Consider the following 97,813-nt stretch of genomic DNA (forward strand, 5'->3'; position numbering starts at 1 on the left):
AACCGAAGTCATTTTGAATTGGTCACTCAGTTCATCGATAAATCTTTTTGACTATCAGTTCACGAGTGCCCACACAGATTGCATGGTCAAATTGTTAAAGAACTTTTCTTTCACGTCGCTGGCTTATTTCGCCGTAGTCCGTGTCAGTGAGGCGGGATTATAGAGACTTCCGCCACGCTGACAACCCCTAAAAACAGAAAAACTCAGAAAGCCAGCTCGTTCGATTAAAAATCAATCTACTTCAGGGCTTTTCGTATAAAAAAAGGAAGACACCACATTGGGTACCTTCCTTTGTACCGTTAGAAACAGCTTTATCTGGGCTTATATTGGTTATCCATGATAGTCACAGGTTCAAAGGCCTGTCCCTTTTTCATCGCCTTCTGTGTTTCTTTCTTCACATCAGCATCTATCCAGTACAGACCAAGATCGTATAACCCACTTATCGTCATGAGTTGCTCCATTTTCTTTTGCATCGGCTGGTCAGGGTATTTAATCCAGCGCCAGTACCCTTCCCGGGTATATGGTGCCATCACTCCTGGTACTATCACGTTTGCGTCATGGACTACCTGCTGAATCTCGCGCGACAAGGATTCTTTATCTTTGGTTGAAAAAACACTGCGGTATTTCATGATCAACTCATCGAGTTGCGGGGTACTGTAATTGGTAAAATTGTTGTTCTGCGGCTTATTCGCATTTTCACTATGGAAGTATTCCCAGTATTGTGGACGAGGTGCCGAGCCCATACTGTGGTAGGAGATTTCGTGCTTTTTCTCCAGGACATATTTGAACGCCGATGAGCCGTCGACCAGATTCAATGTCAGTTCAAGGCCCGCTGCTTTAGCCTGTTCTTTCAGATAAGCCAGTTGTGGCGTCATGACCTGATTACTGTAGGTGACGGCAAAACTCAGGCGCTGGCCCCTCGCATTCACCCGAATACCATCGGCTCCCACACGATCAAACCCCGCTTGTGTAAATGACGAGATTGCAGCCTGTGGATCATAAGGTAACGGTTTGAGGCTCTCATTAGTAAACGCTCCCAGACCGACTCCCAGCCCCTGAGGCTTACGACTAAAATCGCCTCGGAATACATTTTGGTTCAGGCCATCAATATCTAAAGCCAACGCAATCCCTTTTCGTACATTCCGATCACCCAGTTGAGGCTTGGCGGTATTCAGCCAAAAGCTACCCGCTCCGATTTCAGTCTGGTTATATCCCCAGAACTTATGAATGTACCCCTTTTGGAAAGGCGCTGAATTAGTTTTGTCATACCATAATTCCGGCCGCCCCAAAGCAAAGGCATCCAAATCGCCCTTTTCGAAGTGCTTAAAGGCAATATCCTGATCGCGAATTACACGAATCCGAATTTTCTCCGGGTTATAGCGATGCTGATAATAGCGATTGCTATACCCCCACCACTCTTTCCCGGCATGTTCCATGGTGATGGATTTGCCTTTCTTGATGTCACCGACATGATAGGCCCCGAGTGTCGGCTCAGGCTTGAAGTTATAAAGGCGGACGAAGTTATCATCAACGCCGTCCTGGTTTGCATCTTGATTTGGCTTATAGAAGTGTTCAGGCCGCGGCTTCAGACGATGACTGAAATAGAGTAAGTCTTCCTTATCCATTTCTTTGCCAAAAACAATTTCAATCGTATGGGCATCCAGAGCATTAATCTGATCAAACATTTCGGTATAAAAGATGTTATACCATGGGTCAAAAATGTCTTTGGAACGATAAAACTTCAGCATGTAGCTAAAATCTGTTGCTTTCAGCGGTACGCCGTCTGACCATTTTGCTGCCGGATTCAGCTTCATATAAATGGTTTTATTGTCGTTACCAAAAGCCCAGTGCGTGGCAATGTCTGGAATCCAGGCCAAGCTGTCCGGGTGACGTTGCAGTAATTGCGGCTGACCGTCTAACAGCCAGGTGCGAAAACGACCATTTCCATCCGGTCCAACGGTTCTGAATGTTTGCGGAAAACTGTCGATTGAAGTACGAAATGTACCGCCAAATTTGGCATCAGGGGAAGCAAACAAGGGTTCATGATTATTGGTTTGCCAGCTCACATCCGGTGGCAACGCGGCATCAGAAACCATCGGTATTAAAGACAGTGCCAACGTGATTACTTTCTTCATTTTTCGTCCTTGATAATCGTTTACCTGATCTACGTTCCATTAAGTATGGGCGAGCCAAAAACAAAGAAGCACTGCGAGGCAGTGCTTCTTGTGGTTAAGCTACTTGAGTCTTCTTTTCGGCTGGTCGCTTCTTCTTTCGATCCCTCGGGTGAGTGATCGGTATCGCGGAAAGCAGCGTCTTGGTGTAATCAGCCTGCGGATTGGCGTAAATGTCCTTCGATTCCCCCATCTCCACAATTTTGCCGAAATACATCACTGCCACCCGGTCAGAGATATGTTTAACAACCGACAGGTCATGGGAAATAAAGATAATCGCCAGATTCATTTCTTTCTGCAATTGCAACAGCAAATTGAGGATTTGAGCCTGTACCGACACGTCCAGAGCTGAAACAGACTCATCACAGATCAATAGCTTAGGTTTCAGCGCGATTGCCCGCGCAATACCAATACGCTGACGCTGGCCACCGGAGAACTCATGGGGGTAACGGTTCACCGCGTTTTCCGGCAAGCCGACTTTGACCAGTAGTTCTTTGACCCACAGCTGGCGCTCTGCCGGAGTTCCGATGTTATGGATAATATAAGGCTCTTCCAGAATCATTCCGATGGTATGACGCTGATTCAGCGACTCCATTGGATCCTGAAAAACAATCTGCAGATCTTTTCGCAGTGGCCGCATTTCTTTGGTGGAGAGTCGGGTAATGTCCTGTCCCTCAAAGATAATTTTCCCGTCTGTCGGTTCGTACAGTTTAAGAATAGTACGCCCCAGGGTACTTTTGCCGCAGCCTGATTCACCCACCAGCCCCAGGGTCTCGCCTCTTGAAACGGAAAACGACACGCCGTCCACGGCTTTCACCGTGTAACCTTTTTTGAAAATGCCTTTGCCAGAGACAAAATGCTGCTTGAGGTTTTCTATCCGTAATACTTCTGTCATAGCGTCCTCTTTCTCGACCTCAGCGATGATTACCCTTTGAACTCAGGGAATAAGGTGACATCAATCGGCTTAATTTCGATAGGCTGCTTAGGTTCATTGTCCAAGCTTGGCATCAGCCCCATCAAACGTTCGGTATAAGGGTGTTGCGGATTATCAAACAGATCAAACACATCTGCATGCTCCACCACTTTACCGCCATACATCACCGCAACATCGTCACAAATTTCCGCAACGACCCCCAAATCATGGGTGATAAAAATCATCGACATCCCGGTTTCTTCCTGGAGCTCATTCATCAATTCCAGAATGGATGCCTGAACAGTCACATCGAGCGCTGTGGTCGGTTCATCACAAATAAGTATGTCAGGTTTACAAGCCAGTGCCATCGCAATCATGACGCGCTGCCGCATACCGCCGGATAAATTGTGCGGGTACTCTTTCAGTCGCTTGTCCGGCATCGGGATTTTGACTTTCTTGAGCATCTCCAGCGAATAGGCCGTGCGAGCCTGTTTGTCTAAATCCGGGCGATGCAGCTCCAGTACTTCATTTAGCTGACGACCGACAGTATGCACCGGATTCAGGGCTGTCATCGGATCCTGAAAAATCATTGAGATCCGATCGCCACGCATCGCGTACATTTCTTCCGGCGGAAGCGTTACCAGATCCGTACCGCGGTACAGGATCTGTCCCTTCGTTACTCGGCCATAGGGCTTTGGCAACAGCCCCATGATCGACATGGAGGTCACACTCTTACCACAACCGGATTCCCCCACCAGCCCCAGCGTCCGCCCTTTTCGCACATCAAAACTGACACCATGAAGGATCTTCACTACACCGTCATCGGTAGCGAACTCCGTTTCCAGATCGCGAACACTCAGAATTACATCATCTTGCATATCAACCGACCTTACAGCTTGTAGGTATCATCAATCACGGTCACCGGATCAAACGTCTGGCCTTTATCCATTGCTGCCAGGGTTTCTTTTTTGACTTTCTCGTCAATCCAGAATGTCGCCAAATCCACAACCGAGAACATCACTTCAGTTTGCTTGGTCATCCCCGGCATCGGGTATTTCATCCAGCGCCAGTAGGCTTCACGGGTATAAGGCACCATGTATCCCGGTACAATCAGGAACTCATCCGAGACCTTCTTCAGAATATCGTGTGAAATGTCCTGCTTCTTCGCCACGTCAAATTCGGCCAGATACGCATTGATCAGCTTGTCCATTTCCGGTGACTGGTAGTTTGTATGGTTATTGGTTTGTGGCTTGGCGTTGTCAGAGTGGAGGTATTCCCAATATGCCGGAATTTCACCGCCTCCCATGGTCAGGAATGCCAGCTGATGTTTTTTCTCCAGCACGTACTTGAACGCAGAAGACCCATCAACCAGGTTCAGCGTAAACTCCAGACCAGCCTGCTTGGCCTGTTCTTTGAGGTACGCGATACGCGGGGTATTCGGCTGGTAACCGTAAGTAATACCAAAACTCAGGCGCTCACCTTTGCTGTTCATCCGGATGCCGTCAGGGCCAATCTGGGTAAAGCCAGCCTGTTCAAAGTATTTCGCTGCCAGCTCAGGATCAAACTTAGGCGCTTTCACGTCAGGCAAATCATAGCCACCGTGCCCGCTTCCCAAACCGTGTGGTTTACGGACATAATCGCCGCGCAACACATTGGAAATCATGCCATCAAAGTCAGTCGCATACGTGATCCCGGCTCGAACATTCCGGTCATTCAGCAACGGCTGCGCAGTGTTCATCCACAGGCCGCCCGCGCCTTGCACCACCTGGTTATAGCCCCAGAACTTATCGATATAACCATCTTTATAAGGCTGTGTATTGGTCTTGTCATGCCACAGGTTCGGCAAGATAACGCCAAATACGTCCAGGTTGCCCTTTTCGAAATGCTTCATCGCGATATCACTGTCGCGAATCACGGTAATACGCACTCTCTCCACATTGTAGCGGTGCTGGTAATAAGGATTGCCGTATCCCCACCAGTCCTGCCCGACATGCTTAAATGTCACGCTCTTGCCTTTCTCAACCTTGTCCATGAAGTATGGACCGGTAGTCGGCTCGCCTTTGAAATTGTAACGACGGACGAAGTTGTCATCGATTCCGTCTTTGTTGTCATCTTTCTGAGGTTTAAAGAAATGCTCAGGACGAGGTTGCAGGCCATTGCTTGGCAGGTTGATTTGCACCATCAGCTCATCATGCGATTTTTTCACGGCAGATTTTATCGCAATGGTGTACTCATCAAACTTCACCACATCTTCGATTTTCTCTGTGAAAAAGTCGTTGTACCACGGGTCGATAATGTCTTTCGAACGGTAGTATTTCAGCATGAACAGGTAATCATCCGCGGTTACCTTCTCACCGTCAGACCACTTGGCTTTTGGGTTCAGCTTGAAATAGACGGTCTGGTTGTCCTCATCAAACGCCCAGGACTCAGCCAGCTGAGGAATCCATTTACCGGTATTGGGATGGCGGGCGGCCAGTTTCGGTACCCCATCCATAAAATAATGGCGCAGGCCTGAGTTAGCATCCGGCCCCACGCTACGCAGAGTCTGCGGGAAGCTGGCCATGTAAGTACGCAACGTGCCGCCAAACTTCGCTTCTGGAGAAGCAAACAGCGGCTCGTTCATGTTCGAGATCCATTCCAGGTCGGCCGGCAAATCAGCGGCATAGGCTGAGTGTGTCAGCGCGGCCATGACCGCTAAGGCCGGAAAAGTGAACTTCATATTCATTGTTTTAATATCCTTATTCCAACAATTGCGGCAGACAATCAGACATACCGTGTGAATTTTTTCGGGTCAAACGCGGCCCGAATCGCTTCACCTATAAAGGTGACCATGACCAGTACCAGGACAATGGAGCTAACCACCGAGGTGACAATCCATGGCGAATCAAGATTAGCTTTGCCCTGCTGCAGCAACTCACCCCAGCTCGGCGTCGGCGGCATCAGCCCCAACCCTAGGTAATCCAGCGCCGTCAGGGCAGTAATATTCATCGCAATCGTGAACGGTGCCAGTGTCACAATCATAACCATAGTATTAGGCAAAATATGATTAAACAGGATCCGCGGGGTGGAAGCGCCCAGCGCTTTGGCCGCCATCACGTATTCACGGGCCGATTCCTTGTAGGTCATGGTTCGCATATACCAGGTGATCGAGAGCCAGCCGAACAGCACGTTAATCGCGACAAACAGCATGAAGGTTGGTTGAGTAATCGAGACCAGAATCATGATCACGTACAAGAAAGGCACCATTGACCACACTTCAATCAGGCGCTGAACGAACAGGTCGAACTTACCGCCGAAGAACCCCATCGCACAGCCCACCGCGGTTCCTATCGCATAAGAGATCACCATAGTCATCAGGGCAAAACCCATCGCGGTACGAAAGCCGTATACCAAACGCGCCAGGATATCGCGGCCAATCACATCGGTTCCCAGATAATGTTTATCAGCCGTGCTCGGCGGGTTAGGCGGATAATTACCAGAAAAATCCTGCTCGTACGGATTCCAAGGAACCAACGGCATAATAACGAAATTGTCGCCGCCTTCCTGGGCAAAGGTACTCTGCAACAGACGGTAGTCAGCTTCGCTGGAAGATGACTGACCGAATTCATGCCCCAGACGAACATCAGAAATGACCGGGAAACTGTATTGACCGTTATATTTCACCACCAGCGCTTTGCTGTTAATAAGCAACTCAGCAAACAGTGACAAAATTAACAGCGCAGACAAAATTAAAAATGACCAGTACCCACGTTTTATTTCTTTGAAGCGTTTTATTTTTTTCAGTGTTAAAGGATTTAGATTCAACATATCAGGCTCCAAACTTCACGCGCGGGTCCACGATGGCAACACAAATATCTGAAAGAATATTTCCGATAAGCAACATCACAGCATTAATTGCAACAATACCCATCACCACGGGATAATCGCGTTCAATAATGGATTCATAACCCAGCAGACCAATACCATCGATATTGAAAATAACTTCAATAAGGAAAGAGCCGGTCATGAAAAATAACAATGAATTACCAAAGTGGCTGGCAATAGGAATTAAACTGTTACGCAGAGCATGCTTACGAACGGCTTTACGGAAAGGTAACCCTTTAGCAATCGCGGTCCGGATATAATCCGATGACAAGTTCTCCATTAAATTATTTTTCATGGTCATGGTTAATGTGGCGAAGTCACCAATCAAATAACAGATCAACGGTAACACCGCATGCCACATCACATCTTTCGCCCGCTCGAAGAAGGTTTCATAATCGTCAAACTCGTCACCGACAAAACCGCCCATCGGGAACCATTCAAGGTGATAGCTGAATAACGTGATCAGCAAAACGCCGACCACATAACCGGGCAATGCATAACCAACGAAAATTAATATTGAAGAGCCCGAATCAAACACCGAACCGTGCTTGAGGGCTTTGTAATAACCAAGTGGGATAGAGATAAAATAGCTGATAAAAAACGTCATGCCGCCGTAAAACAATGAGACCGGCAACCGTTCAGCAATCATCTCTGAGACAGGTTCGTAGTAACGGGTGGATTCGCCGAAGTCGAGCACCATCAGTCGGCTTAACCACTCGGTATAGGCTTCGACCACAGGCTTGTCCAGGCCATAGAACGCGTTCAGCTCTGCCATCTGTTCTTCTGACAAGGCGGAGTTACCGCCAGCAGACGTCATCGCAGCACCGCCACCGTCTCCCTGAGCCTGCATATTGGCCAGCATCCGTTCAACCGGGCCGCCAGGCACAAACCGGGTGATGGCAAAGATGAGTACCGTAATACCCAGAAACGTTGGAACAACCAACGCCATACGACGTAAAAAATATGACAACATGTCTCAATCAACTCCATGTCCATTCGTCAGGATGGTAAAAGCAAAAGGCCATTACTGCTGTAATTGCCACTTCGTTGTCACCAAAAGCGAATATTCTTGTTCGTCCTGAACATTTTCACTTTATAGATGTCCTAGTTAAGACACCGATTATTTTTTGTAACATCATAATTACAGTTAAATCTGCCTACCATCAAGCACGGTTAACGATTTTGACCCAGGATTGTCACATTTTTCAAATATGGGATATCACACAAAAAAAAATGATAAAAATCCAATTTGCACGAAAATTCAACACAATATAGCAGCCTTCTGCTCCCCTTCCCCTACCATTATTATCACCCAAATATGAATATTCAGCCCCCTCCATCAAATTCCATTTTGGAATAAAAAGAGCTCACTTTCTTTTATTAAGTGGCCGGATGAGATAAATCTGATAATACCTAATTGGCATTTTACAGCATACTTTTTCACCACCTGCAAACTTAGAATATTTAACCGGTTATTTTTAGTTCTATTGGTTTATTCATCTTATTGACCACTCAATCACAACACATATGCGCACTCACGCATTTCAAATAAAAACTGACACTAACTCAGTCAATTGATTTGATCCAAATCAATTACAAAGAATAAAAAAACAAATTCACAGCAAAGCTAGTTTTTTATTCCGTTTTAAATTTTCTAACACATAAAAGTCACTGGTTTGACTTCATCTTTTTGCTTCATGTATACCTTCGGACTCGGACGTTAACAAAAAGTTAATGTTCGATTCGGTATTCAGCCGAATAACAGGAAGAAGAATAATGGAGCAGCAAGGATGAATAGAAAGACAACAGCGCTATCTGTTGCAATTAGTCTTGCGTTGGGAACCGGGTTCCTGACCTCGGCAGCACACGCTGAAGAACAACAAGTTGAACAACTTCAAAAGATGAAAGTAACGGGCTCTCGTATTTCGACTACGGACATGGAAGGTCCGTCGCCGGTTACCGTCATCACCAGCAAAGACATTGAGTCAAAAGGCTTTAACAGTGCACAGGACATTCTCGGCAGTCTGACTCAGAACACCGGTGGTACACTGTCCCAAACAGACTCATTTACCTTTACCCCTGCCGCACAGTCAGTCAACCTTCGTGGTCTGGGTGCATCACGTACCCTGATTCTGATCGACGGTCGACGTATGCCTCAGTACCCACTGGCACAAGACGGCACCTCAAACTTTCAGGATATCGGCCAGATTCCGGTTGCCGCCATTGAGCGTGTAGAAGTCATGACGGACTCCGGCTCTGCGATCTACGGTTCCGATGCTATCGGCGGTGTAGTTAACTTTATCCTGAAGAAAGATTTCGACGGCGTATCAGTGAAAGCCCGTTATGGTGATGCCACTGATGGCGATTTCCAAAACGGTCGTGTCGATATCGTTGCCGGTAAAGACTTCGAAGACAAGCGCGTGCTGTTTGTCGGCCAGTTCGCGGGTAACGAAATGCTGATGCAGCAAGACCGCAACTGGGCGGGCGATGATACTTCAAACCGCTCTCAATTTAGCGCCAGCTCTAGCTACGGAGCCAACTTCGTCGGTGAAAACGGCACACTTCTGCGCCCTGATGACTGTCAGGCAGTGGTTGGCAGCAACGGTTTGGATCGTGCTGACGGCAAATGTGGCTATAACCGCTCAGGCGACCGTGCCCTGAAACCGGAAAACAAGCAAGCTGACTTGTTGCTGCGTGGTGAAATGGACATCAACGATGGCCTGACCGCGATGGCTGAAGCCCGTTACGGTTACAAGTCAACAGACTCCACGTTCGAACCAAACCCACTATCAGTTGAAGTGGATGCCAACCACTTCCGTGGCGCCGGTGAGTACACACGACGCCTGGTCGAGTTCGGACCGCGTGAAAGTAACACTGAAGCACAGTCTTACGGCCTGACCACCGGTCTGTACGGGTCACTGAACAATGCCTACGACTGGGAAATCTACGCAAGCTACTCTGAGCAGAGAGTCAAAACAGATAACCCTGCCGTTCTCGCCACTCTGGAACAAGCCGTTCAGAACGGTGAAGTGGATCTGCTGAATACTATTCCTCAATCGGTGGTCGATAAATACTCCGGCGTATCCAAAAAAGACGCTTACTCAAAACTGATCTCGTTGAACGGCTCGTTCTCCGGTGATCTGTACGAGCTGCCTGCCGGGACTTCAGGTTTTGCCATCTACGGTGAGTGGAACCGCACCAAGTACGATGAATCTATTGATGCAATCACCGCAGCTGGCGGATTTGCCGGTCTTGGCGGTACCTCTGGCGGTGGTGACCGTGATCAGGTCGGCCTGGGTGTCGAGGTAATGGTGCCAATTTTCGAACAACTCGAAATGACAATCGCTGGCCGTTACGACCACTACTTTGATGATTCTGCAACCGGCGGTGCATTTACCCCGAAAGTCGCTCTGGCTTATCGCCCGACAGACGACCTGTTGCTGCGCGGTAGCTACGGTCTGGGCTTCCGAGCGCCGGATCTGAAGCGTCTGTTCGGTAACGCAACCCGTGGCTTTGGCTCCGGTTTTGACCCGCAACTGTGTGCCTCTGTGGGGGGGACGGGTCCGAATGCCAGCATTCCAGAGTGTGATACTCAGTACTTCGACATTTCTAACGGTCCAAACGCTGAGCTGAAAGAAGAAACCAGTACCAACATTAACCTGGGTCTGGTCTGGGAGCCGGTTGATGATCTGGGCATTACTGTTGACTGGTACCACATCGAAATGGAAGACGTGGTCACAGCACCAACCTACCAGGATGTTATCAATGCACCAGGTAAATACCCGGGCGCAGAAGTTACCCGTAATGCCGACGGCACCATTAACACTGTATCTTACGGCCCGGTAAACCAGGCAAAAGAGAAGCGTTCGGGTATCGACCTGTCTGTGGCATATGCCTACGACACCAACTCTCTGGGCTCGTTCTCGACTCGTGTGTCGCTGACCAAGATTCTGGTTGCTGAGTACCAGGAAAACAAAGGTGAAGCAGTTATTGATGAAACGGATTTCATGCCTGAGTACACCGCCACTCTGAACCTTGGTTGGACCTATGACGACTACTCTCTGAACCTGTTCGGTAAGTACCGTGATCGCATGTGTTCTGAGTATGCGAACCGTTACTACTTCGATACGTGTCAGGAAGCCAAAGATGCAGGCTACAAGGCGGAAATCGCCAGCATGACGACCTGGAACCTGACAGCATCTTACCAGTTCAACGAGAACGGCCGTGTCACGCTGGGTGCTATCAACATGTTTGATAAGACTCCGCCAGCAGATCCGCTAAGTGATACTTCGCCTTTCTACGCGAACAAGTATGACGATCCTATCGGTCGCCAGCTATACATCGAAGGTTCTTACGACTTCTAATAACAATTCAGGCGCGGGTTCAGCCCGCGCCTTTTCCCGACTGACTAACACAAATACAAGGATGCAACTATGACGTTAAAGGACTTTGGCGTAAGTGCACTCACTGCCGCCATGCTCACTATCAGTGCAGCCTCTGTGGCTGCTGACTCGGGCACTGTCATTGCGACCCAAGCCAAAACTGACCAATCAGCGGAAGCCTCTCAGGTCCAAGTCGACAAATATGCTGACAGTACTGAGTCGATGCTTGCTGAATACAAAGGATTACTGCGTCAAATTGACAGCTTGAAGGTCTACAACGAGCAAATCGGCCGCATGGTCAATTCTCAAAAAGATGAGCTGGATTCCCTGAACCGCCAGATCGCCCAGATCGATCAGACCGCGATGGAAATCGTGCCGCTGATGCTGAAGATGGTCGACTCGCTGGATGAGTTCGTTGCCCTGGACGTTCCGTTCCAGCATGACGAACGTACCAAGCGTATTACGGAGCTGCGACAGCTTATGGATCGCGCCGATGTCACCACGTCAGAAAAATTCCGGAAAGTGATGGAAGCCTACCAGATTGAAGAAGGCTTCTCTCGCTCCATTGAATCTTACAAAGCCAGCCTGGATCGTAATGGTGAAACCGTTACTTACGACTTCCTGCGCATTGGCCGCACCGCGCTGCTTTACCAGTCTCCGGACGGTGGTGACACAGGTATGTGGAACCAGCAAACCCGCCAGTGGGAAACCCTGCCGCAAAGCTACCGTATCGCCGTCCAGCAAGGTCTGCGTATTGCGAAGAAACAGGCACCACCAGCGTTGATTAAGCTACCAGTATTTGCCGGGGAGGAAGGATAATGAACGGATTCAAAACACTGGCAGCAGCCCTGCTGGCCGGCCTGGTGATGGCATCACCGGCTCAGGCTGAATCACCGGCTTCGCTGTCTGAATTACTGAAATCAGTAAAATCTGAAAGTATTGTCGAATCAAAAGAAAACAAACAGCGTGAAGCAGAGTTTCGCGCAAACCGCGATCAACAAGCCGCACTGCTGCAAAAAGCCCGTGCCGAGCTGCAGTCAGTCACTGAACAAGGTGATCAGCTTAAAGCCACTTTTGACGAAAATGATAAAGAGCTGACCGATCTGTCAGAAACACTGCGTCAGCGCTCCGGTACGCTGGGTGAAATGTTCGGTGTCGTTCGTCAGTATGCCGGCGAATTTAAAGGGCTATTTTCCGCCTCTCAGAATGCAGTGCAATTTCCTGAGCGAGATGCAACCCTGACCAAGCTGGCCGAGAGTAAAGAACTGCCTTCGACGGAAGAGCTGGAAGCCTTCTGGCACACCATCCTGCAGCAGATCGTTGTCTCCGGTAACACCACTTCAACGCCTGCTACCGTGGTTTATGGTGAAGGTAAAGAAGACGTGCGCAACGTCACTCTGATCGGTGAGTTCAATGCTATCGCTGACGGCAAGTACGTCACCTATGTTCCGCAGACCGGTAAGTTTGAAGAGCTGTCCCGTCAGCCATCAAACACCATCATGGCAAATGTTCCAGGCTTCGAAGCCGCGTCTGGTACTTACGAACCACTGTTTATCGACCCGTCTCGCGGCGTCATCCTGTCTCTGCTGGTACAGAGCCCGACCGTTCAAGAGCGTATCGACCAGGGTGGTATCGTGGGTTACGTCATTCTGGCCATGGGTGCCGTGGGTGCACTGATTGCCCTGTTCTGCTACCTGCGCCTGACACTGATTGGCGGCAAGATGCGTAAGCAAGCTAAGTCCGACACGGTGATCAAAGGCAACCCGCTGGGCGAAATCATGGAAGCGTACCTGAGTCATAAAGGCAATAACCTGGAAGATCTGGAAGCCAAACTGGATGAAGTGATTCTGCGTAACGCACCAAGTATTGAGCGTTTCGTCGGCTCCATCAAGCTGTTCGCATCAGTGGCACCGCTGCTGGGTCTGCTGGGTACCGTAATGGGTATGATCGGCACCTTCCAGGCGATTACCCTGTTTGGTACCGGCGATCCAAAACTGATGGCCGGCGGTATCTCCGAGGCACTGGTCACCACCATGCTGGGTCTGGTTGTCGCTATCCCGCTGCTGTTCTTCTACACCCTTGTTCACAGTAAGAGCCGCCGTCTGGTGCAGACGCTGGAAGAGCAAAGTGCAGGCTTTATCGCTCGCTACCAGGAAAAACTGCACGCTGCCGACAGCTAAGGAGGCACTATGTGGTGGTTACTTGAAGAATTAGAGTCAATCAGACGCTTCCTCGGAATGGGGGGAGACGTTCTGATGGCCATCTTCGTCCTCAGCTTTATGTTATGGACTGTGCTGCTGGAACGCTGGTTCTACTATGCGGCAGTCCTGCCCCGGGCGATGAAAAAAGCCGTTGCTGAATGGTCGGCACGCCCGGATCACCAAAGCTGGAACGCCAAAATGATCCGCCAGGAAATCATCTCCCGGCAGGATATCGAAAACAAACGCGGCCTGCCGATCATCAAAGTGCTGATCGCCCTGTGTCCGCTACTGGGTCTGCTCGGCACAGTTGTCGGGATGATCCAGGTCTTCGATATTTTGGCTGTGATCGGAACAGGAAGCCCCCGAGCCATGGCATCGGGGATCTCAAAGGCAACAATCCCAACGCTGGCCGGGATGGTGGCATCCCTATCGGGGCTGTTTTTCAGCTCGCGACTGGACCATCTGGCCAAAGTCTCCACGCAGAAGCTGGAAGACAAGTTGAAACATATTGCCTGAGTAAACGGAATTTAGAGGTATAGGTCATGAAAAGACGCTACAGCAGCGACAGCAGCGACGAAGCAGCTATCGATATGACCCCGATGCTAGACATCGTATTTATCATGCTGATCTTCTTCATTGTTACGACGTCGTTTGTCAAAGAAGCGGGTATCGACGTTAACCGTCCGAGCGCCAACACGGCTCAGACGGTCAAGAAAGGCAACATCATGGTTGCCGTTGGCGCCGCCGGTGATGTGTGGGTCGACAAACGTCGTGTTGAAGTGGATGCCGTTCGTGCAAATATCGAACGTCTGCGTGCGGAGAGCCCGGATGGTGCCGTGGTGATTCAGGCGGATGAAGAAGCGAAGTCCGGTGTTGTCGTGAAGGTCATGGACCAGATCCGTATGGCTGGTGTTCAGAGCATCTCCATCGCCGCAACCAATAAGGATTAAGCCTATGCGGTATCTGGCCTCAATAGCACTGGCGCTCGTTGTCTCCCTGGCTTTGTTCTGGGGGATGGACAAGCTGGTAAACAAAGAGCGCCACGAACTGGCGTCGAATGATGACCTCCGCATGGTGGACTTCATTCGCGTCAAACCGGAAGAAAAAGTACAGGAGAAAAAACGCGAGCTGCCTAAGCCGCCGCCACCGAAACGGCCGCCACCGCCACCTGAAATGAAAGTGGCATCGACAGTCAAACCGGTGATGGAGCAGATCCCGATGGACATGCCCAAACTGGATCTGCCTGTCAACGTGACCGGCGGTTCCGTGCTTGGCCATTACGGTCAGGGCGGCGGGGCTCAGATGGCAGGTAGCGGAGGCCCGGTTCCTTTGGCCACGTTCCAGCCACAAATGCCTCGTAAAGCGGCTAAGGCTGGGCTTGAGCGCGGGGTGGTACTGCTGGAGTTTACGGTTAACGCTCGGGGTGGAGTGGAAGACGTCAAGGTGCTGAAAGAAGACCCTCGTCGTCTCGGTCTGGGGAAAGCGGCAGTTCATACGGTTTCCAAATGGACCTTCAAACCTAAGCAAGTTGACGGAAAACCTGTCAGTGCCCGCTTAGCTCAGGAAATCGAGTTCTCTGTTAACTAAGGAGTCAACAATGCCAAAATATTATCAACACCTGCTGGCTTCGCTGATTCTGGTAACCGGTGCCCTTGCGGCACCGGCTATGGCCGCAGAGAGCCCGGAGCTCAGTGATCGCACTTTCCGAACGGTCAATAAAGTACAGGAACTGATTGCTACGGAACGTTACAGTGAGGCTATCGAAAAACTGAACGGCGCACTGGAAGGCACGAATTCGCGTAAATACGATCGTGCTGTGCTGCTTCAGCAGATGGGCTTTCTGTACTCGCTGAAGGATAACTATCCCAAAGCCGCCAAGTACTTCTCCGACGCCCTGAAGATGGATGCGCTGCCGGTACCGGTCGCACAACAAGTTCGTTACAGCCTCGCACAGCTGTATCTGGCCGAGGAAAAGCACAAGCAGTCAGTCCAGACCATGAAAGAGTGGTTTGATGTTGCCAAGACAACCGGTGAAAAACCACAGGCACATGCTTACATCACCCTGGCCAGTGCTTATGTTCAGCTGGAAGATTATCGCAATGCGATTCCGCCGACGAAGCAAGCCATCGCGATGAGCAAAACGCCCAGTGAGTCCTGGTATCTGCTACTGATGGCCTCTCATTATGAATTGGGCCAGCTGAAAAGTGTGGCGGAAGTCCTGAGAACCCTGACGACGAAGTATCCAGCCAAGAAACAGTACTGGATGCAGCTGTCCGGGGTGTACATGGAACTGAACCAAGAGCGTAACTCTTTGGCAACACTGGAAATGGCGTACAAAATGGGCCTGCTGGAAGATGAAAAAGAGCTGATGCGTCTGGTCAACTTCCTGGCCTACCGTGGTATTCCATACCGGGCTGCCAAACTGCTTGAAACGGAAATGGCCAAAGGCAGAATCGCCAACACGCAGGATAATCTGGAACGACTGGGCAGCTTCTGGCATCAGGCCAAAGAGTTGGACGAAGCCATTGTGGCTTATCGTAAAGCCTATGACTTTAAGCCAACGGCGAAAAACCAGCTGATGATTGTACGTCTGATGCTTCAGGCTAAACAGTTTAAGCAAGCAACGCAGTTTACCCAGAATGCGGCAGGCAATGCCTCTGGCAATGATCGTGCTGAGCTGGCCTACCTGCAAGGCATGGCATATTTCGAGCTGAACCAGCCGGGTAATGCCCTGCAAGCCATGAAAACTGCAGCGCAGTCTCAGGAAATGAAAGCCATGGCCAGTCCGTGGATTGCCTTCCTGCAAGAGCAAAGCTGATATTCATACTTTTACTTTTTGCCCGTCTCGCTCGGGGCGGGCTTACCCACTCTAACCTGTGATCTATGTGTGAGTCAGTCACACGGTTTTGGGAAGCATCCGCTTCCCTTTTTTTCTCTCCGCGCGGTTGATGTCACGACCGGACAGCCCCACCAAGCCGTTTCATCTTTAACACCATGCGCTCATGCGATTTCACAAGGCCTACCGCCTTCACACTGCTACCGACAGCAGAGGCCAAGTTAGGGTGTCTGCTCCGGCATTAGTTTACGGGTACTGACCAAAATCGCTTTGGTTTCGCTGTGTGCGTCCGGCTGACTCAGCTGCTGTTGCAAGTGAAGTTGCTCAACATCGGCAATCATCATACTGTTGCTGTCCAAGGCTGAAGCTTTCAGTTGGGCAGATTGTTCATGGGTTAGCGAATTCAGAACACTGCGCTTCTGGGCCTGCATGGTCTCATCCAGTTCAGCATGCCACTGTGCTTTATCCAACGTCAGAACACCGGGCCCTGCCTCTTGTTCGGTTGCATGCGCTTGCCATGCCAGTACCAAAGACAAAGTGACCAATAAGTGCTTCGCGATCGTATTCATAGTGTTCTCCTGTTTATGCTGTGCTTATGCTTTGTGGTGTCAGCCAGAATGGCTTGGTGGTGCAAAACAGGTATTGCAGCTCGCGTGCCAAAATTTATTTCAATATTTTTCAATAGCTTAATAAAAACCCTTTAAACGCAGCATTATTTTGTTATTTCAAGATGGCAAATTTGTACGCATTTTAGCCAAATTCACTAACTCACTAATTCACTGACTCTTGGCACCCGATACACCTATCCCTGATTCCTAAATAAAGAAAACATCTGCCGCTAACCCGGCATGATTTCAGTGCCGAATGTATCGCTGCAACCAATACGCTCTCCCACTACCCTGAATCCGGCGCGCCATTTCGTCACAGCCAGTCGCTGGTGCGAATGCCTTTTTTCCCGCCTTAGAAAACAAAAAAGGCCGCCTGAGCGACCTTTTACAGCGGGCTAAGCCCAACCAGAGAATACTTTCGTTAGCGTGCTGCCAGCCAGCCAGGTACATCGGCAATACTGTCCAGAACGGCATCGGCCAACTGAGTGCCTTCTTCCGTGACCGGTTTACCGGTGCGTACCAGCACTCGGGTTCCTACGTCAGCCGCCTGTGCTGCCAGCATGTCGTCGGTCTTATCACCAATCATGACAGAGTTGGCCATATCGATTTTCAGAAAATCGCGCGCAGAAATGAACATACCCGGTTTTGGCTTGCGGCAGTTACAGTCCTGCAGGTAGTCACCCTGACCTTCGGTCGGGTGATGCGGGCAATAGTAAATACCGTCAAACTCTACCCCGTTGTCCACAAAGTTCCAGTCCATCCATTCAGTCAGGGTCAGGAACTCATCTTCGGTATACATGCCGCGAGCAATGCCCGCCTGGTTCGTCACCAGCACAAGTAGATAGCCCATCGCTTTCAGCTTCTTACAGGCCTCAAATACGCCTTCGACATATTCGAAATCATCTACGGTATGAACATAACCGCGATCGATATTAATCACGCCATCACGGTCGATAAAAACTGCTGGTTTGGCCAAGCGTCAGCCCTCTGTTATTCGAAGTTTGTGTCAATGTCTCGAATTATGGCACGGCTGGCACCGGGATTCATCTGCTTTATCCCCATTTTAGCCATCCTTCTTACGCCGGAATTGCTGCCAAAATTGGGAAATCCAGAAATAAAGCCGTTTAGCCGTCCAGACGTAAAAATATCTATTGACTTCATTTATGTTAACCCATAGCATCAAGTCAAACGATACGATTAGTCATTTTATGACACACCTCGTTAACATGATGCAAAGACAGCAAATAACATAACAAAATATTGGTCGTCGTCAGCATCGGTTTACCGACTGACGCAATATGATTCAGGAAGAAGAATGATAGAAATAAGCAGAGTTAACAAAGTGTTCTATCAAGGGGAAAGGGAGATCCACGCCCTGCGTGATATCAACCTGAAGATTGAACAAGGCACTATTTTTGGGGTCATCGGCGCATCCGGTGCCGGCAAAAGTACCCTGATCCGTTGCGTCAACTTGTTGGAAAAGCCAACCAGCGGACACGTGGTTGTCGACGGCGTTGATCTTACCCAACTTTCGAATCAGGAACTGACTCAGGCACGCCGCAAAATCGGCATGATCTTCCAACATTTTAACCTGCTGGCCTCGCGCACCGTTTTTGCCAATATAGCCCTTCCTCTGGAGCTGGCTGGCACCCCAAAAGCCGAGATCAAAGCCAAAGTGGAAGGATTGCTGGCACTGGTTGGCCTTACAGACAAACGAGATGTGTATCCGGCCAACCTGAGTGGTGGTCAGAAACAGCGTGTGGCGATTGCCCGGGCTCTGGCCTCCGATCCGAAAGTGCTGCTGTGTGATGAAGCCACCAGCGCCCTGGACCCGGCCACGACACAATCTATTCTGGCTCTGCTAAAAGAAATTAACCGTAAGCTGGACCTGACGATCCTGCTGATTACACACGAAATGGACGTGGTGAAAAATATCTGTTCTGAAGTGGCTATCATCGGCGGCGGTGAGCTGGTTGAGAAAGGTCCGGTGGGTGACATCTTTGCCCATCCGAAAACCGACCTGGCGCGTGAGTTCATCCGTTCCACGCTGGATCTGTCCATTCCGGAAGAATATCGCACTCGCCTGGTAGAACATCGGGTTGAAAACAGTTACCCGCTGGTACGTCTGGAATTTACTGGCGAGTCTGTTGATGCCCCGCTGATTTCCCAGATTGCCCGTGAGTTCAACATCGATATCAGCATCATGAGCTCAGACATGGATTACGCCGGAGGCGTCAAATTTGGATTGATGCTGGCCGAGATCTTCGGCACCGAGCAGGCAGCGGAACAAGCCATTGCCTTCCTTCGTGATCACAAAGTGAATGTAGAGGTACTGGGTTATGTTGCTTGAATCGATTGCACAATGGTGGACGACTAACGAGCGTCTGATTGATCTGCTTATTCAGGCGCTGGGCCAAACTCTGGTTATGGTCTTTGCCTCTGGTCTGATTGGCTTTCTGGTCGGGATTCCGGTCGGTGTCGCGCTCCACCTGACCAAAGAAGGCGGCCTGCTGGCCAACCCAACCCTCAATAAAGTACTGGGCACCATTACCAATATTGGTCGTTCTATCCCCTTTATTATCCTGTTGGTAGCGATCATACCATTTACCCGTTTTCTGGTCGGCAGCTCCATCGGTACCGCCGCCGCGATTGTTCCGCTTACCGTGGGCGCGATTCCGTTTATCGCCCGTCTGGTTGAAGGAGCGCTGTTGGAAGTCCCATCGGGCCTGATTGAAGCCGCCCAAGCAATGGGGGCAACACCGCGCCAGATCATCAGCAAAGTGCTGCTGCCGGAAGCTTTGCCTGGCATCATCAATGCTGTGACCATCACCCTGGTGACACTGGTCAGCTACTCTGCCATGGCAGGTACCGTGGGTGGTGGCGGCCTGGGCGATGTCGGTATTCGCTACGGTTACCAGCGCTTTGACGGCACGGTCATGCTGATTACGGTTGTACTACTGGTCATCTTAGTGCAGCTCATTCAATCATTGGGCGATCACCTGGTGAAACGCGTGGACCACCGTTAATCATCACAGCCACACGATCAACACCAAGCACACAATCAACACCAAACATAATTAACAACTAGTATTACGGAAAACCCCAATTCTAAGGAGAAGTAACATGGCGTTTAATTTGAAGAACTTGTTTGCCGTTGCCGGCCTTGCCTCTGCGCTGGTGCTGACCGGTTGTGGCGAAAAAGAAGCCACCGCTACAAACAAAGTGAAAATTGGGGTGATGGCCGGTGCCGAAGCCCAAGTGGCTGAAGTGGCAGCAAAAGAAGCCAAAGACAAATACGGTCTGGATGTTGAGCTAATCACTTTCACTGATTACGTTTCTCCAAACGCCGCACTGGAAGAAGGGTCAATTGACGCCAACGCCTTCCAGCATAAGCCATACCTGGATCAGCAAATTGCCGACCGCGGCTACAAGTTCGCCGTTGCCGGTAACACTTTTGTCTACCCGATTGCGGCTTACTCAAGCAAAATCAAGTCCATTGCGGAGCTGAACGACGGTGATCAGGTGGCTGTGCCAAACGATCCAACAAACCTGGGCCGCTCTCTGCTGCTGCTGCAACAACAAGGGCTGCTGAAGCTGAAAGACGGTGTTGGCCTGACGGCCACGGTACTGGATGTTGTTGAAAACCCTAAGAAACTGAAAATTGTTGAACTGGAAGCCGCGCAACTGCCGCGCTCGCTGGATGACGTTCAACTGGCGATTATCAATAACACTTATGCCAGCAGCATCAATCTGACGCCGGAAAAAGACGGCATCTTTGTGGAAGACAAAGAATCACCATACGTCAACCTGATTGTGGCGCGTCAGGACAACGTCAATGCAGAGAACGTGCAAACTTTCGTGAAAGCCTACCAGTCTGATGCGGTTTACAACGCAGCGATGGAAATCTTCAACGGCGGGATCGTTAAAGGCTGGTAATATCGCCAGTCAAAACCTCCCATCGAATCAAGCCCCTGTCTGACAGGGGCTTTTTTATTTGTCACTGGCCACTAGCGCTTTTTACGGCGTCCCTGCACAGCCTTGAAGCGTGGGTTGGATTTACAAATCACATAAATGCGCCCGCGCCGCTTCACGACCTGACAATCACGATGGCGCTGTTTCGCACTTTTGAGTGAGCTGAGCACTTTCATTCCTGATTCTCCTGTTTCGCCCCGAAACGACCAAAACGGCGGTTAAAGTGTGCCATGCGCCCTTCACTGCTGACCACACGTTGCTTACCGGTATAAAACGGATGCGAAGCGGAAGACACATCCAGTGTGAAGTACGGATAGGTGTTGCCGTCTTCCCATTCAATAGTGCGATCAGTTTTCAGGGTAGAGCCAATCACAAAGTACTGATCAACACTGGTGTCGTGAAATACCACTTTTCGGTATTCCGGATGGATGCCGGGTTTCATGTTGTTCTCCTGTTAGTCAACGAATTCCACAACGCTTATTTGACGAGGCTGTGTTAGCAAACCGGTATTGGCGCTACAGCGATTAGCGCTACTGGTAGTAACGCAGCTTGCTGGTGACCAAACGAGTTAGCTTGTCCCTGTCAATAACTGTTATGTTATAACATAATATTTGACATCAATTCTCAACAAAAGATCAAGTACTATTTTGTGCTATCGTCTGCTTCATGTTGTGCAACCCAAGCAATCTATGAACTATCAGATTTCCCCAGTCGGAGTGATCCGCTCTCCATACAAAGAAAAATTTGCCGTCCCGCGTCAGCCTGGGCTGGTACCCAGTGCCCGCTCCGAGCTGATCCTGCAAGGGGAAGCCAACGCCATTGAGGCTGTCAGAGGGATTGAGCAATTCAGCCACTTGTGGCTGCTTTTCTTGTTTGATCAGAATCTGGAAGCCGGTTGGCGGCCGACCGTCAGGCCACCGCGTCTGGGCGGAAATGAGCGTATCGGCGTGTTTGCCAGCCGGGCCACCTTCCGTCCGAATGGCATTGGCATGTCCGCGGTGGAGCTGCTGGGCGTTCGCCAGAAAGGCAGTGATGTGATCCTTGATCTCGGCGGCGTCGATCTGGTCGACGGCACGCCAATCATTGATATCAAGCCCTACATCCCCTACTCCGATAGCCTGACTCAGGCTCGCGGGGGATTTGCCCATGATCAGCCAGACACTCTGGCCGTCGAGTTCAGTGAACAGGCGGAACGCCAGCTAACGGGAAAACAACTGGCGCGACAGCGTGCGGTCATTGAAGAAGTGCTGGCGCAGGATCCGCGTCCGGCTTATAAGAAAGGCAAACAGGACGAAAAAGAGTACGCGGTTCACCTTTTCGACTATAACGTTAAATTTATCGTCCAAAACGATCGGGTGACGGTCACAGCTCTGGATAAACCCATCCGAAAATAACGGGCAATACGGCTGTTCTCTTTGGCGAACCGGCAAATGGCTGGTAGTATATGCGGTTACCGCCAATACTGGCGTTCGGGGCATTCCCGAATCACTTTATTTTCATCTCAACCAACGGATACCATCAATGCGTACCAGTAAATATCTTCTTTCAACACTGAAGGAGACTCCAAACGACGCAGAAATCGTCAGTCATCAGCTGATGCTACGTGCAGGTATGATCCGTAAGCTGGCTTCAGGTCTATACACCTGGCTACCTACAGGTCTGCGTGTTCTGCGTAAGGTCGAAAATATTGTTCGTGACGAAATGAACAAAGCAGGTGCAGTCGAAACGCTAATGCCCGTGGTTCAGCCCTCAGAGTTGTGGGTAGAAACAGGTCGCTGGGACAAATTCGGCCCCGAGCTGCTGCGTATTGCTGACCGTCACGACCGACCGTTTGTGCTGGGTCCGACGCACGAAGAAGTGATCACCGACATGGTTCGCAACGAAGTTCGCTCATACAAGCAGCTGCCGCTGAACCTGTACCAGATCCAGACCAAATTCCGTGATGAAGTCCGCCCGCGTTTTGGTGTGATGCGTTCTCGTGAGTTCATCATGAAAGATGCCTACTCTTTCCACCTGGACAAAGAAAGCTTGGTTGAAACTTACGAAACCATGCATCAGGCATACTGCAATATCTTCAACCGCATGGGTCTGGACTTCCGTCCGGTACTGGCTGACACCGGTTCTATCGGTGGCTCCGGCTCACACGAGTTCCACGTGCTGGCTGAGAGCGGTGAAGACCTGATTGCATTCTCGACCGAGTCTGATTACGCGGCCAACATCGAGAAAGCTGAAGCTCTGGCACCGACAACCGAGCGTGCGGCACCAACGATGGAAATGACGCTGGTTGACACGCCAGACGCGAAAACCATCGCTGAGTTGGTTGAGCAATTCGATATTGCTATCGAGAAAACCGTTAAAACTCTGTTTGTGAAAGCATCGGATGACGTTGAAGCTGAACTGATTGCCCTGATCATCCGCGGCGACCACGAGCTGAACGAAATCAAGGCAGAAAACCTGTCTTGCGTAGCGTCTCCGCTGGAATTCGCGACTGAAGAAGAGATCCGTGCCCTGGTTAACGCAGGTCCTGGCTCACTGGGTCCGGTAAACCTGCCAGTCCCATTCATCGTTGACCGCTCTGTGGCGGTAATGAGCGACTTCGGTGCTGGTGCGAACATTGACGGTAAGCACTACTTCGGCATCAACTGGGGCCGTGATGTTGAGTTGGGTCAGGTTGAAGATCTGCGCAACGTTGTTGAAGGTGATCCAAGCCCATGCGGTAAAGGTACCCTGATGCTGAAACGCGGTATCGAAGTAGGTCACATCTTCCAGCTGGGTAACAACTACTCAGCAGCGATGAACGCGTCAGTGCTTGGTCCGGACGGCAAAAACGTCATCATGGAAATGGGCTGTTACGGTATCGGTTGTACCCGTGTGGTTGCCGCTGCGATTGAGCAGAACAATGACGAAAACGGCATCATCTGGCCTGACGCCATTGCACCGTTCCACGTGTCTATCGTTCCGATGAACATGGCGAAGTCTGAAGAAGTACGCGATGCCGCTGAGAAGCTGTACGCGGAACTGACCGCAGCCGGTATCGAAGTCCTGTTCGACGATCGTAACGAACGTCCGGGTGTTATGTTTGCTGACCACGAGCTAATCGGTATTCCGCACACCATCGTGATCGGTAACCGCAGCCTGGAAAACGGCGAGATGGAATACAAAGACCGTCGTGCCGGCACCAAAGAAGGTGTGGCTGTGACTGACATCGTTGAGTTCATCAAACAGAAACTGGCTTAATCCGGTTCTGATTGTCCCTGTTTATCTTCAGGGTCTGTTGCTAAGCCTCCCGAACGGGAGGCTTTTTTGTTTCTGCTTCCGTGGCCCCATTCCGGACAGGTAGGGTTACCCATTAGAACAAAAAGGGATATAGTTATAGCAAAGCAGTAACAAAGGGATTGCCATGGCAAAGGATAAGCCAAAAATCAGTTTATTGCTGACTGGCGGTGGAGCCAGGGCGGCGTATCAGGTCGGGGTTCTGAAAGCCATTTCGGAGTGGTATCCCCGTGTTCACCACAGCCCGTTTGCCATTTACTGCGGCACTTCAGCCGGCGCCATTAATGCCATTTCTATTGCCAGTTATGCTTCCTGCTTTCGGCTGGGAGTCAAAAAGCTGGAGTGGATCTGGTCGCGTCTGCACAGCCGCCGCATTTTTGCCGCCAGCTCGCTTGGCATGAGTAGCTATCTGCTGGGGCAAGGTATGGCCCGACTGCAATCTTCCTATCACGAACGCCCGCCGTTTGGCTTGCTCAACAACCGTCCGCTGCGCCACCTGCTCAATCAGGTCAATAACTATCAGCGGCTGGAAACCCAGATCGCAGCCGGTAATCTGCACGGTATTTCCATCACAGCCTCAAGCTACAAGAGCGGTCATTCCGTCAGTTTTTTTCAGGGTCAGAAGGAAATTCGCGAGTGGGACAGAGCCAAATCGAAAGGCCGTCGAGCGATGCTGACCACCGATCACCTGATGGCCTCTTCTGCGATCCCGCTGGTGTTTCCCGCTACCCGGATCGGCCGCGCTTACTACGGTGACGGCTCCATCCACCAGCTGGCACCGCTGCGCCCGTCACTGAAAATGGGAGCAGATAAAATCCTGATCATTGACCTGATCAACCAGAAACTGCAGCAAGCGGATCAAACCAGTGCCCCGGGTCTGGCCGCTCTGGGCGGCCACCTGATGGACACCATTTTCAGTGATACCCTGACGGCAGATCTGGAAAACCTGTCACGGACGAACTCCCTGCTGGCCAGCTTGCCTCAAGACGCCCGCCGCGAACAGGGAATGCGCGTGATAGAACACGTCCATCTCTATCCCAGCGAGTCGTTTGAACCGTTAGCCCGCCGCTATTACAGTCACTTACCTCCCATGGCTCGGGCCCTGATGCGGCTGACCGGACTCAGTCCGCGGGATGACGCTGCGATCACCAGCTATATTCTGTTCGAACCCGCCTACGTGCGCGCCCTGATCAAAATGGGGTACGATGACGCCCAGGAAAAAGAAGCGATCTTGCGCAATTTTTTAAACTAACTCAGTGAATTAATAAGAGATTTTTCGCTTAATCTATTGAAATAGGCTCATTATTGCCTATAGTAAGCCTCTTAACTCCTCTATAGCGCTGATATGGATCCGATCCTACGGAAGAAACTGATCGCAGAACAACACAGCAAACCAAGGGCTAAACCACTTGGTGCTGATCAACGTCTGCTGATCTTGCAGAAGCTGCAGGGAAAACTGGATTTAGCGCTGCTGTTTGAAATCTTCACCCGGGAAGTCGAGAAACAGATCGATATCAGCCGTCTGGTATGGGAGTGTGACAACACCACCTTGCCGATCCGACGAGGCCCCGCCACCGAGCACCGAAAAACCTTTTTACTGCGTTTTAGTCAGCACGAACTGGGCAAGTTGCAGTACATTACGCCCTACCCGCTGGACAACGATGAAATCAGCCTGCTGCATACTTATCACCGCCTGTTTGCCGGGCCACTGATGAATGCCATTGAGTACCGCCGCGTAAAAAACATGGCCCTGCAGGATTACCTGTCAGGTCTAGGCAACCGCAGCTGCTTCGAGCAGGATGTCAGTCAGGCCATTGCGATGAGCGAACGCCGTAATGTCGGCCTGGTGCTGGTGTTGTTTGACCTCGATAACTTCAAGCAGGTTAATGATCGGTTTGGCCACCCTGATGGCGACAAAGTGATTCGACAGTTCAGCCAGTTACTCAAAAAATCCGTCCGTGCCTCTGACCGCTGCTACCGAATCGGCGGCGACGAGTTTGCGGTGCTGCTGCAACCGGCCACCGACGAGTCCGCGCTTCAGGTCTATTACCGCGTCGAGCAAATGATCAGCGACGACCCGATTTTGCGCCCGTTGAATATTGGCTGCTCATGCGGCTACACCTCCTACCGTCATGGCGATAGCAGCACCACTCTGGTCGATCGTGCCGATCGCCAGCTTTACGCCCATAAACGCGGCAAATAACCCCACTGACTTTCCCAAACCGAGTTTGGTATAGTGAGAGAATCCAATCAAAGTGGGCTTTCCTCTTCCTTCAGGCAGCGCTGGCAGACGAAAACCCTATTTTCGATGCATTTGATTAAGGTACAAACCATGAAAGTCTATGATTGTTGCGAGTTGGTTCGAATGACCTATGCCCAGATTGGCGGCGGCGAGCTGGGCTATATCCCGAATGCCATCCACTGTGCAGTACTGGCATTGAATGACATTGCGGCCAATGACACACTGCCGCAGGACATGCGGGAAAAAGCGGCCTTTGCGGCGGCAAATCTTCTGATGAGTGATCACGAGGACGCGTAATGAACCTGAGTAACTTTGAAAAGATGGATCCGGTGATGCTGATGAGCATCGTGAACATGAAAATCCGCGACGAATTCGGTGATCTTGATGCCTTGGTCCGCTACTACGACATTGATAAAGACCTGCTGGTCGCCAAGCTGGCGGCGGCCGGGTTTGATTATCTGCCAGAAGCAAAACAGTTTCGCTAAGCCCCAACTAGCCACACCACCGACCATCACTGCAGTAATTTAACGGTTGCATTGAGCTACCGCATACGGCTCGGCAGGCAATTCCCCAACAAAAAACGGAAGCCAAGGCTTCCGTTTTTGATAGTCAATTTTTAATGCATTAACTCTCGTACTAACCCGCCGTCTCAAGCTAGCTCACTCCCCTGAGTGGCCAACTGTTCAGGGCGGCTAACTATTCAGGGCGGCTAACTGCCCAGAGCGTCTAACTGAAAGAGGCGTACAGGACGGTAGCAACCAAAATCGGACACACCACTTTCAGGTACAGCGGCCAGATTTTCCAGAACAGGCTACGCTCCAGATCTGGACAGCCTTCGCTGAGTTCCTTCAGCTTGCTGTGGCGAGACCATACCCAGCCACCAAATAAGGTAAACAACAGTGCCGCAACCGGTTGGAAGTACTGGGTTGCTACGGTAGCAACCAAGCCGAACAGTGCGCCGAAGTTAAAGATGATTACCGCACTGAACAGAGCAATCACACCGCCCAACACCCAACTGGTCGGTTTACGGGCTGTGTCAAAACGTTCACTCACCAGTGCCACCGGGCATTCCAGCATCGAAATGGACGAGGTCAGCGCCGCAATCGTCATCAGTACAAAGAACACGACCGCCAGCAGTTGGCCGACAAATCCCAGGCTGTCAAACAGCATCGGCAGCACAGTGAACACTAGTGTATCTGAACTGAGCAGTGACCCATCTTCAGCGTAAATCGCCACGCCTTTCTGCATCGCGACAAACATCGCCGGCAGCACAACCAGACCCGCAATGAACGCCACCGCGGTATCCACCAGCGTCACACTCATGGCCATTTTCGGCAGGTTTTCCTGTTTACTCAGGTATGAGCCGTAAATCAGCATGGAACAGCCACCGATCGTCAGTGAAAAGAAACCTTGCCCCATCGCGGCCAGCAACAGTTTCGGCTCCAGTACTTTGCTGAAATCCGGTACCAGGTAATGCTTCAGTCCTTCCATCGCGCCGTCCTGTGTCATGATGTAAAGGAACATCAAGCCAAACAGCACAAACAAGGCCGGCATCAGTCGGGTTGACCATTTTTCAATTCCCTGCTTTACCCCGCTCTGGACGATCATAATCGTCAGCAGATAAAAGATGGCCGCACCAAAAAGATTACGGGAAACAGAGAATCCTTTCAGCCACTCAGTCGCCGCCTGCAGACCGATAATATCGGTAATGGCTGCCAGCAGAAACGTGATCAGCCATCCGGCAACGATACTGTAAAACGCCAGCACCAGACATGGCACCATTAACCCGATGCTGCCCACCACCGCGCCGGCTTTCTTGGCCAGCGGATTGGCAGACAGGCTGCGCATACTGTCAATCGGGTTGGCCTGACCGTGACGCCCGATAGCCATTTCCACAATCAGCATCGGGAAAGCCACCACCAGGATCATCAGCAGGTACACCAACAAAAATGCCCCGCCCCCATTGCTCGCGGCTTGGGTTGGGAACCCCCAAATGTTTCCAAGCCCAACAGCGGCACCAGCTGCCGCCAGAATAAACCCCATCCGTGAGCCAAAATGTTCTCTATTTCCTGCCATAAACTCGCACCTAATGTATCAGCGTGCTAGTACAATAATATTAACTGCGTTATTTCGCAACTGCAGAAAATCTGATTGGACAAAAGATAACCAACCAGCAGGAAATCGCGTGCCACCTTGCAGCTATAAAAAAACGCACTGAAGATCGCGACGATCCGCAGTGCGCTCCAGATTGGGTCGGCAAGCTATGTGCCTACCGGGCCAGCGTTACTTCATTTGCGAGAAATAAGCCGCTACGTTAACCATATCGGTGTCACTCAGCATCGCAGCCTGAGGCTGCATGACTGCCGCCATGCCACCGTTGCGTTCCTTGTTTTTATACGCCTTCAGGGCGCTGACCAGGTACTGCTCATTCTGGCCTTTCAGGTTCGGGTATCCCGGAATCATGGCTACGCCATCGGCACCGTGGCAGGCCGCACACACGGCAGCCTTAGCTTTCCCGGCCTCGGCATCACCAGCCGCCAGGGACGGGGCAGACATCACAGTTGCTAACAGGGTCAATGCAAGAACTTTCTTCATCAGGTCCTCTTCTTATTTTTCTGATATCCATACTGTTTTCTGAAAACCACTGCCAGAAAACGCATTTTCATTGTGCCTTTTTTCAGCTTGCATTGCATATAGAATGGTCAATTGTGCCACTTCAGGTCACACTCCCGTCCTTCAAAACCGCTCACCACGAACAGCCCGGCCACTGCCGCCAGTTCTTCACCGTAAAACACCAAGGGTGTCCGGCGCCGGTTCCAGCTTGGCACACCGTATTCCTGAAACAGCTTTTTGAGCTTGCGCTTGCCGACTCGCCCAAGCGGTTGCACATGCAGTCCAGCAGGCTCAAACCGGATCGAAACCGGCTCATCGGCACGCGGCAGGCGCAAACAGCCATTGGCCGCCGGGCTCAGCGTCAGCGAGCCCAAATCCTGTGGCAGCTGGCAAGGCGTTCCCAATGAACATGGTATCCGGCTATCCGTCAGTTCAGGCCAAGACGCAACCCGGTACAGACGCTGCTGGAAACGACGCACCTCATAGCCCTCCGTTTTCAGGCACGGATTGGCATCTTCCCTGGCCTGCACCACGCTCTCCCAGATTTGATCAAGCTGGGCTTTGCTCGGCATTCTGACTTTTTGGCCAGCCAGCCACTGGCGAATCAGGGCTTTGCCCTGCAGTGCACTGCCTAAACCGGCCACACAAAGGCTGTGATCGGGAGCCAGCGCCGCATTCAGCTTATCTGCCAGCAGTTCTTGCAGTAGCGCTTCCTGTTCGCCACACAGTGCCGCACTGCGGGCCACAGCCTTGCGGATGCCCGGCCAGCGCTCAGCCAGCTTCGGGGCGATCTGATGACGCAAGAAATTCCGGTCAAAGCGTTCATCCTGGTTGCTTTCGTCCTCAACCCACTCCAGACCATGGCGGTACGCATACGCAGCCAGTTCATCGCGCGGGCAATCGAGCAAGGGACGTAAATGGATACCATCGGCAAATGCCATCGCCTCAGGCATCGCCGCCAGTCCCGCCGGGCCACTCCCCCGTTTCAGCGCCAGTAATACCGTTTCCAGCTGATCATCGGCATGCTGCGCCGTCAGCAGCAGATCTCCCGGACGAAGGTGGTGAGCCAGCGCCTGATAGCGTGCTTCTCTGGCCTGTTGTTCAAGGCTGAGCCGGTTGCCCAGCTGCAACGTTACCCGCTCAATCCGGCAGGCGATCCCGGCGTCATCCGCCCAGTTTAAGCATTGCTGCGCCCAGTCATCGGCATGGCGGCTTAATCCGTGGTGGACATGAACAGCCAGGCAGACAACGTCGGGATGCTCCGTCTGAAAGCGACCGAGCAGATGCAGCAGAACCCGGGAGTCCAACCCGCCACTGAATGCCAGAACGATGCGCGAGGCAGCGCCATCATTAGCCTGCAACCTGGCCTTGAGCCGGGTTCTGAGCCTGGAATACAACATATCTGATTTTCCGCCTGATAATTTGCCAGCCTGATACCTGCGGGGAAGTATACCAAGCCCGGTCAGTTAGCCGCAGCACAAAACAAAACGGGCCAGCCTGTTCAGGCTGACCCGTTTACGTCGATTCTGTTTCTGAGGAAGCATTCAATTATAAAGTTACATCAACCGAAATGAATGCACTCCCTGAGTGGCTCAGATTTCCACTCATGACACTCAGCAGTAGCCGTAGCTCATCAGACGCTGGTAGCGACGCTCCAGCAGCGTTTCGGTATCCATCTGATCCAGCTCTTCCAGCGTCGCCAGAATTTGCTGCTTCAGGCTTTCGGCCGTTGCCACCACGTTGCGGTGCGCACCGCCCAGAGGCTCTTCGATCACGTTGTCGATCAGCTCCAGCTCTTTCAGACGAGGGGCTGTCATACCCATCGCTTCCGCCGCTTGTGGGGCCTTGTCGGAGTCACGCCACAGGATAGACGCACAGCCTTCCGGTGAAATTACAGAGTAAGTCGAGTATTGCAGCATGTTCACGCAATCGCCCACACCGATCGCCAGTGCGCCACCGGAACCGCCTTCACCAACCACGTTACAAATCACCGGCACGGTCAGGCCAGCCATCTCTTTCAGGTTTTTGGCAATCGCTTCAGACTGGCCGCGCTCTTCCGCACCTACACCCGGGTAAGCACCTGCGGTGTCAATGAAGGTGATGATTGGCATGTTGAAACGCTCAGCCATTTTCATCAGACGCAGGGCTTTACGGTAACCTTCCGGCTTTGGCATGCCGAAGTTACGCAGTACCTTTTCTTTGGTCTCGCGGCCTTTCTGGTGACCAATCACCATCACAGGACGGCCGTCCAGGCGAGCCAACCCGCCAACCAGCGCTTTGTCATCAGCAAACGCACGGTCACCCGCCAGCTCATCGAACTCGGTGAACATGTGCTCGACATAATCAAACGTGTACGGACGCTGTGGATGACGCGCCAGCTGGGCAACCTGCCATGCACCCAGATCACCAAAAATCTTTTTGGTCAGCTCCAGGCTTTTTGATTCCAGTTGCTCAATTTCTTTATCTAAATCAACCGATGCTGATTCATCACGGCGCGACACGTCACGCAGTGCTTCAATTTTCGCTTCCAGCTCAGCAATCGGCTGTTCAAATTCAAGGAAGTTCAGGCTCATACCACTTCAATCCTTTTGCTCATAATTATTCAAATGCCAATAATTATGGCTTCATTAATTAAACTCAAGCTCGACTTGCTTCTCACCCAGCAATATTTTTAGATCGGTAATGAGTTGATCTGCCGGGGTAACGCGCCACTCTGTCCCCAGGGTCAGCTTGGCACGCGCGTTCGAGCGCTGATAATACACGTTAACAGGGACAGTCCCTGCCCGATGGGGTTCCAGCACTTTGCTGAAACGCTCAAAAAACTGTTCATCAATTTGCCTCTCAGTGACTGAGATAGCAAGTCCACGCAGGTGCTTTTCTCGGGCATCTGAGATATCCAGCACTTCACGGGCAGACATTTTAAGGCCACCATTAAAATCATCAAAGCTGACCTGTCCGGATACCACCAGAATCTTATCTTTTTCAATCAGATCTAGGTGCCGTTCAAGCGCTTCAGAGAATAACATGACTTCCATCCGTCCGGTACGGTCATCAAGCGTTAAAATCCCGATGCGCGTTCCACGCTTGGTCGTCATCACCCGGGCAGCAATCACCAGCCCGGCAACGGTGGCAACTTTATCACGCCCGGTCGGCTGAGCATCTTTCAGACGCCAGGTCGTGTAATGCTTCAGCTCTTTCTGATAGGCATTGATCGGGTGGCCGGTCAGGTACAGACCCAACGTCTCCCGCTCGCCTTCCAGCCAGACTTTATCCGGCCATTCCGGGATATTGGCGTAAGCGTGTTCGACTTCTTCCGGCGCTTCGGTCAGTACGCCGAACATGTCAACCTGGCCAAAGGCTTCCGCCTGATGGTGCTGGCTGGCTGCTCGCAGGGCGTCATCCAACGAGGCCATCATCGCGGCACGGTTCGGTCCCAGACGATCCATCGCGCCACATTTGATCAGCCGCTCCAGTACTCGCTTGTTCACCTTCTTGGTGTCAATACGGGCACAGAAATCGAACAGATCCTTGAAGTGACCGCCTTTTTCCCGCGCCGAAATGATATTTTCAATCGGGCCTTCACCAACCCCTTTCACCGCACCGATACCGTATACAATGGCCCCGTTGTCATCGACGTTGAAACGGTACAGCCCCTTGTTCACATCCGGCGGCAGCAGTTGGAGTTTCATCCGGTGGCACTCGTCCACCAGACCAACGATTTTATCGGTGTTATCCATATCCGCGGTCATTACCGCAGCCATGAACTCGGCCGGATAATGGGCTTTCAGCCACAGTGTCTGGTATGACACCAGTGCGTACGCCGCGGAGTGGGATTTGTTAAAGCCGTAGCCGGCAAATTTTTCTACCAGGTCGAAAATACGCATCGCCAGCTCACCGTCGATGCCGTTGTTAATCGCCCCCTCTTCGAAGATCGCCCGTTGCTTGGCCATCTCTTCCGGCTTTTTCTTACCCATAGCACGACGCAGCAAGTCCGCGCCACCCAGAGTATAGCCAGCCAGAACCTGAGCAATCTGCATCACCTGTTCCTGGTACAAGATGATGCCGTAGGTCGGATCGAGAATTTCTTTGAGCGACTCGTGCTGCCACTTTTCATCCGGGTAGGAAATCGCTTCCCGGCCGTGCTTACGGTCGATAAAGTTATCTACCATGCCCGATTGCAACGGACCCGGACGGAACAGGGCCACCAGTGCGATCATGTCTTCAAAGCAGTCCGGCTGCAGGCGCTTGATCAGATCTTTCATCCCACGGGATTCAAGCTGGAATACCGCGGTGGATTCCGAACGCTGCAGCATGGCAAACGACTTGGCATCGTCCATCGGAATCGCGGCTATGTTTACGGGCTCTTGCCCCAGCAGCTCCAGACGCGGGTTGATCATCCCCAACGCCCAGTCAATGATGGTCAGGGTACGCAGGCCGAGGAAGTCGAACTTCACCAGACCGGCAGTTTCGACGTCATTCTTGTCGAACTGGGTCACCGGGTGATGACCTTCTGCGTCACAGTACAGCGGCGCAAAATCCGTGATCGCCGTAGGCGAAATCACAACCCCCCCGGCGTGTTTACCGGCGTTCCGGGTCACCCCTTCCAGCACCCGGCACATGTCGATGAGGTCTTTGACCTCTTCGTCAGACTCATAAATCTGCGGTAACTGCGGCTCAGCTTCAAACGCCTTCGCCAACGTCATCCCCGGCTCTGCCGGTACCAGTTTGGAGATCCGATCCACAAAGCCGTACGGGTGTCCCAGTACCCGGCCCACGTCACGGATAACCGCCTTCGCAGCCATGGTACCAAACGTAATGATCTGGGATACCGCATCACGGCCGTACATTTCGGCCACGTGATCGATGACCAGATCCCGCTTGTCCATACAGAAATCGATATCGAAGTCGGGCATCGATACCCGCTCCGGGTTCAGGAAGCGTTCGAACAGCAGGTCAAATTCCAGCGGATCCAGATCGGTGATGTCCAGCGCATAAGCCACCAGCGAACCGGCACCCGAACCCCGGCCCGGCCCCACCGGCACCCCGTTGTCCTTCGACCACTGGATGAACTCCATTACGATCAGGAAGTAGCCCGGGAATCCCATCTGGTTGATAACATCCAGTTCAATTTCCAGACGCTCATCATACTCTGGACGACGTTTGGCCCGCTCTTCCTCATCCGGGAACAGGAACTCTAGACGGCGCTCCAGGCCCTCTCTGGATTTTTTCACCAGGAAGTCTTCGGTGCTGAGATCGCCGGTCGGGAAATTCGGCAGGAAATATTCGCCCAGACGCACAGTGACGTTACAGCGCTTGGCAATCTCTACGGAGTTTTCCAGCGCCTCAGGAATGTCGGCAAACAGCTCGCACATTTCCTCTTCACTGCGCAGATACTGCTGCTCACTGTAGAGTCTCGGCCGGTTAGGATCTGCCAGCGTATAGCCATCGTGAATCGCCACCCGGATTTCGTGGGCATCGAATTTATCCGGGGTCAGGAAACGCACATCATTGGTGGCCACCACCGGCAAGCCGACATTTTCCGCCAGCTCAATGGCAAAGTGCAGGTAAGCTTCTTCATCCGGCCGGCCGGTCCGCACCAGCTCAAGGTAATACGCATCCGGGAAGTGCTCCTGATAAAAGCTGACGCATTTGTTGAGCAGTTGCTGGTTGCCTTTGAGCAGCGCCTTACCCACATCACCGGTTTTCCCGCCGGACAGCAGAATCAGCCCCTGTTTGTGGTTCACCAGCCAGTCTTTGTCAATTACCGGCATGTGCTGCACATGGCCACGCTGATAGGCTTCCGAGATCAACAGAGTCAGGTTTTTGTAACCATCGTTGTCGGCCGCCAAAATGGTCAGGTCAAACAGCTCGTCGCCCATTTCTTCGGACTGCACTTTAAAGTCAGCCCCGATAATCGGCTTCATTCCGGCACCGTGGGCAGCAAAGTAAAACTTCACCAGACCACACAGGTTGGTGAAATCCGTCAGTGCCATCGCCGGCATGCCCATCTGGGCCACAGCTTTAACCAGCGGTGGCACCTTGGACAGGCCGTCGACCATAGAGAAATCACTGTGGACGCGAAGATGAATAAAACGAGGTTCTGCCATGACTAACCAGCAATTGAGGATTGTAAAACAAAGTGATGATTATAGCCCAAAGCACTCACCGCATCACTGTTGACAACGCCGTTAGTGCTTGGCCACCTGCATAAAACACCACCACTTAAACGGGGCGGTAACATAAACCCTGCGGAAACTAAAGCGTAGCTGGAACTTAAACACAGCAAGAACTTAAACGCGGCAGCAACGGCAACACAGTAGACGCCTAAACACGGGTAAAGCCTTACCGCCTTCAGTAACCCTGAAGGCAGCTAAGGCCAATGAGGTGCTAGTCCAGCCCCAATGCACGTTTGACCGGTTTGAAGCTCTTGCGGTGCTGCTCAATCGCCCCGTGCTCGGCGAGCGCTTCAAAGTGTGCCTTGGTTGGATAGCCCTTGTGTTTGGCAAAGCCATACTGCGGATACTCGGCATCCAGCACTTCCATTTCCCGGTCACGGGTCACTTTGGCCAGAATAGAAGCGGCACTGATTTCAGCCACTCGCAGGTCACCTTTGACCACGGCCTGAGCCGGCATCGGCAGTTGCGGTACCTTGTTGCCATCCACCAGCACAAAGTCAGGCTGCACGGCCAGACCAGCTACGGCACGCTGCATCGCCACCATGGTCGCCTGCAGGATATTCAGCTGATCAATTTCTTCCGGCTCGCAGCGACCCAGTGACCAAGCCAGCGCTTTTTCTTTGATCTCATCGAACAGCAGATTGCGCTTTTTCTCCGACAGTTTTTTGGAATCCGTTAATCCCGCAATGGGATTGGCGGGATCCAGAATCACGGCGGCGGTCACCACGGCGCCGACCAACGGGCCACGGCCAACTTCATCCACCCCGGCGATACGTGTCGCGGCCGGGTACTCAAAAGGTTCAAATTCTGTTGCCATTTTACTTTTCGATCTTTTCAGCCGGTCGCCTATTGGCTCTCCAGCAATTTCAGTACCGCTGCCGCCGCTTTGTCGTCGGCATTACAACGAATCAGCTGGTGCAGTCGGGTAAATTCTTCCATCAGAGCCTGATTATCAGCCTCCAGAAAACGGTTAACTTCCGCCGCCAGTTTCTCCGGGGTGCAGTCATCCTGCAACAACTCCGGTACCAACTCCCGATCCGCCAGAATATTAGGCAGCGACACATATTTGGTTTTCAGCATGCGTTTGGCCAGCCAGGCGGTCAGCGGTTTCACTTTGTAACCGACTACCATCGGCCGCTTCACCAGCATACATTCGAGCGCTACGGTGCCGGATGCCAGCAGCACGGCATCAGAGGCGATCATCACGTTACGGGCAGTATCGTCGACCAGGACAAAATCCAGCTCAGGAGCCGTTTCCTGCCACGCTTTTTCGAACTGCTCACGGCGCTTCTGGTTCACCAGCGCAACCACAAACCCCAGCTCAGGATGTGTTTGTTTCAGCAACCGACAGGTTTCTATGAACGGCGCTGCCAACAGCTCCATTTCACCGCCGCGGCTGCCCGGCAACACTGCCAGCCAGCGTTTGTTGCTGTCCAGCTCCAGCAGATGCTGAGCCGTGACCTTATCGGTTTCGAGCGGAATGGCATCGGCCATGGTATGGCCGATAAACTCGCACGGGACATTGAATTTATCGTAGAACGCTTTTTCAAACGGCAGGAAAGCCAGCACCAGATTCGTGGCAGCTTCAATCTTGAAGATCCGCTTTTGGCGCCACGCCCAGACCGACGGGCTGACGTAGTGTACGGTCTTAATGCCGGCCAGTTTCAAATCGCGCTCAAGGCGCAGGTTGAAGTCCGGAGCATCAATGCCGACGAACACGTCAGGAGGATTATCGGTGAAGAACTTAACCAGCTCGGCCTTGATTTTGAACAGGCGCGGCAGTCGGCCCAGGACTTCAACAATCCCCATGACGGCCAGTTCTTCCATATCAAACAGGGTGTCACAGCCTTCGGCCTGCATACGGGGACCGGCAATACCGACAAACTCCGCATCAGGGTATTGCTCCCTGACCGCTTTCATAAAACCGGCACCTAAAATATCGCCGGAGATTTCTCCGGCGACAATTCCTATTCGAAGTGGCTTCGTCATCAGCGAATGATACCGCGTGTTGTGTTATTCAACATGTCCAGGAACAAGCCGACTGACGGCCAGTCTTTTGCCATTTCTTCCAGAACCGGCTTCACTTCTGCCAGCGTTTTACCTGAGCGGTAAATTTCTTTGTAGGCACGACGCAGAGCATGCAGCTCCGGCTTTTCGAACCCATTACGCTGCAGACCGACCAGGTTCAGTCCAAACGGTGTGGCATGGTTACCCTGCGCCAGCACATAAGGTGGCACGTCCTGCACAACGGCCGAACAACCACCCACGTAGCTGTAAGCACCCACAGTACAGAACGGGTGAATCGCAGACAATGCCATCACACCGGCGTGGTCGCCAACCGTGACATGGCCGCCCAGAATGGAGTTATTTCCGATGTGGGTATGGTTACCGACCACAACGTCATGGGCAATATGGGCATTCACACACAGCAGGTTGTCGTTGCCGACAATCGTAACGCCTTTGTCCTGAACCGTACCACGGTGGATCTGCACGCTTTCGCGGATCACATTACGGTCACCGATTTCCAAGCGCGTTGGCTCACCGTTGTACTTCTTGTCCTGGCACTCTTCACCAATGATGGCGTACGGGAAGATACGGTTATCGTTACCGATCTTGGTAGGCCCTTTGATGACCACATGCGACATGATTTCATTACCGTCGCCAATCTCCACATCTTTTGCGATGTAAGTGAACGGACCGACAGTAACATTGGCGCCGATTTTAACGCCTTCTTCAATGACCGCAGACGGGTGGATTTGTGCTGTTTCGTGGATCATTAAAACTCTCGTCTTGCACACTTCAGTTCAGCTGAACATACGACTTCGCCGTCAACTTTCGCTACACCGTTAAACATAGCAATACCTCGACGCTCTTTCAGGAATTCCACTTCAATGATCATTTGATCACCAGGGCCAACCGGCTTACGGAACTTGGCATTATCGATGCTCGCAAAGTAATACAGTTCGTTTTCTGCAGGAGCGCCAAAGGTCTTAAATGCCAGCAGGCCGGTTGCCTGAGCCATAGCTTCCAGAATCATCACACCCGGGAATACCGGCAGTTTCGGAAAGTGGCCGGTAAACTGTGGCTCATTCACCGACACATTTTTAATGGCGGTCAGTGTTTTGCCTTCTTCGTAATCAGTTACGCGATCAATCATCAGAAACGGGTAACGGTGTGGAAGTAGCTCTTGAATCTCGGTGATATTCAGCGTTTTATTTTCGCTAGTCAAAACTGAATTCCTGTCTGATAAAAATTTAAAATGGCGTTCAGTTGAAACGCAAACTGGCCTGCATATCGCATGCAGGCCATTTAAATCATATATGACGGCTCAGGCGTTATTCGCCTTTTTCCGCCAATTTCTTTTCAACTGACTTAAGACGTTTATTCATCTCGTCAATTTTCATGACACGTGCCGCTGTTTTACGCCACTCTTTGTTTGGCTGCAGCGGGATGCCGGAAGAGAACATGCCTTTCTCTTCAATACTGCGCATCACCATTCCCATACCGGTAATGGTCACGCCATCGGCAATTTCAATGTGGCCGTTGAGCACAGACGCACCGCCAATGATACAGTATTTACCAATTTTGGTGCTGCCCGCGACAATAGTACCACCAGCCATGGCCGTACCATATCCGATCTGCACATTGTGGGCGATCTGCATCTGGTTATCGATGATCACATTGTCTTCGATGATGGTGTCATCCAGTGCGCCGCGGTCAATGGTTGTACAGGCACCAATTTCCACACGGTTACCGATACGCACTGTACCCACTTGCGGGATTTTCACCCACTCGCCTTTGTCGTTGGCATAGCCGAAACCATCAGCCCCGATCACGGTGCTCGATTGCACCAGGCACTGCTCGCCCAGTACCACTTCATGGTAAATGGTCACATTCGCCCACAGCTTAGTGCCGGCACCAATGCGGGCATTTTTGCCGATGAAACAACCGGCACCGATTTGGACGTTATCGCCAATCTGGGCTCCGGCTTCAATCACCGCGTGATGGCCGATGGCCACATTTTTGCCCAAGACCGCCGTCGGGTCCACATAAGCCGAAGTCGCAATGTCGGTAGCAGCGGCTGGCGTTGAATCCAGCAACTGAGCCACCAGGGCGTAGCTAAGATATGGGTCTTTCACAATCAGAGCATTGCCCTGAAAGTGCTCTACATCCCCTTCTCGTAGCATTACTGCAGACGCATTGCAGTCAGCAAGCAACTTGCGGTATTTGCTATCAGAAAGGAACGTAATTTGTCCTTCGCCCGCCTTGCTCATGCTGGCAATCGAATGTACTTCAACAGAACCTTCCCCTCGAAGCTCTGCGCCCAGTTTGTCTGCTAATTCAGCAAGAGTAAATGCAGCCATTCTTAACCTATCGTTATCTTTATCTTCTGTCAGTACGGCCAAGACCGATCCCCTTTCATACTGCCGGCTATCGCCAGACTAGCATGATATTTGGTAAGACCAGTGAAACTGGCAATACTCCAATATAAAACAAGTCGAAAGTCTGAAGTTTACCAAAGTAATCCCCATCCTTTCGACTTATGTTCAGACTTTTATTGCCGATTTGGCACAAGCCTTACTTAACGGCAGAAATCACTTTCGATGACAGATCATCTTTCGGATTTGCATACAGTACTGCGTTTGCATCTACCACCAAGTCATACCCTTCACGCTTAGCAACGTCCTGGATGGCCTGACGGATTTTCTGTACCAGTTTCTGCTCTTCTTCTGAACCGCGGCGACGTTGGTCTTCCGCCAGGGCTTTCGCTTTCAGTTTGTAGTCTGATTCCAGCGAAGCCATTTCACGTTGCAGCTTAGTACGATCCGCTGCGCTCATTAGCTCACCGTCACGCTTCATTTTGTCGACTTTCGTCTTCATGCGGTTTTCGATACCACGCAGCTCGTCGATACGATCTTTGAACTCATTGCGCAGCTTCTCTGGCACATTGTAGCGCTTCGCCAACTGAGCCATCGCCTGGCCCGTTGCGACATAACCCACTTTCTGTGCCGCTTGAGCAGCCTGGGCGTACATTGATGAAGACAGAATGACCAGGCTCAGACCTGCCGCTTTAATCCACTGTTTCAAAAGGTATCTCCTCATAAATTTTAGAATGTTCGGCCAATGGTGAAGGTAAAGAATTCTTCATCATCCCCTTCGTATTTCTTAATCGGACGAGCGACTGAGAAAACGAGTGGTCCCATTGGTGACATCCACTGTAACGCGGCACCATATGACGCACGAATCAGAGACGGATCAGAGTAATCCTGGATGTACTTGCCATCGCTGTCATCCAAATCATACTCCGTGTCCCAGACCGAACCAGCATCGATAAAGAAGCTGGTACGAATTTGGTTACGTACCTCATCCGACGCAAACGGCGTCGGCACAATCAGTTCCATACTGGCCAGCGCCACGGCGTTACCACCGGCAGCATCATCTGAACCAATCAGTTCAGGGTTGTTACCGCCAGAGTAGTTCAGGTAAACCGCTTTCGGACCTACCGTGTTTGAACGGAAGCCACGCAGCGTTGAGAAACCACCGGCATAGTAGTTCTCATAGAATGGCAGCAACTGGTCACTACCGTTGTCTGTTGTACCATAGCCATTACCATAACCTAAGCGACCACGCAGCAACAAACTGTAATCATGATCCTGCGTCAGCGGGAAGTACTGACGAACATCATACTGAGCTTTGAAGAACTGGGCGTCTGACCCCGGAATCGTCATCCGGAACGAAGCACGCTGATGGTTACCGGCCGTCGGGAAGTAACCCCGGTTCAGGTTGTTACGGGTCCACGACACCGACCAGTTGAAATCATCCAGTTCAATTACGTTATCACCCACGTTGAAGCCGTGGATCAGCTTGAACTTCTCGATCTGGTAGTATTCCTGGGTATTGGAGATCTTGTTGTGATCGTAGCCCAGGCCAAACTCGAAGAAGTTGAGTTCATCATACGGGAAACCCCAGGTCAGGCTTGCACCATAGCTCTGGTTGGTATAATCCGAGATGTTCGCGTCTGACGCTTCAAACTCGTTGTAGTACACCTTACCACCCAGGCTGATACCATCCAGGGTAAAGTAAGGGTCACGGTATTCCATGCTGATGTTCTTCTGGTAGTCGTTCATCATTGCATTGATACCGAAACGGTTACCGGTTCCCAGGAAGTTGTCCTGCTGGATACCCGCCTGGAAGCTGATGCCAGATTCTGTACCGTAACCGATACCGAAGTTTACGTTACCGGCATTGGCTTCTTTCACGGTGTATTTGACATCCACCTGATCATCGGTACCCGGCACACGCACGGTCTGAACATCCACGGTTTCAAAGAAACCGGTCCGGCTCAAACGCTCTTTACCGCGTTCAACCATGCGAGAGTTCAACCAACTGCCTTCCATCTGACGCATTTCGCGACGCAGTACTTCATCTTTAGTGGAGGTATTGCCAGAGAAGGCAATATTCCGCACGTAGATTCGTTTGCCCGGCTCAACGTTGATGATCAGCGACACCTGTTTGTTGTCGTCGTCAAAATCAGGGAGGGTGTTAACCTGCGGATACGCATAGCCCAACTCGCCCAGTTTACGTTTCAACGCCTCTTCCAGCGCTGTAACCTGAGCACCGTTGTAGATATCACCACCGGTAATGTTGATCAGCGACTCCAGCTCACCACGTTTACCCAACAGCTCACCGCGCAGCTGGACATCCTTAACGCTGTACTGCTCACCTTCATCGATTTTCAGGGTGATATAAACCCCTTTCTTATCCGGTGAGATCGCCACCTGAGTCGCATCCAGACGGTATTTCAGGTAACCGTTATTGAGGTACAGGGAACGCAGGGTTTCCAGGTCTCCGGCCAGTACCTGTTTCTGGTACTTTTTGTCCGCCAGGAAGTTCCACCAAGACACTTCGGCCTGCAGGTTAAACTTGTCGAGCAGCTCTTCATCGGAGAACACTTCGTTGCCGATAAAGTTAATTTGCTGAATTTCCGCCGATACCCCTTCGGTAAAGACGAATTTCAGGTCTGCACGGTTACGTGGCAGCGGAGTGACAACGGCCTTCACCGAGGCGTTGTACTTACCGACGCTGTAGTAGAAATCTTCCAGCCCTTTTTCGATCTTGCTCAGGGTTGTACGATCCAACGACTCGCCTACCCGGATGCGTGAAGCGTCCAGGTTCTCGCGCAGTTGCTCTTCTTTGATCGCCTTGTTGCCAGAAAACGTGATGCTGGCAATGGTCGGCCGTTCCTGTACCTGAATCAATAGGGCATTGCCGTCACGGAATACCTTAATATCTTCAAAGTTACCGGACGCGAACAAAGACTGAATAATCTCTGATACATCCCGGTCATCAATATTGTCGCCAACCCGAACGGGCATTTTCAGCAACGCCGCACCCAGCGTGACACGTTGAAGGCCTTCAAAGCGGATATCTTCTACTACAAATTGTTCCGCACTCTGCGCAACGCTGCTTCCGAGCAGCAGCGATGCGACCAACAGTTTTTTCATCGCCATTAGTGTTCTGATTATTCCTTGCTAAACGCACTTATTAAAGGCGGGTAAAATCATTGAATAGCGCAACCGCCATTAACGCAACCAAAATGGCTGATCCCACTCTGTAGCCTATATCCTGAACTCGTTCAGAAACAGGACGACGGGTTACCGCTTCGATGGCGAAGAACATCAGATGGCCTCCGTCCAGTACCGGTAGCGGTAACAGGTTAACTATCCCCAGGTTGACACTGATCAGCGCCAGAAAGCCAAGGAAATACACCAGACCGTAGTCCGCTGTCATCCCCGCCCCTTTGGCGATCGAAATCGGGCCACTGAGGTTTTTAATTGCCACATCCCCGGTCACCAGCTTAGTTACCATATCAAATGTCAGGGTAACCAGCTGCCAGGTTTTCTCTGCTGCTTTGCCGACAGCTTCAACCGGTCCATACTGCAGGTTGATGCGGTACGACTCTGGCCAAGGCTCAATTTTCGGGGCAAAGCCAGCATAACCAATCATGTCGCCGTTGTCGGCCTGCTTTGAGCCTGGCACCAGCGTCAGGGTAACAGCGTCACCGTCACGTTTAACATCAAGCTGCATGGCCTGAGCAGGGTGTGAGCGAACCGCCTGCACAACTTCTTGCCACTGCGTAACAGGCTGACCATCAATCGCGATAATTTCGTCATTTAACCGTAAACCTGCCGCGATTGCTGCGCCATCTTCAACAAGTTGTGAGATGGTTAAGGTTATTTTCGGTGAATAAGGCGTGATACCAAGTGTCGTCAGTACCCGTTCGGTTTCCGGATCAAACGACCAGCCACGCAAATCCAGACGCTTTTCAACTTCGTAGTCGGCATCTGGTGCGGTGACGGTCAGCACCATCTCTTTATCACCGATATGGGAAATCATGGCCATATTAACCGATTCCCAATCTGCGGTTTTGATTCCCGAAATGGTTTTAAGTTCCATTCCGCTCGTAATTCCGGCATTTGCCGCAATAGACTGAGGCGCAACTTCACCAATCACCGGGCGTACCGCCGGTACCCCAATCAGGTAAACGACCCAGTAAGCCACCACGGCAAACAGAAAGTTAGCCAGTGGCCCAGCGGCGACAATGGCGCTGCGCTGCCACAAATTTTTATTATTAAATGCCTGATGGCGACGGTCTGCCGGAACATCCTCGACCCGCTCATCCAGCATTTTGACGTACCCACCCAGCGGAATCATCGCCAGGGTATATTCGGTGCCGTCTTTACCGACCTTACGCCACAACGGGCGGCCAAAGCCGATGGAGAAGCGCTCAACGTAAACACCGCAACGTCGCGCTACCCAGAAGTGACCAAATTCATGAACCGCAATCAGTATCCCGAGAGCCAGTAAAAAAGCTCCAAGACTCCACAAAACTCCCATCATAACGATACCTTACGAATGATTTCCTGCGCTAAGCCTCGAGCCATTCTATCTAGCTCAATCACGCTTTCCAAGTCAGTTGGCTCGCGCAAGGCGGCTTGTTCAAGTACCTGACGGTTGATACGGGCTATATCAGTAAACCCGATCTGTGTCGCCAGGAACGCGGCAACCGCCTCTTCATTGGCGGCGTTCAGTGTGGTGGTGGCAGCCTGACCGGTATAGCAGGCATCCATCGCCAGCTTGAGGCACGGATAGCGGGCAAAATCCGGTTTCAGGAACGTAAATTCGCCCACCTGGCTGAAATCAAGGGGTGCCACTCCGGCATCTACCCTTTCAGGATAGGACATGGCACAGGCAATCGGGGTTTTCATATCCGGCAATCCCATCTGCGCCAGCACGGAACCGTCTTTATACTGCACCATAGAGTGAATCACCGATTGCGGATGGATGATGACATCCATCTGATCGCGCCGAGCATTGAACAGCCAGCGGGCTTCAATGTATTCCAGCCCTTTGTTCATCATGGTGGCAGAATCAACAGAAATCTTTGGCCCCATGGACCAGTTCGGGTGCGCGATTGCCATTTCCGGTGTTACAGCAGCCAGATCTTTGACGTCGGTGTAACGGAACGGCCCGCCTGACCCAGTAAGCAAAATTTTACTGACCCCGGCGGCATCAAGATCGCAGTAGCCCATTGCCCGCTGTACCTCAGCTGGTAGGCTCTGGAAAATGGCATTGTGCTCGCTGTCGACTGGCAATAACTCCGCACCATACTCCCGGCAGGCATCAATAAACATCTGGCCGGACATGACCAGCGCTTCTTTGTTCGCCAGCAAAATTCGCTTACCGGCTTTTACCCCGGCCATGGTCGGCAGCAGACCGGCAGCACCGACAATCGCGGCCATCACCGTATCCACTTCATCCAGCGCCGCCACCTGACACAGACCGGCCTCACCGGCCAGCACGTCAGTGGTAATCTGATGCTGCTTTAATCGTGCCGACAGCTCTTGTGCAGCCGTTTCGCAAGCCATAGCGGCATACTTCGGTCGCCATTGCAGACAAAGCTCAAACATTTTCTCTGTATTCGTTCCGGCCGCCAGGGCCACAACGTCAAACAGATCAGGGTTCTGAGCAGCAACCGCCAGGGTGCTGCTACCAATTGAGCCGGTTGCACCAAGAATTGTTAACTTACGCATAGTCTCACTTTACAGCAGTTCAAATTTCATCGGGCCAGTGGAGCATGGCATTCCGGCCGGCAACAAGCAAGATATCGCTTACTGATACCGGCCGGAAAGGACCTGCTATTTTACACCAGCCACAGGTATAGCAGGGCGAATACAGGAAGGGCAGCCGTCAGGCTATCAATACGGTCCAGAATACCACCGTGGCCAGGCAGGATATTGCCACTGTCTTTGATTCCGGAAACGCGCTTAAACATACTTTCGACCAAATCCCCCATCACGGAGGCAATCACAGTCACGACAGCAATCAGCAGCAGGCTGCCAACACTGACAAACGGGATATCCAGCACAAACGCGCCGCCCCAGGTTACCAGTACCGCCAGCAAGGCACCGCCAATCAGGCCTTCAATGGTTTTATTCGGGCTGACTGCCGGGGCCATCTTATGCTTACCAAAGCGTTTGCCGGAAAAATACGCGCCGGTATCCGCCGCCCAGACCAAGACACACACCAGCAGCACCAGCTTAGCACCGTGGTAAGGATTGTCTGTGTACTGGACCGCACGAAGCATCAAAACGCTCCAGAAAAACGGGAGCAGGGTCAAAAGGCCAAACAGATATTTTAAAGAAGGGGAAGTCGACCACAATTTTGTACTACGCGGATAGCTGATCGTTAACGCTGATGCGCTCAACCACCACAAACCACCAGCCAGCAGCATGTACTGATGCGATGATGCCAATGCAGCCAAGGCTGCCGGCTCTGTCGGCATGGCGGCCAATGTTCCCCCCAGTGCCGCAACCGGCACCAACATAGCCATCCACTTAGATTTTGTGTCCAGAAATTGTGTCCACTCCCAAAACCCCAGCAAGGTGATCACTGCCAGCGCAGCTATAAAGGCAGGAAAAGGCAGAAGAAAGATTCCTGCGATTACCAGAGGGGCGAGGATTAGGGCGGTAATAATACGTTGCTTCAGCAAACTGCGTCCTCTCAATTCTTTTTGTAATTCGGTCGGCCTGAGTTGTGTTTGTTGGCCGCGTGGTTCCCATACCTGGTAACCAGCAAAAAGGCATCCAGGGTCTGATGACCATTAACCAGATGCCTAAAAATACTTCCAAATTATTGCGTTGTAATATTTAACGTTCCAGTAATGCCTGGATCTGTTCACCTGTACAGCCAAAGCGACGCTCACGGTTTACAAACCACGCAACAGCATCTGCAAAACTGGCTTCATCGAAGTCCGGCCAATGCTGCTCAGAAAAATACATTTCTGCGTAAGCGGTTTGCCATAACATAAAGTTACTGACCCGGCACTCACCACTGGTGCGGATCAACAGGTCAACATCCGGCTGCCCGGCAGTCGATAATTCGCTCGCCAGCATATCTTCCGTAATATCGGACGCTGTCAGTCCCTGCTCAGCCATCTTGTGTAATAAACGCTGAGTCGCCTGCATGATGTCCCACTGCCCTCCGTAGTTGGCAGCAACATTCAGAATCATGCCGGTATTGCCTTCGGTCAGCACTTCGGCTTCGGCAATCTTGCGCTGTAAACGAGGGCTGAAACGAGAGGTATCACCAATAATACGCAGGCGGATATTGTTCTTGTGCAGCCGCTTCACTTCACGGCCCAACACCGTCATGAAAAGCTCCATCAGCAGTGAGACTTCGTCTTCAGGACGTCGCCAGTTTTCACTACTGAACGCAAACAGGGTCACCACCTGGATGCCGAGGCGTTTGGCAGTCGAGACAGTCTTACGTACGGCTTCCACGCCAGCTTTGTGGCCGAACACTCGAGGCTTTCCTTTGGCCTTTGCCCACCGCCCGTTACCATCCATGATGATAGCGACGTGCTTTGGCAAGCTCTCAGCACAAAGTGCAGTATCGATTGTATGATCTGCCATACATCTCCCTCAAAAAAAAGCGCTGTGCTGCCCGCACAGCGCTCAGATCAGTTTCAAGCAAATGGAAAGGCGAGCGCCTTAAACTTCCATCAGCTCTTTTTCTTTCGTTTCCAGGATCAGATCGATTTCTTTCACTGCTGCGTCAGTCAGCTTCTGAATGTCGTCTTGTGCACGACGATCATCATCTTCTGAAATTTCTTTGTCTTTCAGCAGTCCTTTAACGTCTGCGTTAGCGTCACGACGGATGTTACGGATTGCAACACGGCCTTGTTCTGCTTCAGCACGTACGATTTTCACCAGGTCACGGCGACGTTCTTCTGTCAGCGGTGGCAGTGGAACGCGAATAACTGTACCTGCTGACATTGGGTTCAGACCCAGGTCAGACATCATGATGGCTTTTTCAACTTTCTGAGTCAGCTCTTTGTCAAACACAGTAATTGCCAGCGTACGTGAGTCTTCAGCGATTACGTTCGCAACCTGACGCAGCGGCGTGTTTGAGCCGTAGTACTCAACCTGGATACCGTCCAGCAGACTTGGGTGGGCACGGCCAGTACGTACTTTTGCCAGTTGGTTTTTAAGCGCTTCAACGCTTTTGCCCATACGCTCTTTAGCGTCTTGTTTAATTGCATCAATCACGATTTAAACCCTTAATAATTCGGTTGACGAGGGAGTCTGGCTCCCACAGGGCAAGGCCGCAACCTTGCCATTGAAACTTACAGGTTGTTGATCAGCGTGCCTTCCTGCTCGCCCATCACCACACGGCGAAGAGCACCAGGCTTGTTCATGTTGAAAACACGAATTGGCATGCCGTGATCACGAGCCAGGGTAAATGCAGCCAGATCCATCACTTTTAGTTCTTTCTCAAGAACATCTTGATAGCTAAGCTTATCACAAAGCACTGCATCTGGGTTTTTAACTGGATCATCTGTGAACACGCCATCAACTTTTGTTGCTTTCAGTACAACATCAGCTTCGATTTCAATACCGCGCAGACACGCTGCAGAGTCGGTGGTGAAGAATGGGTTACCCGTACCTGCAGAGAAAATCACGACACGGCCTTGACGCAGCTGGCTGATCGCATCAGCCCAGTTGTAATTGTCACAGACACCGTTCAGAGGAATTGCTGACATCACTTTGGCGTTCACATAGGCACGATGCAGCGCATCACGCATTGCCAGGCCGTTCATGACTGTTGCCAGCATGCCCATGTGGTCGCCTACAACTCGGTTCATACCTGCTTCTGCAAGGCCAGCACCGCGGAACAAGTTACCGCCGCCAATAACCAGGCCAACTTGCACACCCAGCTCAATCAGTTCTTTAATTTCCTGAGCCATACGGTCAAGAACTTGTGCGTCAATACCAAAACCTTCTTCGCCCTGCAGTGCTTCACCGCTCAGCTTAAGCAAAATTCGTTGATAAGTCGGTTTAGGATTCGTGGTCATTAGTGATACCTTCCAGGCTTACAAAATAGAGATATGGAGTTGTAAAAAGACCGCAGCCTTGGCCACGGTCTTCTTTTTAAGCAATTCGCGAAAGATTAACCTTTCTGCGCCAGTGCTACTTCTTCAGCAAAGCTCAGGCCTTCTTGTTTCTCGATACCTTCACCCACTTCCAGGCGGACGAAAGTAGAAACAGTTGCGCCTTTCTCTTTCAGGATTTCACCAACAGATTTCTTAGGTTCCATGATGAATGGCTGGCCAGTCAGAGACACTTCGCCAGTGAACTTCTTCATGCGGCCTTCAACCATCTTCTCAGCGATTTCTTTAGGCTTGCCTTCGTTGATCGCGATTTCAACTTGAACTTCGCGCTCTTTAGCAACTACGTCAGCTGGTACGTCTTCTGGGTTTACGTATTCTGGACGAGATGCAGCAACGTGCATTGCGATGTGCTTCAGAGTTTCAGCGTCGCCGTTACCTGCAACAACAACACCGATGCGGTCGCCGTGACGGTAAGAAGCAATGCTTTCACCTTGGATGTACTCTACGCGACGGATAGAGATGTTTTCACCGATTTTAGCAACCAGAGCAACACGCTTCTCTTCGAAGTCAGCTTGCAGAGCAGCAACGTCAGATTTGTTTGCAACAGCAGCTTCAGCTACTTCGTTTGCAAATGCCAGGAAGTTACCATCCTTCGCTACGAAGTCAGTTTGGCAGTTAACTTCCACAAGTGCAGCTACACCTTCACCTTCTTTGATGATGATTGCGCCTTCAGCGGCTACGTTACCTGCTTTTTTAGCAGCTTTAGCAGCACCGCTCTTACGCATGTTTTCGATCGCCAGCTCGATGTCAGCGTTCGCTTCAACAAGCGCTTTTTTACATTCCATCATGCCTGCGCCAGTACGCTCACGCAGTTCTTTAACTAGGGCAGCTGTAACTGTTGCCATTGTTATATCCTCAGTTTTGAATACTTGGTGTAAAAATCAGGGGCCATGATCGGCCCCTGGTAACCATTCTTAGTTTACACAAGGTAACTTAAGATGCTCAAAGGAGCCGGCTATTATTCAGCTTCTACGAAACCGTCTTGCTCAGCTTGTGCAACGATGTCTTGGTTACGACCTTCAGTTACAGAAGCAGCTACAGCGTTAGTGTAAAGCTGGATAGAACGGATTGCGTCGTCGTTACCTGGGATAACGAAGTCAACACCGTCTGGGCTTGAGTTAGTATCTACAACTGCAAATACTGGGATACCCAGGTTGTTTGCTTCTTTGATTGCAATGTGCTCGTGATCAGCGCCGATTACGAACAGAGCGTCAGGCAGACCACCCATGTTCTTGATACCGCCCAGAGACTTCTCAAGCTTTTCCATTTCACGAGTACGCATCAGCGCTTCTTTCTTGGTCAGCTTGTCGAAAGTACCGTCAGTAGACTGAGTTTCCAGATCTTTCAGACGCTTGATTGACTGACGAACTGTTTTCCAGTTAGTCAGCATACCACCCAACCAACGGTTGTTTACGTAGTACTGGTCACAGCTGATTGCAGCTTCTTTGATTGATTCGCTGGCTGCGCGCTTAGTACCAACAAACAGAACTTTACCCTTACGGCCAGCAATCTTAGTGATTTCAGCCAGAGCTTCGTTGAACATTGGTACAGTTTTTTCTAGGTTGATGATGTGCACCTTGTTACGAGCACCGAAGATGAATGGCTTCATCTTAGGGTTCCAGTAACGAGTTTGGTGACCGAAGTGAACACCAGCCTTCAGCATGTCGCGCATTGATACAGTTGCCATTGAATATTCCTCTATGGGGTTAGGCGTCCACATACCCCATCTTACCGACCCAGATTAACGCCTGTGCGTTACAACTTCGCGAAAAGTCGCTGGGCACCCCGGAAGACGTGCCGATATGTGTGAGTAATTAATAAAAGTGTTTGTGTAATGTGAGCAACAACATCGAGATGACATTACCCAATTACGGCGCGCTTTATACCATAATTTCGCCACTAAAATCCAGTTTAAATATTGCCGTGACCGCGGTACAACCGTGAATCGGGTTTCCATCCAGCGCCCTCACTGTTACCATGTAGGGGAGAGCAAATTTTCATTGCAGAGAAGAGCGAATGAGCATCAAGATCAAAACGGCTGAAGAAATTGAAAAAATGCGCGTTGCTGGCCGTTTGGCGGCAGAAGTGCTGGAAATGATCGAGCCTTATGTCAAGCCAGGTGTGACCACCGCAGAGCTGGACCGTATCTGCCATGAGTACATCACCAAAGAGCAAGGTGCGATTCCTGCGCCTCTGAACTACCATGGTTTCCCTAAGTCTATCTGTACCTCTATCAACCACGTGATTTGTCACGGTATTCCGGCTGAAAACGATGAGCCGGTCAGCGACAAGTTCAACAAACCGGCGGTACTGAAAGACGGCGATATTATCAATATCGATATCACAGTAATCAAAGACGGCTACCACGGCGACACATCGAAGATGTTCGAAGTGGGCGAAGTGTCTCTGGAAGACAAACGTCTGTGCCGCGTGGCGCAAGAAAGCCTGTACCTGGCCATGAAAAAAGTGAAGCCGGGTACCAAGCTGGGTGAAATCGGTACGGCTATCCAAAAATTCGTGAAGAACGGCAACAGCCGTTTCTCTATCGTTAAAGATTTCTGTGGCCACGGCATCGGTAACGAGTTCCATGAAGAGCCGCAGGTTGTTCACTACAAGAACAACGACCGTACCGTGCTGAAAGCCGGTATGTGCTTTACCATCGAGCCAATGATCAACGCCGGTAAATTCGGTTGCCTGGTTGATGACGAAGACGGCTGGACGGTTTACACCGTAGACGGTAAAAAGTCGGCTCAGTGGGAACACACCCTGCTGGTTACCGAAACCGGCTGCGAAGTGTTGACCCTGCGCGAGGAAGAATCGATTCCTCGCCTGATGCACAACGCCTAAGCCAATTGAAGCCGACCATTGCGTCGGCTTTTTTTATGCCTGAATCTTCGCCGTGTTGATGCTCAATCCCGTGAGAAAGCAGGCTGGGCGTTTGCTCACGGTCATGATAGGGTTATGGATAAGACTTCCAACTTTGCACGGACAGCAATGACAGATCCAATCTCTTCCGTACTGCCAGAAGACAACACGCAAACCCCGGATCGCCTGCGTCAGGCGCTGGAACAGTTTACTGCTCACCAGAAAAGCCAGTTTATCGACCGAGTCCCGGTGACGGCTCTGGTGGAAGCCCGCTCTCGCTATATCGACAATCTGCTGGAATCGCTCTGGCACCATTTTAACCTGCATCAGCACCCGACCCTGGCCCTGATCGCGGTTGGCGGCTATGGCCGCGGCGAACTGCACCCGCTCTCCGACGTCGACATCCTGCTGCTGAGCGAAGAACCGGTTGATGAAGCCACCGGCAACACCATCAGTACGTTCCTCACCTTATTGTGGGATTTGAAGCTGGATGTCGGCCACAGCGTGCGCACTGTCGACGAATGTATTTCGTTTGGCCGCGAGGATCTGACCGTTGCTACCAACCTGTTCGAATCACGCTGGCTGTGTGGTAACCATGACACTTATCAGCATCTGGAAGAGCGCCTGAACGACGGGCATTTCTGGCCCAGCAAACCGTTTTATCAGGCCAAATTGGAAGAGCAACGTACCCGGCATGCCCGGTATCACGACACCACGTACAACCTGGAGCCGGATATTAAATCCAGCCCGGGCGGCCTGCGCGATATTCACACCCTGAGCTGGGTCGCACGCCGCCACTTCGGGGCCACCAGCCTGCTGGAAATGAGCCGTTTTGGCTTTCTGACCGATGCCGAATACCGCGAGCTGGTCGAATGCCAGGACGCCCTGTGGCGTATCCGCTTCGCGCTCCATGTCGAGCTGCGCCGCTATGACAACCGGCTGACCTTCGGCCATCAGGCTTCCGTAGCTGAATTGCTCGGCTACCAGGGTGAGGGTAACCGGCCGGTTGAAATGATGATGAAAGATTTCTACCGCACCCTGCGCCGGGTGGCTGAACTCAACAAGATGCTGCTGCAATTGTTTGATCAGGCCATCCTGAACAAAGGAGCGGCGCCGGAGCCAATTATCCTGGATGATGACTTCCAGCTACGGGGGCCGCTCATTGAGGCAACCAAACCGGCGCTGTTCCAGGCCCGGCCGGAAACCATTCTGGATATGTTCCTGCACATTGCCCGCAACTCGCAGATCGAAGGCATTGCCGCCCCGACCCTGCGCCAGCTGCGCACCGCGCGGCGGCGGCTCAACCGCTTCCTGGTCGATATTCCCGAGGCGCGGGAAAAATTCATGGAGCTGATCCGCCAGACCAACTGCCTGCATCGCGCTTTTCCGCTGATGCATCGGCACGGCGTGCTGTCGACCTATCTGCCGCAATGGAGCCAGATCGTCGGTCAGATGCAGTTTGACCTGTTCCACGTCTACACCGTGGATGAACACACCATTCGGCTGCTGAAGAATCTGTATAAGTTCAGCAACCCGGAAAACCGCCAGCAGCATCCGATCTGTTGTGAGGTTTATCCGCGAGTGACGAAAAAAGAGCTGTTGCTGCTCGCGGCCATCTTCCACGATATCGCCAAGGGACGAGGCGGTGATCACTCCGAGCTAGGCGGTGAAGATGCTTACGATTTCTGCCTGTTGCACGGCCTGTCCAAACCGGAGGCCAATCTGGTGAAATGGCTGGTCAATCAGCACCTGCTGATGTCGGTCACCGCCCAGCGCCGGGATATTTATGATCCGGAAGTGATCACCGCGTTTGCCAAAGAAGTCCGCGACGAAGAGCGGCTGGATAACCTGATCTGCCTGACCGTAGCCGATATCTGTGCCACCAACCAGGAGCTGTGGAACAGCTGGAAGCGAACCCTGCTGGCCGAGCTGTACTACTCCACCCAGAAAGCCCTGCGGCGCGGGCTGGAAAACCCGCCAGATATGCGCGAGCGCATCCGCCACAACCAACAAATGGCCTCAGCCCTGTTACGCAGTCAGGGATTCCCACAGCGGGATATTGATGTACTGTGGCAGCGTTTCAAGGCCGATTATTTCCTGCGCCATACCCACAAGCAGATTGCCTGGCACGCAGAAGCCATTCTGACCCATGAAGAGCAGGACAAGCCGCTGATTCTGGTCAGCAAAAAAGCCACCCGTGGCGGCACGGAAGTGTTCGTCTACTGCCAGGACAAAGCCAAACTGTTTGCCATTGTGGTTGCCGAGCTCGATAAGAAAAACCTCAGCGTCCACGATGCCCAGATCATGACCAGCAAAGACGGCTATGCGTTGGATACCTTTATGGTACTGGACCACAACGGCGAGGCCCTGAGCGATGTGCGCCAGAATGCAGTGCGACGGTCGCTAATCAACGCCCTGACCCACATGAAGTCAGAGCGTAAACGCAAACGGCCACCGCACAAGCTGCGCCACTTTACGGTCAAGACCCAGGTTGATTTCCTGCCGACCAAATCCGGTAAGAAAACCTTGATGGAACTGGTAGCCCTCGACATGCCGGGACTGCTGGCCCGGGTCGGCTCCGAATTTGCCCGTCAGGGGATCAGCCTGCAGGCGGCCAAAATCACCACCATAGGTGAACGCGCGGAAGACTTTTTCATTGTCACAAACCAGGACGGTGAGCAGTTAACCCCAGATGAGCAAACGCGCCTGAAAGACGCACTGATTGCCCGTCTGGAAAAACAATAACCAGTAGCTGCCCCCCTGTTTTTAAACTTGTAGTTAACATGAGGCGTATATGTACCCAAACCTCTCTGCCATCGGCATCGAACACCCTGAAACAATCGAACGTTACAGCCTGCGTCAGGAAGCGGCCAACGATATCCTGAAGATCTATTTCACCAAGCAGAAAGGTGAGCTTTTTGCCAAAAGTGTGAAATTTAAGTTCCCGCGCCAACGTAAATCGGTGGTGGTCAACAGCGGTAACCGGGAATACAAAGAAATTACCGAGATCAACCGCACGCTGACGTTCATCATTGATGAGCTGGATCGTATCACCAACAAAAAGCACACTGAGATCGATATTAAGAAGAAGATCCTGGGCGACCTGCGCCACCTGGAGCAGGTGGTCAGCCACAAAATCGCTGAAATTGAAGCCGATCTGGAAAAACTGAAATAACCGCTTCGCCCTTTCTTGCCATAAAAAAACCGGGCAGCACATTTTGTGCTGCCCGGTGTATCTCTGTTTAGCGTGAATCCCCGTATCGGCCCTCAGCATACAGGCGGCTATCTCAGAGAAATCGCGCTTCAAACACCCGCATTTACCGGAACCTTTTATTCAGGTGCGGTAACCCGCCCGGTTTCTGCGGCTGATGATGGATCATTCGGCTCAGGCCGCATCAGCCTGCTTGGCCCAGCTTTTCAGCCAGGGCATGACCACTTCCAGCGCATCAAAATTAACACTGGCATCTACATCCAACCGCTCAACCATGGGGCGTGCCTGCAGCTCCTGCAACAACGTATCAAACTGCCGCCCGGCACCGCAGAAACGATCTTCGCCGTAGCTGGAGTCGCCCATCGCTACCACTCCGTAACGCAGCTGAGGTAGCATCGGAAAGGTATCATTCAGCGCCAGAAACAACGGCAGCAAGTTGTCCGGAATTTCTCCCTGACCTGTGGTTGAGGTGATCACCAGCGCGATGTCCTGCTGATAAGCCAGAAATTCCTCCAATGAGGATTCCAGAAACAGTTCGGCCTGATGCCCACTGCCAACCAGAAAACGTGTGACTTCCTCAGCCACCTCTTCCGCGCCGCCGAATACGGTTCCCACAAAAACACCAATCTTTGCCATATTTCAATACCTTCCTTTGCGACAGAAAATCCATGAATCCACGATAACATAACTGTGGCTGGCAGACGGAATTGGTGCAACTTTTATCTGATTATGCGCCTTCCATCAGGGATTCCGCCCACCCAAAAGCAGCCATGACCCGGCGCCAGGGCGCATCCACCTCGGCCCGGATATCCAGCATCTCGCCACTGACCGGGTGCAGCAACTGCAATCGCGAAGCATGCAGCATCAGGCGGTAGCAGTCATAGTTATCCCGGAAACTACGGTTATGACGGCCATCACCGTGATTCACGTCCCCGATAATATGGTGGCTGAGATGATGCATGTGACGACGCAGCTGATGCTTACGCCCCGTTTCCGGCTTCATTTCCACCAGCGTGTAACGGCTGGTCGGATAACGGCCGATCGCAATGTCAGTCTGAACGTGAGCCAAAGGGGCGTACGCAGTGACAGCTTCCTGCGCCTCTTTATCTTGGTTAGCCTGCTTGTCAGCAATTTTATCCAGTTCCTCCTTGAGCGGATAATCCAGCACTGCGGCTTCCTGAATCCAGCCCCGGACAACCGCATGGTAAGTTTTCTTTATGTCGCGTCCGGCAAACTTCGGCATCATTTGTGCGGCCATCTCGCTTGAGAGCGCAAACAGCAAAACACCCGACGTCGGGCGATCGAGGCGATGCAGGGGAAACACATGTTGACCAATCTGATCGCGCAAAGTCTGCATCACAAACCGCGTTTCATGGCGATCCAGCCAGGAACGGTGAACCAGCATTCCGGCGGGTTTATTGACAGCGACCAGGTATTCGTCGCGATACAGGATTTCAAGTTCCATAGCACTCACTTCTTAAACAGTTCATCCAGCTGGCGGGTCACCGACAAAATCGCCGGCTGCCCAGCCAGTCCTTTCATTGATTCCTCAACGTAAGGGGAAATCGCCATGGCGGCTGGCAGCGGCATGTTCTCTGCCAGGATCCAGAGCAGACGCGGAATAAAAATCCATTGCAGCCACTGCGTGCAATGCAGGGTATCGACCGCAAACGGCTCTGTACTTTGCAACGCAGACGAGCTGGGCGGTATGGTTTCCCACATCCCTTCCGATTTCATGGTTGCTTCAAGCTGCTCAAGCAGCAGCCGACATTGCTGGTGCATGTCTGTCATACCCTCATCTCTCTGATACCAAGCCCGATCAGGCCCGGCCAATAAGTCTGGCGGCGAAGGATACCATCTTGCCCAAGGACACCCAAGTGTGACATGGCCCCAGTCAGGGAAGCAGGAAATGAAGACGGCAACCGCTTCAGACTGTCGCCCCGCCCATCGCCGAGCGTGGTGAACGTGCTATACTCCCGCTTCTGATTGAGGAGCACAGAACCTGACCATGGATAAATTTCATCACCTTACCCAACTGTTAGATAACGCCGGTTGCCAGTATAAAATTTTCGACCTCGGCCGCCGTGTGTGTGAAATCGACATTGAACACTTCAAGGCTGTTGAGGAAAACCGTCAGCCGTATCCATGGCCGCTGAAACAGCACGCCCACCTTTCTATTTCCTTCTGGCAGCCAGGGAACCCACCCTGGATCTGGTTCCTTCGTCTGCCACTGGATGAGCGTGGCCTGCTCAAGCAAGCAGCGGTCGGTGACTTTATCAAGTACGTGATTGAAGCCATGGGGGCGACACTGAACACGACCCCAACCGAAGAAGAGCAGGAAAAGCTGGCGGCAAACCCGTACACCTTCAAACCTAACGACGACAAGATGGCGATCTTCCACGCCCAGTTACGTGAACTCCTGCATCTTCCTGCCAGTCACTATTATGAGCACGCCCAGCACTACCTGACCGGCGATTTAGGCTGGGATAAATGGCAGGGCGTAGGCCTGCAGGGACTGGCCGATGTTTGTGCCCGGATGAAGCAGGAAAACAACGCCACTCAGCTGCGTAAGGCAGTCAACAACCTGCCGCTGACTCCGCTCTACGCCCTGCTGGGTTGCCTTGAGCACTGCACTCTGCCGGAAGCCCTGGCGACACGCCTGAAAGAGCGCCTCGATGAAGAAGCCGCTGTCGACACCCCGGATTTGTTCCTGATTTCAGCCTTGATCCGGGCATTGTCCGGTGCCGATACCGCAACCCTGAGTCAGGCATTGCGTGATCTGCTGGCGCAGTCAGCATTGAGCCATCCGGAAATCCTGGTGGCAATTGCTGGTCGCTGCTGGCAAGGACTGACGGACAGTGAACTGGCTGGGCTGTTCCTGCTGCGTCTGGCCGAAACCGAAGATCAGACGTTGTTTAATCAGCTCTTTGCCGATTTGGTGATGCTACCGAACCTACGCGGAATCATGCTGCAACTGCTGCACAGTCCGGCAAATACGGCGCTGATTGAAGCCATCACCAAACTGCAGCAACACGCCCGGGGAGAAGACTGAATCGCCAGACGGTTCTCCTCTTTTAGCCTACCCGTGAGAGCGGCTTGCCGACACCACGGTGCAGTTTGCCGGCCTGACACATCACGTCGTCAGGCTGGCGAAAATACACATAGATGGACAGGCAACATCAAGGATGTCGACAGGAAATAAAACATGGATAATTTATTGGGAATACTGCTGCTGGCCGTGGCGGGCTTTCTGTTCTGGCAACAACGTCGTCAGGCTGAGCTGGCTCAGACTTTCATTCACCAACGCTGTGAACATTTAGGTCTGCAGTTACTGACCGTTGCCAGTGGCAGCCACAAGTTGCGCGATTCTCAGGGGCTATGGCACTGGCACACCGTTTATTTATTCGAATTCTCAGCCAGCGGAGAAGATGCCTATCAGGGCTATGTGGTCATGAAAGGGTTCCGACCGGTGCAGTTTCATGTTCCGCCGCACCGAATGCCCGGCTAACGCTCCCATCGCTCCTTCACCGCCACATAAACTCCTGATACACAAGCGCCACAAACGTCAATGGCGTGCGGCGCTTGTCAGCATGCCCCACCATGGCAACGCGAAAATCACGCCACATATGTTTGAGCATGAGATTCAGTATGGGCTGAGGCGTCGCCGACGCTTTCACCTCAATCATTTACCAGATAGCAGGCAGTTCTGACTGTGACATTGTTTTGTGGCTGGTTTGGCTGGTTTGGCTGGTTTGTGAGAAAAGGTAGCACACCGAAAAGTGCAAGTACCGTAAGCAGGCAAGCAAACTTTTACGGTGCCCAAAAAAGAACGGGCGCAACTTGCGTTGCGCCCTTAGGTCTTACTTGCAGCATTCCCGCTACGAAAGTGCTCCCTGCATCATTCCTTTGACTGCTGTATCCGTCAGCATTGTCCTTTTGACTTCATCCTGAAGTTGTCCTGTGGCCTTCCTGACCCGTCAGTTCATCCTGTCCTGACTCTCAACATCCATCCTGGAGGGGTCCATACCTTCTTCCTGAAGGGGTCCTTTTCGTCATCCTGACCAGCAAACATCCTGTTTACTGTCTTGCCGTTCCTCGGCATTCCCTTCACAGTCCCTGTTCGATATACCTTCCTGGCACACCGGTCTCATCCTGAGACTGCCCAAATCCTTGGCTATGTTCCTATTCCGTTCCGTCAGTTCCTTCCGACACCCTAAGAATACGATTTCCCCATCGGATTGGGAGCATACTCGGACAGAAATTTTCGTCTCAATGCATGAAATTTGCACCAAACAAAAGCAAAAACACTTTAAATTCAACACTTTAAACTAAAGACCTAGGCTAATGGCCAGGTTAAAAACGCGTAATATCTTACAGGTTTGTAAGAGATCTCTCACAAAGGCCCGGGGTGAATCGGAGGTGGAGTGCCAAGGCTAGCGATAAGCAGATGAAATATAAAGGAAGGGGAAATTAGCTCGGGTGTTTTTACCCCCAAATAAAGAACGGGCGCAACTTACGTTGCGCCCTTAGGTCTTACATGCAGCATCCGGCTACTTGATGGCTCCCTGCTGTCATCCTTGTTATACAATATCCCTATTGCAGCAATCCCTAAGTCCCGTCCTGGACTGTCCTTCGGTGGTTCCCTGACCTGTCAGTTCATCCTGAACTCACGCTCTCAATCCGTCCTGGAGGTGTCCTTTCCCTTCATCCTGAAGGAGTTCCTGATAACTCATCCTGAGAGGTCCGACTCCGTCCCGGAGCACTTCCTTAGCCCGATTCCTTCGGGGTCCCTGTCTCTTCCTGAAACTGTCCTTTGTCATCCTGACCAGCAGACATCCTGCCTGCTTTAAGGTTTCCTTACCCTGTCCAACCTTCCTGGGTAGCTGACCTCCAGTCAACTACACCTCATCCTGAGATTTCGGCGTCCTACCGATTTTCTGAATTCCTGCGTCGTGTCCCTGTCGACAAGGCCCATATTACGCCGATTCCAAACCGGAACAAGATAACGTGATTCCGTTCGCTGACGCTGTTTGGCTCTTCAAAACACCATTAAAACGCAAGACTCTGTAAATTAAGGAAAAGATAAATTATGCATCGCATTTCACTGCGTTATAAACGGATTTAGTCTTACACGCTTGTAAGCGATCTCTCACAAAGCATCGGGAAAAAACAGTAATCGATTTCAGCCCCGTAAATACAAGGCAAAACAGAAAGTTAGAATATTGCTGATTAATCAATGCGAGAATGTAACTGAATATTCCGAAAACCTGAATATTCCGAAAACGATGGCAAGAGCCGCGTTCTGGGAAACGGATTGAAGAGACTGACACAGAGAAAAAGTGAAGAAGAAAACGGGGGACTCGTATCAGGTATAAACGCCACGCAATTTGTGCCCGAAAGGCAGATTTGGCGAGTAAGAAGTAACCTTGCCTACAGGTTCAGGGGCCAGAAAAAAGAACGGGCGCAACTTGCGTTGCGCCCTTAGGTCTTACTTGCAGCATTCCCGCTACTAAGGTGCTCCCTGCATCATTCCTTTGACTGCTGTATCCGTCAGCATTGTCCTTTTGACTTCATCCTGAAGTTGTCCTGTGGCCTTCCTGACCCGTCAGTTCATCCTGTCCTGACTCTCAACATCCATCCTGGAGGGGTCCATACCTTCTTCCTGAAGGGGTCCTTTTCGTCGTCCTGACCAGCAAACATCCTGTTTACTGTTTTGCCGTTCCTCGGCATTCCCTTCACAGTCCCTGTTCGATATACCTTCCTGGCACACCGGCCTCATCCTGAGACTACCCAAATCCTTGGCTATGTTCCTGTTCCGTTCCGTCAGTTCCTTCCGACACCAGTAAGATTACGTTTTTCACTGGCCAAAACCAGTGATCGATGACTCACTTTTTTACATCGATATATCGCACCATCAGAATGAGACAGGTTAAAACAATAAAAATCAAATACTTAACTTCATTTAAAGGGAGATTTACCTGCGATTTTAACCATATTTCCCACACGCTTGTGAGAGATCTCTTACAAAGTGAATCGACAAAATGGAAATCGATGTCTCCTGACCTCACCCAAAATCAATTTTCTCTATACTTAGTGGATGACGCCTTTCAACCATTCTTTGCGCCCGTCGCATTTTTGCCATGGAGTATACAATGGAAACGTTTGAACATAACCTCGCTTCGCTTTTCAGCCAGTTAGGGCTGAATAATTCTAAAGAATACATCGATAACTTTCTCGAGGAGCACTGTCTGGAGCAGCATGAACAATTAACGGAGGCCCGGTTCTGGGAGCCGTCGCAACAAAAATTCCTGCGCGAATCCTATGAACAGGATGCCGACTGGTGTGAAGTCATCGACCAGCTTGATGCCATGCTGCGCAAATAGCCCTGAACTAAAAGGCATTGGCGGGGGGGTTCGCCTATGTGGAGTGTTTACCGCCAATTGCCTCACTCAGAACTGAAATCGCTGAACAGCCCCTTATCAAAAAGACCTTCTCTCTGGATAACGCCTTCCGGAATGAAGCTGGGCAGCTGACACGAAATCAGCGACAATAGCCGCTAACACGGTCCAAGCCAGCACAGAGCATCACCGTACTGAACAATACACTACAGAGCTAAGGCTACACAGAAAGGATACACAATGTCAGAGAACATCACGCAGACGCTGACAAACGTCATTGATAGCCTGATTCAGGAAGGGAAAGAGCCCTCGGTCGCATTGATCAAAGCCCGGCTGGCAGACCCACTGCCCATGCCATTGATCATCAAGGCCCTGCAAAGCTGGAAAACCAGCGCGCGGGTGCCGAAAATTGAAAAGCTCGCGGCACCGCAAAGTGCTGATGCTCGCATCAGCCAACTGGAACAACAAGTGGCTGAACTGACAGCCCGACTGGAAAAACTGGAAAAGCGCGGTTAACCGCGCTTTTCTTTTGGCTTCTTTTGCCCGAACGGCGCTACTGAAAATCCCACGACAGATTTGAAACAATCCGGCAGTCATCACATTTAAACAGGAAGATACCATGCAGTGGCTCAGCCTGACGCCATTCGCCATCGCATTTCGGACACCGGCGGCTCAGCTCGCTTTCGAGGCTGACTCCTCCCACCCGGTACTGATAGTAATAGGTCGGGATCTTTGTCATGAATTCAATACGCCCGCGAATATCCCAGCCGCGCCGGAACAGATCGCTGTCAGCATCACGAATCTCATGCAAGGCCGCATGCTCCGCTTTACACCCGCCGGCCATTTGCAGTTCATCACAGGCCTGCCATTCGGTCTGCCATTTCACCACGGCTTTATGGTCACCGTTGAGCGTGGCGTCCGGTAGCCGGTACAGCGGGATCGGCATCAGTGTCTCGCCACAGCGCAGTGGCGAACAGGTATGAACATATGTGGTGTAAATCACCTGCCATGACGGCGTGAAATTCTCTGCAGCAGCTTCGGAATTGAGATCGCGCCCCAGCAATTTCACTTTCGGGGCCAGCAAACTGGCCTGACTGAGGCGGTTCAGGCTGGCTTTGACCTGCGGACTGTGGAAATTCGAATGCATACTGTCCTGCTCCGGACACACGGCGCGCACTTTAAAAATGCCGTCATCCATCACAATCGGAAACTCCCGCCCCAATACCTGACCATTGTAGCGCAGGGCATCCATCAGGCCATTGATAGCCATATCGACCGCAGACACGGTCGTGTTATCGAAACATTCAAACTGCAGCTCTACTACGTACATCGATCAACCTGCCTTTACTACCGGCTCAAGTGCACGCAAAAAACTGGTTAAGTCAGAGGCCAGCACTTCGCGTTCATCTTTGCCCAAGGTTTCGACTACCACTTCCCCGGTCAGGTTACACACCGAAATCACCTGATTTTCGGCCTCCATCGCCCCAATAAAAACCGTCGGCTTCAATTTTAGGCGACGCTGTGTCACCAGATGCCCCAAAATATTTTCCTGAAGGCGCAGTACATCGTCGTCATTAAAGGCCTGCAGCAAATCAAACTCGACCGGGCCACCGACCGCCGAAAAACGGGCAGCCATGTCTCCGCTGAATTGCGCGCCGTAAAATGCAACAATGTCTTCGTGCAGACGCAATTCGATACCTTTTTCGACCGCGGCCAAATCACCTACAGGCTGACGCGCGACCGGTTGCCAGGATACTTCATAGCCGTCATCAGCCCGCGTACACGGTGAAGCGAGCCCGACCAGATCCTCGCTCCGGGGAAAACCTTGATCGGCGTCACACCATGCTTGTAAAAACCGGGAAGAAAACTCAGATAACGCCTCCGCAACCGGATGATTCATTCGCAACCTCTCAAAAGATTCAGTAAACTTTGGCTATTCTAATCCAAGTGTGTCCAGGACAGTATGAGCAAATATCAAGACGCAAAAGAATTAGCCGGTTTGACCCTAGGTAAAACGACGGAATATAAAGATCAGTATGACCCAAGCCTGTTGCAACCGGTACCGCGTAGCCTGAACCGTGATGACCTGGCCCTTGGCGACAGCCTGCCGTTTACCGGCTACGATATCTGGACGCTTTACGAGCTGTCCTGGCTGAACAGCAAAGGGCTGCCACAAGTCGCTATCGGTGAAGTTCGCCTGCCGGCCTCCAGCCCGAATCTGATTGAATCCAAATCTTTCAAGCTGTATCTGAACAGCTTTAACCAGACGCGCTTCGAGAGCTGGCAGCGAGTGGCAGATCAGCTTCAGCAAGACCTGAGCAACTGTGCCGGGGCTGATGTTGATGTCACCATTCAGCCACTGACTGATTTTGATGATCAGCAAATCGTCAACTTCAGCGGCCAGTGCATCGATGAGCAGGATATCGAAATCGACAGCTTCGACTTTAACCCGGCGTATCTGGAAGGAGCAGCCGAGGGCGAAATCGTGACAGAAGAGCTGCACAGCCACCTGCTGAAGTCCAACTGCCTGATCACCAGCCAGCCGGACTGGGGCAGCGTGCGTATTTCTTACAAAGGTAAGCAAATCAACCGTGAAAAGCTGCTGCGCTACATTGTGTCCTTCCGTAACCACAATGAATTCCACGAGCAGTGCGTTGAGCGCATCTTCACCGACATCATGAAATACTGCCAGCCAGAGCTGCTGACGGTTTATGCTCGCTACACCCGCCGTGGTGGACTGGATATCAATCCATATCGCACCAACATGGGCAAAACCCCAAGCGACAACTTCCGCATGGCTCGCCAATAAGCGGTGAGATCGGCGATAAGTCCGGCAAACTCGAAGAGTTTGCTGGACTTGCTATGCTAAGCCATTAATATGGAGTGAACTGTTTCACTGGGTTTCTGAAAGTATGTTTCCTCGCCGTTGGCTGATTCCTTACCTGTTTCTCTGCGTCACATCTCTGGGTGCACAGGCCAAAATCTTCACTACGCCATTACTGGCGGAGGCCAACGATTTGCTGCCGCTGAGCCCGGAGCAATCCCTTGAGATCACCGACCGCTATCTTGCCCAGCGCCGTCTCAGTACGCCCAAAGAAACCTCGCGCGTACACATCAATGATGAAACCGATCACACGATTCGCACCCCGCTGAGTACCGTCAATGCCCTGCAAATCAAAGCGCAGGCCTACTCCCTGCTCAACCAGATCGATGCGGCGATGCAAACCATCAAAGCCGCGGAAGCGCTGGCCAACGAGCACGCCCTGACGTTCAGCAGCCTGGAAAGCCAGCTGATCCACGCCCGAATTTTCTGGGAAAACCTGAAAAACAGTACTCTGGCGCTCAAGACACTCGACGCCATTGATCAACAGCTGACAGATAGCCGCCACCTGATGATGGACAGCCAGATCAAACGGCTGCAGTACGACTCGCTGATGCAGCGCGCGGTGATCGAATCTCACACCGGACTGGAAACCGAAGCCGAAAAGCGCTTTTTGAAAGCCAAACGCTTTCTGACCGAGCTGGATGATAAACCCGAGCAGATCCACTACCAGCTGGTCGTCGGCAGACACTACCTTGAGCATGACCATTACGAGCTGGCGCTGGATCGCCTGCTGAGCGGTTACTGGCTGGCTGTGGAGCTCGACGACAAACCGCAGATCGCGATGGCGAACTACGAACTGGCCACCCTGTTTGAACAACGTAAGGTGTTCGACAAAGCGCTCGAACACGCAACTCAGGCCGGAGACTTCTTTGAACACTACCAGCGTACCCTGCCGTTGGCACAAACCCTGGGGCTGATTGCCGACATCTACGAGCAGCAAGGGCGCTACAATCTGGCGCTGGTGCACTATTTCAACGCACTGGATCAGGAAAACCAGCTCAAGCATGAAGTGCGCTCGGCGCAGCTGCGCCTGAGTATCGCTCGGGTTTACCTGCAGTTGTACAACTACCCGAAGGCAGAGCAATACCTGCACCATGCCCGTCTGATGGCGACCCAAAGCGGCAACGACAGCATCCTGACTGATGCCCAGCTGCTGCAGGGGCGGCTGGAGCTGGCCGAAGGCAAAACAGACAATGCCATTTCCACCCTGCAAAACGGCCTGATCGCCGCCAGCCGTCTGGGCAACCGTGAGCTGCAAATGGAAGGCGAACAGCTGTTGTCACAGGCCTTTGAACAGAAAAAAGACTACTACAATGCCCTGCTCAGCCAGCGCCGCTACGAACAGCTGTTCAGCACCAAGCAGCTGGCTCAGGTTGAAAGCAACGTGGAAGTCTTCAAGCAGCAGCAACGCATGCTTGAGCGGGCGCTGCACCTCGAAGAGCTGGAACGCCAGAAGTTTGATAGTGAGAAAGCCCTGTACAAACAACAGAAAGTGACCGTGTTTCTGCTGTCAGTGCTGGCTATTACCATCATTATCCTGCTGCGCCGTCACCGCACGGCGAAACTGCTGACCTCACGGCTGATGCGGCTGCGTACCGAGTTTTACACCCATCCCCGCAGCGGGCTGCGGAATCTGCGGATGTTAACCGTTAAGCTGCCGAATTCGCTGCAGCAAAGCAGTGCCAACTTCGAACAGTGGCACTTGGGGGAAATCATCAGCGAACCGCTGAGTGACCGCCTGCGCTTTGCCCTGTTTGAGGTGCCTTTCCTCAAGCATATCTACCTCAAGCACGGCTACCAACAGGGACTGGAGCTGGAACGTCAGTTCGGCGAATACCTTAAAAAACAGGTGTGTGAACCTGCCAGGCTGTACCACTTCTCCGATGCCATGTTCCTCTACATCGAGCCCAATTCACGCCTGGACTCAGCACCGGAGCAACTGGCCAATTCCCTGCAAGAACTGGTTGACCGGTTTGTCGAGCAACGACACATTGATAACCGGGTACGCATCGGTATGGCGGAGTACCCGTTCCTGCCCCGCGCCTACACCGCAATCAACGATCATGAGCTGCTGGATATCCTGCTGATGGCCACCAATGCCGCGCGCGAACTGAGCAAACTGGAGTCCGGCAGCCAGTGGGTTCACCTCAGTGCCATCAACGCCGCACCGGCCGCCAGTTTTGCCAGCGATAATATTCGCCGGGCGTGCATCCAAGGTATTGATAATGGGCTGGTAAAAGTGCAATCTTCATCCCGGCACGAAATATGCTGGAATGATGATCACGTTTCTGACAAAAATGTCAGTTAAGGGTGTGAATTTTCCAGCGCAATGGCCGATAAATCATGGCAGTGAAAAGTGGATTTGCTAGCATGATACTTGCTTGACCACAATTAACCCCATGATAAGCAATGAGTTTGACATTGAGTACAATGTGACGACCACCGTGACTGATTTGAATGCCGTAGCTTCTGAAGTGAGTAAATTAAAGCTACGTTTAGACCAAGCTCAACTCTCCTACCGGGATGCTGCTTTAAAATCACGCCGGGAAATTGTCATATTAAAACGTTTGATCAGCCGCCTCTCCGCCGCCTGTCGCGGGCTGGATCACGAGCTGGATCAGAAGCTCATCGCGCTGCGTCAGGAACTCGAGCAAAATCAGGACATCAGCAAAATTTTACCGCGCCTGGCCGTGGTTGAGCGTCTGGTTTCCCGCCTGGCCAATTTTGCCGAGCGCGAAAACCAGGATCTCAGCCGCCATATCAGTCGCAGCAGTGAAGTTCTGCATCAGATGCACAGCCTGCCGGCCCAGCTCAAACGGGAACTGACCCAGGCGCTGTCGCAACCGGGAGAATCCCTTAGCCAGACCCACCAGCAAGTCTATCGCCTGCTGGCGTTTTATGAACGCGCCGTTAAGCTGCTGTCAACTCAGGAGTCAGATGCCAGCCAGACGGCGGTGGATTTGGATGTTCAGCTCAAACTCACGCATGACCTTCAGCATCTGATCACTGAACTGGACTTCGACGGTGAAACCGGTGACAAGCTACAAACCATCCGCAATCGTCTGCTGACTGGCGTGACTCCATCTGCCCTGCTGGAAATTGTCTTGGATATCCTACGGCTAGTGCTTGATGGCACCCATCAGGAACGTCGTGCGTCGCAACAGTTCCTCGACAATGTTCACGGCGAGCTGGCCACCCTGCAAAAAACCACCCAGCAGAGCGCAGAGCAAAGCCAGACCATATACGAGCACCGCAGCGGCATGACCACGGAGCTGGCCGATCTCGCCCAACAGATCCGTACCGGCCTGAAAGAACGGCAGAGTCTGGACAGCTGGCGGCCGGAGCTGACGGCTATGACCAAGGAACTGCTGATTCTGGCGGAACGTAACCGGGCTCTGGAAAAACGGGAGCAGGCACTGCTAGAGCAACTGCACTACAACGAATCCAAGATCATCAGCCTGTACGAGCAAACCCAGGATTACCGGAAACGCCTGCAGGATCAGGAACAGCGCATGTTCCTGGATAACCTGACCCGGGTGTACAACCGGGCAGCTTTCCACGACCGGCTGAACCACGAATACCAGCGCTGGCTGCGCAATCAGCACCCGCTGTGCGTCGCGCTGGTCGACATTGATGAATTCAAGAAGATCAACACCTCCTTCGGCCATGCTGCCGGTGACAAGATCCTGAAAATCATCGCCCGCGCCATCCGCCAGCAACTGTCGCCGACGGATTTCATCGCCCGTTTTTCCGATGACGCTTTCATGCTGATCCTGCCGGAAACCGACGAAGAAACCCGCAATAAACGGTTGGGTTGCATACGTGAAGCGATCGTCAAGCTTCCCTTCCGCTTCCGGGACAAAAACGTCACCATCAGCGTATCAATTGGCGCGACGCTGTTTGAGGCCAATGATACGCCGCCGGATATTATCGAGCGGACAGAAAAAGCCCTAATCAGTGCCCGCAGTGCCGGAAATAACCGGATCTTGTGGATTGCCTGACATTTTTCTTCTGCTAAATCAGCATCCTGCTTGTCATTTCTGGCAAAATCGGGCAACACTGTGTATGGTTGTTTATATATCAGTCACTTAATTACCCCTGCACGTCAGGCACACAACACGACTGATCCCTTGGAAACAGAATGTCCGTACCCTCCGGTAAGCCATCTGCTTTCTTCCGGCAGTCTTCACCCTTTCTTCCTACAATGAATTAATTGTGATGACCGCCGCCTCATCATGACCAGGGAGGTAACCATGATCACACATATCAACCCAGTAGGTACCATGGACCTGCTGTCACAACACGAAGTCGACCTGCTGAAAGCGACCGCCTCCAGCGATATCTATCGCCTGTACCGTAACTGCTCGCTGGCCGTACTAAACTCCGGCAGCCACACCGATAACTCGAAAGAGCTGCTGGAAAAACATAAATCGTTTGATGTGAACGTCATGCGACGTGAGCGCGGCATCAAGCTCGAACTGACCAACCCGCCGGAACATGCATTTGTCGACGGGAAAATTATTCGCGGTATCCAGGAACATATGTTTTCGGTACTGCGTGACATCGTGTATGTGAACGTACACATCCAGCAACGACGCGATCTGAACCTGACCAGCTCACCGCACATTACGAACTTTGTGTTCAGCGTACTGCGGAACGCCAAAACCATTCGCTCAGGTGAAGACCCGAACATCGTTGTGTGCTGGGGCGGGCACTCCATCAACCCAGTGGAATATCAGTACACCCGGGAAGTCGGCAGTGAACTGGGGCTGCGCGAGCTGAATATCTGTACCGGCTGCGGCCCGGGTGCAATGGAAGGCCCGATGAAAGGCGCTGCCATCGGCCACGCCAAACAGCGCTACCGAAACAGCCGCTTTATCGGTCTGACCGAGCCGTCGATCATCGCCGCCGAGCCGCCAAACCCGATTGTGAACGAACTGGTGATCATGCCAGATATCGAGAAACGTCTGGAGGCCTTTGTCCGGCTCGGCCACGGGATCGTGATCTTCCCCGGCGGGGCGGGTACAGCGGAAGAGCTGCTCTACATCCTGGGGATCCTGATGGAACCGGCCAATGCGGATCAGCCTTTCCCGGTTGTACTGACCGGGCCGAAGGAAAGTGAGGCCTACTTCCGAACCCTGGACAGTTTCGTCCGTGACACGCTGGGCGAAGCCGCAACCAAGCACTACCAGATCATTATTGATGATCCGGCCAGGGTTGCCCGAGTAATGAAATCGGCTATGCCGATCATCAAAGAGCACCGTCTGGCCACCGGCGATGCCTACGGTTACAACTGGTCACTGGCCATTCCACCGGAATTCCAGCTGCCGTTTGAGCCGACCCATGAATCCATGGCCAGCCTGGATCTGCACATGAACCAACGTCCGGAGCATCTGGCCGCGAACCTGCGTCGGGCGTTCTCCGGTATCGTTGCTGGTAACGTCAAGGAAGAAGGGATCCGGGAAATTGAGCGCAAAGGCCGGTTCCAGATTAACGGTGACCTGTCACTGATGAAACGCATGGACAAATTGCTGAAACAATTTGTGGAGCAGCAACGGATGAAGCTGCCGGGCAGCCGTTATGAACCCTGCTATGACATCATCACCGCTGCCCCGCCGATTGCCAAATGATCGTCGGTAAGCCAGTGTCATCACCCGATTCCCCGTCCGTTTAACCGCTCGGGCGGCATTGCGGTTGAGACCACCCGCCATCCATGCGTACAATAAAGGGCCTGAAGGCCCTTTTTTCTATTCAAATGGTTAACGCATGTCGTCGATCCACCTTGTCGTTATTGATGCCCTCAACCTGATCCGTCGGGTTCACGCCGCCCAACCGGGCGAGCCGGATGTCCGGAATACTGCCAATGTCTGTTGTCAGGCACTGGGAAAAATCATCCAGATGAGCCAGCCGACTCACATTGTTGCCGTGTTTGATCACCACGGTGACGATCGGGGATGGCGGGCACAGTTGCTGCCGAACTACAAAGAAGGCCGTAAGCCCATGCCGGAAGAGCTGATGCACGGCATGGAGCTGATTCAGGATGCCTTCATGGCGATGGGCATTGATTCCCTACTGTCAGACGGGGACGAAGCGGACGATCTGGTCGCCACTCTGGCGCTGAAAGTGGCGTCTGGCGGTCATCAGGTAACCATTGTCTCGACCGATAAAGGCTATTGCCAGCTACTGCAGCCTACCTTGCGCATTCGGGATTACTTTCAGCAACGTTGGCTCGACAGCCCGTTTATTGAAAAAGAGTTCGGCGTAAAGCCCGAGCAACTGACCGATTACTGGGGACTGGCCGGGATCAGCTCCAGCAAAATTCCCGGCGTGCCGGGCATCGGGCCAAAAGCTGCGGTGGAACTGCTTACCCAGTATCCGAATCTGGAAGCCATTCTGGCTGCCGATAACCTGCCGACGAAATGGCAAAAAAAAATAGCGGCCCACGGTGAGCAGGCTCTGGCTTGTAAACAGGTGGCCAGTCTGAAAACAGACCTGCAGCTGGGTTTTAACCTGCAAGACATTCGCTTTCAGCCAGCTACCACGGCAGATGCAGAAACGTAAAAAAGGCGCTTAACAGGCTGACGCTGAAAACCACCTCTGCCTGGCTTTTCCCACGCACAAAAAAAACGCCATCACAATGATGGCGTTTTTTTCAGGTTCAGACTCAGCTCATAACATCACGTGTCCGACCCAACCGCCTGTTTGCAAGCGATTGGCCACAAGACACAATGCTGCCGTGACCAGCCGGGCCGTTAATACGGCGCGCGGTTATCAAGGCGCTGGATGTGCACCGTGATTTCTTCACGGTCATGATACAGGTGCTTGGCTTGCAGCTTGAATTTCACCCCGTTTTGGATCAGATACAGTTTCAGGTTTTCGATGTCCTGCAGTACCTCATCGTAGCGACCTTTCATTGGCAGCTTCAGGTTGAAAATCGTCTCTTTGGCCCAGGCTTTAATCAGCCAGTCACCCATCAGGTGCGCCACGCGAGCCGGTTTTTCCACCATATCACACACCAACCAAGTCACGTTCTTACGCGGTGGCTCAAACTTGAACCCGTCAGCTTCGTGGTGTTTGACCTGCCCGGTATCCATCAGGCTCTGTGCCATCTGACCGTTATCCACCGCATGGACAAACATTGAGCGTTTCACCAGCTGGTAAGTCCAACCGCCCGGACAAGCGCCCAAGTCCACCCCCCACATGCCGGATGCCAGACGCTCATCCCACTCTTCACGCGGAATAAACACATGGAAGGCTTCTTCCAGCTTCAGCGTCGAACGGCTTGGCGCATCTGACGGGAACTTCAGGCGTGGGATGCCCATGAAGAACTGAGAGTTATTGTGCGAGTAGGAATACCCGACATAACAGCAGCCCGGAGCGATAAAGCACAAGTGCAGAACCGGTTTCTTGGGATTGTCCTTGGTATACAACACGCCCTGCTTACGCAGTGCCTGACGCAGCGGCACGGTAAACTTACGGCAGAACTTAAGCAGCTCTTTCGCTTCATTGGTATCTGGTGTTTCCACCCGCAGATCGCCACAACGCGGGAACGCTTCGACCTGCTCAAGGATCGGCGAAATACGATCATCCGATGGCAAAGCTTCAAGCAGAGGCATGACGGCTACCATCTGACGGGCAAAAATCAGCTCAGAAAAAGGCTGGCGCTGGATGAACGCATCCGCATCGCCCGGCTGATAAAACTCGAACAGAACAAAACCGGAGTTATTCTTTACCCGCGGAAAGCCAAACAGCTCCAATACATTGGCTTTATCCTGAACTTCACCGGCACATTCCTTCTCGAAACCGGGACGGCAGTACAACAGAACGTGATTCACATTCACCCCTTACGCTGATCGCCAGGCTGCCACAGCAAGCACCACCCAGCCAATTATAAAACAGACTCCTCCCATCGGCGTGATGGGCCCCAACCACTTCATTCCGGTCAGCGCCAGGCCATACAGGCTGCCACTGAACATCAGAATACCCGCGATAAAAAACAGGGCCGCGTATAATACCGCTTTTGAAGGAAGAATGCGTGCCAATATTACACACCCGATGACAGCCAGGCTGTGCCAGGCCTGATACTGTACGCCTGTCTTAAAAATATCGAGCAGATTCGGGTCCAGACGCGCTTTCAACCCGTGGGCCGCAAATGCCCCCAATGCCACAGCGACAGCACCGCTCAGCGCCGCCAGCACCAGGATCCAGCGACTGAATTGATTGTTCATTTATCCTCTCCCTGCAACACATTCCTTAATAAATTTTGCCAGCACACCCACCGCCTGTGCCAGATTACCGGCTTCAGTGTGACCCGATACCTTGCGCGGTTTAAAGCTGTGGTCGCCGTCCGGCAGAAAAGCGGTTTGGACACATTCGGCATACTGCCAGCCTTCCACTTCTTCGCGGGTACCAAAGGTATCGCGTTCTCCCTGCAAAATCAGAGTCGGGATCGCGATAGTCTGCAAGTGATCCCCCCGGAAGTTTTCCGGTTTCCCCGGCGGATGAAACGGAAAGCCCAGACACGCCACGCCGCTGACCAGCGCCTGGCAGTCACTCACATCCGGAGTCTCGGCGGCAATCTCAGTCACCATCAGGCTGGCCATACGCCCGCCCATCGACTTTCCACCAATCACCAGCGGACCATCCGTAGCGAAAGCCTGGATATGGCGCTGAAAATCCAGCAATAGCTTAGGCTGGCGATCCGGTGGCCGCTTCTTGCCGTCGTCACGCCGTTTCACCATGTAAGGAAAATCAAACCGGACGACCCGAATCCCGTGCAGGGTCAGGCCCTTGGCAATAGTCGTCATGAACGCATGATCCATCCCAGCTCCCGCGCCATGGGCAAACAGAAACGTCGCTTCATACTGCCCGTCGGCGGGCAAATCGATTAAATACTCTGACATAATACTTTCAGTTAACTGCGTTGAGCTTTATTTTTGGTTTTTGTGTCTTTGTGCTTGGTTTTTTGATTATTCAGCTTCCGCGACGTCCGGCAGGTCTTCCTGCTCGCGGGCCGCTTTCGCCAGTACCCAGTCACGGAAAATTTGGATCCGGCCGGTTTCCGCCTGACGCTCCTGACACACCAAGTAGAACGCATTCTTACTCATCAGCACTTCATCAAACGGGCAGACAAGACGCCCGGCTTCCAGCTCCGGCTGCGCCAGCACATTGTTACCCAGCGCAATCCCCTGACCATGGGCCGCCGCCTGTAACACCATCGTAGAGTGGCTGAAAATCGGCCCCTGATTCACATTGGTGCCGTGGATGCCGTGGTGACGAACAAAATTTTTCCACTCTTTGCGGGACGTATCGTGCAGCAGGGTATGGTATTTCAGGTCGTCAAGTGAACGCAGCGGCTTGGTTCCGTTGAGCAGCATCGGCGAACATACCGGCAGCAGAAACTCCTGATACAGCTTATCAGCACGCAAACCCGGCCAGTTGCCACGCCCGTAATAGATTGCCACATCCACATCTTCAGTCAGCGAACCTTCATCCAGATCTACCGCTTTAATCCTGACATCAATATCAGGATGTTGCTCATTGAAATCGGCCAGTCGAGGTACCAGCCACTGAATCGCAAAACTAGGAGGTAAACTAATGGTTAATGCGCCTTTTGCACCACGTTCCAAAACCTTGTCGGTCGCATCTGAAATGGCTGAAAAGATATCTTTGATGTCGAGGAAATAACTCTGACCTTCCTCGGTCAGTAGGAGTGAGCGGTTGCGACGACGGAATAATTTTAGCCCCAAAAACTCCTCGAGGGCTTTAATTTGGTGGCTTACCGCCGCTTGTGTGACAAATAACTCTTCCGCGGCGCGGGTAAAACTGAGATGGCGGGCAGCCGCTTCAAAGACTTTTAAGGAGTTGAGCGGTGGCAGACGTCTAGACATACTTTTCCTGCATTAGTTTTTTTTATGGGAAACATTATAAATTGTCCATTGTTCAAGTGCTACATAAACCATATGATTCACCCCGCAACGGTGAGGGAGGCCAAGTTTTTCGCCCTCAGGCACTTTGGCCTCAGCATAGTTGCGATGTTGTGTTTGCATATTATCCGGGTTGTTCCGGATGGGTAGTCAATCTACCGATTTTACTTCCTGTATTTTTGACCTGTCTGTCAAAATTCATTCTTGGCACTGCGCCCCAACGCAGTGCTTTTTTTTGATCCTCAGATCCGAATCACGACCCGTTATACTGTAAGCAACGGGAGAAACACTTGCTCTTACTGTGATTTAACCGCATGATCTCCCCCCTTGTCTAATTGCAATGTGACACACCATGACTGCCCAATTTGATATCAATGACATCCGTCAGCAGTTCCCGGCGCTTGCCCAGGAGTGTAACGGTCAGCCGCTGGTTTACCTCGACAGCGCGGCGACGGCCCAGAAACCCCACCTTGTTATCGAAACCATCCGGCAGTACTACAGTGGCCACAATGCCAATGTTCATCGCGGCAGTCATTCCCTGACCGCGGCTGCGACCGCCCAGTTTGAACAGGCCCGCGAAACGGTTCAGCAGTTTCTGCATGCCGCCAGCAGCAAAGAGATCATCTGGACCCGCGGCGCAACCGAGGCGCTGAACCTGATCGCGCAGACTTATGCCCGCAATACCCTGCAGCCGGGCGATGACATTCTGGTCAGCGAGCTGGAGCACCACGCCAATATCGTGCCGTGGCAAATTGTGGCCGAGCAAACCGGTGCCCGGGTGGTCAAAATTCCGATGCGCCCGGACTGTACCCTGGATCTTGAGGCCTACCACACGCTGCTGACCCCACGAACAAAAATAGTTGCGGTTGCCCATGTCACCAACGTGACCGGCACCCGAAATCCGATCGAGGCGATGATTACTGCGGCTCATGCGGTCGGGGCTGTGGTCGTGGTCGATGGCGCGCAGGCCGTGGTTCACGAAACCATTGATGTGCAGGCACTCAATGCTGACTTTTACGTCTTCTCCGGCCATAAAATGTTTGCTCCGGCCGGTATCGGCGTGCTGTACGGCAAGCAGGCCCTGCTGGAAGCCATGCCTCCCTGGCATGGCGGCGGCAAAATGGTCGAAAAAGTCACGTTTGAGGGTACGACCTTCTCCGCGTTGCCGGGCAAATTTGAAGCCGGTACCCCTAACGTAGCAGGCAGCCTGGCGCTGGCCGCAGCGATCAAGTGGCTGAATAACCTGGATCGCGACGCCGCCGAGCAGCATATTCAGGCTTTACGCCAGAAAGCACTCGATGGCATCAAGGATATAGAAGACCTGCGAATTATCGGCCTGCAACCACATGCCAGCCTGTTTTCGTTTGTGGTCGACGGCGTCCACCATCAGGATATCGCCACCCTCCTTGATCAGCAGGGCATCGCGCTGCGTGCTGGTCATCACTGCGCCCACCCGATGATGGATGCACTCGGACTGTCCGGAACACTGCGGGTGTCACTGGCGCTGTATAATACTGAAGAAGATGTAGAACGTTTTATTGCTGCGCTGCACAAAACGTGCAGCCTGCTGTAGGAGAATGCCATGACTTTGCCGACTCACCCTTTTGGCCGCGAAATCACAGCGGACAGCATCAGCGCCCAGATGGCGGCAGCCAGTGGCTGGGAAGATCGCTACCGGACCGTGATTCAGTTGGGTAAACAACTGCCGGCGCTGCCGGAAGCGCTCAAGCAGGATCAGCTGAAAGTCAGTGGCTGTGAAAGCCAGGTTTGGTTGGCCCACCAGCAGGATGCTGGCGTTTTTCACTTTGCTGCTGATTCCGACGCACGTATCGTGCGGGGTCTGATTGCCGTGGTACTCGCCGCCTATGACGGAAAAACAGCCGCGCAGATCCAGGCATTCGACATCGACAGCTATTTTGACAGCCTGGGGTTGATGGCGCACCTGAGCCCATCACGCGGCAACGGCCTGAAAGCCATCGTTGAGCAGATCAAAGCGCTGGCCACAGCGTAATTAACACAATCGGGGACTCTCACTCATAAGGGCTATCGCTCACAGGGCCCCCTGGCACTTGGCCGCCGGTACTGATCTCTGGATACAAAAAAGCGAGCACCTCGGGGGCTCGCTTTTTTATTTCTATAGCTTCATTTCTGTCGCTTCATTCCTGCGGCTTCATCCTTGCCGCCTGACTTTACCGCAGCCACTGATTAGCGGTGCTTTTCAATCAGCTTTTGCAGAATTCGGGATACCGCCACGAAACCAAATGTAGCCGTTACCATGGTGGCTGCGCCGAAGCCGCTGGCACAATCCATGCGCTTAGGTCCTTCCGCCGAGGCTTTGGCATTGCAAACCGTGCCGTCCGCCTGCGGGTATTTGAGCTGCTCCGTCGAGAACACGCACTCAATCCCGAACTTGCGATCGGTATTTTTGCTGAAGTTATAAAAGCGGCGCAGCATGTTACGGATTTTTGCCGCCAGCGGGTCCTGAATGGTACGAGACAAGTCAGCCACCTGAATCTGGGTCGGATCAACCTGGCCACCGGCACCACCTGTCGTGATGACCTTGATCTTGTTTCGCTTACAGTAAGCCAGTAGCGCCGCCTTCGGCTTCACGCTGTCAATCGCATCCAGTACATAGTCAAAACGGCTGTCGATGTACTCCGGAATATTTTCCGGGGTAATGAAATCATCAATCAGGTTCACCTGACACTCCGGGTTGATCAGCTTGATGCGATCTGCCATGACTTCAATCTTGCTCTGGCCGACAGTGCCTGTCATCGCGTGGATTTGACGGTTAATATTGGTCACACACACGTCGTCCATATCAATCAGGGTCAGTTCACCGACCCCAGAACGCGCCAGCGCTTCTGCCGCCCAGGAACCCACGCCACCGATACCGATCACGCAGACGTGCGCCGCCCGCAAAATTTCCACTTCGCTGTTACCGTAGAGACGGCGTGTTCCGCCGAACCGCTGGTTATAACTGTCTGATGCTGGGGTATCTAGTTCTCGCATGGCCTGCTCGCGCTCTGTTCAATCGTTCATACAGAAAGAGTGCGATTTATACGCACTCTTTCTGGAATTGTCCAGCGCCGCCGGACCAGTGACACGACTGAACGCCGTCGCTAGTTTGTCTGCCACGGTTGCTCAGTAGCCGTGTCCTGCAGACCCAGCTTCCAGACCCGGCCAAAGTGCTTGTAATGACCGGCATCAATGCCTGCCTGATTCCCCATCCCGTGGTACAGGTCGAGGTGGTTTTTCTTCACCGCACCGCCGGTATCCAGCGCCAGTAATAATTTCAGCACATGTTTACCGTTCCAGTTCCCTTCTTCATCCAACTGAGGCACTTCGGCCAGCAAAACACTGCCCATCGGCAGATAGTCACGATCAGCGGCGACCGAGGCATGTGCCAGCAGCGGAATGCCTGCCGAGCCAATCACATCCAGGTTGTCTTTCGGTTTGAAGAACACATACGACGGATTTTGCTCCAGCAGCTCACGGGCTGTCTCTTCATCCTGACGGCTCACCCAGTCAGCAATGGCTTTCAGGGACATTTTCTCTTTCGGTACTTCGCCCCGCTCGATCAGAATACGACCGATACTGACATAGCGGTGGCCATTCTTACCGCTGTACGCAAAATACTGCAGCTCATCGTTGTCCTCGTAATGGACGAACCCGCTGCCCTGCACCTCCATCATGAAGACATCCAGCATGGAAGCACTGTAGCCCAGCTCCAGCTCCTGTCCTGCCAGAGCCCCGGCGTAGATTTCCGACCGACTCGGACAGCGGGACGGGCACTCAGGCATCGCATACACCGGGTAACGGTAGGTTTCGTCCGGCGTATGGCGTAATTCAATCACCGGTGAAAAATAACCGGTGAACATCACATTCCCCTGGCTGTCCCCACCGCCCATCTGAGCGATCTGAATACCGTAATTCGCCAGCTCTTTCGGATCACCGCCTTGTGCAACCCACAGCTGAATCTGGTGATACAGCGACTGGTACTTGGATGCCATGCGCGGTGAGCGTTCTATCACCTTTTCCGCCTGAGCCTGGAACTGGCTGTAGTCGCGGGATTTATCCGATTCCACAGTTTCAACCCGGTTCAGTATCTGATTGAACTCACCGTCAAGATACTGCTGTCCCCGTTCTGTCGGCTTGGCACACCCGGCCAGCCCTAATATTAAAAGCGCAATGGTTGCTTTACGAAACACTGTGAAACCTATGATACAGAGTTGATAATAAATGTAGCGAGTCCCCAAGTTTACCCAGCTCGCAGGTGAAACCCAAGGCACTTTGCTCAGATGTCTGATTGTGGCGGATCCGGCTGCAGAAAATGTCAGCCTTCTGTTGGTTTTCGGTTCATTTGCTGTGCCACGCGTTTCGTGCTTGCATCTTGACCAATATGACACTACTGTCATATTTGTGTCACATTTGTCAGCTTTAATAAAAACGTCACACAAACGTCATCTGAACCAACAGGGAAGGCACCATGAACCAACCGCTCAAAATAGGGAAAGATACCCTTCTGGACATTAATTCTGTCGAGTATCAGTGGATTCGCAGTCTCGCCAGCGACGGTAACTCACCGGGACAAATCAATGATGTGATTCAGCGCTGCCTGGGAGGAAATCCGGATCTGGCCGATACGATGCGCCAGGTGGCTATGCGCCAGGTGCCAATCAATCAACTGCTCCGTTGCCTGACCGCCATGCCGGAGCGCCCATAAGTTCAGGCATCGTCAGAGAGTGTGGCGCAGCATCAGCGCCTGACGAGAAAAAGCAGAAGTGTAATGTGCCGGTCGCTGACGAATCAGCTGATCAGCCAGAAAGGTATAAGTGTACGTTTGTTCACCCAGTGTGTATTCCAGCACATGGCCATCCCACTGATAATGGGTATTCACCTGACGGCCATCAACAAAAATTCCACTCGGACGCACTTCAAAACTGTCTGCGGCATAGGGAGCGACCTCTTGCTCTGTCCACACCCCGAAAATATCCGGCAGTGGTTCAGGCTGAAACATTTTTTGCTCAAGCTCTACGCCAAATACCATCGTACCCAACAAAATCAGCCCACCTATCCAATACCGGCGGGATGTTGTTTTTTGGGGCACAGGCGATGAAGACGGACGCGGTTCGGACATACTGACAAACTTCTTACTAATCTGCTCTCACTATAACGTAATTTTCCGGCATGAATGACGAACTCTGTCAATAAACCTTCCTTTCGGAGGCTGACAAAGCGCAACAGAACAACGACGGTACACATGCCACCAATGGAATTTTTATTGACTTAAAACGCATAATCATTAATAAATTGGTGACATACCGATTCGCTAATCGTACCTGAATACTACGTCCATCATACCGGCTATGGCTGTCACGCAGCCGCAAGGAAGTCACCGTGAAGATCAGAAGTACCGCCCTGGTGAAAGGGTTTCGCCAGTCAGCCCCCTATTTGCATGCCCATATTGGCAAGACCATTGTCATTATGCTGGGCGGGGAAGCCATCGCTGACAGCAATTTCCCCAATATAGTCAACGACATTGCCCTGCTGAACAGCCTGGGGTTACGGATTGTTCTGGTGTATGGCGCTCGTCCCCAGATTTCCGCACTGACCGAGCAGGTCGGCTATCCGACCCCTTATCATAAAGGCATTCGCATTACCGATGAGCGGGCGCTGGAAATTGCCAAGCAGGCTGCCGGTCAACTGCAGCTGGATATTACCGCCCGCTTTTCGATGGGCCTGAATAATACCCCTATGGCAGGTGCCCAGATTCACGTGATCAGCGGCAACTTTATCATCGCCCAGCCATTGGGGGTTGATGACGGGATTGACTACGCCCACAGCGGCAAAGTGCGCCGGATTGATATTGATGCCATTCACCGCCAGCTGGATCAGGATGCCATTGTGCTGATGGGTCCGATTGCCAGCTCAGTGACCGGTGAATGCTTTAACCTGACCTCAGAGGAAATTGCCACCCAGCTAGCCATTAAGCTCAATGCGGACAAGCTGATCGGGTTCTGTTCCGAACAGGGCGTCCTCAGCACCGAAGGCGAAGTGATCTCCGAAATGCTGCCAGCCCAAGCCGAGCAGGTTCTGCAACGGCTCATTGCCGAACAGACTGACAGCTCAGGCACCGGCCGCTTCCTGCGGGGCGCCATTACCGCCTGCCGGGCCGGCGTGCCGCGCAGCCACCTCATCAGCTACAAAGAAGACGGCGCCCTGATCCAGGAGCTGTTCTCGTTTGACGGCATCGGTACCCAGATCGTCATGGAAAGTGCCGAACAGGTGCGCCGGGCCGGTATTGATGATATTGGCGGCATCCTGGCTCTGATCCGTCCGCTGGAGCAAGACGGCATTCTGGTCCGCCGCTCCCGAGAGCAACTGGAGCAGGAAATTAGTCAGTTCACCATTATTGAGCGGGATGGTCTGATCATCGGCTGCGCGGCCCTTTATCCTTTCCCGGATGAGAAAATGGCAGAAATGGCCTGCGTAGCGGTTCATCATGATTACCGTGATGGTGATCGCGGCGCCATCCTGCTCAGCCAGATTCGTCTGCAAGCCCGCCAACTCGGACTGCGCCAGTTGTTTGTGCTGACCACCCGCAGCGTACACTGGTTCCGGGAGCAGGGGTTCACCGAATCCAATGTCGATCAGTTGCCGATGGCCAAACAAGCGCTGTATAACTTCCAGCGCCGCTCCAAAATCCTGATTCTGGATCTGTAAGGCGACCACGGACGCTGCCGTACTAAATCAAGCCATGTCAGAACCCGAACACCCCAAATAAAAAAGCCGGCATTACGCCGGCTTTTCACATTATCGCTGGGGCACACTCAGCAAAGTGGCCAGCCCGCTTGCCCGTTCGGTACGCAGCCGCACCGCCCGGTGCACCACTTCCGGCGTCGCAAACAGAGCCAGGCGGCTTTTTGCCCGGGTAACCCCGGTATAGATCAGTTCACGGGTCAGGATCGGGCTGTAATCCGGCGGCAGTACCATCAGGGTATCCGCAAACTCCGAGCCCTGCGATTTGTGGATGGTCATGGCATATACCGTCTCATGATCCGGCAAGCGGCTTGGCAACACCGAACGAATCGTTTTATCCGGCATCTCAAAATACACCCGCAAACGCGGTTCACTGCCCGCCTCCGGCTCGGCCTCCAGCATCGTGATCCCGATATCACCGTTATAAAGCCCCAGACCGTGATCATTCTGGGTGATCATCACCGGGCGCCCTTCGTACCAGACGTCTTCGGAGCCGCACTTGATTTTGTTGTTCTTCTCCAACATCCGTTCGATGCGCTGATTCAGGCCGGTCACCCCGAAGTCCCCTTCGCGCAGGGCGCACAGCAACCGCACTTTGGCGAACTGCGCCAACACCACATCCGGAGTCTGGCGCTCAGCGATGGCATCCAGGTAGTCGTAATAAAAAGTCACCGTCCGGTTGAGCAGCGTCTGATAGCTCTCGCTACTCAGCGGATAAAAGCTGATATCACGAAATCCCTGCTGCCAGACTTTTTCGACCTGCGACGGCTGGCCGCTGTTTATGGCCTTTGCCAACTGCCCAATCCCGGACTGGGCATGGAAACGGTAACTTTTTTGCAGCATACACAAACTGTCGTTCACCACACTCTGCACGTTTCCCGCCGCAAATCTGAAACCGGTAAGGGCACTCAGCTGCTGACTCTGGGTCTGGCTGTAGCCCTGTCCGGCAAACGCACAGATGTCCCCCAACACCGCGCCGGCCTCGACCGAAGCCAGCTGATCCCGATCTCCGAGCAGAATCAGTTTGGCATGAGGCGGCAGCGATTCAAGCAGCCGTGCCATCATCGGCAAATCCACCATCGAGGCTTCATCCACCACCAGCACATCCAGATGGAGCGGGTTATCACGGTTGTGACGAAACCCAACCCGGTTCGGAATCGCGCCCAGCAATCGGTGAATCGTACTCGACTGCGTCGGGATATGAGATTTGACATTCTCACCGACCGGCAACGATTTCACCGCAGCACCGATGGACTCGGTCAGGCGGGCGGCCGCTTTGCCCGTCGGCGCCACCAACTTGATATCCGGCATCACCAGATTGCCCTGTTCGTCCCGCTCATCTCGGTGCAGCGCCTGCGCCACCAATGCTGCCAGCAGTTTGGCAACGGTGGTAGTTTTACCAGTACCCGGTCCGCCGGAAATCACCGCAAATTGCTGGGTCAACGCCACCGCCGCCGCCACTTTCTGCCAGTTCAGGCAGGCAGCCAGCGGCACTAAAGTATCCAGCCGGGCCAGCGCCGCCACGTCAGTAGCGGACTGCAACACCTGATCAATCGCCGCCCAGTCAAGCAATTCGGGGGCGACCACATCGAGTTTGTCGCAAACTTCCTGCTGACGCGCCTGTGGAGTATTCGCCTCCCCGTCCAGCGCGCTCAGTGCCTGATGCAAAAAACGGTAATCCCGGGCAAACAACTCATTCAGCTGTGCCGCCATTGGCGCAGCCAAAGCCTGCGAGGCTGAGTCAGCCCGCGCTTGATCTACCACCATGTGATCTGCCGCACTGGCAGCGGCATGGCGCAGATAACCGGCCACACGTTGCTCAAACTGCCAGTATCGATTGAGGTAAAGACGGTTTTGCGCCAACACCAGCGGTGTCGGCGCGCTGCCGTCAGAGACGGCCGGTGAATCGGCCAGCTGTACCACCCAGGAGTCAGGCGAAGCCACGTCCCCCAGCAGTTGCTGGCTGTGTTCGGTCGGCAGACCAAACAACCGCTGGACATCCACCTTATCCAGCATCAGGCAGACATGCCCCTGACCCAGCTCGTAGCTGGTCAGGGCTGACGCCAGCGCCAACAGCGCATCATCCAGCCGCCCGGCGGATTGGCAGACAAACTTGGCAAACTGATAATCCAGCGCCCGCAGGTGACCCTGCCGGGCCAGTTTTTCTAGGCGGTTAAGCATCCAGAGGTTCTCCGTCGATCAGGGCTTCCATGTCAGTCAGCAACGCCAAGCTAGGCCGGGCATGGAAAATACCGCTGTCACTGTCGGCTTTCACACCACGCAGGAACAGGTAATACACGCCACCGAAGTGGGTGTCGTAGTCATAGTCCGGCTTCCGGGATTTGAGGAACCGGTGTAGCGCCAGCGCATAGAGCTGATACTGCAAGTCATAACGGTGCTCAGCCATGGCTTCTGCCAGCTGCGCGCCACGGTAACGCTCCGGATCATCTCCCAGCCAGTTCGATTTCCAGTCAAGCACGTAATAACGGCCATCATGCTCAAACACCAGGTCAATAAACCCTTTCAGCATCCCGCTGACGGTGGCAAAACCCAGCTCTCCCGCTTTGGCAGACAGGCTGTCATGGCGGGCAATCACTTTATTGAGCAGCGGCGCCGAAAGCAGGGTAATCGGCAGCATAAATTCCATTTCAGTCAGCCGCTGCGATGGCTCCAGAGCACCAAGCCGCAGGGTGTCGCCATCCAGCGGACAGTTCATCACTTCCGCAATCAGGGTCTGCAGAACCGGCAGCCATTCTTCGTCATAGTTCTCCAGGCGCAGCAGTTCAAGAATCGCCTCGCGGGTTTCCGCGCTATCTGCCGGTGCCGTAAACTCGATGTTTTCGAACAGGCTATGAAGGAAGGTTCCCGGGCGCGCGCCTTTCGGGAAGGTAAAAATGGATCGCGCGGGTGTTGCCGCTAGCTCACCGTCTGCCAGCGTTTCATCCCCGGACGAGTCTGTATCAAACCCCGGCAGCTCAAACGAGGCATCCACATGGCTGTGGCCTTGTTTGATCAGCCCCGAATAACTGGTGATCCACCAGCTTTTCTCAAACTGGCTGGTGAACGTTCTTGGCTCCAGAGCCGGCGGGGTGTCATCGCTCGGCTGCCAGATATCTTCCGGCCGCTCCGGCGGCGAGACGACCGCCATGGCCGGATTTTTCCCGCACACGGTCGCCAGTGCCGCCGCCAGCTCAGCCGGGCCTCCCTCTTCACCGTTTTGCACCAGCCAGCCAATAGCGGTGTGGTGCAGACCGGTAGGCGCTTTGGTACTGCGGCCGTTGCGAACCGGCGCCATGCCGATATAGCAGCCGTACACAGCCCGGGTCAGGGCAACGTATATCAGGCGCAGGTCTTCCGCCAGCCGCTCTTTTTTCGCCAGCGTCAGGCTCTCTTCCGCACCGGTAATATCCAGCACGGCCTGCTGAGTCTGTTCATCGTGGAACAGCGCGGTGTCAGTTTCGCGATAGCTGCAGGCAAACGGCAGGAACACCAGGTCATATTCCAGACCTTTTGATTTGTGAATCGTGACGATTTGCACCAGTTTACGCTCCGACTCCAATCGCACCTGCTGCTCATCGACATTGCCGTTCGGGGCTTCAATGTGCTCGGCCAGCCAACGCAGCAACGCATGATCGCTGTCAAGGGTCTGGCTGGCTTGCTGTAACAGTTCACCAATATGCAGCAAGTCTGTCAGCCGACGCTCACCGCCGTTTTCACTCAACAGCCGCTCCGGGATCTTCCGCGCCGTCAGCAGATGGCGCAGCATCGGCAAAACGCCCCTGCGCTGCCACAGTTTGCGGTATTCACGAAACTCAGAAACATACTGCTCCCACTTGCCTTCATCGGCATTGAGCGCATCCAGTTCACCGATTGTCAGCGCGAACAGCCCGGAGGCCAAGGCGGCACGCAGGGCGCGATCATCTTCCGGGGTCAGCACCGCCTGCAGCAGACGCTGCACATCCGCCGCTTCGTTACAGGCGAAGACACTGTCGCGATTAGACAGGTACACACTGGCGATCCCCTGTTGGGCCAGCGCTTCTTTGATCAGCGCTCCTTCCGTACCGGTGCGCACCAGCACCGAAATATCACAGGCTTCAATGGCGCGCGAAGGCTCGCCACCGTCAATCAACGTGGCTTTGTGTTGTTGAGCCAGGGTCAGGATACGCTGAATTTCCGCAGCGGTGGCTCGCGCCATTACCTGCTGGTATTCCCCTTTCGACACCGGTTGGTCGGCCTGCTGGTGCCAGAAACTGACCGCCGGCTGTCGCTGTCCGTCCAGCGCCCAGCCGCGCTCCGCCGCTTTCGGGCTGTGGCTGACCGGCAGGAAGGTGATGTCCTGATCGTATATAAACGGCTTGTTCGGGTGCTCAAAAATCCGGTTGACCGCCGCCACCATTTCGGCAGTGGAACGCCAGTTGATGCCCAGCGTGTAATGGGCGGACACCTGCCGCCGCGCTTTGATATATGTAAAAATATCGGCTCCCCGGAAGGCATAGATCGCCTGCTTGGGATCGCCGATCATAAACAGGCCGCAGACATCAGGTTCTGCGGGCAATGCTGTTTTTGCAAACTCGGCGTTTTCTGCAGACTCGGCGCTTGGCTCCCCGGCGGCCTGAGCGGAATCACCATAAACGGTATTGAAAATGCTGTATTGCAGGGGGTCGGTATCCTGAAATTCATCGATCATCGCGACCGGGTACTGACGCCGGATCCGGCTCGCCAGCATCCCCTCATCATTGCTGAGCGCAGCAGCCAGCTGGGTCAGAAGATCGTCAAACGCCAGCCAGCCTTTGCGCTGCTTGGCTTCAGTCAGTAGCTGACGGCATTCCTGAATAGCGTGAGCCAGCAGTGGATCCCGGATGGTCGGCGGGTTGGCAAGCAGCGCACTGATAGCCTCAAAAACCACATGGGTCGGCACCTCCCCTTTCGCGGTTTTCTCCGCCAGCTCTTGCTGATCAAACTTGGCCAGCGCCTTGGGCAGGGCGTATCCGGTGTTATCCTGATTCGCCCACTCGCTGACTTCCGCCAGGGCTTTAGGCAGGCTGGTTTTGGTATAACTGCGTTTATTGACGCCGGAGTTGGCGATCAGGTCGTGAAAATCCCCAGCATGCTCCCGCCAGAGCTGCTTCACCTGATTGATTCGCGCCAGATTGCTGTCATGCAGAGCCTGCAAGCTGTCGCCGAGCGCCGGTGCCCGGACTTCAACTTCCGCACCGGACAGGAAGGTGTTGATCGCCCCCAGCAGAGCGGCCGGTGTTTTCCAGTGCCGACGTACTTCTTCTGCCAGCGTGCGCGGCAGCGGATAAAAGTTCCGGCGCCAGTAGTCGGCCACCACCTGCGCCCGCAACTGGCTTTCTTCGGTAATGAATTCGTTATTGAACAGGCTGCCGGACTCAAACGCATTTTGCGTCAGCATCCGCTGACAAAAACCGTGAATGGTATAGATAGCAGCTTCGTCCATCTGCCGCTCGGCCTGCAACAGGATCGCTGCGGCCGCCTTATGATCCGGCAGATCTTCCAGCAGCGGAGCGATCACCGGATCCTGGCTGGTACCACGGCTGAACGCCACTCTGGCATCATGAATACGGCGACGGATACGATCTCGCAACTCGGCAGTCGCCGCTTCGGTAAACGTCACCACCAGAATCTGATCCACTGTCAGTTCACGGGGAAAACGGCTCTGACTGTCCCCATGTCCCAGCAGCAGGCGCAGGTACAGGCTGGCAATGGTGAAGGTTTTACCGGTACCGGCAGAGGCTTCAATCAGCCGGTTGCCGTGAAGCGGAAAGGTCATCGCTTCCAACGGCTCCGGTGTCGTTGTCATCGTTTGTTGAGTCATAGAATACGCAGATTCCCGTGCTGGAACCCAGCCACGTTTTGTAAACAAAGCCGTGCCCGTTCCAGATATTTTTTTGTGAACTGGCCCATATCCAAATAAAAATATCGAATATCGCCACTATGTCTTATATCAATATGAGAGATGTTTCACGGTTTTGTAACATAGGCTTCGTTATTATCCCGGCCACGAAATCGGGTCACCTCTGGACCGGTGGCCGTACAGCAAGCCCTACATAAAATAATTACTTTGCTGGCGGCCACACTACACCTTTCCTGTTTTTTACCGCGACGTTTCCACCGCCCTCCAGCTTACACCACCACCGCTATTCAACCGGCTGCAAGCGCAGCAGTGCAGGCTTGAGCACTTGTGTACCCCAATGCATTACCTCGGCGGCTAACGCTTCATCCCACTGTGGCCAGACCCGCGCAATGTAACTATTTTCACCTTCACCGCTGCGCATGTATGCCGGGTTGAACATGGCCTGCATACTGTCTGCACCTTTCTCCAGTGCCTCACTGTCTTCACACCAGTTCCCCTGCTTATCGCGCCCGGCCAGGATCCCTTCATGCGCGGTTTTGGGCAGGAACGGTAGCGGCTGGCATTGCCCCAGATAATAAGCCTGTACCAGGGTTTCCAGGTATTGCAGCGCTGTCTCGGCACTGACCGGCTCAAACTGCCACGCCCCGTCAAGTCCAATCAGTGTGGTGGTCGGGCCGTTAAGCTCAGCCGAGGCACAAAGGTGTTCAATCCAGCCCGACAGCATATCCTGAGCGCGAATTTTCCCCGGACGATAACGCACCAGTCCTTGCGATGTGCGATGCTTGAGCCAGCCTTGCAGACGCAGGGCACGGCCATCAATCGTCAGCGGCAAGTCGACTTCCTGATCCGGTCGGCGATCAGTCATGTGTTCTGCGATGGTTTGCGCCAGGCTTTCAATCACGCCGCGCTCTTCCACCAGCTCCAGCTCACCGAACTGCGCCACCGGCAGACGCCCCGCCGCTTGCTGATAACGGGTAAACTGCGCAAACAGTGCTTCCCGATCCGGTGACGGATGCTGTCCCGAAGGGGACAAGGCACTGCTATCCTGCAGGAAGGTGTTCAACAAGGACTCACGCAGCTGATAACGTTCCAAGTTATCCAGAGCAAACGGCTCGTCATCCTCAACCGCGCCCGGCCCGGCATCGAAGAACACTTTCAGTCGACGGTTGAAGAAATACTGCACCGGCAGTCGCCAGAAACGAAGCAGCTCAGCCAACTCCAGTATCCCGCCATTATCATCCACCTGCGGCGGCAATGGCTGGCTGATAAACGGCGCCACCGACAGCGGATCCCGCCGGGCCGCAGGCAGCCATTCAATGGCATAGCTGGGCTGATCGCCTTCAAAAGCCTTGGGACTGAACGGGACCAGCGGGTGCTCAAAAGTCAGTGCTGTTAGCAATTCTTTGGCAGATTCGTCCGCAGGTTGCGAGTGATGACCCTCCAGACAGTATCCCTGCTGGCAGTATTCCAGCAGTTCACTCACCAGAACGGACGGCACTTTCTCACTGTTGTCCTGAATCGAACGGCCGACATAACTGATATACAGGGTTTCCTGCGCAGATTGCAGCGCTTCCAGGAACAGGTAGCGGTCATCATCGCGACGGGAACGATCGCCATGCTTGCCGCGGCCGACCATCAGGTCGAACCCTTCCGGTGCAATGGAGCGCGGATAAACCCCGTCATTCATCCCCAGCAGACACACCACTTTGAACGGGATCGAACGCATCGGCATCAAAGTACAGAAGTTCACCTGACCGGCAAGAAAACGCTGACTGACCCGCTCTCCGGAGAGCTTAGCGCGCAGGTAGTCACGCATGACCGCCGGGGTCAACGGTGAACGGTAACCGGCATCTGCCAGCTGCTGCTCAAGCTGGTGCAGCTTATCGCGAATCATCCGCAGCACCATTTCGCCGTCAGTATCAACGGCAAAGCAATCATCCAGCAGCTGATTCAGCACCCGGATCCAGCCCTCTACCGGCTGCTCAACCGCCAGTGCCTGACGGTAGTGCATCAGGGTTTCAACAAACAGACCGAGCTGACCGGCCAGTTCCGCTTCCAGTCCCTGTACTTCGTCATAGGCCAGCACGCCCTGATACAACCCGGCCTCCTGCGGCATGGCATATCCCAGCAACATACGGTGCAAACCGAACAGCCAGGTATTCTGTTGCTGGCGCGGCAAAGCAAACTGCGCCGCCGTATCGTCATCCAACCCCCAGCGAATACCTACCTCTTCAATCCACTGCTTCACCCGCTCAAAGCGGTCACTGTCAAAGCCAAACCGAGCCATGACAGCCGGGACTTCCAGCAACTCTAAGAGCTCCGATGCCTGACAGCGGCTTTCCGGCAGCCCCAGCAAACGCAGGAAGGCCAGCAGAACCGGATTCTCCTGATCCGCACTGCGGTCAGAAATTGAAAACGGAATAAATCGATCCCCTGGCGCATTGCCGAACACCGCCTGAATATACGGGCTGTAGCTGTTGATATCCGCCACCATCACCACGATATCCCGCGGCGATAGCTTTGGATTGGCGTCCAGCATGGCCAACAGGTTGTCATGCAGCACTTCGACTTCACGCATGGGTGAATGACAGGCATGCAGGGTCAGTGAGCGATCGTCTTTGGCAATCGCAAACTTATGCTCACTCGATTCGGTGATGTCATCGTTTACCCGATCTTCGAGGTTCAGAATATCGGCCTGAATCGCATGCAGCAGGCTGTCCGGCTCAATATCCACAAACGCCTCTACTTCGTAGGCTTCCATTTCCGATAACAGATACAGGTTGTCACGCCCGAGCTTACCGAGGGACGCGAGCAGCGTATTGCCGACCACGCCTTCGTGGGTTTCGTCGACAATATTGTCTTCCAGCTCCCCTTTGATTGGCGAGATCACCCCGCCCAATTCACTGTGATCTGCGCACCACTGGAGCTGCTGACGCTGCTTGGCTGCCAGACGAGCCAGGTATTTACGATCGCGCACGTCTCCCCAGTAGTGGCGACACGGGTTCGTAAACATCAGATGAACATCAATGTGTTTGCCGAGTGCCGCCAGGGCATCCAGATAGCGCGGCGGCAGCGCCGAAATACCAAACACAAACAGGCGCTTGGGTAACTGGATCGGCAACGACGAGCCGCTTTGCAGATACCCGTTCAGGGTCTCGATAAAATGCTCATACAGATTGGCACGGTGATACGGCGATTGCCCCAGCGCCAGCGTATGGTCGTACAGCGCCTGCCACAACAGCGGCTGCCACGGGTGCTCGGCCACCAGCTCAGGATCAATCTCATCGGCTTCCCATGCCTGAATCCACTCTGGCCGGTACACCAGATACTGGTCAAAAATATCGGCAATTTTCTCCGCCAGCTGATAGCGCTTAACCTGATGCTCATCGTCTTCCAGATAACTGGCCAGCGGGGCAAATTCCGGACGATGCAACTGTTCCGGCAACACCTGCAGCAGTTTCCAGGTCATCGCCTCTTTGTTAAATGCACTGCGCACCGGTACATCACTCAGCACCTGGGTAAACATCTGCCAGATAAACGTCGCTGGCAGCGGAAATTCGAGATTCGCGGCAATACCCTGCGATTTAGCCAGCTCCAGCTTGAGCCATTGCGACATGCCGGGACTCTGTACCAGGATACATTCCTGTTCAAACGGATTATCGAGCGGATCGAGGCGGATAAGTTCAACAAGGAGGGACTTGAGCAAGTCCAGTTGGTTCGAGTGATAAACAGTAAACACGCAGCTTTCTCGCAGGCTGAGGACATGCTCTGATTGTCTACCATCCACTGCATCGCTGCAAATTCAAATAAAGCAAAAGCCGCCCGGTATCACCGAACGGCTTTTTATTAATCTTTTTATTATTTTACGGCTGTTACGCTTCGCTCATCCGCGGTCTGAACCAGCGAGTAACCGGGCGGTAATAGGCCAGATAACGGATGGCCACATAACTGACCACCAGCGTCGCCACGGCCAGCTCCAGATACGCCAGCCCGCTGACCCAGGCAATATCCTGTCCGGCAAAGCCTCGCGCTGCCATCCAGCCGGCCACCTTGAACAAGGCCGTCGCGCCAATCACCATCGGGAACGTGAACGCAGCATAGCCCGGACTGAACGGCAGCCGTAGCAGGCGGAAAAATGCCACATAGATGATCCCGGTCATCAGAACGGCAATCCCGCCCAACAGGCTCACCACCAGCGGCGAAACCGTTTCGGCCACTGTCAGATACCCTGCCAGCGACAGACTGGCTGGTGCGGCCAGAATCGCGATGGTCGGTTTAGCGGCATCCGGGATCTCATGGCAGAAGATCAGGCGATAAATCATCAGCGGCAACATCACGGCGTATACCATCAGACCAAACACCAGCAAGCCTTCGGCCAATGGACGCAGAGCCCCGCCCGGAAAGGCCACATCAGCGACGATGATCCCAATAGGCGGCACAAACCAACTGGGTACCATGTGGTGCAGCTCAAAATCCACCACCCGGTGATAAACAAACAAAACCAGAAACACCAGATGCAGCATAACCGCCAGCAACCACAGAGCCTGACCTGCCTGCGGGGCATACATTCCCAGCGCTTTTGACACCACCATGGTAGCCATCGAAAAAGTTGGTACCACGCTGCCCGCGACCGGATGACACAGATCCTGCCACAGCGAGCCCGGATAGCAGATGAATTTCACCAGCAGGATCACCAGCAGAAGGCTGGCAATCCCGGCCCCGGTCAACTGTCCCAGCCCGTTAAGATCAGCGGCGTTTTCCCAGCACCAGCCCAGCGACGCAATACCCAGCGCCAGTCCCGCCATTGGCGTTGGCGCGCCCAACACAGTTTTCTTTGTAGCCTGAATCATGATGTTATCTCCACGTACAGCAACGCAGTTAAAAATCCGTCACTGCCTGTATTCCGATGTGTTCATCAACAACAGACGTAGTGTATCGCTGGAAAAAGGTTTAGGATATTTGAAAGGATTGAATCTTATTTTAAGAATGACTTAACAGGACGGTTTATGAACATTGCGCTGCGCCAGCTCAAAGTGTTTGTGACAGTAGCCCAGGAACTCACTATCACCGCCGCGGCGGAGAAACTGTTTTTATCCAAACCCGCAGTCAGCATGGCGCTGTCAGAGCTGGAAAAACAGCTGGGGCATAAACTCTTTGACCGTAACAATAACCGATTGCTGATCAACGATCAGGGACGACGTTTGCTACCGCTGGCGGACGAACTGCTGGCCCGCAGTCAGGATATAGAGCAGTTGTTTTGTCAGGAAGGGCCGGTTACCGGAAAGCTAAAAATCGGCTCAAGCGATACCGTCGGCAATCAGGTGACGCCGTTTTTACTGCGAGATTTCCGCGCCGAATCTGGCCACACAGACCAGTCGCTTTTTATTTCCAACACAGCGCAGATCTGCCAGATGCTGACCGAGTTTGAACTCGATGTCGGGTTAGTCGAAGGCAAGGTGCACCTCAAAGAGCTCCATGCTATTCCCTGGCTGGGCGATGAAATGGTCGTGGCCTGCCACCCTGCCCACCCGTTGGCACAGAGCCCGTCGCTGACATTAGCTGACCTGGAGCACAGCCACTGGATCCTGCGCGAGCCGGGCTCCGGCACCCGGGAATATTTTCTCAGCCGCCTGTCGCCGCGATTAGAGCATTGGCACCAGGCCTTTGAGCTGAACAATACCGAAGCCATCATTAACTGTGCCGCAGCCGGACTGGGCATTACCTGCCTATCTCGCCGGGCCGTGTCTCACGCCGTAAAAGATCAGCGCCTGGTGATTCTCGACCTGCCACTGGATATGCAGCGCCAGTACTGGCTGCTCTACCACCGGGAAAAATACCAAAGCCCGCTGCTGAAACTGTTTCTGGCGTTTTGTCAGCGCTGGCCAGACAAAGTATCAGACCCGGTTATCACCTGAGCTAAACGCAATCACTTGGCTGATCTGGCACAGCGGTCGGCCTGATTCTTGCTGCCAGGCGGTAAAAGCCTCCTGAGTCGCGGTCAGCGATTTACGGGTATCGCGGCCACCATCAATGACCCCTGTCTGGCGCAGGTATGCCTCAACATCCTGACTGATGATAAAAGTGTCTTTCCCCATGATCCGCAGCGTGTACGGGCCGGTATTACCGCCGAGCCGCTGACCATGCTTTTTGAGGTATTGCCACAGGCTCACAATGTCACTGGCTGGCCAGTCCGCCACCATGGCCGCAAAAGAGCCATGCTCCGTCGCCGCGTCGTGGATCATATGGGCATTGGCCGGAATGGTCATAACCTTCCCCAAATGGCGAATAATGGCCGGGTCTGTGGCTTTTCGCTCCCACATATCCGTCGGCATCAGCAGCATTTTCTCAATATCGAAGCCAAAGAAAACCTCTTCAAAGTTCGGCCATTTGCTACGTACCACTTTCCAGCTCATGCCTGACTGGAACACCTTTTGCGAAAAAGCAGATAACCAGCGGTCATCGCTGATTTGCTTAAGTTGTTCATTTGTCAGGGGAGTTGTCAGCAAACTCTCCAGCGCCGCATCCCCACCTTTTCGCTCTGCCGCCCTGGCATAGATCTGGGCAAATTTTTCTCTCGCCATCACATTCACACGCTTATCACTGGACAATGCCTACCATGCTACTGTATAAACAGCCAGTAAATCAATTTCGGAGAGGGTGACCATGGCTGTTATCGTCAAATATGTGGTTGAGCGCAACGGAGAAGAAAAGATGACTTTCACCTCTAAGTCCGAAGCCGACGCATACGACAAGATGCTGGATATGGCTGACGATATGTTTGCTTTACTGGGTGAAAGCGAGCTGTTCGAAGATGAAGCCAAACAGGAAGAACTATCACTGTTCCTGGCGCAGAAACGCGAAGAAGTGCTGGTTGCACTGGGGGCGAAAAAGAAACCCGCTCCAAAAAAGAAAGCCACTAAACCGGAAATCGTTGCTGATGCAGATTCCGACCAGGAAGATGCTGACGAAGCGGCTTAAGCTAGCTGCATAATTTCTGTTTTCACAGGCGCATTTTCGAATAAACCTCCTTCCTGGAGGTTTTTTTATGCAAGTTCATTCCCCGCTGCCACCCGGCAACTGACTCTCCACCCCGGCTACCGGCAAATATTTGGTCATTTTTACCCGAATCTTCGGTTAGGTCTTCAATATCGTGACAAGTGTCATTATGATGGGTTTTATGCATTTTCTTATTGAGCCCCAGTAGCGGGAACCTGACGGTACTGCCGGACCGGGCTCAATCATTTCACATGGAGAACGATCAATCATGGCCAGCTTTGCACTCGCCCTAGGTACTGCGACCAAAAACCGCGATAACAAAATCATCGAAGCTTTCTTCCCAACCCCAATTCTGAATCCGGCTGATGCGCTGGTCAGCGCAATTGCAGCGGTCGTTGAGTACAAAGAAGGTAATCAGGCCATTGAAGTCACAGCGGCCCAATGTACGGATCTTGCGGCTGCATTTGCAGCGGCAGGGGAAGCAGCCAGCGCTCAGTTCGCGACGAAAGCGGCTGAGTCTGCGCAGCCTCTAGTACTTGTGTTACTGGCAAGCGATGAAGCGCCAGCCTCAGTAGCCGAAGGTTTCCTGAAACTTCAACTGATCTCTCATCGTCTGGTTCTGCCACACGGACTGGTACTGGACGGTATTTTTGGTCTACTGCACAACATCGCCTGGACAAACCAGGGGCCAATCGATCTGCCAGAGCTGGCTGACCGCCAAATGGAAGCACGCCTGAACGGTGAAGTGCTGACGGTTGACTGTGTCGACAAGTTCCCGAAAATGGTTGATTACGTGGTTCCAGCGGGCGTGCGTATCGCTGATACGTCTCGCGTACGTCTGGGTGCACACGTGGGTGAAGGCACGACCGTGATGCATGAAGGTTTTATCAACTTCAACGCAGGTACCACCGGCGTGAGCATGGTTGAAGGCCGTATTTCTGCTGGTGTGGTTGTCGGCAATGGCTCTGATATCGGCGGTGGTGCGTCTATTATGGGTACGCTGTCCGGTGGCGGCAAAGTCGTTGTATCTATCGGTGAAAACAGCCTGCTGGGTGCAAATGCCGGTCTGGGCTTCCCGCTGGGTGACCGTTGTACCATCGAATCAGGTCTGTACGTGACCGCAGGTTCAAAAGTGCGCATGCTGGATGCCAGCGGCCAGGAAGTAGAAGTCGTGAAAGCACGTGATCTGGCCGGTAAGCCGGATCTGCTTTTCCGCCGCAATTCTGTTACAGGCCAGATTGAGTGCCTGACCAACAAAACGGCGGTTGAGCTGAACAGCGAGCTGCACAGCAATAACTGATTGTGCTCCCTGTGAAATAGCCAAAAGGCTGCCATTCAGGCAGCCTTTTTTCTTTCCCGCTTGCTGGGGAATTGTTGTCAGCAAGCCGATATCCAAAACAAAAACAGCAGACGCTAGTAACCCCGCTCAACCAGTCCGTAACTGCTGCTGGATTTACCTTCCCGGCAATCGTTGGGGTAACCGGGATTGATCACCGTATCTACCGTGTGTTTTTCGCTACAATATTCGAATCGACCTTTGAGGTAACCGGCCCGGTAAGCTTCATAATCCGTTTCACTGAGCGCACCACGCCGGGTGAGTTCTTTTTCATCCCACTCACGGTAGCCTTGCTCACCATGATAGCTGCCGAGCTTGTCCCATTGCCTGTCGTGCGCCAGGTTTTCTTCATAAGGACTCGTACAGGCCGCACAGGCTGCAATCAGTAATCCACAGATTAAAGAGCGCCAGTTACATTCCCACATGTTCGCTTCTCCGGTAAACCCACTGATTCTAAGTATGGTTTATCCGTTAAGGGTCGCCACTGCCTGACGACCACTTTCCGTCTGCGTCCCAAAAAATGCCAGCCCGAATCCGATCCCGGCTCCCAACAGCATCACGCCACCCAGTTGCCACGGCTGACTGATTCCGATTTTCAGCAAAGTGTTACTGAACAATGAAGCAAACACCATCTGGCAAGCTCCAGACAAAGCAGACACAGTGCCGGCTTTGTCACCATATGGCACAAGCAACAAAGACTGAGCACACGGAAATGCGATCCCGTTGGCCATGGCCAGTACAAAGTTACCACCGATCATCCACGCTGGTTCTACCGGCGAAAAAATATAAATCATTCCTGCCAGCAGGTGCAGCCAAGGGGCGATCAGCAACATACGTCGGGTGCCAATTTTTGGGCGTATCCGCTGGCAGAGCAGCCCGCCACACATCAGGCCGAACGCCGGAATCATCGCCCAGAGCGCATACTTTTCCGATGTCATCCCAATTTGTACCTGCATGATGAAAGGCATCAGGGAGATGGACAAAACCACCAGTGAGAAATTCACCCAACCCACACCGGCAAACGAGAGAAAATGGCTGGATCGCGCAAGCGACGAATAGTCCTTCATCAGTGTTATCACTGACGGCGCACGGCAAGTCACTGATAAACTTTCCGGGAAATTAACGCACAAAACCAGCCAGATCACAGCGATATAGCCCAGCAGCAGTATAAAGACAGCCAGCCAACCGGCATAGTGATTGACCATTCCGCCAATGACCGGTGCAACAATTGGCGTCAGTGCCGCGACAATCGCCAGCCAGGTCATGGCCCGCACCAGGTTATGACTCTGATAACTGTCACGGATTGTCGCCCTGGCCATGACAGCCACACTTCCGGCTCCCATCCCCTGAATCACCCGTCCGGCCAGTAACCAGGAGAAGGATTCAGCATGCAGAATCGCCAGCGACAAGCCAAACAGCGCAATCAATAGACCAGAAAGCAGTACCGGCCGCCGCCCAAACACATCAGACAGTGGTCCGTACACGAGTTGCGAAGTGCCAAATCCTAACAGGTAGCCGGAAACCAGAAGTTGTACCTGTTCAGTCGATAAAGAAAGATCCTGTGCGATCCATGGCAGAGACGGGAAGATAAGACCCAGGCTCAGCTGACCGATACTTACGATCATGCACGCCAGTAAAAGAGGTTTCCATTGAAATGCTGCCATTGTTTCTCCTACGCCTCCGCATCAATGCCTTATTATGCACTGGATGTGAAGAGACAATAAGCAGCATTAGCTTCAGAGATTCTTTCCATTTGGGAAATAAAGTTTGAATTACTTCGAGATGGTGTAAGTAAACGGATTCGCAAATGAAAATTTGCTGCCCTGCGTTTTCACTTTGCCTTGCTTCATCGCAACCAGAACCTCTTTCTGTACCCGGATGAGCGAAAAGAAACGAATCACAATAAACACCATAAAAATCGGCATCATGAACTGTGCTATCGACGATGACTGTAAGACAAAGTCATTAACCAGCCAGAATGCCAGCATCAACAACATCAAATACAGTGAATGAGGTTTCAGCGTGATCGCAATCTCGCGCTCAGTTTCAGTTCGTTCAAAAAAGAATTTCATCAGCATTCTCAACAGTTTTCAGATGCTGCCTACCCTCTCACAGCCAGCAGTCTCACTCAAGCTTCAATCACTGCTTAATCTCAAAGAGTTGTAAATGGGTGTGACGAACACAAGGTTTCTAAGCAGGGAAGCATCTCTGACAATGACCATAGAGCAGAGGTATGGCTAGCGTATCTACAGAATCCACTTGGCCTGAGGTCAAACAGAAAAGCTTTAAACGAGCAAAAACCGGCTGTTTTCAATTTAGGAGTCAGATAAGTGGCGGAGCTACCGGGCTGTCGATCCACGGGACACATTCGACCGCAGGGCGAACACATTGTATTTAAACGTAAAAAAGCCCAGTCTTTCGACTGGGATTCTTAAAGAGTAGCGGAGCGGACGGGAATCGATGGTCCGGCATTCCGGCTCGCGAAAAAGTGCGTAGCACTTTCGGGAGTGTAAAATGTAAAAAAGCCCAGTCTTTCGACTGGGCTTATTAAAGAGTGGCGGAGCGGACGGGAATCGATGGTCCGGCATTCCGGCCCGCGAAAAAGTGCGTAGCACTTTCGGGAGCGTAAAATGTAAAAAAGCCCAGTCTTTCGACTGGGCTTATTGAAGAGTGGCGGAGCGGACGGGACTCGAACCCGCGACCCCCGGCGTGACAGGCCGGTATTCTAACCAACTGAACTACCGCTCCACTCAGAATTAGCGTTTGTTCAGAACGCTAACCTAAATTGGGTGC

General features: G+C 52.8%; 85 protein-coding genes and 1 tRNA gene. 35 read left to right on the forward strand and 51 right to left on the reverse strand.

Annotation, left to right across the window (positions count from 1 at the left end; translation table 11 throughout):
- Positions 1–311 precede the first annotated feature (311 nt).
- The 6 genes from C9I92_RS23565 to C9I92_RS23590 form a co-directional block, all read right to left on the reverse strand.
- Positions 312–2,135, reverse strand: coding sequence for an extracellular solute-binding protein (locus tag C9I92_RS23565; protein WP_047883141.1), 1,824 nt, complete (start codon positions 2,133–2,135; stop codon positions 312–314).
- A 94-nt stretch (positions 2,136–2,229) separates the two neighbouring features.
- Positions 2,230–3,066 (reverse strand): ABC transporter ATP-binding protein, encoded by an 837-nt coding sequence (locus C9I92_RS23570; protein WP_084712411.1) that lies wholly within the window; start codon positions 3,064–3,066, stop codon positions 2,230–2,232.
- Positions 3,067–3,095: 29 nt separating this feature from the next.
- A complete protein-coding gene (locus C9I92_RS23575) occupies positions 3,096–3,962 on the reverse strand; it encodes an ABC transporter ATP-binding protein (protein WP_084712412.1) in 867 nt (288 codons plus the stop codon).
- Positions 3,963–3,973: 11 nt separating this feature from the next.
- Positions 3,974–5,809 carry an extracellular solute-binding protein gene (locus C9I92_RS23580; protein ID WP_047883142.1) on the reverse strand — a complete coding sequence of 612 codons (1,836 nt, stop codon included), beginning with the start codon at positions 5,807–5,809 and terminating at the stop codon, positions 3,974–3,976.
- A 38-nt stretch (positions 5,810–5,847) separates the two neighbouring features.
- Positions 5,848–6,891, reverse strand: a complete 1,044-nt coding sequence (locus C9I92_RS23585) for an ABC transporter permease subunit (RefSeq protein WP_047883143.1) — start codon at positions 6,889–6,891, stop codon at positions 5,848–5,850.
- 1 nt (position 6,892) lies between these two features.
- Positions 6,893–7,921, reverse strand: a complete 1,029-nt coding sequence (locus tag C9I92_RS23590; protein WP_047883144.1) for an ABC transporter permease subunit — start codon at positions 7,919–7,921, stop codon at positions 6,893–6,895.
- A gap of 817 nt (positions 7,922–8,738) precedes the next feature.
- Between C9I92_RS23590 and C9I92_RS23595 the strand changes: the two genes are divergently transcribed.
- From C9I92_RS23595 to C9I92_RS23625, 7 genes are all read left to right on the forward strand, one after another.
- A complete protein-coding gene (locus tag C9I92_RS23595; protein WP_047883145.1) occupies positions 8,739–11,312 on the forward strand; it encodes a TonB-dependent receptor plug domain-containing protein in 2,574 nt (857 codons plus the stop codon).
- Between the two features lie 69 nt (positions 11,313–11,381).
- Positions 11,382–12,149, forward strand: a complete 768-nt coding sequence (locus C9I92_RS23600; protein WP_047883146.1) for a DUF3450 domain-containing protein — start codon at positions 11,382–11,384, stop codon at positions 12,147–12,149.
- Complete coding sequence (locus C9I92_RS23605; protein ID WP_047883147.1) at positions 12,149–13,510, forward strand: MotA/TolQ/ExbB proton channel family protein; 1,362 nt, start codon at positions 12,149–12,151, stop codon at positions 13,508–13,510. The genes C9I92_RS23600 and C9I92_RS23605 overlap by 1 nt, the downstream gene beginning before the upstream one ends.
- A 9-nt stretch (positions 13,511–13,519) precedes the next feature.
- Entirely contained in the window at positions 13,520–14,047 is a 528-nt protein-coding gene (locus C9I92_RS23610) for a MotA/TolQ/ExbB proton channel family protein (RefSeq protein WP_047883148.1), read from the forward strand.
- Between the two features lie 26 nt (positions 14,048–14,073).
- Positions 14,074–14,481: an ExbD/TolR family protein gene (locus C9I92_RS23615; RefSeq protein ID WP_047877572.1), complete on the forward strand. Its 408-nt coding sequence runs from the start codon at positions 14,074–14,076 to the stop codon at positions 14,479–14,481.
- A gap of 4 nt (positions 14,482–14,485) precedes the next feature.
- Positions 14,486–15,118 (forward strand): energy transducer TonB, encoded by a 633-nt coding sequence (locus C9I92_RS23620; RefSeq protein ID WP_047883149.1) that lies wholly within the window; start codon positions 14,486–14,488, stop codon positions 15,116–15,118.
- Positions 15,119–15,128: 10 nt separating this feature from the next.
- Complete coding sequence (locus C9I92_RS23625) at positions 15,129–16,349, forward strand: tetratricopeptide repeat protein (protein WP_047883150.1); 1,221 nt, start codon at positions 15,129–15,131, stop codon at positions 16,347–16,349.
- 239 nt (positions 16,350–16,588) lie between these two features.
- Here C9I92_RS23625 and C9I92_RS23630 read toward each other — a convergent pair whose 3' ends face one another.
- Together C9I92_RS23630 and gmhB are read right to left on the reverse strand one after the other, a co-directional pair.
- Positions 16,589–16,936, reverse strand: coding sequence for a hypothetical protein (locus C9I92_RS23630; protein WP_047883151.1), 348 nt, complete (start codon positions 16,934–16,936; stop codon positions 16,589–16,591).
- 460 nt (positions 16,937–17,396) lie between these two features.
- Positions 17,397–17,951 carry a D-glycero-beta-D-manno-heptose 1,7-bisphosphate 7-phosphatase gene (gene gmhB, locus C9I92_RS23635; protein ID WP_047883152.1) on the reverse strand — a complete coding sequence of 185 codons (555 nt, stop codon included), beginning with the start codon at positions 17,949–17,951 and terminating at the stop codon, positions 17,397–17,399.
- 339 nt (positions 17,952–18,290) lie between these two features.
- On the opposite strand from gmhB, the gene metN reads away from it, so the two are divergent.
- The 3 genes from metN to metQ all read left to right on the forward strand — a co-directional run bounded on the left by metN (position 18,291) and on the right by metQ (position 20,911).
- Entirely contained in the window at positions 18,291–19,325 is a 1,035-nt protein-coding gene (metN, locus tag C9I92_RS23640; protein ID WP_047883153.1) for a methionine ABC transporter ATP-binding protein MetN, read from the forward strand.
- The gene (locus C9I92_RS23645; protein WP_047883154.1) at positions 19,315–20,001 is read left to right on the forward strand and encodes a methionine ABC transporter permease; all 687 of its coding nucleotides are present in this window, start codon (positions 19,315–19,317) and stop codon (positions 19,999–20,001) included. The genes metN and C9I92_RS23645 overlap by 11 nt, the downstream gene beginning before the upstream one ends.
- A 97-nt stretch (positions 20,002–20,098) precedes the next feature.
- On the forward strand, positions 20,099–20,911 hold the full coding sequence (gene metQ, locus C9I92_RS23650; RefSeq protein WP_047883155.1) for a methionine ABC transporter substrate-binding lipoprotein MetQ: 813 nt from the start codon (positions 20,099–20,101) through the stop codon (positions 20,909–20,911).
- A 71-nt stretch (positions 20,912–20,982) separates the two neighbouring features.
- Here the strand turns inward: metQ and ykgO are convergent, their stop codons facing one another.
- Together ykgO and C9I92_RS23660 are read right to left on the reverse strand one after the other, a co-directional pair.
- Positions 20,983–21,123 carry a type B 50S ribosomal protein L36 gene (gene ykgO / locus C9I92_RS23655; RefSeq protein WP_047883156.1) on the reverse strand — a complete coding sequence of 47 codons (141 nt, stop codon included), beginning with the start codon at positions 21,121–21,123 and terminating at the stop codon, positions 20,983–20,985.
- On the reverse strand, positions 21,120–21,389 hold the full coding sequence (locus C9I92_RS23660) for a type B 50S ribosomal protein L31 (protein WP_047883157.1): 270 nt from the start codon (positions 21,387–21,389) through the stop codon (positions 21,120–21,122). The genes ykgO and C9I92_RS23660 overlap by 4 nt, the downstream gene beginning before the upstream one ends.
- 247 nt (positions 21,390–21,636) lie before the next feature.
- Here C9I92_RS23660 and tsaA point away from each other — a divergent pair, with 247 nt between their 5' ends.
- The 6 genes from tsaA to C9I92_RS23690 all read left to right on the forward strand — a co-directional run bounded on the left by tsaA (position 21,637) and on the right by C9I92_RS23690 (position 26,947).
- Positions 21,637–22,341: a tRNA (N6-threonylcarbamoyladenosine(37)-N6)-methyltransferase TrmO gene (tsaA, locus tag C9I92_RS23665; protein ID WP_047883158.1), complete on the forward strand. Its 705-nt coding sequence runs from the start codon at positions 21,637–21,639 to the stop codon at positions 22,339–22,341.
- Between the two features lie 127 nt (positions 22,342–22,468).
- Complete coding sequence (locus C9I92_RS23670) at positions 22,469–24,184, forward strand: proline--tRNA ligase (protein ID WP_047883159.1); 1,716 nt, start codon at positions 22,469–22,471, stop codon at positions 24,182–24,184.
- A 163-nt stretch (positions 24,185–24,347) separates the two neighbouring features.
- Positions 24,348–25,472 (forward strand): patatin-like phospholipase family protein, encoded by a 1,125-nt coding sequence (locus C9I92_RS23675; RefSeq protein ID WP_047883160.1) that lies wholly within the window; start codon positions 24,348–24,350, stop codon positions 25,470–25,472.
- Between the two features lie 93 nt (positions 25,473–25,565).
- Entirely contained in the window at positions 25,566–26,423 is an 858-nt protein-coding gene (locus C9I92_RS23680) for a GGDEF domain-containing protein (RefSeq protein WP_047883161.1), read from the forward strand.
- Positions 26,424–26,552: 129 nt separating this feature from the next.
- Positions 26,553–26,759 (forward strand): YaeP family protein, encoded by a 207-nt coding sequence (locus tag C9I92_RS23685; RefSeq protein ID WP_047883162.1) that lies wholly within the window; start codon positions 26,553–26,555, stop codon positions 26,757–26,759.
- Entirely contained in the window at positions 26,759–26,947 is a 189-nt protein-coding gene (locus C9I92_RS23690) for a DUF4250 domain-containing protein (protein ID WP_047883163.1), read from the forward strand. Before C9I92_RS23685 ends, C9I92_RS23690 begins: the two co-directional genes overlap by 1 nt.
- Positions 26,948–27,188: 241 nt before the next feature.
- Here the strand turns inward: C9I92_RS23690 and C9I92_RS23695 are convergent, their stop codons facing one another.
- From C9I92_RS23695 to rpsB, 20 genes are all read right to left on the reverse strand, one after another.
- Entirely contained in the window at positions 27,189–28,538 is a 1,350-nt protein-coding gene (locus C9I92_RS23695; protein WP_047883164.1) for a sodium-dependent transporter, read from the reverse strand.
- A gap of 207 nt (positions 28,539–28,745) precedes the next feature.
- Positions 28,746–29,057, reverse strand: a complete 312-nt coding sequence (locus C9I92_RS23700; RefSeq protein WP_047883165.1) for a c-type cytochrome — start codon at positions 29,055–29,057, stop codon at positions 28,746–28,748.
- A 107-nt stretch (positions 29,058–29,164) separates the two neighbouring features.
- Positions 29,165–30,475, reverse strand: coding sequence for a tRNA lysidine(34) synthetase TilS (gene tilS, locus C9I92_RS23705; protein WP_084712413.1), 1,311 nt, complete (start codon positions 30,473–30,475; stop codon positions 29,165–29,167).
- A 213-nt stretch (positions 30,476–30,688) separates the two neighbouring features.
- Positions 30,689–31,648 (reverse strand): acetyl-CoA carboxylase carboxyl transferase subunit alpha, encoded by a 960-nt coding sequence (accA, locus tag C9I92_RS23710; protein ID WP_047883166.1) that lies wholly within the window; start codon positions 31,646–31,648, stop codon positions 30,689–30,691.
- A 54-nt stretch (positions 31,649–31,702) separates the two neighbouring features.
- Entirely contained in the window at positions 31,703–35,182 is a 3,480-nt protein-coding gene (gene dnaE / locus C9I92_RS23715; protein ID WP_047883167.1) for a DNA polymerase III subunit alpha, read from the reverse strand.
- 280 nt (positions 35,183–35,462) lie between these two features.
- Complete coding sequence (gene rnhB / locus C9I92_RS23720; protein WP_047883168.1) at positions 35,463–36,068, reverse strand: ribonuclease HII; 606 nt, start codon at positions 36,066–36,068, stop codon at positions 35,463–35,465.
- Positions 36,069–36,097: 29 nt separating this feature from the next.
- On the reverse strand, positions 36,098–37,240 hold the full coding sequence (lpxB, locus tag C9I92_RS23725) for a lipid-A-disaccharide synthase (RefSeq protein ID WP_047883169.1): 1,143 nt from the start codon (positions 37,238–37,240) through the stop codon (positions 36,098–36,100).
- Complete coding sequence (gene lpxA / locus C9I92_RS23730; protein WP_047883170.1) at positions 37,240–38,028, reverse strand: acyl-ACP--UDP-N-acetylglucosamine O-acyltransferase; 789 nt, start codon at positions 38,026–38,028, stop codon at positions 37,240–37,242. The genes lpxB and lpxA overlap by 1 nt, the downstream gene beginning before the upstream one ends.
- The gene (fabZ, locus tag C9I92_RS23735; protein ID WP_047883171.1) at positions 38,028–38,480 is read right to left on the reverse strand and encodes a 3-hydroxyacyl-ACP dehydratase FabZ; all 453 of its coding nucleotides are present in this window, start codon (positions 38,478–38,480) and stop codon (positions 38,028–38,030) included. Before fabZ ends, lpxA begins: the two co-directional genes overlap by 1 nt.
- A gap of 106 nt (positions 38,481–38,586) precedes the next feature.
- On the reverse strand, positions 38,587–39,615 hold the full coding sequence (gene lpxD, locus C9I92_RS23740; RefSeq protein WP_047883172.1) for a UDP-3-O-(3-hydroxymyristoyl)glucosamine N-acyltransferase: 1,029 nt from the start codon (positions 39,613–39,615) through the stop codon (positions 38,587–38,589).
- A gap of 214 nt (positions 39,616–39,829) precedes the next feature.
- Positions 39,830–40,339 carry an OmpH family outer membrane protein gene (locus C9I92_RS23745; RefSeq protein WP_047883173.1) on the reverse strand — a complete coding sequence of 170 codons (510 nt, stop codon included), beginning with the start codon at positions 40,337–40,339 and terminating at the stop codon, positions 39,830–39,832.
- 20 nt (positions 40,340–40,359) lie between these two features.
- Complete coding sequence (bamA, locus tag C9I92_RS23750) at positions 40,360–42,762, reverse strand: outer membrane protein assembly factor BamA (protein ID WP_047883174.1); 2,403 nt, start codon at positions 42,760–42,762, stop codon at positions 40,360–40,362.
- 34 nt (positions 42,763–42,796) lie between these two features.
- Positions 42,797–44,152 (reverse strand): sigma E protease regulator RseP, encoded by a 1,356-nt coding sequence (gene rseP / locus C9I92_RS23755; RefSeq protein ID WP_047883175.1) that lies wholly within the window; start codon positions 44,150–44,152, stop codon positions 42,797–42,799.
- Complete coding sequence (gene ispC, locus C9I92_RS23760; protein ID WP_047883176.1) at positions 44,149–45,345, reverse strand: 1-deoxy-D-xylulose-5-phosphate reductoisomerase; 1,197 nt, start codon at positions 45,343–45,345, stop codon at positions 44,149–44,151. The genes rseP and ispC overlap by 4 nt, the downstream gene beginning before the upstream one ends.
- Positions 45,346–45,455: 110 nt before the next feature.
- Entirely contained in the window at positions 45,456–46,301 is an 846-nt protein-coding gene (locus tag C9I92_RS23765; RefSeq protein ID WP_047883222.1) for a phosphatidate cytidylyltransferase, read from the reverse strand.
- Between the two features lie 160 nt (positions 46,302–46,461).
- On the reverse strand, positions 46,462–47,226 hold the full coding sequence (gene uppS / locus C9I92_RS23770) for an undecaprenyl pyrophosphate synthase (RefSeq protein WP_047883177.1): 765 nt from the start codon (positions 47,224–47,226) through the stop codon (positions 46,462–46,464).
- Positions 47,227–47,304: 78 nt separating this feature from the next.
- Positions 47,305–47,862 (reverse strand): ribosome recycling factor, encoded by a 558-nt coding sequence (frr, locus tag C9I92_RS23775; protein ID WP_047883178.1) that lies wholly within the window; start codon positions 47,860–47,862, stop codon positions 47,305–47,307.
- A 77-nt stretch (positions 47,863–47,939) separates the two neighbouring features.
- The gene (gene pyrH / locus C9I92_RS23780) at positions 47,940–48,668 is read right to left on the reverse strand and encodes a UMP kinase (RefSeq protein ID WP_047883179.1); all 729 of its coding nucleotides are present in this window, start codon (positions 48,666–48,668) and stop codon (positions 47,940–47,942) included.
- Between the two features lie 95 nt (positions 48,669–48,763).
- Positions 48,764–49,609, reverse strand: a complete 846-nt coding sequence (gene tsf, locus C9I92_RS23785) for a translation elongation factor Ts (RefSeq protein WP_047883180.1) — start codon at positions 49,607–49,609, stop codon at positions 48,764–48,766.
- 113 nt (positions 49,610–49,722) lie between these two features.
- Positions 49,723–50,451 (reverse strand): 30S ribosomal protein S2, encoded by a 729-nt coding sequence (gene rpsB, locus C9I92_RS23790; protein WP_047883181.1) that lies wholly within the window; start codon positions 50,449–50,451, stop codon positions 49,723–49,725.
- A 329-nt stretch (positions 50,452–50,780) separates the two neighbouring features.
- Here rpsB and map point away from each other — a divergent pair, with 329 nt between their 5' ends.
- The 3 genes from map (at position 50,781) to C9I92_RS23805 (ending at position 54,804) form a co-directional block, all read left to right on the forward strand.
- On the forward strand, positions 50,781–51,611 hold the full coding sequence (gene map / locus C9I92_RS23795; protein ID WP_047883182.1) for a type I methionyl aminopeptidase: 831 nt from the start codon (positions 50,781–50,783) through the stop codon (positions 51,609–51,611).
- 147 nt (positions 51,612–51,758) lie between these two features.
- On the forward strand, positions 51,759–54,374 hold the full coding sequence (gene glnD / locus C9I92_RS23800) for a bifunctional uridylyltransferase/uridylyl-removing protein GlnD (RefSeq protein WP_047883223.1): 2,616 nt from the start codon (positions 51,759–51,761) through the stop codon (positions 54,372–54,374).
- Between the two features lie 49 nt (positions 54,375–54,423).
- Positions 54,424–54,804: a DUF3461 family protein gene (locus C9I92_RS23805; RefSeq protein WP_047883183.1), complete on the forward strand. Its 381-nt coding sequence runs from the start codon at positions 54,424–54,426 to the stop codon at positions 54,802–54,804.
- Between the two features lie 210 nt (positions 54,805–55,014).
- On the opposite strand, the gene C9I92_RS23810 is transcribed toward C9I92_RS23805, so the two are convergent.
- The 3 genes from C9I92_RS23810 to C9I92_RS23820 all read right to left on the reverse strand — a co-directional run bounded on the left by C9I92_RS23810 (position 55,015) and on the right by C9I92_RS23820 (position 56,631).
- Entirely contained in the window at positions 55,015–55,476 is a 462-nt protein-coding gene (locus tag C9I92_RS23810; protein WP_047883184.1) for a flavodoxin, read from the reverse strand.
- Positions 55,477–55,567: 91 nt separating this feature from the next.
- Entirely contained in the window at positions 55,568–56,305 is a 738-nt protein-coding gene (gene truC / locus C9I92_RS23815) for a tRNA pseudouridine(65) synthase TruC (protein WP_047883185.1), read from the reverse strand.
- A gap of 5 nt (positions 56,306–56,310) precedes the next feature.
- Positions 56,311–56,631, reverse strand: a complete 321-nt coding sequence (locus C9I92_RS23820) for a YqcC family protein (RefSeq protein WP_047883186.1) — start codon at positions 56,629–56,631, stop codon at positions 56,311–56,313.
- A gap of 211 nt (positions 56,632–56,842) precedes the next feature.
- On the opposite strand from C9I92_RS23820, the gene C9I92_RS23830 reads away from it, so the two are divergent.
- From C9I92_RS23830 to C9I92_RS23850, 4 genes are all read left to right on the forward strand, one after another.
- Entirely contained in the window at positions 56,843–57,892 is a 1,050-nt protein-coding gene (locus tag C9I92_RS23830; protein ID WP_084712415.1) for a DUF3549 family protein, read from the forward strand.
- 153 nt (positions 57,893–58,045) lie between these two features.
- Complete coding sequence (locus C9I92_RS23835; protein ID WP_047883189.1) at positions 58,046–58,348, forward strand: DUF3301 domain-containing protein; 303 nt, start codon at positions 58,046–58,048, stop codon at positions 58,346–58,348.
- Between the two features lie 2,644 nt (positions 58,349–60,992).
- Positions 60,993–61,223, forward strand: coding sequence for a DUF2789 domain-containing protein (locus tag C9I92_RS23845; protein ID WP_047883191.1), 231 nt, complete (start codon positions 60,993–60,995; stop codon positions 61,221–61,223).
- Positions 61,224–61,478: 255 nt separating this feature from the next.
- On the forward strand, positions 61,479–61,754 hold the full coding sequence (locus C9I92_RS23850) for a hypothetical protein (RefSeq protein ID WP_047883192.1): 276 nt from the start codon (positions 61,479–61,481) through the stop codon (positions 61,752–61,754).
- Between the two features lie 37 nt (positions 61,755–61,791).
- On the opposite strand, the gene C9I92_RS23855 is transcribed toward C9I92_RS23850, so the two are convergent.
- A complete protein-coding gene (locus C9I92_RS23855) occupies positions 61,792–62,568 on the reverse strand; it encodes a Zn-ribbon-containing protein (RefSeq protein WP_047883193.1) in 777 nt (258 codons plus the stop codon).
- 3 nt (positions 62,569–62,571) lie between these two features.
- Positions 62,572–63,138: a SecY-interacting protein gene (gene syd, locus C9I92_RS23860; protein WP_047883194.1), complete on the reverse strand. Its 567-nt coding sequence runs from the start codon at positions 63,136–63,138 to the stop codon at positions 62,572–62,574.
- A gap of 63 nt (positions 63,139–63,201) precedes the next feature.
- Here syd and queF point away from each other — a divergent pair, with 63 nt between their 5' ends.
- The 5 genes from queF to xni all read left to right on the forward strand — a co-directional run bounded on the left by queF (position 63,202) and on the right by xni (position 70,683).
- Positions 63,202–64,047 (forward strand): NADPH-dependent 7-cyano-7-deazaguanine reductase QueF, encoded by an 846-nt coding sequence (queF, locus tag C9I92_RS23865; RefSeq protein ID WP_047883195.1) that lies wholly within the window; start codon positions 63,202–63,204, stop codon positions 64,045–64,047.
- Positions 64,048–64,150: 103 nt separating this feature from the next.
- A complete protein-coding gene (locus C9I92_RS23870) occupies positions 64,151–66,430 on the forward strand; it encodes a tetratricopeptide repeat-containing diguanylate cyclase (protein ID WP_047883196.1) in 2,280 nt (759 codons plus the stop codon).
- Between the two features lie 73 nt (positions 66,431–66,503).
- Positions 66,504–68,123: a sensor domain-containing diguanylate cyclase gene (locus C9I92_RS23875; protein ID WP_242551848.1), complete on the forward strand. Its 1,620-nt coding sequence runs from the start codon at positions 66,504–66,506 to the stop codon at positions 68,121–68,123.
- A gap of 252 nt (positions 68,124–68,375) precedes the next feature.
- A complete protein-coding gene (gene ppnN, locus C9I92_RS23880) occupies positions 68,376–69,752 on the forward strand; it encodes a nucleotide 5'-monophosphate nucleosidase PpnN (RefSeq protein WP_047883197.1) in 1,377 nt (458 codons plus the stop codon).
- Positions 69,753–69,888: 136 nt separating this feature from the next.
- Complete coding sequence (xni, locus tag C9I92_RS23885) at positions 69,889–70,683, forward strand: flap endonuclease Xni (protein WP_047883198.1); 795 nt, start codon at positions 69,889–69,891, stop codon at positions 70,681–70,683.
- Between the two features lie 191 nt (positions 70,684–70,874).
- Here xni and rlmM read toward each other — a convergent pair whose 3' ends face one another.
- The 4 genes from rlmM to C9I92_RS23905 form a co-directional block, all read right to left on the reverse strand.
- Positions 70,875–71,957 (reverse strand): 23S rRNA (cytidine(2498)-2'-O)-methyltransferase RlmM, encoded by a 1,083-nt coding sequence (gene rlmM / locus C9I92_RS23890; RefSeq protein ID WP_047883199.1) that lies wholly within the window; start codon positions 71,955–71,957, stop codon positions 70,875–70,877.
- A 9-nt stretch (positions 71,958–71,966) separates the two neighbouring features.
- On the reverse strand, positions 71,967–72,350 hold the full coding sequence (locus C9I92_RS23895) for a DUF423 domain-containing protein (protein ID WP_047883200.1): 384 nt from the start codon (positions 72,348–72,350) through the stop codon (positions 71,967–71,969).
- On the reverse strand, positions 72,351–73,025 hold the full coding sequence (locus tag C9I92_RS23900; RefSeq protein WP_047883201.1) for an alpha/beta family hydrolase: 675 nt from the start codon (positions 73,023–73,025) through the stop codon (positions 72,351–72,353).
- Between the two features lie 66 nt (positions 73,026–73,091).
- Positions 73,092–74,012, reverse strand: a complete 921-nt coding sequence (locus tag C9I92_RS23905) for a transcriptional regulator GcvA (RefSeq protein WP_047883202.1) — start codon at positions 74,010–74,012, stop codon at positions 73,092–73,094.
- A 388-nt stretch (positions 74,013–74,400) separates the two neighbouring features.
- On the opposite strand from C9I92_RS23905, the gene csdA reads away from it, so the two are divergent.
- Both csdA and csdE read left to right on the forward strand, forming a co-directional pair.
- A complete protein-coding gene (gene csdA / locus C9I92_RS23910; protein WP_047883203.1) occupies positions 74,401–75,621 on the forward strand; it encodes a cysteine desulfurase CsdA in 1,221 nt (406 codons plus the stop codon).
- A 9-nt stretch (positions 75,622–75,630) separates the two neighbouring features.
- Positions 75,631–76,059 carry a cysteine desulfurase sulfur acceptor subunit CsdE gene (gene csdE, locus C9I92_RS23915; protein ID WP_047883204.1) on the forward strand — a complete coding sequence of 143 codons (429 nt, stop codon included), beginning with the start codon at positions 75,631–75,633 and terminating at the stop codon, positions 76,057–76,059.
- A 194-nt stretch (positions 76,060–76,253) separates the two neighbouring features.
- Here the strand turns inward: csdE and tcdA are convergent, their stop codons facing one another.
- Both tcdA and mltA read right to left on the reverse strand, forming a co-directional pair.
- Entirely contained in the window at positions 76,254–77,060 is an 807-nt protein-coding gene (tcdA, locus tag C9I92_RS23920; protein WP_047883205.1) for a tRNA cyclic N6-threonylcarbamoyladenosine(37) synthase TcdA, read from the reverse strand.
- A 110-nt stretch (positions 77,061–77,170) separates the two neighbouring features.
- Positions 77,171–78,259: a murein transglycosylase A gene (mltA, locus tag C9I92_RS23925; protein WP_047883206.1), complete on the reverse strand. Its 1,089-nt coding sequence runs from the start codon at positions 78,257–78,259 to the stop codon at positions 77,171–77,173.
- Positions 78,260–78,537: 278 nt separating this feature from the next.
- On the opposite strand from mltA, the gene C9I92_RS23930 reads away from it, so the two are divergent.
- The gene (locus tag C9I92_RS23930; protein ID WP_047883207.1) at positions 78,538–78,774 is read left to right on the forward strand and encodes a hypothetical protein; all 237 of its coding nucleotides are present in this window, start codon (positions 78,538–78,540) and stop codon (positions 78,772–78,774) included.
- 12 nt (positions 78,775–78,786) lie between these two features.
- On the opposite strand, the gene C9I92_RS23935 is transcribed toward C9I92_RS23930, so the two are convergent.
- Entirely contained in the window at positions 78,787–79,068 is a 282-nt protein-coding gene (locus C9I92_RS23935) for a DUF2850 domain-containing protein (RefSeq protein ID WP_249037527.1), read from the reverse strand.
- Positions 79,069–79,448: 380 nt separating this feature from the next.
- Here C9I92_RS23935 and argA point away from each other — a divergent pair, with 380 nt between their 5' ends.
- On the forward strand, positions 79,449–80,774 hold the full coding sequence (argA, locus tag C9I92_RS23940) for an amino-acid N-acetyltransferase (RefSeq protein WP_047883209.1): 1,326 nt from the start codon (positions 79,449–79,451) through the stop codon (positions 80,772–80,774).
- 90 nt (positions 80,775–80,864) lie between these two features.
- Here argA and recD read toward each other — a convergent pair whose 3' ends face one another.
- The 4 genes from recD to C9I92_RS23960 form a co-directional block, all read right to left on the reverse strand.
- A complete protein-coding gene (recD, locus tag C9I92_RS23945) occupies positions 80,865–82,991 on the reverse strand; it encodes an exodeoxyribonuclease V subunit alpha (RefSeq protein ID WP_047883210.1) in 2,127 nt (708 codons plus the stop codon).
- Positions 82,984–86,649, reverse strand: coding sequence for an exodeoxyribonuclease V subunit beta (gene recB / locus C9I92_RS23950; protein WP_047883211.1), 3,666 nt, complete (start codon positions 86,647–86,649; stop codon positions 82,984–82,986). The genes recD and recB overlap by 8 nt, the downstream gene beginning before the upstream one ends.
- Positions 86,650–86,971: 322 nt before the next feature.
- A complete protein-coding gene (gene recC / locus C9I92_RS23955) occupies positions 86,972–90,427 on the reverse strand; it encodes an exodeoxyribonuclease V subunit gamma (protein ID WP_047883212.1) in 3,456 nt (1,151 codons plus the stop codon).
- A 133-nt stretch (positions 90,428–90,560) separates the two neighbouring features.
- The gene (locus tag C9I92_RS23960; RefSeq protein WP_047883213.1) at positions 90,561–91,538 is read right to left on the reverse strand and encodes a TDT family transporter; all 978 of its coding nucleotides are present in this window, start codon (positions 91,536–91,538) and stop codon (positions 90,561–90,563) included.
- Between the two features lie 156 nt (positions 91,539–91,694).
- Here C9I92_RS23960 and C9I92_RS23965 point away from each other — a divergent pair, with 156 nt between their 5' ends.
- Positions 91,695–92,603 (forward strand): LysR substrate-binding domain-containing protein, encoded by a 909-nt coding sequence (locus C9I92_RS23965; RefSeq protein WP_047883214.1) that lies wholly within the window; start codon positions 91,695–91,697, stop codon positions 92,601–92,603.
- On the opposite strand, the gene C9I92_RS23970 is transcribed toward C9I92_RS23965, so the two are convergent.
- Positions 92,583–93,269: a DNA-3-methyladenine glycosylase I gene (locus C9I92_RS23970; protein WP_047883225.1), complete on the reverse strand. Its 687-nt coding sequence runs from the start codon at positions 93,267–93,269 to the stop codon at positions 92,583–92,585. The genes C9I92_RS23965 and C9I92_RS23970 overlap by 21 nt on opposite strands.
- Positions 93,270–93,351: 82 nt before the next feature.
- On the opposite strand from C9I92_RS23970, the gene C9I92_RS23975 reads away from it, so the two are divergent.
- Both C9I92_RS23975 and dapD read left to right on the forward strand, forming a co-directional pair.
- Complete coding sequence (locus C9I92_RS23975) at positions 93,352–93,666, forward strand: YebG family protein (RefSeq protein ID WP_047883215.1); 315 nt, start codon at positions 93,352–93,354, stop codon at positions 93,664–93,666.
- Between the two features lie 286 nt (positions 93,667–93,952).
- Positions 93,953–94,984: a 2,3,4,5-tetrahydropyridine-2,6-dicarboxylate N-succinyltransferase gene (gene dapD, locus C9I92_RS23980; protein ID WP_047883216.1), complete on the forward strand. Its 1,032-nt coding sequence runs from the start codon at positions 93,953–93,955 to the stop codon at positions 94,982–94,984.
- A gap of 113 nt (positions 94,985–95,097) precedes the next feature.
- On the opposite strand, the gene C9I92_RS23985 is transcribed toward dapD, so the two are convergent.
- The 4 genes from C9I92_RS23985 to C9I92_RS24000 all read right to left on the reverse strand — a co-directional run bounded on the left by C9I92_RS23985 (position 95,098) and on the right by C9I92_RS24000 (position 97,768).
- Positions 95,098–95,445 carry a DUF2799 domain-containing protein gene (locus C9I92_RS23985; RefSeq protein ID WP_047883217.1) on the reverse strand — a complete coding sequence of 116 codons (348 nt, stop codon included), beginning with the start codon at positions 95,443–95,445 and terminating at the stop codon, positions 95,098–95,100.
- A gap of 39 nt (positions 95,446–95,484) precedes the next feature.
- Complete coding sequence (locus tag C9I92_RS23990) at positions 95,485–96,684, reverse strand: multidrug effflux MFS transporter (RefSeq protein WP_047883218.1); 1,200 nt, start codon at positions 96,682–96,684, stop codon at positions 95,485–95,487.
- A gap of 108 nt (positions 96,685–96,792) precedes the next feature.
- Complete coding sequence (locus C9I92_RS23995) at positions 96,793–97,092, reverse strand: hypothetical protein (RefSeq protein ID WP_047883226.1); 300 nt, start codon at positions 97,090–97,092, stop codon at positions 96,793–96,795.
- 599 nt (positions 97,093–97,691) lie between these two features.
- A tRNA-Asp gene (locus C9I92_RS24000) sits at positions 97,692–97,768 on the reverse strand.
- Between the last annotated feature and the right edge of the window lie 45 nt (positions 97,769–97,813).

It is taken from the genome of Photobacterium ganghwense (assembly GCF_003025595.1).
GTDB classification, from domain to species: domain Bacteria; phylum Pseudomonadota; class Gammaproteobacteria; order Enterobacterales; family Vibrionaceae; genus Photobacterium; species Photobacterium ganghwense.

Excerpts from the sequence above, each read along its gene's own strand:
- C9I92_RS23565 (WP_047883141.1), bottom strand. The coding sequence starts at position 2,135 with ATGAAGAAAGTAATCACGTTGGCACTGTCTTTAATACCGATGGTTTCT.
- C9I92_RS23570 (WP_084712411.1), bottom strand. The coding sequence starts at position 3,066 with ATGACAGAAGTATTACGGATAGAAAACCTCAAGCAGCATTTTGTCTCT.
- C9I92_RS23575 (WP_084712412.1), bottom strand. The coding sequence starts at position 3,962 with ATGCAAGATGATGTAATTCTGAGTGTTCGCGATCTGGAAACGGAGTTC.
- C9I92_RS23580 (WP_047883142.1), bottom strand. The coding sequence starts at position 5,809 with ATGAATATGAAGTTCACTTTTCCGGCCTTAGCGGTCATGGCCGCGCTG.
- C9I92_RS23585 (WP_047883143.1), bottom strand. The coding sequence starts at position 6,891 with ATGTTGAATCTAAATCCTTTAACACTGAAAAAAATAAAACGCTTCAAA.
- C9I92_RS23590 (WP_047883144.1), bottom strand. The coding sequence starts at position 7,921 with ATGTTGTCATATTTTTTACGTCGTATGGCGTTGGTTGTTCCAACGTTT.
- C9I92_RS23595 (WP_047883145.1), top strand. The coding sequence starts at position 8,739 with ATGAATAGAAAGACAACAGCGCTATCTGTTGCAATTAGTCTTGCGTTG.
- C9I92_RS23600 (WP_047883146.1), top strand. The coding sequence starts at position 11,382 with ATGACGTTAAAGGACTTTGGCGTAAGTGCACTCACTGCCGCCATGCTC.
- C9I92_RS23605 (WP_047883147.1), top strand. The coding sequence starts at position 12,149 with ATGAACGGATTCAAAACACTGGCAGCAGCCCTGCTGGCCGGCCTGGTG.
- C9I92_RS23610 (WP_047883148.1), top strand. The coding sequence starts at position 13,520 with ATGTGGTGGTTACTTGAAGAATTAGAGTCAATCAGACGCTTCCTCGGA.
- C9I92_RS23615 (WP_047877572.1), top strand. The coding sequence starts at position 14,074 with ATGAAAAGACGCTACAGCAGCGACAGCAGCGACGAAGCAGCTATCGAT.
- C9I92_RS23620 (WP_047883149.1), top strand. The coding sequence starts at position 14,486 with ATGCGGTATCTGGCCTCAATAGCACTGGCGCTCGTTGTCTCCCTGGCT.
- C9I92_RS23625 (WP_047883150.1), top strand. The coding sequence starts at position 15,129 with ATGCCAAAATATTATCAACACCTGCTGGCTTCGCTGATTCTGGTAACC.
- C9I92_RS23630 (WP_047883151.1), bottom strand. The coding sequence starts at position 16,936 with ATGAATACGATCGCGAAGCACTTATTGGTCACTTTGTCTTTGGTACTG.
- metN (WP_047883153.1), top strand. The coding sequence starts at position 18,291 with ATGATAGAAATAAGCAGAGTTAACAAAGTGTTCTATCAAGGGGAAAGG.
- C9I92_RS23645 (WP_047883154.1), top strand. The coding sequence starts at position 19,315 with ATGTTGCTTGAATCGATTGCACAATGGTGGACGACTAACGAGCGTCTG.
- metQ (WP_047883155.1), top strand. The coding sequence starts at position 20,099 with ATGGCGTTTAATTTGAAGAACTTGTTTGCCGTTGCCGGCCTTGCCTCT.
- ykgO (WP_047883156.1), bottom strand. The coding sequence starts at position 21,123 with ATGAAAGTGCTCAGCTCACTCAAAAGTGCGAAACAGCGCCATCGTGAT.
- C9I92_RS23660 (WP_047883157.1), bottom strand. The coding sequence starts at position 21,389 with ATGAAACCCGGCATCCATCCGGAATACCGAAAAGTGGTATTTCACGAC.
- tsaA (WP_047883158.1), top strand. The coding sequence starts at position 21,637 with ATGAACTATCAGATTTCCCCAGTCGGAGTGATCCGCTCTCCATACAAA.
- C9I92_RS23670 (WP_047883159.1), top strand. The coding sequence starts at position 22,469 with ATGCGTACCAGTAAATATCTTCTTTCAACACTGAAGGAGACTCCAAAC.
- C9I92_RS23675 (WP_047883160.1), top strand. The coding sequence starts at position 24,348 with ATGGCAAAGGATAAGCCAAAAATCAGTTTATTGCTGACTGGCGGTGGA.
- C9I92_RS23680 (WP_047883161.1), top strand. The coding sequence starts at position 25,566 with ATGGATCCGATCCTACGGAAGAAACTGATCGCAGAACAACACAGCAAA.
- C9I92_RS23685 (WP_047883162.1), top strand. The coding sequence starts at position 26,553 with ATGAAAGTCTATGATTGTTGCGAGTTGGTTCGAATGACCTATGCCCAG.
- C9I92_RS23690 (WP_047883163.1), top strand. The coding sequence starts at position 26,759 with ATGAACCTGAGTAACTTTGAAAAGATGGATCCGGTGATGCTGATGAGC.
- C9I92_RS23695 (WP_047883164.1), bottom strand. The coding sequence starts at position 28,538 with ATGGCAGGAAATAGAGAACATTTTGGCTCACGGATGGGGTTTATTCTG.
- C9I92_RS23700 (WP_047883165.1), bottom strand. The coding sequence starts at position 29,057 with ATGAAGAAAGTTCTTGCATTGACCCTGTTAGCAACTGTGATGTCTGCC.
- tilS (WP_084712413.1), bottom strand. The coding sequence starts at position 30,475 with ATGTTGTATTCCAGGCTCAGAACCCGGCTCAAGGCCAGGTTGCAGGCT.
- accA (WP_047883166.1), bottom strand. The coding sequence starts at position 31,648 with ATGAGCCTGAACTTCCTTGAATTTGAACAGCCGATTGCTGAGCTGGAA.
- dnaE (WP_047883167.1), bottom strand. The coding sequence starts at position 35,182 with ATGGCAGAACCTCGTTTTATTCATCTTCGCGTCCACAGTGATTTCTCT.
- rnhB (WP_047883168.1), bottom strand. The coding sequence starts at position 36,068 with ATGGCAACAGAATTTGAACCTTTTGAGTACCCGGCCGCGACACGTATC.
- lpxB (WP_047883169.1), bottom strand. The coding sequence starts at position 37,240 with ATGACGAAGCCACTTCGAATAGGAATTGTCGCCGGAGAAATCTCCGGC.
- lpxA (WP_047883170.1), bottom strand. The coding sequence starts at position 38,028 with ATGATCCACGAAACAGCACAAATCCACCCGTCTGCGGTCATTGAAGAA.
- lpxD (WP_047883172.1), bottom strand. The coding sequence starts at position 39,615 with ATGGCTGCATTTACTCTTGCTGAATTAGCAGACAAACTGGGCGCAGAG.
- bamA (WP_047883174.1), bottom strand. The coding sequence starts at position 42,762 with ATGGCGATGAAAAAACTGTTGGTCGCATCGCTGCTGCTCGGAAGCAGC.
- rseP (WP_047883175.1), bottom strand. The coding sequence starts at position 44,152 with ATGATGGGAGTTTTGTGGAGTCTTGGAGCTTTTTTACTGGCTCTCGGG.
- ispC (WP_047883176.1), bottom strand. The coding sequence starts at position 45,345 with ATGCGTAAGTTAACAATTCTTGGTGCAACCGGCTCAATTGGTAGCAGC.
- uppS (WP_047883177.1), bottom strand. The coding sequence starts at position 47,226 with ATGGCAGATCATACAATCGATACTGCACTTTGTGCTGAGAGCTTGCCA.
- pyrH (WP_047883179.1), bottom strand. The coding sequence starts at position 48,668 with ATGACCACGAATCCTAAACCGACTTATCAACGAATTTTGCTTAAGCTG.
- tsf (WP_047883180.1), bottom strand. The coding sequence starts at position 49,609 with ATGGCAACAGTTACAGCTGCCCTAGTTAAAGAACTGCGTGAGCGTACT.
- rpsB (WP_047883181.1), bottom strand. The coding sequence starts at position 50,451 with ATGGCAACTGTATCAATGCGCGACATGCTGAAGGCTGGTGTTCACTTC.
- map (WP_047883182.1), top strand. The coding sequence starts at position 50,781 with ATGAGCATCAAGATCAAAACGGCTGAAGAAATTGAAAAAATGCGCGTT.
- glnD (WP_047883223.1), top strand. The coding sequence starts at position 51,759 with ATGACAGATCCAATCTCTTCCGTACTGCCAGAAGACAACACGCAAACC.
- C9I92_RS23805 (WP_047883183.1), top strand. The coding sequence starts at position 54,424 with ATGTACCCAAACCTCTCTGCCATCGGCATCGAACACCCTGAAACAATC.
- C9I92_RS23810 (WP_047883184.1), bottom strand. The coding sequence starts at position 55,476 with ATGGCAAAGATTGGTGTTTTTGTGGGAACCGTATTCGGCGGCGCGGAA.
- truC (WP_047883185.1), bottom strand. The coding sequence starts at position 56,305 with ATGGAACTTGAAATCCTGTATCGCGACGAATACCTGGTCGCTGTCAAT.
- C9I92_RS23820 (WP_047883186.1), bottom strand. The coding sequence starts at position 56,631 with ATGACAGACATGCACCAGCAATGTCGGCTGCTGCTTGAGCAGCTTGAA.
- C9I92_RS23835 (WP_047883189.1), top strand. The coding sequence starts at position 58,046 with ATGGATAATTTATTGGGAATACTGCTGCTGGCCGTGGCGGGCTTTCTG.
- C9I92_RS23845 (WP_047883191.1), top strand. The coding sequence starts at position 60,993 with ATGGAAACGTTTGAACATAACCTCGCTTCGCTTTTCAGCCAGTTAGGG.
- C9I92_RS23850 (WP_047883192.1), top strand. The coding sequence starts at position 61,479 with ATGTCAGAGAACATCACGCAGACGCTGACAAACGTCATTGATAGCCTG.
- C9I92_RS23855 (WP_047883193.1), bottom strand. The coding sequence starts at position 62,568 with ATGTACGTAGTAGAGCTGCAGTTTGAATGTTTCGATAACACGACCGTG.
- syd (WP_047883194.1), bottom strand. The coding sequence starts at position 63,138 with ATGAATCATCCGGTTGCGGAGGCGTTATCTGAGTTTTCTTCCCGGTTT.
- queF (WP_047883195.1), top strand. The coding sequence starts at position 63,202 with ATGAGCAAATATCAAGACGCAAAAGAATTAGCCGGTTTGACCCTAGGT.
- C9I92_RS23870 (WP_047883196.1), top strand. The coding sequence starts at position 64,151 with ATGTTTCCTCGCCGTTGGCTGATTCCTTACCTGTTTCTCTGCGTCACA.
- ppnN (WP_047883197.1), top strand. The coding sequence starts at position 68,376 with ATGATCACACATATCAACCCAGTAGGTACCATGGACCTGCTGTCACAA.
- xni (WP_047883198.1), top strand. The coding sequence starts at position 69,889 with ATGTCGTCGATCCACCTTGTCGTTATTGATGCCCTCAACCTGATCCGT.
- C9I92_RS23895 (WP_047883200.1), bottom strand. The coding sequence starts at position 72,350 with ATGAACAATCAATTCAGTCGCTGGATCCTGGTGCTGGCGGCGCTGAGC.
- C9I92_RS23900 (WP_047883201.1), bottom strand. The coding sequence starts at position 73,025 with ATGTCAGAGTATTTAATCGATTTGCCCGCCGACGGGCAGTATGAAGCG.
- C9I92_RS23905 (WP_047883202.1), bottom strand. The coding sequence starts at position 74,012 with ATGTCTAGACGTCTGCCACCGCTCAACTCCTTAAAAGTCTTTGAAGCG.
- csdA (WP_047883203.1), top strand. The coding sequence starts at position 74,401 with ATGACTGCCCAATTTGATATCAATGACATCCGTCAGCAGTTCCCGGCG.
- csdE (WP_047883204.1), top strand. The coding sequence starts at position 75,631 with ATGACTTTGCCGACTCACCCTTTTGGCCGCGAAATCACAGCGGACAGC.
- tcdA (WP_047883205.1), bottom strand. The coding sequence starts at position 77,060 with ATGCGAGAACTAGATACCCCAGCATCAGACAGTTATAACCAGCGGTTC.
- C9I92_RS23930 (WP_047883207.1), top strand. The coding sequence starts at position 78,538 with ATGAACCAACCGCTCAAAATAGGGAAAGATACCCTTCTGGACATTAAT.
- C9I92_RS23935 (WP_249037527.1), bottom strand. The coding sequence starts at position 79,068 with ATGTTTCAGCCTGAACCACTGCCGGATATTTTCGGGGTGTGGACAGAG.
- recD (WP_047883210.1), bottom strand. The coding sequence starts at position 82,991 with ATGCTTAACCGCCTAGAAAAACTGGCCCGGCAGGGTCACCTGCGGGCG.
- recB (WP_047883211.1), bottom strand. The coding sequence starts at position 86,649 with ATGACTCAACAAACGATGACAACGACACCGGAGCCGTTGGAAGCGATG.
- C9I92_RS23960 (WP_047883213.1), bottom strand. The coding sequence starts at position 91,538 with ATGATTCAGGCTACAAAGAAAACTGTGTTGGGCGCGCCAACGCCAATG.
- C9I92_RS23965 (WP_047883214.1), top strand. The coding sequence starts at position 91,695 with ATGAACATTGCGCTGCGCCAGCTCAAAGTGTTTGTGACAGTAGCCCAG.
- C9I92_RS23970 (WP_047883225.1), bottom strand. The coding sequence starts at position 93,269 with ATGGCGAGAGAAAAATTTGCCCAGATCTATGCCAGGGCGGCAGAGCGA.
- C9I92_RS23975 (WP_047883215.1), top strand. The coding sequence starts at position 93,352 with ATGGCTGTTATCGTCAAATATGTGGTTGAGCGCAACGGAGAAGAAAAG.
- dapD (WP_047883216.1), top strand. The coding sequence starts at position 93,953 with ATGGCCAGCTTTGCACTCGCCCTAGGTACTGCGACCAAAAACCGCGAT.
- C9I92_RS23985 (WP_047883217.1), bottom strand. The coding sequence starts at position 95,445 with ATGTGGGAATGTAACTGGCGCTCTTTAATCTGTGGATTACTGATTGCA.
- C9I92_RS23990 (WP_047883218.1), bottom strand. The coding sequence starts at position 96,684 with ATGGCAGCATTTCAATGGAAACCTCTTTTACTGGCGTGCATGATCGTA.
- C9I92_RS23995 (WP_047883226.1), bottom strand. The coding sequence starts at position 97,092 with ATGAAATTCTTTTTTGAACGAACTGAAACTGAGCGCGAGATTGCGATC.